This window comes from Pseudomonas sp. TYF_14, assembly GCF_043105275.1.
Classification (GTDB): Bacteria; Pseudomonadota; Gammaproteobacteria; order Pseudomonadales; family Pseudomonadaceae; genus Aquipseudomonas; species Aquipseudomonas alloputida.
On sequence record NZ_JBICLK010000030.1, the window covers coordinates 1 to 96,130 of the forward strand.

At 53.9% G+C, this 96,130-nt stretch carries 96 protein-coding genes and 4 pseudogenes; 38 read left to right on the forward strand and 62 right to left on the reverse strand.

Annotated elements, in window-relative coordinates:
• Nucleotides 1-33 precede the first annotated feature (33 nt).
• The 4 genes from galU to ACF8O8_RS08455 form a co-directional block, all read right to left on the reverse strand.
• Nucleotides 34-873: a UTP--glucose-1-phosphate uridylyltransferase GalU gene (gene galU / locus ACF8O8_RS08440; protein ID WP_014590484.1), complete on the reverse strand. Its 840-nt coding sequence runs from the start codon at nt 871-873 to the stop codon at nt 34-36.
• Nucleotides 874-1,109: 236 nt separating this feature from the next.
• Complete coding sequence (locus ACF8O8_RS08445; RefSeq protein WP_064490963.1) at nt 1,110-2,024, reverse strand: c-type cytochrome; 915 nt, start codon at nt 2,022-2,024, stop codon at nt 1,110-1,112.
• Nucleotides 2,021-2,671, reverse strand: a complete 651-nt coding sequence (locus ACF8O8_RS08450) for a cytochrome c (protein ID WP_049587967.1) — start codon at nt 2,669-2,671, stop codon at nt 2,021-2,023. The genes ACF8O8_RS08445 and ACF8O8_RS08450 overlap by 4 nt, the downstream gene beginning before the upstream one ends.
• Before the next feature lie 77 nt (nt 2,672-2,748).
• A complete protein-coding gene (locus ACF8O8_RS08455) occupies nt 2,749-3,108 on the reverse strand; it encodes a hypothetical protein (protein ID WP_003250915.1) in 360 nt (119 codons plus the stop codon).
• 159 nt (nt 3,109-3,267) lie between these two features.
• Here ACF8O8_RS08455 and ACF8O8_RS08460 point away from each other — a divergent pair, with 159 nt between their 5' ends.
• The 8 genes from ACF8O8_RS08460 to csrA all read left to right on the forward strand — a co-directional run bounded on the left by ACF8O8_RS08460 (nt 3,268) and on the right by csrA (nt 9,030).
• Nucleotides 3,268-3,570 (forward strand): DUF1883 domain-containing protein, encoded by a 303-nt coding sequence (locus ACF8O8_RS08460; RefSeq protein WP_003250918.1) that lies wholly within the window; start codon nt 3,268-3,270, stop codon nt 3,568-3,570.
• Nucleotides 3,571-3,577: 7 nt separating this feature from the next.
• The gene (locus ACF8O8_RS08465; protein ID WP_392509511.1) at nt 3,578-3,748 is read left to right on the forward strand and encodes a hypothetical protein; all 171 of its coding nucleotides are present in this window, start codon (nt 3,578-3,580) and stop codon (nt 3,746-3,748) included.
• A 51-nt stretch (nt 3,749-3,799) separates the two neighbouring features.
• Nucleotides 3,800-4,885 (forward strand): nitronate monooxygenase family protein, encoded by a 1,086-nt coding sequence (locus ACF8O8_RS08470; RefSeq protein WP_010954654.1) that lies wholly within the window; start codon nt 3,800-3,802, stop codon nt 4,883-4,885.
• An 82-nt stretch (nt 4,886-4,967) separates the two neighbouring features.
• Complete coding sequence (gene modA, locus ACF8O8_RS08475; protein WP_392509512.1) at nt 4,968-5,726, forward strand: molybdate ABC transporter substrate-binding protein; 759 nt, start codon at nt 4,968-4,970, stop codon at nt 5,724-5,726.
• Nucleotides 5,726-6,406 (forward strand): molybdate ABC transporter permease subunit, encoded by a 681-nt coding sequence (gene modB, locus ACF8O8_RS08480; protein WP_010954656.1) that lies wholly within the window; start codon nt 5,726-5,728, stop codon nt 6,404-6,406. The genes modA and modB overlap by 1 nt, the downstream gene beginning before the upstream one ends.
• Before the next feature lies 1 nt (nt 6,407).
• Nucleotides 6,408-7,499, forward strand: coding sequence for a molybdenum ABC transporter ATP-binding protein (gene modC / locus ACF8O8_RS08485; protein ID WP_064492599.1), 1,092 nt, complete (start codon nt 6,408-6,410; stop codon nt 7,497-7,499).
• A 57-nt stretch (nt 7,500-7,556) separates the two neighbouring features.
• Entirely contained in the window at nt 7,557-8,579 is a 1,023-nt protein-coding gene (locus ACF8O8_RS08490) for a DNA topoisomerase IB (RefSeq protein WP_010954658.1), read from the forward strand.
• Nucleotides 8,580-8,832: 253 nt separating this feature from the next.
• Entirely contained in the window at nt 8,833-9,030 is a 198-nt protein-coding gene (gene csrA / locus ACF8O8_RS08495; RefSeq protein WP_010954659.1) for a carbon storage regulator CsrA, read from the forward strand.
• A gap of 39 nt (nt 9,031-9,069) precedes the next feature.
• Here csrA and ACF8O8_RS08500 read toward each other — a convergent pair whose 3' ends face one another.
• From ACF8O8_RS08500 to ACF8O8_RS08520, 5 genes are all read right to left on the reverse strand, one after another.
• Nucleotides 9,070-9,423, reverse strand: coding sequence for a response regulator (locus ACF8O8_RS08500; protein ID WP_010954660.1), 354 nt, complete (start codon nt 9,421-9,423; stop codon nt 9,070-9,072).
• A gap of 11 nt (nt 9,424-9,434) precedes the next feature.
• Nucleotides 9,435-10,880 carry an ATPase domain-containing protein gene (locus tag ACF8O8_RS08505; protein ID WP_020191342.1) on the reverse strand — a complete coding sequence of 482 codons (1,446 nt, stop codon included), beginning with the start codon at nt 10,878-10,880 and terminating at the stop codon, nt 9,435-9,437.
• 5 nt (nt 10,881-10,885) lie between these two features.
• A complete protein-coding gene (locus tag ACF8O8_RS08510; protein ID WP_392509513.1) occupies nt 10,886-12,046 on the reverse strand; it encodes a nitrogen regulation protein NR(II) in 1,161 nt (386 codons plus the stop codon).
• A gap of 84 nt (nt 12,047-12,130) precedes the next feature.
• Nucleotides 12,131-12,406 (reverse strand): hypothetical protein, encoded by a 276-nt coding sequence (locus ACF8O8_RS08515; protein WP_020191344.1) that lies wholly within the window; start codon nt 12,404-12,406, stop codon nt 12,131-12,133.
• A 616-nt stretch (nt 12,407-13,022) separates the two neighbouring features.
• Entirely contained in the window at nt 13,023-13,238 is a 216-nt protein-coding gene (locus tag ACF8O8_RS08520; RefSeq protein ID WP_080671134.1) for a helix-turn-helix domain-containing protein, read from the reverse strand.
• 1,646 nt (nt 13,239-14,884) lie between these two features.
• Here ACF8O8_RS08520 and ACF8O8_RS08525 point away from each other — a divergent pair.
• The gene (locus ACF8O8_RS08525) at nt 14,885-15,136 is read left to right on the forward strand and encodes a hypothetical protein (protein ID WP_021784261.1); all 252 of its coding nucleotides are present in this window, start codon (nt 14,885-14,887) and stop codon (nt 15,134-15,136) included.
• A 2,042-nt stretch (nt 15,137-17,178) separates the two neighbouring features.
• Entirely contained in the window at nt 17,179-17,592 is a 414-nt protein-coding gene (locus tag ACF8O8_RS08530) for a helix-turn-helix domain-containing protein (protein WP_281869311.1), read from the forward strand.
• Nucleotides 17,593-17,608: 16 nt separating this feature from the next.
• On the opposite strand, the gene ACF8O8_RS08535 is transcribed toward ACF8O8_RS08530, so the two are convergent.
• A complete protein-coding gene (locus ACF8O8_RS08535) occupies nt 17,609-18,262 on the reverse strand; it encodes a hypothetical protein (protein WP_392509514.1) in 654 nt (217 codons plus the stop codon).
• A 370-nt stretch (nt 18,263-18,632) separates the two neighbouring features.
• Here ACF8O8_RS08535 and ACF8O8_RS08540 point away from each other — a divergent pair, with 370 nt between their 5' ends.
• Nucleotides 18,633-19,643 (forward strand): metallophosphoesterase, encoded by a 1,011-nt coding sequence (locus tag ACF8O8_RS08540; protein WP_392509515.1) that lies wholly within the window; start codon nt 18,633-18,635, stop codon nt 19,641-19,643.
• 83 nt (nt 19,644-19,726) lie between these two features.
• Here the strand turns inward: ACF8O8_RS08540 and ACF8O8_RS08545 are convergent, their stop codons facing one another.
• Nucleotides 19,727-20,416 carry an aspartate/glutamate racemase family protein gene (locus tag ACF8O8_RS08545; RefSeq protein WP_046614962.1) on the reverse strand — a complete coding sequence of 230 codons (690 nt, stop codon included), beginning with the start codon at nt 20,414-20,416 and terminating at the stop codon, nt 19,727-19,729.
• On the reverse strand, nt 20,416-20,892 hold the full coding sequence (gene rraA, locus ACF8O8_RS08550) for a ribonuclease E activity regulator RraA (protein WP_196173117.1): 477 nt from the start codon (nt 20,890-20,892) through the stop codon (nt 20,416-20,418). The genes ACF8O8_RS08545 and rraA overlap by 1 nt, the downstream gene beginning before the upstream one ends.
• Before the next feature lie 193 nt (nt 20,893-21,085).
• Between rraA and ACF8O8_RS08555 the strand changes: the two genes are divergently transcribed.
• The 4 genes from ACF8O8_RS08555 to ACF8O8_RS08570 all read left to right on the forward strand — a co-directional run bounded on the left by ACF8O8_RS08555 (nt 21,086) and on the right by ACF8O8_RS08570 (nt 25,215).
• Complete coding sequence (locus tag ACF8O8_RS08555) at nt 21,086-22,156, forward strand: isocitrate/isopropylmalate dehydrogenase family protein (protein WP_281869307.1); 1,071 nt, start codon at nt 21,086-21,088, stop codon at nt 22,154-22,156.
• A 110-nt stretch (nt 22,157-22,266) separates the two neighbouring features.
• Nucleotides 22,267-23,538 carry a 3-oxo-tetronate kinase gene (gene otnK, locus ACF8O8_RS08560; RefSeq protein WP_281869306.1) on the forward strand — a complete coding sequence of 424 codons (1,272 nt, stop codon included), beginning with the start codon at nt 22,267-22,269 and terminating at the stop codon, nt 23,536-23,538.
• A complete protein-coding gene (gene otnC, locus ACF8O8_RS08565) occupies nt 23,535-24,170 on the forward strand; it encodes a 3-oxo-tetronate 4-phosphate decarboxylase (RefSeq protein WP_196173110.1) in 636 nt (211 codons plus the stop codon). Before otnK ends, otnC begins: the two co-directional genes overlap by 4 nt.
• 7 nt (nt 24,171-24,177) lie before the next feature.
• Nucleotides 24,178-25,215, forward strand: coding sequence for an AbrB family transcriptional regulator (locus tag ACF8O8_RS08570; protein ID WP_281869305.1), 1,038 nt, complete (start codon nt 24,178-24,180; stop codon nt 25,213-25,215).
• Nucleotides 25,216-25,248: 33 nt separating this feature from the next.
• On the opposite strand, the gene ACF8O8_RS08575 is transcribed toward ACF8O8_RS08570, so the two are convergent.
• The 11 genes from ACF8O8_RS08575 to ACF8O8_RS08625 all read right to left on the reverse strand — a co-directional run bounded on the left by ACF8O8_RS08575 (nt 25,249) and on the right by ACF8O8_RS08625 (nt 39,869).
• Nucleotides 25,249-26,184 (reverse strand): GntR family transcriptional regulator, encoded by a 936-nt coding sequence (locus ACF8O8_RS08575; RefSeq protein ID WP_281869304.1) that lies wholly within the window; start codon nt 26,182-26,184, stop codon nt 25,249-25,251.
• 224 nt (nt 26,185-26,408) lie between these two features.
• The gene (locus ACF8O8_RS08580; protein ID WP_046614955.1) at nt 26,409-27,749 is read right to left on the reverse strand and encodes a CitMHS family transporter; all 1,341 of its coding nucleotides are present in this window, start codon (nt 27,747-27,749) and stop codon (nt 26,409-26,411) included.
• Between the two features lie 58 nt (nt 27,750-27,807).
• Nucleotides 27,808-28,551 (reverse strand): acetoacetyl-CoA reductase, encoded by a 744-nt coding sequence (phbB, locus tag ACF8O8_RS08585; protein ID WP_281869303.1) that lies wholly within the window; start codon nt 28,549-28,551, stop codon nt 27,808-27,810.
• Nucleotides 28,552-28,768: 217 nt separating this feature from the next.
• On the reverse strand, nt 28,769-30,412 hold the full coding sequence (locus tag ACF8O8_RS08590; RefSeq protein ID WP_046614954.1) for an acetolactate synthase large subunit: 1,644 nt from the start codon (nt 30,410-30,412) through the stop codon (nt 28,769-28,771).
• Nucleotides 30,413-30,498: 86 nt separating this feature from the next.
• Nucleotides 30,499-31,224 (reverse strand): ABC transporter substrate-binding protein, encoded by a 726-nt coding sequence (locus tag ACF8O8_RS08595; protein ID WP_392509516.1) that lies wholly within the window; start codon nt 31,222-31,224, stop codon nt 30,499-30,501.
• Nucleotides 31,225-31,244: 20 nt separating this feature from the next.
• Nucleotides 31,245-32,498: an OprD family porin gene (locus tag ACF8O8_RS08600; RefSeq protein WP_046614952.1), complete on the reverse strand. Its 1,254-nt coding sequence runs from the start codon at nt 32,496-32,498 to the stop codon at nt 31,245-31,247.
• 170 nt (nt 32,499-32,668) lie between these two features.
• Entirely contained in the window at nt 32,669-33,985 is a 1,317-nt protein-coding gene (locus ACF8O8_RS08605) for an MFS transporter (RefSeq protein WP_046614951.1), read from the reverse strand.
• Nucleotides 33,986-34,045: 60 nt separating this feature from the next.
• The gene (locus ACF8O8_RS08610) at nt 34,046-35,098 is read right to left on the reverse strand and encodes a lactonase family protein (RefSeq protein ID WP_392509564.1); all 1,053 of its coding nucleotides are present in this window, start codon (nt 35,096-35,098) and stop codon (nt 34,046-34,048) included.
• 253 nt (nt 35,099-35,351) lie between these two features.
• Nucleotides 35,352-38,030 (reverse strand): aconitate hydratase AcnA, encoded by a 2,679-nt coding sequence (gene acnA, locus ACF8O8_RS08615; protein WP_392509517.1) that lies wholly within the window; start codon nt 38,028-38,030, stop codon nt 35,352-35,354.
• A gap of 151 nt (nt 38,031-38,181) precedes the next feature.
• Nucleotides 38,182-39,069 (reverse strand): LysR substrate-binding domain-containing protein, encoded by an 888-nt coding sequence (locus ACF8O8_RS08620; RefSeq protein ID WP_046614948.1) that lies wholly within the window; start codon nt 39,067-39,069, stop codon nt 38,182-38,184.
• A 44-nt stretch (nt 39,070-39,113) separates the two neighbouring features.
• Nucleotides 39,114-39,869, reverse strand: coding sequence for a hydroxypyruvate isomerase family protein (locus ACF8O8_RS08625; RefSeq protein WP_392509518.1), 756 nt, complete (start codon nt 39,867-39,869; stop codon nt 39,114-39,116).
• 535 nt (nt 39,870-40,404) lie between these two features.
• Between ACF8O8_RS08625 and ACF8O8_RS08630 the strand changes: the two genes are divergently transcribed.
• On the forward strand, nt 40,405-40,911 hold the full coding sequence (locus ACF8O8_RS08630; protein WP_392509519.1) for a DUF6650 family protein: 507 nt from the start codon (nt 40,405-40,407) through the stop codon (nt 40,909-40,911).
• 35 nt (nt 40,912-40,946) lie between these two features.
• Nucleotides 40,947-41,564, forward strand: a complete 618-nt coding sequence (locus tag ACF8O8_RS08635) for a histidine phosphatase family protein (RefSeq protein WP_392509520.1) — start codon at nt 40,947-40,949, stop codon at nt 41,562-41,564.
• 70 nt (nt 41,565-41,634) lie between these two features.
• On the opposite strand, the gene ACF8O8_RS08640 is transcribed toward ACF8O8_RS08635, so the two are convergent.
• The 5 genes from ACF8O8_RS08640 to ACF8O8_RS08660 form a co-directional block, all read right to left on the reverse strand.
• On the reverse strand, nt 41,635-43,932 hold the full coding sequence (locus ACF8O8_RS08640; protein WP_392509521.1) for a hypothetical protein: 2,298 nt from the start codon (nt 43,930-43,932) through the stop codon (nt 41,635-41,637).
• 13 nt (nt 43,933-43,945) lie between these two features.
• Entirely contained in the window at nt 43,946-44,113 is a 168-nt protein-coding gene (locus tag ACF8O8_RS08645; protein ID WP_392509522.1) for a hypothetical protein, read from the reverse strand.
• A 575-nt stretch (nt 44,114-44,688) separates the two neighbouring features.
• Nucleotides 44,689-45,129, reverse strand: coding sequence for a DUF6527 family protein (locus tag ACF8O8_RS08650; protein WP_392509523.1), 441 nt, complete (start codon nt 45,127-45,129; stop codon nt 44,689-44,691).
• Nucleotides 45,126-46,313, reverse strand: coding sequence for a ThiF family adenylyltransferase (locus tag ACF8O8_RS08655; protein WP_392509524.1), 1,188 nt, complete (start codon nt 46,311-46,313; stop codon nt 45,126-45,128). Before ACF8O8_RS08655 ends, ACF8O8_RS08650 begins: the two co-directional genes overlap by 4 nt.
• Nucleotides 46,288-47,037, reverse strand: a complete 750-nt coding sequence (locus ACF8O8_RS08660) for a multiubiquitin domain-containing protein (RefSeq protein WP_046614942.1) — start codon at nt 47,035-47,037, stop codon at nt 46,288-46,290. Before ACF8O8_RS08660 ends, ACF8O8_RS08655 begins: the two co-directional genes overlap by 26 nt.
• A gap of 212 nt (nt 47,038-47,249) precedes the next feature.
• Between ACF8O8_RS08660 and ACF8O8_RS08665 the strand changes: the two genes are divergently transcribed.
• Both ACF8O8_RS08665 and ACF8O8_RS08670 read left to right on the forward strand, forming a co-directional pair.
• Nucleotides 47,250-47,621, forward strand: a complete 372-nt coding sequence (locus ACF8O8_RS08665; RefSeq protein ID WP_253152464.1) for a helix-turn-helix transcriptional regulator — start codon at nt 47,250-47,252, stop codon at nt 47,619-47,621.
• Nucleotides 47,622-47,635: 14 nt separating this feature from the next.
• Nucleotides 47,636-48,505 carry an ImmA/IrrE family metallo-endopeptidase gene (locus ACF8O8_RS08670; RefSeq protein WP_392509525.1) on the forward strand — a complete coding sequence of 290 codons (870 nt, stop codon included), beginning with the start codon at nt 47,636-47,638 and terminating at the stop codon, nt 48,503-48,505.
• 147 nt (nt 48,506-48,652) lie between these two features.
• Here the strand turns inward: ACF8O8_RS08670 and ACF8O8_RS08675 are convergent, their stop codons facing one another.
• From ACF8O8_RS08675 to ACF8O8_RS08695, 5 genes are all read right to left on the reverse strand, one after another.
• Complete coding sequence (locus ACF8O8_RS08675) at nt 48,653-49,705, reverse strand: hypothetical protein (protein WP_392509526.1); 1,053 nt, start codon at nt 49,703-49,705, stop codon at nt 48,653-48,655.
• A 73-nt stretch (nt 49,706-49,778) separates the two neighbouring features.
• On the reverse strand, nt 49,779-50,372 hold the full coding sequence (locus ACF8O8_RS08680; RefSeq protein ID WP_392509527.1) for a DUF4326 domain-containing protein: 594 nt from the start codon (nt 50,370-50,372) through the stop codon (nt 49,779-49,781).
• A complete protein-coding gene (locus tag ACF8O8_RS08685) occupies nt 50,369-50,812 on the reverse strand; it encodes a DUF488 family protein (protein WP_392509528.1) in 444 nt (147 codons plus the stop codon). The genes ACF8O8_RS08680 and ACF8O8_RS08685 overlap by 4 nt, the downstream gene beginning before the upstream one ends.
• A gap of 9 nt (nt 50,813-50,821) precedes the next feature.
• Nucleotides 50,822-51,523, reverse strand: a complete 702-nt coding sequence (locus tag ACF8O8_RS08690; protein ID WP_392509529.1) for a hypothetical protein — start codon at nt 51,521-51,523, stop codon at nt 50,822-50,824.
• Between the two features lie 81 nt (nt 51,524-51,604).
• The gene (locus ACF8O8_RS08695) at nt 51,605-51,970 is read right to left on the reverse strand and encodes a hypothetical protein (RefSeq protein ID WP_392509530.1); all 366 of its coding nucleotides are present in this window, start codon (nt 51,968-51,970) and stop codon (nt 51,605-51,607) included.
• An 18-nt stretch (nt 51,971-51,988) separates the two neighbouring features.
• On the opposite strand from ACF8O8_RS08695, the gene ACF8O8_RS08700 reads away from it, so the two are divergent.
• Complete coding sequence (locus tag ACF8O8_RS08700) at nt 51,989-52,438, forward strand: hypothetical protein (RefSeq protein WP_392509531.1); 450 nt, start codon at nt 51,989-51,991, stop codon at nt 52,436-52,438.
• A gap of 31 nt (nt 52,439-52,469) precedes the next feature.
• On the opposite strand, the gene ACF8O8_RS08705 is transcribed toward ACF8O8_RS08700, so the two are convergent.
• Nucleotides 52,470-52,772 carry a nucleotidyltransferase family protein gene (locus ACF8O8_RS08705; protein ID WP_392509532.1) on the reverse strand — a complete coding sequence of 101 codons (303 nt, stop codon included), beginning with the start codon at nt 52,770-52,772 and terminating at the stop codon, nt 52,470-52,472.
• A 592-nt stretch (nt 52,773-53,364) separates the two neighbouring features.
• On the opposite strand from ACF8O8_RS08705, the gene ACF8O8_RS08710 reads away from it, so the two are divergent.
• Nucleotides 53,365-54,150: a phage Gp37/Gp68 family protein gene (locus ACF8O8_RS08710; protein WP_392509533.1), complete on the forward strand. Its 786-nt coding sequence runs from the start codon at nt 53,365-53,367 to the stop codon at nt 54,148-54,150.
• 28 nt (nt 54,151-54,178) lie between these two features.
• The gene (locus ACF8O8_RS08715) at nt 54,179-55,402 is read left to right on the forward strand and encodes a three-Cys-motif partner protein TcmP (RefSeq protein ID WP_392509534.1); all 1,224 of its coding nucleotides are present in this window, start codon (nt 54,179-54,181) and stop codon (nt 55,400-55,402) included.
• Between the two features lie 51 nt (nt 55,403-55,453).
• Here ACF8O8_RS08715 and ACF8O8_RS08720 read toward each other — a convergent pair whose 3' ends face one another.
• Nucleotides 55,454-56,269 carry a hypothetical protein gene (locus ACF8O8_RS08720; protein WP_392509535.1) on the reverse strand — a complete coding sequence of 272 codons (816 nt, stop codon included), beginning with the start codon at nt 56,267-56,269 and terminating at the stop codon, nt 55,454-55,456.
• A 147-nt stretch (nt 56,270-56,416) separates the two neighbouring features.
• On the reverse strand, nt 56,417-56,785 hold the full coding sequence (locus ACF8O8_RS08725; RefSeq protein WP_392509536.1) for a histone-like nucleoid-structuring protein, MvaT/MvaU family: 369 nt from the start codon (nt 56,783-56,785) through the stop codon (nt 56,417-56,419).
• Between the two features lie 223 nt (nt 56,786-57,008).
• On the opposite strand from ACF8O8_RS08725, the gene ACF8O8_RS08730 reads away from it, so the two are divergent.
• Nucleotides 57,009-57,485, forward strand: coding sequence for a GNAT family N-acetyltransferase (locus tag ACF8O8_RS08730; protein ID WP_392509537.1), 477 nt, complete (start codon nt 57,009-57,011; stop codon nt 57,483-57,485).
• Nucleotides 57,486-57,687: 202 nt separating this feature from the next.
• Here the strand turns inward: ACF8O8_RS08730 and ACF8O8_RS08735 are convergent.
• The 5 genes and pseudogenes from ACF8O8_RS08735 to ACF8O8_RS08755 all read right to left on the reverse strand — a co-directional run.
• Nucleotides 57,688-57,816, reverse strand: a pseudogene (locus ACF8O8_RS08735) (alpha/beta hydrolase); the annotation flags it as partial.
• Between the two features lie 593 nt (nt 57,817-58,409).
• A complete protein-coding gene (locus tag ACF8O8_RS08740) occupies nt 58,410-58,712 on the reverse strand; it encodes a nucleotidyltransferase family protein (protein WP_392509538.1) in 303 nt (100 codons plus the stop codon).
• Between the two features lie 159 nt (nt 58,713-58,871).
• On the reverse strand, nt 58,872-59,168 hold the full coding sequence (locus tag ACF8O8_RS08745) for a hypothetical protein (protein ID WP_392509539.1): 297 nt from the start codon (nt 59,166-59,168) through the stop codon (nt 58,872-58,874).
• A 297-nt stretch (nt 59,169-59,465) separates the two neighbouring features.
• Nucleotides 59,466-59,720 (reverse strand): hypothetical protein, encoded by a 255-nt coding sequence (locus tag ACF8O8_RS08750; RefSeq protein WP_392509540.1) that lies wholly within the window; start codon nt 59,718-59,720, stop codon nt 59,466-59,468.
• 785 nt (nt 59,721-60,505) lie between these two features.
• Nucleotides 60,506-60,715: a hypothetical protein gene (locus ACF8O8_RS08755; protein ID WP_392509541.1), complete on the reverse strand. Its 210-nt coding sequence runs from the start codon at nt 60,713-60,715 to the stop codon at nt 60,506-60,508.
• A gap of 86 nt (nt 60,716-60,801) precedes the next feature.
• Between ACF8O8_RS08755 and ACF8O8_RS08760 the strand changes: the two genes are divergently transcribed.
• A complete protein-coding gene (locus ACF8O8_RS08760; RefSeq protein ID WP_392509542.1) occupies nt 60,802-61,092 on the forward strand; it encodes a hypothetical protein in 291 nt (96 codons plus the stop codon).
• 57 nt (nt 61,093-61,149) lie between these two features.
• Here ACF8O8_RS08760 and ACF8O8_RS08765 read toward each other — a convergent pair whose 3' ends face one another.
• From ACF8O8_RS08765 to ACF8O8_RS08775, 3 genes are all read right to left on the reverse strand, one after another.
• Entirely contained in the window at nt 61,150-61,899 is a 750-nt protein-coding gene (locus tag ACF8O8_RS08765; protein ID WP_392509543.1) for a YkgJ family cysteine cluster protein, read from the reverse strand.
• A 71-nt stretch (nt 61,900-61,970) separates the two neighbouring features.
• Nucleotides 61,971-62,654, reverse strand: a complete 684-nt coding sequence (locus ACF8O8_RS08770; protein WP_392509544.1) for a glutathione S-transferase family protein — start codon at nt 62,652-62,654, stop codon at nt 61,971-61,973.
• Between the two features lie 102 nt (nt 62,655-62,756).
• Complete coding sequence (locus ACF8O8_RS08775; protein WP_392509545.1) at nt 62,757-63,503, reverse strand: SDR family oxidoreductase; 747 nt, start codon at nt 63,501-63,503, stop codon at nt 62,757-62,759.
• 130 nt (nt 63,504-63,633) lie between these two features.
• Between ACF8O8_RS08775 and ACF8O8_RS08780 the strand changes: the two genes are divergently transcribed.
• The 4 genes from ACF8O8_RS08780 to ACF8O8_RS08795 all read left to right on the forward strand — a co-directional run bounded on the left by ACF8O8_RS08780 (nt 63,634) and on the right by ACF8O8_RS08795 (nt 66,052).
• Nucleotides 63,634-64,524, forward strand: a complete 891-nt coding sequence (locus ACF8O8_RS08780; RefSeq protein WP_392509546.1) for a LysR family transcriptional regulator — start codon at nt 63,634-63,636, stop codon at nt 64,522-64,524.
• A 233-nt stretch (nt 64,525-64,757) separates the two neighbouring features.
• On the forward strand, nt 64,758-65,177 hold the full coding sequence (locus tag ACF8O8_RS08785) for a MarR family winged helix-turn-helix transcriptional regulator (protein ID WP_392509547.1): 420 nt from the start codon (nt 64,758-64,760) through the stop codon (nt 65,175-65,177).
• Nucleotides 65,174-65,560: a PaaI family thioesterase gene (locus ACF8O8_RS08790; protein ID WP_392509548.1), complete on the forward strand. Its 387-nt coding sequence runs from the start codon at nt 65,174-65,176 to the stop codon at nt 65,558-65,560. Before ACF8O8_RS08785 ends, ACF8O8_RS08790 begins: the two co-directional genes overlap by 4 nt.
• 48 nt (nt 65,561-65,608) lie before the next feature.
• Nucleotides 65,609-66,052 carry a tautomerase family protein gene (locus ACF8O8_RS08795; RefSeq protein ID WP_281869261.1) on the forward strand — a complete coding sequence of 148 codons (444 nt, stop codon included), beginning with the start codon at nt 65,609-65,611 and terminating at the stop codon, nt 66,050-66,052.
• Between the two features lie 67 nt (nt 66,053-66,119).
• Here the strand turns inward: ACF8O8_RS08795 and gpmI are convergent, their stop codons facing one another.
• From gpmI to ACF8O8_RS08830, 7 genes are all read right to left on the reverse strand, one after another.
• A complete protein-coding gene (gpmI, locus tag ACF8O8_RS08800; protein WP_392509549.1) occupies nt 66,120-67,649 on the reverse strand; it encodes a 2,3-bisphosphoglycerate-independent phosphoglycerate mutase in 1,530 nt (509 codons plus the stop codon).
• Between the two features lie 108 nt (nt 67,650-67,757).
• Nucleotides 67,758-69,026, reverse strand: a complete 1,269-nt coding sequence (gene eno, locus ACF8O8_RS08805) for a phosphopyruvate hydratase (protein ID WP_392509550.1) — start codon at nt 69,024-69,026, stop codon at nt 67,758-67,760.
• The gene (locus ACF8O8_RS08810) at nt 69,019-69,192 is read right to left on the reverse strand and encodes a hypothetical protein (protein ID WP_392509551.1); all 174 of its coding nucleotides are present in this window, start codon (nt 69,190-69,192) and stop codon (nt 69,019-69,021) included. Before ACF8O8_RS08810 ends, eno begins: the two co-directional genes overlap by 8 nt.
• 154 nt (nt 69,193-69,346) lie before the next feature.
• Nucleotides 69,347-70,783 carry a pyruvate kinase gene (gene pyk, locus ACF8O8_RS08815; RefSeq protein ID WP_392509552.1) on the reverse strand — a complete coding sequence of 479 codons (1,437 nt, stop codon included), beginning with the start codon at nt 70,781-70,783 and terminating at the stop codon, nt 69,347-69,349.
• A 140-nt stretch (nt 70,784-70,923) separates the two neighbouring features.
• A complete protein-coding gene (locus ACF8O8_RS08820; protein ID WP_392509553.1) occupies nt 70,924-72,222 on the reverse strand; it encodes an MFS transporter in 1,299 nt (432 codons plus the stop codon).
• Between the two features lie 105 nt (nt 72,223-72,327).
• Nucleotides 72,328-73,719, reverse strand: coding sequence for a four-carbon acid sugar kinase family protein (locus ACF8O8_RS08825; protein WP_392509554.1), 1,392 nt, complete (start codon nt 73,717-73,719; stop codon nt 72,328-72,330).
• A 3-nt stretch (nt 73,720-73,722) separates the two neighbouring features.
• Nucleotides 73,723-75,000 carry a ribulose-bisphosphate carboxylase large subunit family protein gene (locus ACF8O8_RS08830; protein ID WP_392509555.1) on the reverse strand — a complete coding sequence of 426 codons (1,278 nt, stop codon included), beginning with the start codon at nt 74,998-75,000 and terminating at the stop codon, nt 73,723-73,725.
• Nucleotides 75,001-75,178: 178 nt separating this feature from the next.
• Between ACF8O8_RS08830 and ACF8O8_RS08835 the strand changes: the two genes are divergently transcribed.
• The gene (locus ACF8O8_RS08835; protein WP_392509556.1) at nt 75,179-76,057 is read left to right on the forward strand and encodes a LysR substrate-binding domain-containing protein; all 879 of its coding nucleotides are present in this window, start codon (nt 75,179-75,181) and stop codon (nt 76,055-76,057) included.
• Nucleotides 76,058-76,092: 35 nt separating this feature from the next.
• On the opposite strand, the gene ACF8O8_RS08840 is transcribed toward ACF8O8_RS08835, so the two are convergent.
• Both ACF8O8_RS08840 and ACF8O8_RS08845 read right to left on the reverse strand, forming a co-directional pair.
• The gene (locus tag ACF8O8_RS08840) at nt 76,093-76,860 is read right to left on the reverse strand and encodes an SDR family NAD(P)-dependent oxidoreductase (RefSeq protein ID WP_012051834.1); all 768 of its coding nucleotides are present in this window, start codon (nt 76,858-76,860) and stop codon (nt 76,093-76,095) included.
• Between the two features lie 309 nt (nt 76,861-77,169).
• Nucleotides 77,170-77,781: pseudogene (locus ACF8O8_RS08845) on the reverse strand (TolC family protein); the annotation flags it as partial.
• A 4-nt stretch (nt 77,782-77,785) separates the two neighbouring features.
• On the opposite strand from ACF8O8_RS08845, the pseudogene ACF8O8_RS08850 reads away from it, so the two are divergent.
• From ACF8O8_RS08850 to ACF8O8_RS08865, 4 genes and pseudogenes are all read left to right on the forward strand, one after another.
• Nucleotides 77,786-80,101, forward strand: a pseudogene (locus ACF8O8_RS08850) (efflux RND transporter permease subunit); the annotation flags it as partial.
• A gap of 64 nt (nt 80,102-80,165) precedes the next feature.
• Nucleotides 80,166-81,458, forward strand: coding sequence for a beta-ketoacyl-ACP synthase II (gene fabF / locus ACF8O8_RS08855; protein ID WP_392509557.1), 1,293 nt, complete (start codon nt 80,166-80,168; stop codon nt 81,456-81,458).
• Nucleotides 81,455-82,684 carry a multidrug effflux MFS transporter gene (locus ACF8O8_RS08860; protein WP_281869222.1) on the forward strand — a complete coding sequence of 410 codons (1,230 nt, stop codon included), beginning with the start codon at nt 81,455-81,457 and terminating at the stop codon, nt 82,682-82,684. Before fabF ends, ACF8O8_RS08860 begins: the two co-directional genes overlap by 4 nt.
• Before the next feature lie 1,202 nt (nt 82,685-83,886).
• The gene (locus ACF8O8_RS08865) at nt 83,887-85,125 is read left to right on the forward strand and encodes an SH3 domain-containing protein (RefSeq protein WP_281869221.1); all 1,239 of its coding nucleotides are present in this window, start codon (nt 83,887-83,889) and stop codon (nt 85,123-85,125) included.
• 81 nt (nt 85,126-85,206) lie between these two features.
• Here the strand turns inward: ACF8O8_RS08865 and ACF8O8_RS08870 are convergent, their stop codons facing one another.
• Nucleotides 85,207-86,949 carry an ATP-dependent endonuclease gene (locus tag ACF8O8_RS08870; RefSeq protein WP_281869219.1) on the reverse strand — a complete coding sequence of 581 codons (1,743 nt, stop codon included), beginning with the start codon at nt 86,947-86,949 and terminating at the stop codon, nt 85,207-85,209.
• Nucleotides 86,950-87,554: 605 nt separating this feature from the next.
• Here ACF8O8_RS08870 and ACF8O8_RS08875 point away from each other — a divergent pair.
• The 3 genes from ACF8O8_RS08875 to ACF8O8_RS08885 all read left to right on the forward strand — a co-directional run bounded on the left by ACF8O8_RS08875 (nt 87,555) and on the right by ACF8O8_RS08885 (nt 88,788).
• Nucleotides 87,555-88,103: a mobilome CxxCx(11)CxxC protein gene (locus ACF8O8_RS08875; protein ID WP_281869218.1), complete on the forward strand. Its 549-nt coding sequence runs from the start codon at nt 87,555-87,557 to the stop codon at nt 88,101-88,103.
• Nucleotides 88,104-88,117: 14 nt separating this feature from the next.
• The gene (locus ACF8O8_RS08880) at nt 88,118-88,333 is read left to right on the forward strand and encodes a hypothetical protein (RefSeq protein WP_281869217.1); all 216 of its coding nucleotides are present in this window, start codon (nt 88,118-88,120) and stop codon (nt 88,331-88,333) included.
• 170 nt (nt 88,334-88,503) lie between these two features.
• Entirely contained in the window at nt 88,504-88,788 is a 285-nt protein-coding gene (locus ACF8O8_RS08885) for a hypothetical protein (protein ID WP_281869216.1), read from the forward strand.
• A 286-nt stretch (nt 88,789-89,074) separates the two neighbouring features.
• On the opposite strand, the gene ACF8O8_RS08890 is transcribed toward ACF8O8_RS08885, so the two are convergent.
• From ACF8O8_RS08890 to ACF8O8_RS08905, 4 genes are all read right to left on the reverse strand, one after another.
• Nucleotides 89,075-89,641: a hypothetical protein gene (locus ACF8O8_RS08890; protein WP_392509558.1), complete on the reverse strand. Its 567-nt coding sequence runs from the start codon at nt 89,639-89,641 to the stop codon at nt 89,075-89,077.
• 86 nt (nt 89,642-89,727) lie between these two features.
• Nucleotides 89,728-90,102, reverse strand: coding sequence for a hypothetical protein (locus ACF8O8_RS08895; protein ID WP_281869214.1), 375 nt, complete (start codon nt 90,100-90,102; stop codon nt 89,728-89,730).
• Nucleotides 90,095-90,574: a hypothetical protein gene (locus ACF8O8_RS08900; RefSeq protein WP_281869213.1), complete on the reverse strand. Its 480-nt coding sequence runs from the start codon at nt 90,572-90,574 to the stop codon at nt 90,095-90,097. The genes ACF8O8_RS08895 and ACF8O8_RS08900 overlap by 8 nt, the downstream gene beginning before the upstream one ends.
• A gap of 48 nt (nt 90,575-90,622) precedes the next feature.
• Entirely contained in the window at nt 90,623-91,018 is a 396-nt protein-coding gene (locus tag ACF8O8_RS08905; protein WP_281869211.1) for a DUF6957 family protein, read from the reverse strand.
• A gap of 129 nt (nt 91,019-91,147) precedes the next feature.
• Between ACF8O8_RS08905 and ACF8O8_RS08910 the strand changes: the two genes are divergently transcribed.
• Together ACF8O8_RS08910 and ACF8O8_RS08915 are read left to right on the forward strand one after the other, a co-directional pair.
• Nucleotides 91,148-91,609, forward strand: coding sequence for a transcriptional regulator (locus tag ACF8O8_RS08910; protein ID WP_392509559.1), 462 nt, complete (start codon nt 91,148-91,150; stop codon nt 91,607-91,609).
• 46 nt (nt 91,610-91,655) lie between these two features.
• Nucleotides 91,656-91,858, forward strand: a pseudogene (locus ACF8O8_RS08915) (DUF1264 domain-containing protein); the annotation flags it as partial.
• A 403-nt stretch (nt 91,859-92,261) separates the two neighbouring features.
• Here ACF8O8_RS08915 and ACF8O8_RS08920 read toward each other — a convergent pair.
• The 4 genes from ACF8O8_RS08920 to ACF8O8_RS08935 form a co-directional block, all read right to left on the reverse strand.
• Nucleotides 92,262-93,245 carry a hypothetical protein gene (locus ACF8O8_RS08920; protein WP_392509560.1) on the reverse strand — a complete coding sequence of 328 codons (984 nt, stop codon included), beginning with the start codon at nt 93,243-93,245 and terminating at the stop codon, nt 92,262-92,264.
• 49 nt (nt 93,246-93,294) lie between these two features.
• Complete coding sequence (locus tag ACF8O8_RS08925) at nt 93,295-94,455, reverse strand: relaxase/mobilization nuclease domain-containing protein (RefSeq protein WP_392509561.1); 1,161 nt, start codon at nt 94,453-94,455, stop codon at nt 93,295-93,297.
• Entirely contained in the window at nt 94,452-94,745 is a 294-nt protein-coding gene (locus ACF8O8_RS08930; RefSeq protein WP_392509562.1) for a ribbon-helix-helix domain-containing protein, read from the reverse strand. Before ACF8O8_RS08930 ends, ACF8O8_RS08925 begins: the two co-directional genes overlap by 4 nt.
• 334 nt (nt 94,746-95,079) lie before the next feature.
• Nucleotides 95,080-96,130, reverse strand: a 1,051-nt coding sequence (locus ACF8O8_RS08935) for a recombinase (RefSeq protein ID WP_392509563.1), incomplete at its 5' end; no start/stop codon positions are given.

Here is a 96,130-nt window from a genome sequence, read left to right on the forward strand (position 1 = left end):
CCCGAAGGATGGCTTTGAGGCCAGCAGGGCTTATCAGTAAGCCTTGCCAGTCTTGTAGTAGTTCTCGAAGCAGAAGTTGGTCGCGTCGATGTAGCCTTCGGCGCCACCGCAGTCGAAACGCTTGCCCTTGAACTTATAGGCAATCACGCAGCCATCCTTCGCCTGCTGCAGCAGGGCATCGGTGATCTGGATTTCACCGCCTTTGCCTGGCTTGGTGTTGGCGATGATGTCGAAGATATCCGGGGTCAGGATGTAACGGCCGATGATCGCCAGGTTCGAAGGCGCGTCTTCCGGGGCCGGTTTTTCGACCATGTTGGTCACACGGAAGATGTCGTCGCGGATCATCTCACCGGCGATCACACCATACTTGTTGGTTTCCTGCGGGTCGACTTCCTGGATGGCGACGATCGAGCAGCGGTACTGTTTGTACAGCTTGACCATCTGAGTCAGTACGCCGTCACCTTCCGGGTTGACGCACAGGTCGTCCGCCAGCACCACCGCGAACGGCTCGTCGCCGATCAGTGGGCGGCCAGTGAGAATGGCGTGGCCGAGGCCCTTCATTTCGGTCTGGCGCGTGTACGAGAACGAGCACTCGTCGAGCAGACGACGAATACCGACCAGGTATTTTTCCTTGTCGGTGCCTTTGATCTGGTTTTCCAGCTCGTAGCTGATGTCGAAGTGGTCTTCCAGGGCGCGCTTGCCGCGCCCGGTAACGATGGAGATCTCGTTCAGACCCGCATCCAATGCTTCTTCAACGCCATACTGGATCAGTGGCTTGTTGACCACCGGCAGCATTTCCTTGGGCATGGCTTTGGTAGCAGGCAAGAAGCGCGTGCCGTAGCCGGCTGCCGGGAACAAGCATTTTTTGATCATATACGTCCTTACAAAAGGCTAGGCCTGTGGAATTCGGCGCAGTCTAATCAGGCGGCAGTCACCTTACAATGCCCCCGATAACGACCGTTGCCATCATAGAGATATCCCAGTGTAGATAGTTCCGGGGGATCGTAAATATTGCTGTCATACATGACCGTTGGATGACAGGGAAATCAGCGTGACGGTGGCGGCCTCTTCGACGGGCTCACGCGCCAAGAGGCCGCCACCGGTTTACCTCAGCTACCCGTCCCTTGTCCGATCAGCACCCCATCAACCTGCTGACCATACAGGTTAACCCCATCATTGGCATGAAACTTCACCCGCGTCTTCTCGATGGATCCCTCTACCAACCGCGGGTCCTGTGGCCGCTCGTGGCGGTTGATCCACGCCGCCACATCCCAGGCCTGCTGATCGCTGAGGCTGCCCGGCTTGCCAAGCGGCATGTTGTACTTGATGAACGACGCCGCGGTATTGATGCGGTGCATGCCGGCCCCCCAGTTGTAGGAGTCCTTGCCCCAAAGCGGCGGCATTACGTACTCGCCTGCGACCTTTTGCCCTTCACCGTTATCGCCATGGCAAATCGCGCATTGTTCACGGTAAACCTGCTGGCCGCGCTTGAAGTCATAACCGCCCTTGGGTTGTGCCACCTCCGGATAACCACGTCCGGCAATCTCCACACCGGTCGGCGCCTTGGTCGACAGCCAGTATGAATACACCGCCAATGCCGTCATCTGCGGGCTGTCAGCGGCCGGCGGCTTGCCGTTCATGCTGAACTGAAAACACCCTTGGATACGCTCGGCGAAGGTGTTGACCTTGTCATTCTTCTTGCGATAGGCCGGGTACATCGGGTAGGCACCCCACAACGGCGCCGAATGCGCCAACCGCCCCTGATCGAGGTGGCAGTTACTGCAGTTCATGCCGTTGCCCACCGCCTCGGGCATCAATCGGCGGGTGTCGACGAACAAGGCATGGCCTTCACGCACCATCTTGCCAAAGGCATTATCGGGCAACTCACGCTCAGCGGGCGGCACGAACTGCGGTGCAGCCTGCACACCGGGAACCTTCAACTGCGACTGGTCTTCCATGGCGATCGGCGTGGCCTGGGCGCTGCCCACGGCCAGCAGCAACAAGGCGGGAATCAGGGTTTTCATGGCGTGACCTCCTGGCTGGCGGGGCGGGCGAAGAACTCGGCAACGGCCTTGATCTCCTCATCGGTCATGGCCTTGGCCACGCCGACCATCAGCTGGTTGGGGTCATTGCTGCGGCTGCCGTCGCGCCAGGCATTGAGCTGTGCCACCAGGTAACTGGCGGGTTGGCCGGCCAAGGGCGGGAAGTGTTCGCCCACCCCGCCGCCACCCGGCCCGTGGCATTGCACGCAACCAGGAATCTGCCGGCTCCAGTCGCCGTACAGGGCCATGCGGGTAGTCGGGTCATCGGCAATCTGCTGGCGGTGCAGGTCGCCAGCGGGCACTGCCGGCAGGCTGGCCAGGTAGGTACTGACGGCCTTGATTTCGTCGTCGCTCAGGGCCTTGGCCAAAGGTTCCATCACTGGCTGCTTGCGGCTGCCGTTGCGCCAGTCCTGCAACTGCTTGGCAAGATAACCGGCCGGTAGCCCGGCCAAACGTGGAAAGCCGGCAGCCGCAATGCCATTGCCGTCCGGGCCGTGGCAACCCAGGCAGGCCATGGCGGCGGGGTTGGCCCCCCCCTGGGTGAAGACCTTCTGACCGTCGGCGGCATGTGCCGCGGGCCAGGCCAGGATCAGCAAGCTGCCGATCATCACGCGTCTCAACGGTGTCATCACGAATCTCCTTTTCTTTTGTTATATGTTTAGGCTTAAAACATATAAGCAGAGAAAGGAGGACCCGTTGCTTCAGATCAACTTCCGGAGATGCACTGCGTTGCGGCAGTGCGCACATCGCCAAGGCGCAGCGGGAAGTTATTCAGCCGCTCGTGCAGTTTGATGCTGCTGCCGCTGCCGCGCTTGTCGATATCCACCAGCGCCGCCGGGCCGGCACCTGAGGTGATTTTCTGCGGTACGATCAGCCGCAGGCCGTCGCCACGCTGCTCTTCGGTCAGCGGGTCACGCGTATCGGCAAGCTTCTCCTTTACGCAGTCGGCATAGGCGCGTGGGCTCTTGCCAGAGATCACATCCATCGTTTCACGCGATTGCTCCAGCTCCGCGACGCTCACGCAGCCACCGAGCGCAACCGACAACGCCGCCACCATCCACTTCATTTGCTGCACCTCTGCCTTCAAGAATTCGCTTCGACCACATCCAGGCGGTTTTGCTCCCTGCTTTGGCAGAATTATCTACGCCCGGCGATCAACGCGGCAGTGTAACGGCACATCGTGGTATCTTTTGCTTTTGCAGATCCAAACCTTGCGGAGCATCACATGAAATTCGTACACCAGCGCGAGCACCTCAACGAGGACGATATTGTCGTCATCGAGTGCTCCCAGCGCTGCAATATCCGCCTGATGAACGACGCCAACTTCCGCAGCTTCAAGAACGGCGGCCGTCATACCTACCACGGCGGCCATTTCGAGAAGTTTCCGGCGAAGATCACCGTACCCAGCACCGGCTTCTGGAACATCACCATCGATACCGTCACCACTCGCCCGATCTCGGTCACCCGCAAGCCAACGCTGACCCACAAGATCAAGATCATCCGTCGTTCGTCGTCGAAACTCAGATAAGGCCACCATGACCCGGACCATCAAGTACGTCATCAAATACAAGCTCGACGGCCAGCGTCGCTGGGATTTCGCGCTGATGCCCGATGCCTCGCAAGAGCAAGCCCTCGAGGCCCTGCGCAAGATCCACGGCGAAGACGCCGAGAAAATCAGCGACATCCAGGTCAGCAAGGCCCTGTAAGACTCGCCGCAAGCCCCCGCCGCAGCGCTCGCCCCACGCAAGGAGAATCGCATGAGCCATTGGCCCGACCGCCGTATCCTCAACCTGCTGGGCATCGAGCTGCCCATTCTGCAGGCACCCATGGCGGGGGCGACCGGCTCGGCCATGGCCATCGCTGTGGGCCAGGCAGGTGGGCTGGGCGCCCTGCCCTGCGCCATGCTCAGCGGCGAACAGGTGCGCGCCGAGATCGCTGCATTCCGCGCCGGCTGCCCGGGGCGCCCGCTGAACCTGAACTTCTTTTGCCACCAGCCGCCAGCGCCCGATGCCGAGCGCGATGCGCGCTGGAAGCAGGCACTTGAGCCTTATTACAGCGAAGTGGGCGCCGATTTCACGGCGCCCACGCCGGTGTCCAACCGTGCGCCTTTCGACGAGCAGAGCTGCCTGCTGGTCGAAGCGTTGCGCCCGGAGGTGGTGAGCTTCCATTTCGGCCTGCCGCAGGCCGAACTGCTGCAGCGGGTAAAGGCCAGCGGTGCCAAGGTACTGTCCAGCGCCACGACCGTGGAAGAAGCGGCCTGGCTGGAGCGCAATGGCTGCGATGCGATCATCGCCATGGGGTATGAAGCCGGTGGCCATCGCGGCATGTTCCTCAGCGATGACATCACCAGCCAGATAGGCACCTTCGCGCTCGTACCGCAGGTGGCCGATGCCGTCGGCGTGCCGGTGATTGCCGCCGGTGGTATCGGCGACCACCGCGGGCTGTTGGCGGCACTGGCCCTGGGTGCCTCGGCAGTGCAGATCGGCACGGCTTACCTGTTCTGCCCCGAGGCCAAGGTGTCGCCAGCGCATCGCCAGGCGCTGGACAGCGCGCCTGCCAGCGACACCGCCCTGACCAACCTGTTCACCGGCCGCCCGGCGCGCGGCATCAACAATCGCCTCATGCGCGAGCTGGGGCCGATGAGCGAGCTTGCACCGCGCTTCCCGCTGGCGGGCGGGGCATTGATGCCTTTACGGGCGATCACCGATCCGCAGGGTAAGAGTGATTTCAGCAATCTGTGGTCGGGGCAGGCGTTACGGCTAGGCCGGCACATGCCGGCGGGTGAGCTGACCCGGGAGATTGCCGGTAAGGCATTGGCAGTGATCGGTCACCAGGCATTCTGACAGGCAGGCATGGCCTCTTCACGGCCAATGGTTTATCGCTATATAGTTAAGGCTATAACGATAATCTCAAGGAGCTGTCTTCATGCGTATCCGCTCGCCCCAGTTGGCCGTCACTGCCCTGGCCAGCCTGTTCGCCTTCAACACTGCCTGGGCCGACGAAGTCCAGGTCGCGGTCGCAGCCAACTTCACAGCCCCTGTCCAGGCCATCGCCAAGGACTTCGAGAAAGACACCGGCCACAAACTGATCGCGGCCTACGGCGCCACCGGGCAGTTCTACGCGCAGATCAAGAACGGTGCACCGTTCGAAGTGTTCCTCGCCGCTGACGACTCCACCCCCAAGAAGCTGGAAGCAGAAAGGGAAACCGTACCTGGCTCACGCTTTACCTACGCCATCGGCACCCTGGCCTTGTGGTCTGCGAAGGAAGGCTACGTAGATGCCAAGGGTGAAGTGCTGAAAAAGAACGAATACAAACACCTGTCCATCGCCAACCCGAAAGCGGCACCTTACGGCCTGGCCGCCACCCAGGTACTGGACGGGCTGAAGCTCACCGAGGCCACCAAAGGCAAGATCGTCGAAGGCCTGAACATCACCCAGGCCTTCCAGTTCGTCTCCACCGGCAACGCCGAGCTGGGCTTCGTCGCCCTTTCGCAGATCTACAAGGACGGCAAGGTAACCCATGGCTCGGCATGGATCGTGCCGTCCAACCTGCACGACCCGATCCGCCAGGACGCCGTCATCCTCAACAAAGGCAAGGACAATGCGGCCGCCAAGGCACTGGTCGAATACCTCAAAGGCCCGAAAGCCGCAGCGGTGATCAAATCCTATGGTTATGAACGCTGATGCCACTCGATGCCAGTGACCTGGGCGCCATCTGGCTGACCGTAAAACTGGCCAGCCTGACCACCCTGATCCTGCTGATCATCGGCACACCCGTCGCCTGGTGGCTCGCGCGCACGCGCTCTTGGCTGCGCGGGCCGGTGGGTGCGGTGGTGGCACTGCCGCTGGTACTGCCACCGACGGTGATCGGTTTTTACCTGTTGATCGCCCTTGGCCCGCACGGCTGGCTTGGTCAGGCCACCCAGGCGCTAGGCCTGGGCAGTGTGGTGTTCAGCTTCACAGGCCTGGTGATTGGCTCGACGGTGTACTCCATGCCGTTCGTGGTGCAACCCCTGCAGAATGCCTTTGGCGCGATCGGCCAGCGCCCCCTGGAAGTCGCCGCTACTCTGCGAGCCAGCCCATGGGATACCTTCGTTCATGTGGTGCTGCCGCTGGCCCGCCCTGGCTTCGTCACTGCCAGCATCCTCGGCTTTGCCCACACGGTGGGCGAGTTTGGCGTCGTACTGATGATCGGCGGCAACATCCCCGACAAGACTCGCGTGGTTTCGGTGCAGATTTTCGATCACGTCGAAGCCATGGAGTATTCGCAGGCCCACTGGCTGGCCGGTGCCATGCTGGTGTTCTCTTTCCTGGTGCTGCTCCTGCTGTACGCTGGACGCCGCGGCAAAGCTGGCTGGAGCTGAAATGACCGCATCGATTGTGGCGCACCTGAAACTGGCACGCGACGACTTTACCCTGGACGTCAACCTGCACCTGCCCGGGCGCGGCATCAGCGCGCTGTTCGGCCACTCTGGCTCCGGCAAGACCAGCTGCCTGCGCTGCCTGGCCGGGCTGGAACGGGCCGCCAGCGCCTATATCGAAGTCAACGGCGAAGTCTGGGAAGACAGCACCCGAGGCTACTTCCAGGCGCCGCACCTGCGCCCGGTGGGCTACGTGTTCCAGGAAGCCAGCCTGTTCCCGCACCTGTCGGTGCGCGGCAACCTGACGTTTGGCTGGCGCCGGGTAGCGCCCGCTGAACGCAAGGTCAGCCTCGACCAGGCGTGCCAACTGCTGGGTATCGGCCACTTGCTGGACCGCCGCCCGGCAACCCTGTCGGGTGGCGAGGCGCAGCGGGTGGGTATTGCCCGCGCCCTGCTCAGCAGCCCGCGGCTGTTGTTGATGGACGAGCCGCTGGCAGCCCTCGACGGCCCGCGCAAGCGCGAGATACTGCCCTTCCTGGAGCGCCTGCACGACGAACTGGATATCCCTCTGATATATGTCAGCCACGCCCAGGATGAAGTCGCGCGGCTGGCCGACCACCTGGTGTTGCTGGAACAAGGCCGGGCGATCGCCAGCGGCCCGATCGGCGAAACCCTGGCTCGCCTTGACCTGTCGCTGGCCCAGGGCGACGACGCCGGCGTCGTGTTCGAAGGTAGGGTGGTTGGGCACGACCCGCATTACGGCCTGCTGGACCTGCGCCTGCCCGGCAGCAGCGGGCCGCTGCTGCGCATCACCCACGCGGCGCAGGTGATGGGCAGCACCCTGCGCGTCAAGGTGCAGGCCCGGGATGTCAGCCTGGCACTGGCGGCGGATAGCGCATCGAGCATCCTCAACCGCCTGCCGGTGCGTGTGCGCGAGAGCTGCCCGGCGGCCAACCCGGCGCATGTGCTGGTCAGCCTGGATGCTGGCGGCAATGCCCTGCTTGCACGCATCACCCGCTTCTCGGCAGACCAGCTCGGCTTGCACACAGGGCAGATACTGTTCGCCCAGATCAAGTCGGTGGCCCTTTTGGGTTGAGCATCCTCAGCGCGCGTATTGTCCATTGATCAGTGACCTGATCGAGGCCCGCCGCCCATGCTTGACTGCCCCCTGCCGCGCACCCTGCACTACGTTGACGACAGTCAGCCGGGCCTGACCCGTCGGCGCTGGCGCGACCGTTTCATCTACCTGGATGCCGATGGCCAACGGGTACGCGACAGCGAAACCCTTGCGCGCATCGCCGCATTGGTGATCCCCCCGGCCTACACGGATGTGTGGATCTGCGCCGATCCGCAAGGCCACCTGCAAGCCACCGGCCGCGATGCCCGTGGCCGCAAGCAGTACCGCTACCACGCACAGTGGCGCGAACTGCGCGACCAGCACAAATACGGGCGCATGCTTGCGTTCGCCCAAGCCCTGCCAAAGCTGCGCACACAGCTGGAAGCCCACTTGGCGCGGCCAGGGCTGGACCGGGAAAAAGTCATGGCGCTGGTGGTGAGCCTGCTGGACCACACCCTGATCCGCATCGGCAACCAGCGCTACCTGCGCGATAACCGGTCGTACGGATTGACCACCCTGCGCAATCGCCATGTGCAGGTCAAAGGCAGCACTATCCGCTTCCAGTTCCGCGGCAAGCGCGGCGTCGAACACAACGTCACCCTCAACGACCGGCGCTTGGCCAACCTACTCAAACGCTGCATGGAACTGCCTGGGCAGGCACTGTTTCAGTACCTGGATGAAGATGGCCAGCGCCATAGTGTCGGCTCCAGCGAGGTCAATCAGTTTCTGCAGCAGTTGACCGGTGCCGACTTTACTGCCAAGGACTATCGCACCTGGGCCGGCAGCAGCCTGGCATTGAACCTGCTAAAGCCCTTGGCCTGGGAGCCGGAGAGTGAAGCCAAACGCCAGGTCGCCGCAATAGTCCGCCAGGTAGCCACGCGCCTGGGCAATACGCCGGCAGTGTGCCGGCGCTGCTACATCCACCCGGCAGTTCTGGAGCACTATGCCTTGGGGCGCCTGGCCAATTTGCCGAAAAACCGTGTGCGCAAAGGCCTGGACCCGGAGGAAGTGGCCTTGCTGTTGTTTCTTCAGGCACTTGAGGAACAGGAGGACCATTGAGCTTGTCTATTCAGCCCATGATGCGAAGAAATTTCCCATTAGCCGCCAACCCCCCTATTCTTGCCAGCGAGCACCTTGGCCGACAAACCGTTGACGGTTTGCTTTGGCACCTGCAACTGAAGACACGCAACAGAATTTGTCTGTCGGGGAATTACTATCCGCCGAAAGCGTCTTTAATGAGAAGGAAGAGGGACAAGCTCCCGCCGCCGCGGCAACTAGCCCAGCGGACTTATACATCACCAAGGAGAACTACATGCTGATACTCACCCGTAAGGTTGGCGAAAGCATCGTCATCAACGATGACATCAAAGTCACCATTCTGGGCGTCAAAGGGATGCAGGTGAGGATCGGTATCGATGCACCGAAAGATGTTCAGGTCCATCGAGAAGAGATTTTCAAACGCATCCAGGCCGGCAGCCCGGCTCCGGAGAAACACGAAGACACACACTGAGCGTCACCCGAGGGGCATGGATGCGCTCGACCGCCAGCCTCAGGTGCCTATTAACTGATGCACCGTGGCGATCATCTCATCCATGTCGAACGGTTTGTCGAATATTGCGGCAAACAGAGCCGGGCATCCTTGGCTGGCCTGTGCGCCGCTCATGAGGATGACCGGCAACTCGCTTAACGCCGGGTCCTCGCGGATGGCACGCGCCAACTCCTCACCGTTGAGTAGCGGCATCATGTAGTCGGTAATCACCAGCTGCACGCGTTTTTCCTTCAACGCCTCCAGTGCTTTGCAGCCATTGCTCGCCTTTTCCACCAGGAAACCTTCGTCCTCCAGGGCAAACCCGAGGATATCGGCGATCAGGTATTCGTCATCGACAATCAGGATGGTGTTCATCGGCTCGTCCGTCACCCGCTCTCCTGCGGCGTCGGCGTTCCCGAAAGCACACCGCAGGCACCTTCGAACGCCTTGCGCAAGGTAATGCCTTGCGGCCCGATCAGCAGCTCGTGCAAGGCCGGGTCATGGTGACTGTCACGCACCTTGAGGACCGACAGCATGCGCCGTAGTTGCGAGTCCAGTTCGACAAAGCGCATCAGCATAAGGTTGTCGACGATACTCGACAGGTCCGGCGCGGGGGCGCTGATTTCCGCGCCGAAAATGTCGCGCATCTCCCAGGTCAGCATCACGCTGACATCGCGCGCGCGCAACTCACCCGCCAGCGCGCGGAAAAACGCATTTAGCCGCGTCGGGTCAATAGCCAGGCGGCTGAATGCGCCAAGGCTGTCGATCACCACGCGCTTGCTGCCCTGCGCCGCTACACGCTCCAGTAATCGCGCGCCAACCTGGTCCAGCAAGCCCTCGGTGGTCGGCTGCCAGCACAGCTGCAAGCTACCGCCCTTCTCCATCGCGGCAAAATCGTAACCGAGCGAAGCGGCCTTGCTGCGCAGGCGTTCGGGTGTTTCGTAAAAACCGAAATGCAACCCCGGTGCCTGCGGGGTGCTGGCACCCAGAAAGGCCAGGCCCAATGATGTCTTGCCAATCCCCGAAGGCCCCATCAACAGGCTGACTGACCCGGTGGCCAAGCCACCGCCAAGCATTTCATCGAAGGTTGGTACGCCGCTGCTGATACGCGCCAAGGTGCCACTGCCCAATTGGCTGGGGTGGCTGAACAACGCTTCCAGGCGAGGATAGACCTGCATGCCGGACTCATCGATAAGGCATTCGTGACGCCCCGACAACGCACCACTGCCGCGGGTCTTGCGCAATTGGACATGGCGCACGGCGCGGCTGCCGACCAGTTGCTCACCCAGTTCGATCACGCCATCGACCATGGTGTGTTCCGGGCTGCCCTCGTCGAGCCGGGCACTGGTCAGCAACAGTACGGTGCAACCGGCGAAGGCAGCATGCCCCTGCAGCTCAGAGACGAACTTCTTGGTGTCCAGCGCGGTTTCCGCACGTACCCGGGCATTGAGCACACCGTCGACGATCAGCAGGCTGGCCTGTTGCCGGGCAATTTCCTGGCGCAGCAACCGCACCACCGCATCCAGCCCGTCCTGCTCTAGGGTATCAAAGGCGCTGACGAACTGGATTTTGTCACCGACCAGCGCCGGGTCGAAGAAGTCCAGCGTGGACAGGTACTGGAACAAGCGTTCGTGCGACTCGCTCAGCAAAGTGGCCACCAGCACGCGACCACCGCCACGCACGTGGCCGCAGGCCAGCTGATTGGCGAGGATGGTCTTACCGGCCCCCGGCGGCCCCTGAATAATGTAGGAGGCGCCAGCTATCAGGCCACCCTTGAGCAACGCGTCGAGCCCGTCGATCCCCGTTACCAGCCGCTTCAGTGCCTGTGCCATGTTGTCTACCTGTCGAGTGGGCTATCCGTCTGGTCCTGATACATTGGCAAGTACAGTCGCATGCAAGTTCCCCGGCCAGGCTCGCTGTCGACACAAATGGCACCGCCACTTTGCCGGGCGAACCCATAGACCTGGCTGAGCCCCAGGCCGGTACCCTTGCCGAAAGGCTTGGTGGTGAAAAACGGCTCGAAGATGCGCGGCAGTATCTCTGTGGGTATGCCTTCGCCGCTGTCTTCCACCTCGAAGCGCACGAAGCTGCCCTTCAGCCCTTCAACTTCGCCGAACAACTCGACCACATCGACAGTCAGGCTGATGCGGCCATGCCCGTCGATGGCATCACGGGCATTGAACAACAGGTTGAGCAACACCATCTGCAGTTGCCCGGCATCCACCTCGATCAACGGCAGGTCCGGTTGCAGCAACACCTTCAAGTCAATCGAGCTTGGCAATGCATGTTCAAGCAGGCCACGCGTAGCGTTAACCAGCTCTGCCGGGGCAACGCTGGCCACATCGAACTTGCGGTGACGGGCAAAACTGAGCAATTGCTGGGTCAGTTCGGTGCCACGCTGGCTGGCATCGAGGATGTGCTGCAACATGCGCTGGGTGCGTGCCGGGTCCTGGGTGGCCAGCGCCAGGCGCGCCGAGCTGATGATAATGGTCAACATGTTGTTGAAGTCGTGCGCCAGACCACCGGTCAACTGGCCGAGGGCTTCAAGCTTCTGCGCCTGGAACAGCTGGGCGCGCACTGCGTCGAGCTGCTGCGCCGTCTCGCGACGGTCAGTGATATCACGTGTCACCTTGGCCAGGCCAATGATCTGGCCACTTTCATCACGGATCACATCCAGTGCCGCCAAGGCCCAGAACTGCGTGCCGTCCTTGCGCACCCGCCAGCCTTCGTCCTGCGCCACACCCTGCTCCAGCGCCTGACACAGCAGGCGCTCAGGGCGGCCATCCGCACAGTCCTGCGGCGTGAAAAACAACGAAAAGTGCTTACCGATCACTTCATCTCTACGGTAACCCTTGATCCGTTGCGCGCCTGCGTTCCACGACACCACATGGCCAGAAGGGTCGAGCATGTAGATGGCATAATCCACCACCGACTGAACCAGCTGTTCGTAACGATGGGCGGGCATGACGGAAGCGTCGAGGCAGTCAGCTGAAACCATGCAAACTCCACTGGCACAGCAGGAGGGAGGAAATGAGCGTAGCCCGGAGTGTCTGCCAGTAGACAGCTGAACGACTACAGGCAGTCAGCGTTCCGGCTCGGCCAGTGTCGGGCTGATGCATCGCGGCATGGCCACTTTCAGCAACCACAGGCTGAGCAACATGATCATACCACCGCCGGCCAGGGCCAACATACGCTGCTGCTGTGAGTGCTCCGCATCGAAGCCCAGCAACAACAGATAACCGCCCAGGCTGATCAGGCTGATGTAAAGAAATGCAGCCAGCACGAGCACCTGCGCGAACAACAGCCGCCAGAATAACCGCGGACGCACCACACCTTCGCCAACTCGACCCTGAGTCATTACGCTACACTCTTGGATCCAATGATGGGCAACAGTGGCGTAACGACAGCACGGTGTCAATTGCCGGTTCGATCACCCTTCTACCTGTTGATCATAGGCGCTGCAGTTGACTCAACTATAACAATGGGTTATAAAGCGCGCTTGATTGCGAAGCCCTTCTGCTTAGAAGCGAGCTGGTCGTTGCGACCCCTTCAAGCGTGCGAGTGTGGTGGAATTGGTATACACAGCAGACTTAAAATCTGCTGACTGTCAACACCTTTTATGTCATGCCATTGCACCTACATAAAGGGCTGTAGACCACGTACAACCAAGCTTCTAGCGTTTGCCCTCATCCTCTATATCCTTCATTATTTTTGGTCTTTTTGAGAGCTTGGTAGCCATTTGGTAGCCGGCACTAAAAATTAAGCTCAGCTCTCGTAAGCTTTCCTCAGCTCTCGTAAGCCCAAAGCGCCTCCTCCTCGAAAAATCTTATATTTTCTAAAATTTTTTCCATCATTAAATCGGCTACCAAACCCGCCCTCCAGGCACAAAAAAACCCAGATCGATCTGGGCTTCTTGCTAGCCAGAGCATCGTGCCATGGCCTGTATGAGCATCATGCTCGCGGTTCGGTAGCGGTCAGCAACCAGATGGGCAATACATAATTTTGGAAAATGCCACAACATCTTGGGTGCGGTAATAAATACGACGAGAAACATGCTTTAACGCAGGAATTTCTTTCGCGTGCTTATTAGTATACCGCCAAAACCTCAAGGTTTCTTTTGACACACCAAGGACGTCTGCAGTCTCATGCACGTCGAGAAACTCTTTAGCCAATTTATCAGCCGCGATCATTAAAACCCTCTCAAATATTCACTTTCACTAAAGCACCCCTCCCTAGGCGTCAATTAAAGCTAAATGTTTGCACAGCCAACCGTCAAGGCACGAGAGACACATTTTCAAAGGGTGTGTCAGCAGCATACTCACTGACTGGCCTGAAACCCTAGCAAACACAGATGGGTATGCCAGACGCATACCTTTATAGAAGTAATTGAAAACCCACTGAACGGTGAATGAGAGCTGCGGGGGGGGCTGGGTACTCGAGGATTGATCATACCCGCAATGGTTCACCCCGCGCCGACTCTACGATAAAAACTTTCCACCGCACACCATCTGTATGAAGCAAATACAGCGAAGCTGCCTTTACCATCATTAGCTACCCCCCGAATGCTTGCAACCTCTACGGGTATGCGCCAAGCACTATAAAGCCAACAATTTAACGGTATGTTTTCCGCATACTTTCTTTAAAAAAATGGCACTTTTTTTGTTTGAGGTCAAAATCAAGCCAGCGCCTACGGCGCTGAAAAAAAGCCATGCGCCTGCGGCGCTCAAAAGCAAGCCACGCTCACGCGCATGCGCGTGAGGTGAAGTAGCGAGCAATGGGGCGAGGCAAGGGTGGCATGCAGACCTGAGCTATCAACATCCACCTAAAACAGCAGAATTTATGATCTCAAAATGGCATCAAAAATCTGCAAAATAAGAGATCTCTGCTTTTTTTTGCTAACAAAATAATAGAGCTCCGTTTTTGAAAAAACATTTCAAGGGGGGGGGGTATGAAAAAAAATTTCATGAGAGCTTCAGAACGAGCAGATCACAGCACATCCATACACCGTCGAAAAATATACTAGCGGTTTATGCCAAACTATACTGATGGTTTATTTATGACGCGAAATCGGGCTCACTTTCCAAGAAACCAATATTGACACCTTTTTTTCCTGATTTTCTGTGCTAAAGTCACGCCTTCTTGAAACCCTATCAACGCATCGTTAACTCAACGACAAGTGACTTCTGTGCAATTTAAAAACTCTTCTCATCCTCGAGATCCAGAAATCAGATCAGCCTTTCAGATAGCCATGCCGATCAATGTGATGCATACCACTGTGCACCTGCATGACATAGACCATTTATATAGAAGTCACCAAAGCTATTCAGCATCTGAATTGATCTATCAGGCGGATTACCCGTGGGCCAGTAGCTTTGCGATGGGTCACCCTATCGTTGCATGGCATTGCAGGCCTGATTGGAGCAATGAGCAAAAAAAACGCTTTATTAATGATGCGTGGAGAGGGGGTTACCTGGGAACTTATATAGTAAATTCTTGGCACCAGGTTGTTGATGGGAGCTATGAGCCTTACAGCAACCTACTTATAGACGGCCAAAAGCGCTTGACAGCACTCGAGCATTACTTCCAAGATCGCTTTGCTGTTAAAGATTCTTCTGGAAATCTACGATACTGGTCTGAACTACCGAACTCGGAACGCCGACGGTTTCTCGCTATACCTTTCATCAGAGTCACAATGCATGCACCTGACGAAGAAACGCTCTGGGCGCTGCGGAGAGAATAAGCCCAACCGCTTCGATACTACCCGGTTCCCTGACTCAAACTGGCTTTAGCCACCCTAGGTCTTATGCCATAAGCCCTCTTCTGGTAAGTGATTGGTATGAGTATGCTGAAAATTCTTGATCGACTCTGGAACTGGGCTTTCCCGGACAACAGATCTGAAACTGAGAAAGCCAAGGAGCGGGAGTTCATTCAAGCTGTCAATCAGCTCAAGACGCTCCGCACTACGGCCCGAGGTGGGATGGCTATCGATCCGGAGGAAATTCGCGATCAGGTACTGCAGAGTCGCGAAGCCTATCAAGATTTCGTCTCACCGCTGCATCGCAAAAATTTGCCAAAATCCGACGCCTAGACCAGCCTAATCTGACCTGTCCCCGTAAGGGTATACGGATAATATGGGCCGCCTCCCCTTATTGAATCGGGGTAAGGCGCCCTATCGATCACAGGCTGCGCTGTGGCGTTCAAGGTGAGTCATTTCCTGGTGCCATTCTGAAAGAAATTTCAACCAATCACTCAGATAAGCGCCTTCAGCTACTCGGGTCGAACCTCGGCTCGCGCACTCGAATCGCTCCCGCCACGGCTGGGGGATGTTTTCATCTCGGACTATGGCTATGCCAATAGGATGCGGCTCCGAGGGTACAAGATTTAAAACCTCATCAGCGTCCAGGGCCTGCCGGTAGATGGGCGAGGATTGCTCTTGGTGCTCAATGTCGTCCAGGACTTGGATTACAGCTTCAGCCCGTGGATCGCCAGGTATCAAGTGAGCGAGTGCCCAGAGTGCCTTCCGCCTTGCAACCTCAAGAAGATGGAGGTCGCCATCAGCAGCACTGCTGTGAAGCGTTTCTTGGACATCTCGGCTCATAAATCCTCGGACTCGTTTCCACTCTGCACTCTGAGCGCGCCCCTCTCGGGTACAGCTGTCGTGAACCAAGCCGCTCACCTACGGTGGCGTCATGGCCCGCTGGGCTTCCATCTTCGCGCCTGCGCGCTCCGCTTGCCGAAGGTGTGCAGTTCGAACTGCTGAAGCCTACCTTTACACCTCACAATAGCTCGGTGGCCAGAACATCCGGGCGAGGTACTCGTGGTTGTATGCTCCCACATGCGCCAGATTGCCTAGAAATGGTCGTTGTAACGTACTTTTGGGAATGTAACAGTGACGACGTTACATTCCAAAAAACGAGTTACATACGCTAGGTTCACGAGAGGGATGATCATGACCTTACGTTGTTTCCGGAGGCTCACCTACCAAGCTGTGAGCTGATGCTTTCTCAAAGAACCGGCAGATCATCGCTATTCATAATGATCCCATTTGGGGACATTAACCCATCAAACCGCCATTAATGCTCCATTTTGGGAACATTACGCGAGACGTTGCGTCTTTGCTCAAACGCGGCAGAGCTTTGCAGAAAGCTTGCCGGCAAGCAGACTAGAAATTTGATAGTCGACTGTTCTTTGGGGGATTGAATGGAGCTGGTCATGAGCAAGAGCCAAGCTCGGCGCCGCTGGCGTAGGATCATGAAGCTCGTCCAGCAAGGCGAGACGTTCGTGATCACCAGGCTCGGCAAGCCAGTATGTAAGGTTTGTCCACCTGATTAAGCATCGGAGCACATTTGTACTCCTTCGGAGAACGGGCCGCCCAGGCCTTTCGGTAGCTACGACCTAGCCGAGGTTGATACGAAGTCGTTTTACCGATAGGGTTGCTGCGTATGTGTCTGGCACCAACGCCTACACCCTGAGGAAAAGAACTCTTCACTGGCACGCCGAAAGCCCGCCAGGAAGAGCCAGAGACCCCGAGCAGTACCCTGAACCGCCTAAATGGCGGTTTTTTTCTACCTGCCGCTAGATGCTTTCACTTGTACCGCAGCGGGAAGCGTCCATGTTAGTCGAGCGTGCCCCATGGGCTGACCGATTCCAGATGCATTTACAGAACACTGCTACCGAAGCAATGCCGGTGGGTACCCCACCCCGCAGTTTCCCCACCTGCTTTTACTTCATGGTCATTCCACTCACGTTGGGAGAGGCCGAGAGGTATCAATGACGATCACCCTGTGCTTTTGAGTACGAGGATCTTCGGGTTCCCCAGGAAACCAGCTCAGCGACTCGTAGCCCATAATCCGCCCTTCACGCACGACGTCCTGGTAACACGCAACAGCGTCTTCCAGTGCGGAGCAATCAGATCGCGGAATCAGAATGGGTAGGCCAGGATCGTACTTCCGCAGCTCTTCAATCAGCTCGCCTACGTTCACATTGTTGTCCTCGAATAGCGGCCTTGTGGAGACCGATGGCGACGTCATTCAAGGTATACGCATGGGAGTGAGCATTTTCCAGCCGTGATAGGCTTAAAGCTGAATACGTAGCCTCCTATCGAGATAGCAAATCCGCCGAGACTGAAGCATGACGCTCAAAGCCTCTTTCGCCAGCGTGCTTCGCGCACTGCGTAGCAAGCGAAATATCACCCAGAGAGACTTCGCTGACACCACCAGCCGTACCTATCTTTCTAAGCTTGAGCTCGGTAAGTCGAGCATCACCTTGGACAAGCTCAAGCAAGTGAGTGAGCGCTTGGGGCTCAGTCCTCTGACGCTACTCACGCTCACATTGAGTGAAGATACCGCACAGCCGGCGACCGACTTGATTTCAATACTGAGGTCGGAGCTTGCCGAGCTACATCGAAATGGAGGTCTGAGCGGCCTGAAAATTTCGGTGAGTAACGCTCTAGAATCCTTTCCCCCCGAAGCCCAACGAAGGCCTCAAGGGAAGAGCACCGGGGTTTCGAATGCACTGCAGACCGAGTTGGCCTTCATGGACTGAACATCCTGGCTTACCTCTACAAGATGCTGCTAAGCATTTCCTCCAGGCTCTCGCCCTTGCTGCTCTCAAACACACCGGCCTCACCGAACACCACCTGGATGTTGGCCTGGGCGAAGAACTCGGCTGCCGCGAAGTCGGATGCAGTGCTCGCCGGCAGCACCAGGATTAGCTTGGTGTCAGCACTACCGAAGCAATGCCTGTAATACGCAAGCTGACCAAAGGCGGTGTAAAGCTGTGTCGACATCGAGGCGCTGGTCTTGACCTCAAAGATCACCCTGGCCTTGTCTGTAGCCCTGTCTACCAGCGCTAAGTCGACACGATGCTTACCGACTCGTAGCTCGGGATGTCCATCAACAAGCTCATCCAGCTTGCGATGGAGAGCGTTGCAGAGCGGGCCATGGAGATATTGGTACTCGCAGGTATCGCTGCTTGGGGTATAGGTCTTGCTACCCTCGAACTCTTCCTGCTCCCGCCATTTGGCACCCGATTCATCTTCGTCGTCGAGGGCATCATCTGAACCCTCGGCATCACTCTCCAGTTCCGCCTTTCTCAGTTCTTTGAGGCGTTTTACCTTGAATAGGAACTCGGCGATGTCATTCGCAATGCTGGGTGAGTTTGTTGATGACACGGCGATCACATCTGTCGCCCTACCGTCGTCATCAATCTCCATCAGCCAGTCATGAAAGTGCTCAAAAGCATAGTGGCGAGCCGGGCAACACCTGCATGTTGGCCTCGGCCTGCTGCATCTCTTTTACGAAATCCTGCCTCGTCACAAGAAGCTCTGGAAGCTTCCTGAAATCCGAAAAGAAATCCGAAAACTTCGGGCTTGAACTGACCCGCAGCCCACGAATTCCAAGGCATCTAGGGCTTCGCCAAATCCGCGATAATGCGAACCTACGGTACCTCCATCCTGGGAGGCCAGCGCGTGGATGTCAGCATCCCTCATATCTGAGAAGACCTTCGCATTCGAACCCCAGGCCATCCTTGTCCAGGTAAAATAGCAGGGTCTTTCCGGCTGATTTGTGGAGTATCTGTAGCTCATGCCACACCTGCTGAAACTGCCCAAAAACCTGGTTGGCCGTGACTTTGTCGTGGGTGATATTCACTTCAAAACCCGAGAGCTCCATAGAGGCCTCCAAGCACTCGGTTTCGACCGGTCTGTCGACAGGTTGATTGCGGTTGGCGACCTAATTGATCGCGGCCCTGGCATGCTTGACGGACTCAAGCTCTTGGGGGAGCCATGGTTCTACACAGTCAAGGGCAATCACGAACAGATGCTCATTGATGCCTACCGTGCCAACCCGCATCTACCGTACTCCGCTCACGGTGCTCGCTGGTGGATGTCGATCGATGAAGAGTCGAAGCCCATGATCATAGCTAAGCTTGAGAGCTTGCCGCTGATCATTGAAGTGGAGACAGCTCATGGCCTGATCGGAGTCGTGCACGCCGATGTGCCGGCGGGGCTGAGCTGGGCTGACTTTACTAGAGGCATCGATAACCCCCAGTTCCAGGACATAGCCCTATGGGGCCGTGAAAGGATCAAAAAACACCATCGTGGAGGTGTCCTAGGTGCATGGCGCGTGTGCATTGGGCATACTTGGATTCCGCAGGCACTTAGGTTCGGCAACGTCCTTGCTCTTGACGTCACTGGCGGAGGTGACGGTTCATTGGCGATCTACTCTGTGCACGACGACACCATCTACGTCGATGGTAAGGCAGCGGGCCTGGATCAAACTGCCCGACTCGGTGAGCAATTGGCCCAGCTTGAGCAATCACTTACTGCGCTGAAGACCTTGGTAAGCGGGAACAAGTTAATTGGGTCTCAGATCGCCAGCCGTGAGGCTGAAGCTCAAGCAAAACAGATCAGCTCCGCCTGGCTAAACATCGCGGATGAGGTCGCCGGTACCCAGCAACTGGTGAACGCATTGCATGGGTTAAGTCTTCTATCCGGCGAGCGCCGATCGGCAAAGTTGGAAGAACTGCAAGCACGGTACGCGGGCACCCCCACTGGAGATCTGCTCATTCGACTATTCAGCGCCGGGGATGCTTGAAGGCGGCCACCTGCCCTACCCTGGCCACCGTTCATGAGGCATGGGGTGAACTCCATGCCCTTATGCCTCGAGAAACAGGGGCACTACTTAACGTGGCCACCCTCTCCTAGGATATGGCGGAGCTTCCTGACGGCGCTGTCCGGAGTCGTCAACACAGGCTTATCAGTACGTGCCATGCACAGTGACGCTGCGGTCGTCATGGAAAACTGAGCAAAGCAGATCACATCAGCGTCGGCTATCGAGCCAACCATTTCACTCACCAGTTGATCATGTCTCGCCGTATCGAGCGCTTGCAGCGCCGCCATCGCTCCCGGGACGAATGCAGGCTGGACAGTAACTTTCGTTTGCCGGAGCTCCACTGCCGCTTTGATTTCTTCTGAAATCGAGTCGATAGATGGCGCAAAAGTGGCCAGTAGCGCAATTCGCCCACCATGATCAAGCGCCTCCTCCAGCATGGCCTCATTGGGCTTTAGCACCGGGATAGAAAGCGCCCCTTTGCACAGATCTATTGCTTCACCGAACGCTGAGCAGGTGAACAGGATTGCATCTGCGCCGGCACCCTGCGCATAGCCTGCAAGGCTCATGAAGCGCTCTTTAAGCGCGGTCGTGAGGTGGCCTGCGTTACTGAGATCTCTAGGGAGAGAATCCTCAAGGAGATTGCACAGCTCAGCTTCTGGCCACAGACGAGCGAACGCCTCGTTGATCGGAGACATCGCTAAAGGCGTTGCGTGTATGAGGAAGATTCGTTTCCGACCCCTGGTGTTTTCGCTCATCACAGCTCCTCTGTCAGGATTACAACGCCATCTTCGTCGGCAATAACCATGTCACCCGGCTCTATGATCTGGCCAGCAAATCTAAGGCTTAGGCCTACCTGACCCTCACCACGCTTAACCGACTTCGTCGGGATGACCCCTAATGCTTTGACGCCAAGCGGCAGCGCTTTCAAAACCGCTTTATCGCGAACATATCCGTTGACCAGCACACCCGCCCAGCCGTTATCTGCGAGATCTTTGGCGATGTGGTCACCAAACAGCGCGCACCGATCGCTACCCCCGCCATCAATGACAAGCACGCGGCCCTCCCCAGCCTGAGTGCTCAGCTCCTTGATTCGAGAGTTATCTTCGAAACACTTCAAGGTCACCGCCTTGCCGCTGAAGGCTTCCTTCGCTCCTAGATCTACAAAAATCGGAGCTAAGACCTTAGCCCTGGAACCAAGCTGATCGCACAAATCCGTCGTTTTTTCGCTCATCAGGCAGCCCTGTTACTCACCATTGGGGAATCCAATGTTGCATGAATTGGATTTGCGTGCAATAAAATGCAATCAGTAGAGGCGATGCAGACCTCGCTCTCTGAGCTGATCTCGTGAGTCCGACTACTCATCGACGAAATGCTCGAAGCCCTTATCTTGCTTGCCCCCAACCCACTGATTGATGGAGATCGTGATGCGTATCTTGGTACTTCCTTGTGATGGTATTGGCCCTGAAATCATCGAGTCTGCGATGCAGGTACTGCACGCTACCAATCGTAAATTCAATCTAGGGCTTCACTTTGACTACGATGATGTCGGCTTCACGAGCCTGGAAAAACACGGCACCACGTTGAGAGAAGAAGTGCTCGAAAAGGCGAAAACCTATGACGGGATCATCCTGGGCACCCAGTCCCACGCTGATTACCCAGCGCCAGAAAAAGGCGGTCGGAACGTTTCTGCAGGCTTCCGCATTGGCCTGGATCTCTACGCCAACGTGCGCCCGGCACGCACCCGCCCGTACATTGAAACCAACATGAAACCAGGCAAGAGCATGGATCTGGTGATCATGCGCGAGGCCACCGAAGGCTTCTATCCTGACCGGAACATGTCTCGTGGTTGGGGAGAGGTGATGCCTTCCCCTGACATGGCACTCTCCACCCGAAAAATCACCCGGCACTGCAGCGAACGCATAGCCCGTCGCGCCTTCGAGCTGGCGATGAAACGTAACCGCAAAGTGACTGCGATTCACAAGGCCAACAGCTTCCACATGACGGATGGCTTGTTCCTGGAATGCGTTCGACACGTCGCCAAAGAGTTTCCCGAGGTCAAGCTCGACGATCTGCTGGTCGATGCATCAACCGCCCACCTGGTGCGCAACCCAGAGCGCTTTGATGTAGTGGTGGCAACCAATTTCTACGGCGACATCATCAGCGATTTGGCTAGCGAACTGTCCGGCAGCCTTGGCCTGGCTGGTTCGATAATGGCCAGTGACAGTCACTGCTGCGCTCAAGCTCAGCACGGATCTGCCCCCGACATTGCAGGTCAGGATGTCGCTAACCCTGTTTCGATGATCCTTTCGGTCGCAATGTTGCTCCAGTGGATGGGGGAGCACCACGATGTCCCCCTACTCCACGAGGCAGGTAGTGCAATGGAGCAGGCCGTAGACACCGTATTAGAAGACCCCACAAAGCGCACTGCCGACTTGGGCGGGCACCTTGGTTGCCGTGCTTTCGGTGAAGCCGTGGCACAAGCCATTACCGGTTGAACGCGTATGGCGCATGCAGGTGCGCCAGAACGACGGAGCCTCGCTTCATTCACTAACCAAAGTCATGAGTCAAAGCGTAAGCGCCTGAGCATGGCAAAGAGGATTTGGCTGTGAGCCGATTATTACTGGGCTGCATTGCTGACGACTTCACAGGAGCAACAGACCTCGCAAGCATGTTGGTCAGGGGCGGGTTGCGTACTGTGCAAGTGATAGGTGTTCCTCAAGCGCAGCTCGACGAAGACGTCGACGCCGTGGTCATCGCACTTAAGACGAGAACCTTGCCCGCAACTGAAGCTGTCGACGAATCACTAGCCGCACTTGCATGGCTCCAAGGGTCGGGGTGCCGCCAGTATTTCTACAAATACTGCTCCACCTTCGACTCTACTAGCCAGGGCAATATCGGGCCCATCGCCGATGCATTACTTGACGCCTTAGGCCTCTCGTTCGTAATTGCATGCCCGGCTTTTCCTGAAAACCAACGCACGCTCTACAACGGCCACCTGTTCGTTGGCCAAACGCTGCTCAGCGAATCCAGCATGCGCGACCACCCGTTGACGCCAATGACTGACAGCAATGTGGTACGCGTCCTACAGCAACAGACCGCCCGGAAGGTCGGCCTGATCACACACTCCGTCATCCAGGAAGGTGCCGACGCTGTACGCCGGGCATTTGCCCAAGCACAAGAAGATGGCTGCTCTTACGCAGTCATCGATGCAATCAACAACCACGATTTGCAAGTGATAGGCGAGGCAGCCAGCGAGCACATCCTGGTGACCGGAGGCTCCGGTGTTGCTATGGGTATGCCGAGAAACTTCCAGCGCCAGGGGCTGCTTGCTGACACCTCTACCGCTTCGATCTCATCACACCGTGATGGTTATGCAGCGGTTCTGTCCGGGAGCTGCTCTCAGGCAACGAATGGCCAGATTGATCACTGGAAAGCCACTGATCGTCCATCCTTCGCACTTGACCCACTGCGTTTGTCAGAGAGCCACGACCAAATCAGTGAGGCTCTGAAATGGGCCAAACCGCTGCTTGCACACGGCCCTGTCCTGATCTACGGAAGCGCATTGCCTGAGGATGTGAAGGCGGTACAGAAGCACCTTGGTGCAACAGCGGCGGGCGAGATAGTTGAGCATGCCTTGTCCCAAATTGCCGTGGGGTTGCGGGAGATGGGCGTTAAATCCTTCGTGGTGGCGGGCGGAGAGACCTCAGGGGCCGTTGTGAAGGCGTTAGGCATAACTGGCTTGCGTATCGGTGCGGCCATAGATCCAGGCGTGCCATGGACGATAGGCCTGGGCGACCAACCTGTGGCACTGGCACTGAAGTCGGGGAATTTCGGCTCCCGCGATTTTTTCAGTAAAGCGTTGGAGTTAGCGCCATGAATGAAAGCAAGCAACGCGAGGAGATCGTCCTACTGGGCAAGTCCATGTACGACAGAGGGCTGACCCATGGGGGAACAGGCAATATCAGTGTGCGTCTCGAGGATGGCTGGCTACTGACGCCTACCGGAGCCTCTCTCGGTCGCCTAGATCCTGCAAGACTCACCAAACTGGACTGGGAAGGTCGCCATGTCAGCGGAGACAAACCGTCCAAGGAGCTGATGCTGCATCTCGCCATGTATCAAGAGCGCCCCGACAGCGGCGCAGTGGTACACCTTCACTCGACTCACTCAGTGGCTGTATCCGTTCTCGAAGGGCTTGATCCTGATGACCTTCTGCCAGCGATCACTGCCTATTACGCGATGCGGGTCGGTAAGCTACCGCTAGTGCCTTACTACGCACCTGGCGACCCCGCATTGGCGGCAGCAGTGCGCTCGTTCTCCAATAAGCATCACGCCATGCTGTTGGCTCATCACGGGCCTGTTGTAGCAGGTACCAGCCTGAGCGCTGCAGTTGATGCCACAGAAGAACTGGAGGCTACCGCAAAGCTATTTTTGCTCATTTTCCAGCACAAGTTTCGGACACTGACTCCGGAAAACATCGCCGAAATCCGCCGCCTCTACCCACTCAAGTGACAGACGAATGCTAGCAAGCTTGAAGCAATGGTGGGCTACACCACTGATTGGTATCGGTGGAGCGCTCCTCGCCGAAATCGCAAATTGGCCTCTGCCCTGGATCGTCGGCTCGATGCTAGCGGTGATCATCGTCCGATGCTCTGGATGGTTGATCGCAGAAATCCCGAATGGACGTAAATCAGGCCAGTGGCTGATTGCCACGTCCATCGGCCTGCATTTTACCCAACCGGTAGCTCAGGAGATTTTCAGTCATTTCTTGCTCATGCTCGCCGCTGCCTTCCTCACCTTGATATTGGCTCTGGCGGGTATCGCGTTCATGAGACGCCAAGGCATGGATCTCACCACGGCCTATTTCGCGTTCATGCCAGCGAATTTTGCCGAGATGATTCAGTTGGGCATGCGGTACAAGGCCGACGTCAGTCAAATCGCTGCAGCCCACAGCATTCGATTGGTGCTGATAGTGCTGAGCGTGCCACCGGCCATGTTTCTGCTTGCCCACCTCTCACCCGCCGATACGGTTCAATCCCGTCTGCCCCCAGACTGGATATGGCTCGGCCCCATGCTAGCGGGCGGTGTTCTGGTAGCGTTTTTGTGGAAACGAGCGGGACTGCCCAACCCCTGGATGTTCGGCCCCATGGCACTGTGCGCCATGCTGACCACTACATTCGATCTTCGTACCGCCCTGCCGGTGGAACTGAGCCAATACGGTCAGCTGATGATCGGTTGCGCTCTAGGTAGCTTTTTCGACAGGTCGTTCTTCCGCAAATCACCGGCCTATCTGCTGAAAGTGGTCATATTCACCCTGTGCATGATCGCCGGGACTTTCCTGTTCGCCTGGGGCTTCGGAGCACTCTCTGGCCTTCCAGAACTGACCATGGCACTCGGCATGATGCCTGGTAGCAGCACCGAGATGTACCTGACGGCAGAGGCGCTACACCTTGGCGCCGGGGTGGTAACTGCCATGCAGATCATGCGCCTGGTTGTAGTCATGCTGTGCGCGGAACCAGTCTTGAAACTGTGGTTGGCCCGCCAAAACCAGGAGTAGAACGATCAACGCTCCCGCTGAGGAATTTGAGGATCACTCCTCCGGTAGCCTCACATTTTCTTCAGCATTCTTCTCGACCTTCGGGCGAAGGCCAAGGATCGGCGATTTGCGTGCAAAAGAGCCACTGAGATGCCGCTTCATGAGGTGGGCTGCCTCCAGATTGTTGCCTTCAACGACCAACTCAACCATCCGCAGGTGCTCGGCACACTGCCCATACATACGCTTGCGATCGATCATGGCGCGGTACTCGATCAATCGCCGCATGTTGTTCAGCTGCTTGAGAATCAAGAGATAGTGAGGGTTACCGGACAGGCTGATGAGGTCTTCATGGAAACGAATACCGGACTTCAATAGGGCGTCAGCCGGCAGCGTTTCGATTGCTCCCGATAGCAAGTCCTGCTGCTCTCTCTTCAGGCGCGCCAGCACTTCGAGGTCGTGATTAAAATCACTCTCCAGCAGCGCTGCGGGCTCAATCAAGGAGCGAACCTTGTAGATTTGCTCGAGAGCTTCCGGTGTTTTGGCCACATCTAGAAAACGCCAGCCGTAGCCAGGCTTAGGCTCTGCCCACCCGACCTTTGCCGCCCTATTGAGGATGTCGGTCACTTGGTATTTGGTCAGGCAATAGCGCTCTCGCAGGTACTTCTCAGTAACCTGGGCAGGAATGGCATCGTTCAGCCAGTCTTCTGAAAGCTGGTAATACTCCGCAGGCTCCTCCAGCGTGGTGATCTCATCGAGCGGTTTTTGCAGAGCATCGGCTACGCCGATCACAAAAAAACCTCGATTCGGGATCTGCTCAAGTACGCCCTGTTCAGCCAGGAAAGTCAGCGCTTCCCGAGCGGGCGAGCGAGAAACCTGGAACTCATCGCCGACTTTCTGGGCGCTGAGATGCGAGCCGGGAGCAAGGTCGCCAAATTGAATTTGGTGCCTAATCTGAGAAACGATTCGCTGGACGAGGGGGCTGGATGCCATGCATGTAAACCGAAAGGTGGAAAGGCCGAATTATCAGTTACTCGGCACCGGCACCCAACAGTATACGTGACCACATGCATCAGCCGTTACGGCTGATTTCCGCCCGTGGCTCAGTCAGTGAAGTGCTGACTTTCATGGCATTAACCATTCCTTCTGCTTGCCTTAAAACCCGGGCTCACGTCGCTAGACGACAAGAGCCCGGTCACCTCATCAGTGGGTTTTCATCAGGCAGCAGTGGAGTACCAGGGGTACAAACCGAACGCCATGGACGCCGCCATGATGACGAGGCAGAGCAGCAATGACCACTTGAAGGTGTATTTCTGGTGGTCACTGAACTCCACGCCCGCAAGTCCCGCCAGCAGGTAGGTCGATGCAACCAATGGGCTCAGCAAGTGAACTGGTTGCCCAACCATCGAGGCCCGTCCAATCTCCGCCGCGCTAATGCCATAGGCTTCTGCAGCATGTGCTAGAACCGGCAGCACGCCATAGTAGAAGGCATCGTTGGACATGAAGAACGTACCAGGGATGCTGATGATTGCCGTGATCGGTGCGAGATAAGCACCCCAGCTGTCCGGCAGAGCCCAGAGCAACGTTTCCGACATCGCCTTGACCATCCCGGTACCCGAAAGGATCCCAGCGAAGATGCCAGCAGCGAGGAAGATCGCAATCTGATTAAGCGCTGTAGGCGCGTGTGCTGCGATACGACGGCGTTGATCATCGATACCTGGGTAGTTGATTACCAGCGCTACCGAGAACGCCAGCATGAACAGCACTGGCAACGGCAGCAACTCAACCACAAGGCATCCCATCAACGTGATGGTCAATGCCGCATTTAGCCAGAACATCTTTGGCCGGCGCAGCTCGGCATTCTCATCACTCAGGGTGAGCAAGTCGCTGATGTCGTCGTCGGAAACGCTTGCATGCCGACGCGTGTCACCAGGTAGCGTGAGAGTCCCCAGTCGCTTGCGCTCTTGCAGCCCCAGGTAGAAAGCCAATGCAAGGACGCTGAGGAAACCGATGATCATTGCTGGAATGAGTGGCAGGAACAGCTCTGTGGTTTCCACTTGCAGCGATGCAGCAGCACGCGCCAAAGGCCCGCCCCACGGCAGCAAGTTGGTCACACTCGCGGCAAGGATGACCACACAGGGCAATATGAGCGGGTTTATTTTTAACCGCTTAAACAACGGAAGCATTGCCGTGATGGTGATCATATAGGTTGTAGACCCATCACCGTCGAGCGAAACCATTCCCGCTAGCAGCGTAGCAAAGAGAACAGCTTTGGCAGGATCACCCTTGATCAGCTTCAAGAAAGTTCGGATAACGGGGTCAAACAACCCGGTATCGAACATCATGCCAAAATAAAGAATTGCAAACATGACCATGACTGCAGTCGGGGCGACTTTACGCAACCCTTCAATCATCATGAGACCCATGTCGCCAGTAAAACCACCCAACATAGCGAAGATGATCGGTATGGTCGTCATCGCTACCAATGGCGCAAGTCTCTTCGTCATGATCAACGACATAAACGTGATGATCATGCCGTAGCCGAGAATGGACAGCATTGTTATCTCCGAAACAGCATTGTATTTGTTATGAGCTATTAGAAGCCGAGCTGATTGCTCAGCTCATATGCAGGCCGCCGTTAATAGCGAAGTCAGCACCCGTTGCGAATGCTGATTCCTCAGATGCCAGCCACGAGCACATGGAGGCAACCTCTTCAGGTGTTCCCAGTCGCTTAACAGGGATGTCCTGAATCACCTTGTCCATTCGGTCGTTTTCTGTGATGGCCTTGAGACGGGCAGTTGCAATATACCCAGGGGAAACCGTATTGACGGTAACTCCTCGTGCGGCTACCTCACGAGCGAGGGCACGAGTGAAGCCACGGATCGAAGATTTGGCAGTAGCGTAGTTAACCTGCCCAACATGGCCCAGCTGGGCGTTTACGGAGGAGATGTTGATGACCCTACCCCATCCTCTTGCCGTCATGTCGTCAATAACCTGCTTAGTGACGTTGAACAGAGAGTTCAGGTTGGTATCGATAACTGTCTGCCAATCACCTGGATCCATATCGCGAAACAATACGTTACAGGCTGTGCCAGCGTTATTAACTAGGACATCAATCGGGCCAACATCCTTCTTCACTTTCTCGAATGCTTTCACAGTGGAGTCCCACTCTGCAACATTCCCTTCGCAAGCAATGAAGTTAAAACCCGCTTTCTTTTGTTTCTTCAACCACTCGCTACGAATGGCAGAATCGGGCCCGCAGCCGGCCACAACAATGAATCCATCCTTGAACAAACGTTGACAAATGGCAGTTCCTATACCGCCCATACCACCTGTGACGAACGCAACTTTCTTGGACATGACGTAACCCTTATAGTTTTTGTAGGGACGCTTATGGCTGACGCGCAGGCGCACCTCAGCTCTGGGTACATCCTAGAAAGGGCTTTGAAAAATTGAAATTGGTCTTTAGGAAAGACAGCGTTCTCACTCCGAGAACGCTGCACACTCACAAAAAATGTCGAGATCTAGTTTGTTACAAGATATTTAGAATCTGTAATTAAGTTGTTACGGGATATTTTCAGATCGAGAGGCTTCGCTCTCTTAATTCGCTATTCAGGATGCGATCATTTTCAGAGTAATCCACAGGACAGTCGATTACGTGCACACCTGGGTTGGAGATGCAGTGATCCAGCAACGGTAGCAGGGCATCCGCACTCTCCACACGATAGCCGTTAGCACCGTAGGACTCAGCATATTTGACGAAGTCTGGGTTACCGTAGTCCAGGCCGAAATCGGTGAAGCCCATGTTGGCCTGCTTCCAGCGAATCATGCCGTAGCCGTCGTCACGCAGGATCACCACGGTGATGTGCATGCCCAAACGCACTGCGGTTTCCAGCTCCTGGCTGTTCATCATAAAGCCACCGTCGCCGCACACGGAAATGACCGGGCGATCAGGGTGCACCAGGTGTGCGGCCATGGCCGATGGCAGGCCGGCGCCCATGGTCGCCAGGGCGTTGTCGAGCAGCACGGTGTTCGGCTTGTGGGCCTTGTAGTTGCGAGCGAACCAGATCTTGTAGATGCCATTGTCCAGGGCCACGATGCCTTCGGATGGCAACACTCGACGAATATCTGCTACCAGACGCTGCGGGTACACCGGGAAGCGCTCGTCGTCGGCACCTTCGATGATCTGCGCTTCGTTGGCCTCACGAATAGCCAACAGGCGTGTGAAGTCCCAGTGGCTGGTGTCATTCAGCGCTTCACCGATCTGCCAAACGGCATTGGCGATGTCGCCGATCACTTCGACCTGAGGGAAGTAGACGGCATCGACTTCGGCGGAGCGGAAGTTGATGTGGATGACTTCGGTACCACCACGCACCATGAAGAATGGTGGCTTCTCGATCACATCGTGGCCGATGTTGATGATGAGGTCAGCCGCTTCGATGGCGCGGTGTACGAAGTCACCGGACGACAGAGCGGCGTTGCCGAGGAAGCGCGGGTGGCGCTCGTCGACCACACCTTTACCCATCTGGGTGGTGATGAACGGGATGCCGGTCTTGTCGATCAGTTGCTTCAGCACCTTGGCAGTCATCTTGCGGTTGGCACCAGCGCCGATCACCAGGATTGGGCTGCGAGCATTCTGCAATTTCTCAACTGCCGCTTCGACGGCCTTGTGTTCTGCCAGCGGACGTCGATGCAGGCTGCGCGGAATCGGCAGAGCGTCGGTCTGCTCGGCAGCGATGTCTTCAGGCAGTTCCAGGTGCACGGCGCCCGGCTTCTCTTCTTCGGCCAGACGGAACGCTTCACGCATACGCGAAGGGATGTTGTCAGCCGAGGCGAATTGGTGGGTGTACTTGGTGATGGGATCCATCATTCCGCAGACGTCGATGATTTGGAAACGACCCTGCTTAGACTTTTTGATCGGCTTTTGGCCGGTGATCATCATCATCGGCATGCCGCCCAGATAGGCGTATGCACTGGCGGTGACCAGGTTGGTCGCACCAGGGCCGAGGGTCGACAGGCTGACGCCGGTCTTGCCGGTCAAGCGACCATAGGTGGCGGCCATGAAGCCCGCCGACTGCTCGTGACGGGTCAGTACCAGCTTGATCTTCGACTTACGAAGGGACTCCAGCAGGTCGAGGTTTTCCTCACCAGGAATGCCGAACACATACTCGACACCTTCGTTTTCCAGGCATTGCACAACGACATCGGCGGCCTTGGCCATTTCATTACCCCAAGCACGGTGGGCTATTACGCCCTTCACTTCCAATACGAGAGGCTGTTACCAGCCTCCCTTCTAAACATTACGATCTACGGTGCAACGGTCACATCGGACTGACCACTCTCGGCCAGCGCTTGATGAACAAAGCCTTCAGCTTTTTTCCGCTCAATGAATGCCCTCACATATGCGGCACCAGCGTCCCGACCTTTCGGCACGGCCATCGCCTGGCGGATCGAGGTAAAGGCGTCGTCCAGAACGCGATAGCTCGGGTCACGATCAGCCACCTTTTGCAGGGGCTGGCGGACTCCCGCAGCAGCGTCGAGATTCTGGTCTAGGAACAAATCAACTGCCCCTGCAGAGGTCTCCGCTCGCTCAAGCTGGGCATGCTTCAAGGTACGAGTCAGGAACAGGTCATAGGCAGCGCCTTTACCCACTGCCAGCTTCAAGCCGGCTTGGTCTAGATCGGCGACCGAGCGGAAAGGAGAGTCGCGATCAACGAGGTATGTCCCCTCAATGATCACGTAAGGCTCGCTGAATGAGATCTGGGCCTCACGCACCGGCTCAATAGCCAAAAATGCCAGGTTCCAGACGCCCTCCTCCAGCGCGGCAAAGACCTTTCCAGCAGCGTCAAAAGTACGCATTTCGAGCTTTACAGACAGCTCTTCTGCGAGCGCTTTGGCCAGCGCAACAGACACGCCTTGAGGCTCGCCACTCGGGCCGCGCTGGGCGAGCACGGGGTTACCGAAATTGATGGCAGCGTGCAGAACGCCACCAGGAGCCAGGTCATCAAGTACCGCTTGGGTAATGGTTGTCATAGGGTTCTCCTGAAGGTGGATTACCAGATTGGCAAGGTGTAGGAAACGATCAAGCGATTCTCGTCAGCACCACGTGCGAGGTTCGAGCGGTACGCCGCATTGCGCCAACGCACACCGACATTTTTCAAAGCACCGGACTGGAACACGTATGCGATGTCAGTGTTGCGTTCCCACTCACGACCTTCTCCCACGTGAGTAGCGGCATCGGCGTTATCGCCTTTGACGTAACGCGTCATGAAGGTCAGCCCTGGGATGCCAATTGCAGCAAAGTTGTAGTCGTAACGGAGCTGCCACGAACGCTCGCCCGGCTCTGCGAAGTCGTTGATCTGGATGTAGTTCGTGAGGTACGGGTCAGTGCCGTTGAGAAACGGCATCGACGTATCACCATTCATTTTCTGGAGCCCAAGGCCGAAGGCATGGCCACCCAAGCTGTAGGTGAACAGACCACTCAGTGCCCCACTGTCGATCGCCCCACCCTTAGCACTGCCGGCGTCGTCGCTCAGCATGTACCGCAGGTCGCTTTTGAGCTTACCTGGGCCAATGCTCCAACTGTGGTTTATGCCAAAGAAGCTCTGCCGGTAGACATCCTGCAGTTCGGCGTACTGGTAGCTAATCGTTAACCCTTTGTTGATGGCGTAATCAAAACCGCCCACCCAGTAATCGTCACCCTCCACAGCCCCGGCAAACCGACGGTTCTTGTTGTTCAGGGTGATTTTCTGCGCGTCGGTAGAGTCACGATCAGTGACACGATTGAAGCGCGCCCCCGTCAGGGTGAGGCCTTCAAATTCATTGCTGGTGAGCAGGCCACCTTCAAAGGTCTGCGGCAGAATCCGTCCGGTGTTGGCCTGTACGGTTGGCAGCTTAGGAATCAGCGTTCCGTACTTGAGCTCGCTTTCGGAAACTTTCACTTTGGCTGTCAAACCGAGACGGCTGAACTCATCTGCCGCACGGCCATCATCATGCACCGGCAGCAAACCGGAACCCGAGCGATCCGGGCTTGAGTCGAGCTTGATACCCAGCATGCCCAGGGCGTCGAGACCAAAACCTACGGTGCCGGGGGTGTAGCCAGAGCGGAAGTCAAAGAGAAAGCCTTGAGCCCACTCTTCCCGCTTGGATTGAGCGGAACCATCGCGAAAGTCGCGATTGAAGTAGTAGTTCTGCAGCTGCAGGCTTGCCTTACTGTCCTCCATAAAACCCTCTGCATCGGCGGTGCCGATGATCAGGCAAGGGGACAAGGTGATCAGGGTACGCATGATGTTTTTGTTGTTGTGCATCTGGCGATTCCAGTTTGTTGGCATGAGACTGCCCGACCCGTGGTTGGGCAAGGATGGGTTTGATCGTTACGATGGATTGCTTCTCGGCTTGAGACCGCTCCTACAGCGGCTGAACAAAACCTGTAGGAGCAGCACTCAGCCGCAAGCAGGCCGCTGCGCGGCCAGGGGTATCAGTGGGCTGATGCGGCCACTGGTTGATCAGGCTCGCTGTTGGTCACACGCATCAGGGCAGTCATCAGGAAGGCGATAACCAAAAGAGCGCTGAGGAACAGCAGGCCGGTAGCTGCACTTTGGCTGTTGCCTTTAACCACACCAATCAACGAAGGGCCAACGAAACCACCGAGGTTACCGATGGAGTTGATCACCGCGATGGAGACCGCTGCGGTAGCACGATCGAGGAACAAGGTTGGCAATGCCCAGAATGGTGACTTGAAGCTATAAAGGCCCGAGAGTGCCACGCATATCATCGCCATCGACGCCACTGCGCTGGGCAGCATGCCGGCACCGATCAGGCCAAGTGCTGCAACTGCCAACGGAATAGCCGAGTGCATCTTGCGTTCGTTGCGGCGATCAGAGCTGCGCGACCAGATGATCATCGCTGCAGTGGCAACGATGTAGGGCAGCATGGCGATGAGGCCAATTTGGGTATGGGTCAGGTCGCTGGAGAAGCCTTTGATGATCTGCGGCATCCAGTAACCGACGCCCAGGCTGCCACATTGGTAGACGAAGTAGATGAAGGCCAGGTACAGCACCTTCTTGTTCACCATGGTCTTGAGTACACCCAGGCGCTTCACGTTCTTGCGACTCTGGCGGTCGCGCTCAAGCTCGGCCAGCAGCCAGTCTTTCTCCTGCTGAGTCAGCCACTTGGCTTGCTCGGGCTTATCAGTCAGGAAGAAGAAGCAAGCAATGCCGAGGAACACTGCCGGGACGCCTTCAAGGAAGAGCATCCAACGCCAGCCGCTCCAGTCGAACCACTTGATGTTGTCCATGATCCAGGTCGAAAGCGGCGCGCCAATGATGTAGCTGACCGGGATTGCTGCAGTGAACAGAGCGACCGTAGTGGCCAATTCCTTCGACCGGAACCAGTAGGTCAGGTAGACGATCACGCCTGGGAAGAAGCCTGCTTCGGCGACACCCAGGAAGAAACGCAGCACATAGAGCTGGTTGGCGGTCTGGGCGAATGCCGTAGCAGCAGCGATGGCACCCCAGGTCACCAGAATTCGGGCGATCCAGACACGGGCGCCGAACTTGTTGAGCATAACGTTGCTTGGCACTTCAAACAGGAAGTAGCCAATGAAGAAGATTCCAGAAATGAAGCCGAAAGCCTCGCTGGTCAAGGCCAGCTCCTTGTTCATCTCCAGCGCGGCATATCCGATGTTGGCGCGATCCAGATAGGAGACGATGTACAGCAAGAACATGAACGGAATGATCCGTAAGGTGACCTTACGGACGATCGCCTGCTCATCGACAGTTTTATTGTTGTTCATAGAGACCTCATCTAGGGCGAACCGTAGCTCGCCCTTTAATTGTTATCGTAACAGCAGGTATCAGGCGGAAAAGATCATGCAGACCGGACTACCGGTAGAAACCGAGAAGCCTGTCTTTTTCAAACCACCGGTATGCGGATCGACAGCAAACGACACGATGCTGTCGCTATCCTCATTGAGGGCGAACAGGAAACGCTGGTTTGGCGTCAGGCTGAAGAAGCGCGGAGTTTTTCCTTCACTCGGAATAAAGTCGACCGGGCTGAGCAGGCCACTACCTTGGTCAATCGAGAAAACAGCGATGCTGTCGTAGCCGCGATTGGACGCGTAGAGGAAGCGTCCACTGCGATCTACCTCAATTTCAGATGCCCGGCTGTTGCCGGTGTAGCTAGCAGGCAGCGATGGCAGCACCTGGAAAGGCTGCAATGCCCCATTGTTCGAATCGAAGCGATAGCTGGTAACGGTCGAGTCGAGCTCGTTGATCACATATGCAAAGCCAGCTTTTGGATGCATCGCAATATGGCGCGGGCCAGAGCCCTCGCGAGCAACCGCGAATGGCTGGTCGGCGGGATACAGCTTGCCGTTGTCGAAACGGAAGCTGAAGACTCGATCCAGCCCCTTGTCCGGCACCAAAACATAACTGCCAGAAGCATCAAAAGGGTTGAAATGAGGCTTAGCGAAAGGCTGCTCAACACGATGAGGGCCAACTGGGCCGTCAAGCTTGAGCAACTGGTTAATGCTACCCAGGGCCCCATTCTCTTCAACATTGAGGACGGCCAAGGTACCGGTGATATGGTTAGATACCACCATGAAGCGCTCAGTGGGATCCAGTGCCAGGTGTACCGGATTCTTGCCTTCGCAGCTTTGGCGGTTCAGGAAGCTCAGCTTCCCACTGGCCTTATCGACGCTGAATGCACTGACTTCGCTCCGGTCACCGTGGACGGTGTAGAGACGATCCCCAGCACGATTGAGGGCAAGGAATGACGGATTCACCAAGTCATCTACCAACTGCACCTGTTCCAGAGTGCCGGCTTGTTGATCCAGTCGATAAACCGTGATGCCATCACCACGGGCATTGCGCTCCCGGGTTGTGCGCGATCCGACATACGCGAACATAGGGGTATTACTCCCGCTTACAGAATTGTTTGAAGACATGGCACTTGCGGCGCTGACCAACCCTGTTGGCAGCATCGAGCCCAGGAGGCCTAGTCCTGTCGCTGTACCTAGATGTTTGAGCAGCGTGCGGCGACATAACCCTGCTTGCGTGACGCTCACAGGGCCGTGCGCAACATTGAAATGTTCGCGATCCATAGACTTGTCCTTCTTATTGTTTTGGACAGGTTTGGGCCTCGTATGAGGCCCTTGGAAATCAACCCCGTGTGCGTGCAACAACCTTGCGGATTACGAAAGGAAGAACACCGCCATTCACGAGGTAGCGCACCTCTTGCTGCGAATCCACACGAGCAATGACCTCGGCTTCATCACGACGGCCATCGGCGCGACGAATGATCAATTTGATTACGTTCTCACCTACGGCCAGCTCATCAAGGCCTAGGAAGTCAAACTGCTCGCTACCATCCAGGCGGAGGTCGTCAACGCTTTGGTCGGGCTTGAAGACCAGAGGCAGTACGCCCATGCCGATCAGGTTGCTGCGGTGAATACGTTCAATGCTCTGCGCGACAACAGCCTTCACACCCAGCAATGCCTGAGCTTTCGCTGCCCAGTCACGGCTAGAGCCAGCTCCGTAGTTGATGCCCGCGAAAACAACCATCGGTGTCTGCTCTAGGGCATAGCTTTTGGCAGCCTCGTACAGTGGCAAGCACTCACTGTGATCCGCATTCCACACCCAGGCGCCAAGACCTGGTTGCTTGTCGCCCAGAAGACGGTTCTTGACCGACTTGTTGGTGAACGCGCCACGCAGCATCACTTCATGATTGCTTCGACGAGTCGAATACTGGTTGAGGTCTTGTGGGTTTTCGCCACGCTCCAGCAACCACTGACCAGCCAGGCTATTGGCAGGAATCGCACCGGCTGGCGAGATGTGGTCGGTAGTGACGTTGTCACCGAGCACCATCAGCGCCTTGGCGCCATTGATTGCCAGAGAGGCTTTGGGCTGTGCCTGGATGTCTGCGAGGTATTGAGGGCGACGCAGGTACGTCGACTCTGGGCTCCAAGGGAACTGCACACTGCCTTCGGCAGAAAGCGCCTGCCAATGGTGCGTACCATCCCAGACAGTCGCCAGGCGATGCTGGAAGAACTCCGGCTTCACGACTTTAGCAACCTCATCGGCAATGTCAGCATCGCTTGGCATGAGATCCTGCAGGAACACCGGCTGGCCATCAGCACCGGTCGCAAGCGGCTGCGATGTCAGGTCAATATCGATGGTGCCGGCGATGGCATAGGCAACGCACAACGCCGGGGACGCCAGATAGCCTGCTGGTACTTTAGGGTTCACCCGGCCTTCGAAATTTCGGTTGCCGGACAACACCACCACGCCTTTGAGGCCCTCATCAGCGAAATGCTCAACGTGTTCTTCGAGCTTTCCGGAGTTGCCGATGCAGGTCATGCAACCGAAACCGGCCAGATCGAAGCCCAGGGCAGAAAAGTCTTCCAGCAGGTTGGCTTCAGCCAAATAGTCTGCGACCACCTGCGAACCAGGCGAGAGCGATGTTTTTACCCACGGCTTATGCTGAAGACCCAGGCTCCGGGCCTTGCGAGCCAGCAGACCAGCTTGAATCATCTGTGCCGGGTTGGCGGTGTTGGTGCAGCTGGTAATGGCAGACATCACCACAGCACCGTGAGTGATCGACTGACCGAACGAAGGCTCGAAGAAGCTCTGCTCTTGCGGAGCCGTGATCAGCTTGCCGCCGCCCAGAACTTCCTCTTGGAACGATGCAGCAGCCTTGGAAAGCGGCTGACGCTGGTGCGGTTGATGTGGCCCGGCAACACTCGGTTCGATGTTGGCCAGATCCAATTCGATCAGCTCATCAAATTCCGGCTCAGCCAGCTCATCGCGGCGCCAAAGCGGTTGGGCGCTCATGTAGGCGATGACTTGCTCGCGCAACTTGGCCGAACGACCGCTGAGCTCGAGGTAAGCCAAAGTCTCGTTGTCGAACGGGAAGAACACAACGGTCGCCCCGTACTCGGGCGCCATGTTGGAAACCGTGCCACGGGCTGCCCAGCTGAGCGTTGAAAGCCCTGGGCCGGTGAACTCCACGAACTTGCCTACGACCGAGCGCTTACGCAGAATTTCTGCCACATGCAGGGACAAATCGGTGGCGGTTACACCTGGGCGCATGGCATTAGTCACGCGAATGCCGATGACTTTCGGGAAGCTGATCGGTACCGGCTCACCTACCATGGCGGCCTGCCCTTCCAGCCCGCCAACACCCCAGCCCAGCACACCAATGGCATTGATCATCGGAGTGTGGCTGTCGGTGGCGACCATGTCGTCAGGGTGAAGCAAGCGCTCGCCGTTAGCTCCGCGACTTTCCCAGACGACCTGGGCCAACGCCTCCATGTTCATCTGGTGAATGATCCCGGTACCTGGTGGGATCACTCCGAAGTTGTCCAGGCTCTTCTGTGCCCATTTGATGAAACGGTAGCGCTCGCTGTTGCGGCGGAAATCGATGTCCAGGTTCTGCTCGACCGCGTCTGCTTCCGCATAGCGCTCTACGATCACCGAGTGGTCGATGGTGAGCACTGCCGGGATCAGAGGATTCATCGCCTGAGGATCACCACCCAGTTCGGCAACAACATCTCGCATGCCGGCAAAGTCGGCCAGGGCTGGCAGGCAGGTAGTGTCGTGGAACATTAAGCGGTTAGGCTGAAAAGGCACTTCACAGTCAGGGCCTTGACCAATTGCTCTTGCCAGCACTGAGGGCAAAGCCTCTGGAGAGCAGCGTGCGACGTTCTCCAGCAGAATACGGATGGAATACGGCAGCTTCGCAAGCTGGCTGTGATCAAGCATCTTGCTCAGATCGACAATCGTGAACGAATCATCGTTGATCGTCAGGGGACTAAGGAGGTCGCAGGCAGTCTCGGTCATGCTTTCTTCGCTCGGCTTCTTATAGTGCTCGCAAGCGTGGACAGAACCCACGCCGTTGGCGGTTGAGCCGATACTAAAAGCAGTCTGCGGGTATGAAAATTGGTCAATCACCACAACAGCGTTCTCCAAACGAGAACGCTGCTCAGCCGCTCTACTCTGGCAGTTTCAGGTGATCAATGAAGGTCTTGAGCGTAGGCGATGCTGCCTCGTACTTTCTGAACACCAGCAAAAGCGTGCGGTGCGCCCACGGCTCATCCAGTGTCACAGCCTTGAGCTTATGGCTACGCAGGTACTGGTTGATGACACTGCGAGGCAGTACAGCGATACCCAATCCGGCAGACACCATCCTGCACATGCAGTCAAAGCTGCTGATCCTGATGCGCAGTTTGAGGCTCATACCAAGCTTTACGGCCTCCCCTGTCAGCAAGGTATGCATTGAGCTTTCAAGGTGAGGGCCCACGAACTCATGCTCGAGCACTTCCTTGAACTTGATTACCTTACGCGTGGCCAGTTCATGCCCGCTTGGAACCACTAGGGTTAGCTCGTCATGCCTATACGTCAGAGTTTCGAGCCCCTCGGAAGCTGTCTGTGCAGCAATGATCCCAAGGTCAGCTCGGCCATCAGCTACAGCTCGAATCACTGCTGAACCTACCCGCTCTTCAATGTCAAACTTGATCTGGGGGTAGAGCTGGGCAAATCCATCAACGTCCTGGGGCAAAAACTGGGACAAGGCTGACGTGATGGCGTGGATTCGAATATGCCCCTTTACCCCACTTGCATACCCACTCAATTCGCTGTCGAGCTGTGCCATGGTTTGCTTGAGCTGCCTGGCGTAATACAGCAAGGATTGCCCTGCAGGAGTGAGCTCCACCCCCCGAGCATTTCGCACCAAAAGTGGCGAGCCTATCTCCGCCTCAAGCTCGGTAATCCTTTTGCTGATCGCCGAGACTGCCACGTGCTTGATGCGACCCGCACGAGTCAGGTTCCGCTCCTGGGCAACAGTTATGAAAAGGTCGAGGCTGGTAAGGTCGTAGCGCAATGTTCAAGTCCTGATAGGGAGCGATCGGTGCTCCACGAATGCGGTTACAGATCGCTTTTGAATTGGCTCATCCATCCAAGCGTATCCGTAGTCACAGTAGAAGGATGGTACTCGCAGCCCACCCAACCGCTATAGCCAAGCTGTTGCAACATGTTGAACAGACTCAAAAAATCCATGCTGCCTGAACCTGGCTCGTTCCGCCCCGGCCAGTCGGCAATCTGCACATGTTCTATTCGATGATGATAGGCACGAAGTATCCCTATCGCATCCTGGGTCAGGATCTGGGCATGGTAGAGATCTAAGATGAGACGAAGGCCTGGCAAGCGGTCAAGCACATCCTGCGCCTTGTGGAAGTCGGAGAAAAAGTAACCAGGCGCCGCTTGCACGCTGATAACCTCCACCAAGGGAACGAGGCCACGATCGAGCAGGTAGTTAACCCCATAATCCAAGTTTTCCCTGAAGACAGCGCTTGCCTGACCATCCCCAGTGACGCCTGACATCAGGTGCACGTTGGTGCATCCGAGTGCTGTTGCGTACTGCACGGCCTTTTCAAGGCCATGTCGGAATTCCTTCGCTTTTCCTGGAACGGCTGCAAGCCCTTTTGAATCACCAGAGGGGGAAGCGATCTGAATGAGCTCTAACCCAGAGGCCTGCAAGAGGTCGGCTAGAACAGAGGCGTCATATTCATAGGGGCTAGGAAACTCTACCGCTGCGAAGCCAGCTTCAGCAGCTGCGGAAAAGCGATCCAGGAAAGGAAGCTCGGTGAATTGAAATCCCAGGTGCGCGTTAAACTTGAGCATTAGGCCGTTCCATCGCTTGAAGAGTTTTTCTGCTTGCCGCACCAACCGTGCGTAAGGGCATCGTAGAGTGCCGCTACCTCTCTGAGAATTATCAAGTGACGAACAGGTCATTCTCCAAGTGCGAATCCTGCGAATCGCCGTAGCCGCGCAGCATGGCCAAGCGCAGCCCGCACGGTGCACGCTGATGATAAGCAGAGAGGTATCCTGGTCGAATTGCTCTAGGACTGTTTAGGTCAGCATGCCTCGGGGGGTGATTTCGAGGGGTCGGTTGAAGACCACGAACTCCGTCGCCATGTAAGAGCAAACCTGAGCTGTTGCGACCTTCACCGGCATGATCCATTGGATTGCTGGCACTAACGCCCCAGAGGGGACAAAAGCCTGTGCGATCTATCCCCTAGCTGGGATGCATGCGAATCGAGACGCTATGTTTTCAGTCAAAAATCAGCATATCGTGGCGCATTGACAGCACGCGAACAAAACTGATTGACTGAGGCATCTCAAGCATGGACGTAGGTCTTCAAAAAGGAGCTGCATAGTGAAAAAACGGGTGAATGCTGTGGTCTCTAAACTCACAGGAATTTCTACATCTTTTTTTGGCATCTCATGGCAGCCCTCCACCCCTGAGACCGAGGTAGTCAAAAAGCTTCTCATGTATTTCGAGAGCAAAAGATCACTGGGTGTTGACGAGCTAGGGCGCGATGGTCATTGTGCTCCCGTTCGACCGGACTGGCTCTCCATGTCTGTGATTCAAGTTCGAGATCAGACAGTGTTAACCATGCAAACGATGGCCTTGTCTAAAGGCGCTGACAACGTCATGAATATCATTGTAAGCAGGTGCAACCACTTTCTCTGCGAACTTGAGTCAGATGAAAAATCCCACTCCTACGAAACACTACTTCACCACTGGCATAGGGAGATGGCCTCCTGCATTTACTCGCTGTGCCGCAATGTGAAAGTTTATCCTGGCACCCGGTTGTGCCTACTACTTGAATGGCGGCTGCCGAGCAATGTTAAACTGTCCGACCTAGAGCAATTTATATAACTCCACTTTCAACAGTGGTATCCGGACATAATTCGATGAAACGAGTCAGGCTAATTCGGCATGGCGAGAGCGCCGCCAATGCCGGACTTGCAAGCCGCGATCATGCGACCATCCCCCTCACCTCGCTTGGCGTGGATCAAGCGTGGATGGTCGCCGGATCATTTTCTGTGGCCCCCGACCTGATTGTTACATCACCATTTGCGAGAGCGCAGGCCACCGCCCAGGCAACTGCAACAATCTTTCCCAGTACCACAACAGAGATATGGCCGATCCAGGAGTTTACCTACCTAGAGCCTGCTCGCTGTGCTGACACTACCGTCGCTCAACGCAAGAGGTGGGTTGACGCTTACTGGCTCAGGTCAGACCCCGCCTACCGCGACGGCGTCGGTTCAGAATCATTCATCGACTTTATATCCCGAGTTCAAGCCTTCCTTGTGCGGCTTGCCCAGCACCAGGCCAGTGGAACCGTAGTGTTCTCACACGGGCAATTTTTGAACACCGTCGCTTGGTTGCTGGAGAAAAAGCCACAGGCACTGGACAGCCCCGCGATGGCAGATTGGCGTAACTACGAGATCGAGAATCACCTGCCGAACGGTGGCGGGTTCTGGATCTCAAAGGAGAACAAGGATGATTTCTGGATCTTAGATCGATAGGCAATCGCTGAGCTAGCTGCCCTGAAGAAAGAACCCGACCGTGAGCTATCTCCGGTCGGGTATATGGGGGCTATACCGCGTTCACAGGTGCGGCTTCCGTAGTATCGCTACCACTGACTGGCGCTTCTGGCCCATCAGGCTGTTGGCCCGTGGAGGGAGGTGCGTCAGGGTAGAAAGCCTCAAATGTGTCACGCGGGAAGAGAGAACGAATCTTGTACAGAGCGTTGGTAAGGAATTGTGTCCTCTCTACATCGGCGTAGTCACCACTGTATCTTCCCGAGAAGAAATTGACCTCCCAGTAGCCAATCTTAGGCTTTATTTCCCCCGCAATCCGAGCGGCCTGCATACCAGTCATACTCGGGTGACCAAGCTCGTCCGGCGCCGGAATGTCTTCGGCGATGAACAACACACCATCCTTGCCAATGGCCCAGATCAGCTTGCTCTTTGAATCCGGGTCGCTAACCACCGCATCAGCCACTTTTTGATAGGCCTGGTGAACCTCTACCAAACGGATCTGCTGTGGATCCCAGAATTTCTTCGCTGTTGGATTGGTGCCCTTCCCGTTCCGCGCAACCTCATTTTCCTTAATGTGGTTGGGCGCACGCAGCGTGCCGTACATGCTGTTGAGGTGGCTTTCGTAGTCGTCTCGGCGCTGCTTGACGGCCCTGGTGAATGCGGGGAAAAAATGTTGGTCGTCTAGACCGGCGACCTGGCTCTCCTGGCCGATGAATCCGGCCAACATTGCATCTGCATAAATCGGGTCAAGAATGTAAATGCCTGAAACCGCGTTGCCCAGTGGGATATCGGTGGCATCCAAAAACACCCGGAAGGCAGGCTCTGAATCCCAGTAGACATCAATTTGCCACTGGAGGCGTGCTAGGTTGCCAGTCAAGAAGCCGAGTTTCTCCTTCCTCCAGCGGATCATCCGCTCTTCATCGAGGGTGTAGGTACCCAGCTTGTTGCCGATTTCTCGATGAGTGCAATGCTGGCGAACATCGTCCCGGGCCTGAGCAATCGATGCCAGTTTTATCTCGTAACCGACCGAAGGCACGTCGATGCCGAGCATAGGGCAAATTTCATCCACCAAGTATCCAACAACCTGGTCGCGGATCCGCTCCGCTGTGCCGTGAGCGAACTTGAAATCGATGCGAGTTTTCCTATCTGCCGGAATAATCGAGATATCCGGAACGATGATCTCATGCGGCTTTACCCACGTGGTTGCATCAGCCTCACGGATGGACATCGCCAGGCCCCAGCGACCTTTTGCAGCGTCAGGTGTAGCGGTTCCGAGATAGTCTTCAACCATCACGATTTCTGCCCGTGCGTAAGGGCCTAGGCGGTCGTCATGTACGTATACCCACTGCTTACCGTCTCGGAAGTCGTAGCCCAGTGCAGTGATTGCATGCCCTGCCTTGACATACTCTCCAGACTCATTGGGCTCAACGCCGTATACGGTACCCGTCAAAATGACAGGCAGATCGCTATCGATATGAGCAATGAGGTAGTCCCGGAAGGACTCTCGGGTTGATTGTTCGAGGCTCGTGTTGTGATAGCGCAGTCCCTCGACATCCAACGTTCGCTGAATTTGCTTGTTGGTCAGCTCTTTGTTCGGGAAACCGTTACTGGAGCCATCCACAAAATTCAACGCAGCGGTGGTGATCTCACTGCAGGACTTGATGTCCTTCACCCCACGCCCTGGAAGGCTATGCAGCGCTGTCCAAATGGCGGTGGTTGCGCAGGCAGCTACAACCTTGTCCTGCTCCTGGAAAGCAATCGAATCGATCGTAAGCTTGATGCCAAACAGATTCACATCATAGCGCTTGTCGATTTTCTTCTTGCCCTCACCTCGATCACCACTCACACGCAGGCAGGTCTTTCCCACGAATGTCCGAGTGAGCGGCTTGATCACCATGAAGCCGAGGTAGTGGGACTGCAGTTGCTCCACAGTCTTAACAGCGCTCTCATCCTCGTCATCAGCCAACACCTCCCCCGCATCTCCCGCCAGGAGAGCATCAAGCCGCTTGTGGGTTAGATCGCAGCTGAAGAAGTGAAGGCGAGCACACTTGTAGCCATCGTTACCGAAGCGCCCCAGATAAAAGCGGGAGTAATCCTCAAGGAAGTCTCGGTCGATGTACTCGTGCTCAAGCAGAATACTTCCTACCGTCTTCTTACCCGCAGGAATCGGAGGCATGAAGGACTTCAGATAGTTATAAATGTACGTGATCTGAGGTTTGTCGAAGATGTCAGCATGATCGTAGCCATAGGGCTCATGAATCAGAGCTGCCAGCGTCGCTTCCTCGAAGCTGGTGATGAGATATGGAGTCATTATGATCGCGCAAAAAAAAGCAGCCCATAAGGCTGCTTTCATGTAGAGAGATTTATTAGAGGCTGCAGGTCTTGGCCAGCAGTGTCGCGGTGACTTCTTGATTAGCGAATTCACGTGCCAGACGATTGTTGGTCTCGGCCATGCGATCACGAGCCGCCTTCAGGCTGGCTTCATGAGAACCCTTCCGGTTACGGGCCTCTTCGATCATACGCTCCAGAGTCATAGCTCCATCCTCTAAGAATATTGGTTCCACGGTGCATCAACGAATCCAAATGCGCGACCACTGACTCCACTGGTTAGCAACGTGGTACCGACGCGCTTGCGGCGGCGGCGCGGATTATCGAATCCGCTCGCCAAGCTTCACAAGCAGTACCTGTCGTCAGCCGACAAGCGGCATCACGACTGTAGTTCAGACCGAGCCAAAGCTCCAAGGTTCACGAACCACCAGCCCCAGGATCCGCCAAACGGTAGCGCCGTCACAGTTTTGCTTCCCAACAAAATCGTGACAATTCTCCCCTACTAGCCGGCGCTGCAAACGCCAAAACCTCCATCACAGAGGTGCCCTAGCAGGGCGAGAATCATTGGATAAGCCGAGTATGGCATATGGCGATCATACACTTAAAGTGTAATTTATGATTTTTTGCGCACCATTTTGGTGCATGAAGAAGGCCATTTCACTGGACTGTACCAGTGATGAACTGATGATTTAGGCGGGGCATGCGAGGTAGCTGTGAGGTGGTTGAGGGCCATTTCTCCTCCTAGGCCCTCTTCCTTTATATGACGCCCGTCGTTCGGGAATCACAAGCCGAGCCAGCTCTTAAGCCTGCTGATCAGCGACGTAGGCTCAGTCGGCTGCTGGGTTGGTGCCGAAAGACGATCTACATCGCCTACTGGACTGGAAGGTTGCCGCCGTGCTTTCGCTTCGGCATCGCGCTTGCGACCTGCGTTGATCGCTTCCTGGGACATGTTGCCGGCCCACTCGATGCGGCCCGATCGTACCCAGTAATGCGAGCGACACTTGAACGTCCAGTTGCCAATGGAAGGCTTGAGCGACACCGTTTCACCATCGAAAGACATCTGCCAGTCGGTTGGCGAGAATGGAGTGATCACCTTGTTGCCGCAACCGCAGGCACACAGGTGTGCTGCAGTTGCGAACTCCATTGCCAGGTACAGCTCACCGGGTTCCAGCTTCTGTGGGAAGCTCTCAACGAACTGAGGTGTGAGACTCTTGATGGTCATGGGCGCTCCTCGCTGTTGCCCATCTCGTTGATGTTGGTCGAGTAGGTAAAGTGGTCGGCCTGGACTTGATCGACGTAAAATCCACAGAGGCGCTTCCAGGTGCCAACCGCCAGTACCGCGTTGAGTGCATTCAGGTCAGCGATCTGAATGTTCGAGCGATAGGCATCCTCTGCAGAGTTCTCTGTGAGCGGCATGGTGCGATCGGCGTGATCATAATGCTCTGCTGTGAGGGTCGTCACACGGCACATGCCCCAGACCTGCTGCGTGTCGCCGACAAGGTGAACACCCATACCGACATCAAGCAGCGAGGTTTTCGTGCCACGCAGCGCTTTCACCACCAAATCACGCACCGTCGCGTTATCGACACTCAGGAACACGTAGTCGAAGGCGCCCAGCTCAGCGACATTGCCGGCAGCGATCATGCATGGGTGGGCAGTGATGTTGCGGTGCATCTCCCCATACTTCTCCTTGAGGTAGTCGACCTTCTTCATCCCCCGCTGCAGATCGATGAAGGAGACAGCCCCAGGGTAGCGAAACGCGTTGTGCTGCTGGAGTACGTCGCCATCGAACAGATGGATCTCCGCAACGGGCGTTTTAGCGACCTGATCCAGGATGTAGGCACCGGTACCGCCGAGCCCAACCACTGCCACTTTCAATCCCTTGAACCTCTCAGTGGGCGCTCCGATACCAGCGCGTGCTGATGCCGTATCGGTGTAGGCGAAGACCGTTTCCTCTACATCCGAGCGGAACGGGGCAAAGGTCTTGGCAGTGACATCCTTATCAATGGCCTGAGCCTGGCCACTCAGAATCGAAACGTAGATCGAGACCTTTTCGTAGTAATCGGCATAGTTGCCAGCCTTGGGTTTGGCCGAAAAGTAGTGGTTCACGAGCAAATCAGACAGCAGTTGATTCGGATTGCTGTTGTTGATGATTTGCTCGAGGGGACGCCCTTGCGAATCGCAAGGGAGGTCACCGATGAAGTGTGCCGTATGGTCGCTCGGACTGACCGCCACATCAGCGGTCAGATTGAGCGCCATGACCAGCACGCCTTTGCACACCTGGCGCTGAGCGTTTACGTAGGGCACGTCCCGAACCAAGAGGTAACCGTCCTTGGTGTCCAGGTTGTACCCTTCATTGCGCAAGCGCAGGAGGTGAGGACTACGACTTATCAGTTGGTGTGACATTGAAGTGCATCCCCTTCTTGATACGGACGTGTTGCCCATCGACCAGGTTGGTCGCCGAGTTGCCTTCGTGGCCCTTCGCAAAGGTAACGGTGAAGTGGGCGTTCGGGTCTGGCACAGCTTCTGGGTAGGCCAGCCGCACTACTTCCCAGTAAGTGAGGTTGCGCGAGTGGACGAACACCGGCTGCGTGTTTACGAAGACCTTGATGTTGATCTCCACCGAAGCGAATTTCTCGACACCAGGGCGGGCCAAGTCGAACAGATCGCGATCTTCGATCAGCTCATCGTCATCCCCCGGGATGACCAGGAAGATGTCGTACTTCTGAGCATCTACGCCGGCCAGCTTCTTCAAGGTGCGACCAGAGATGCGTTGAGCCCCCCAGTCCTGCGCCTGACCATCGATGAAGAAACGGAAGGTGCGGTCACTTTTGAATGCCAGGAACTTCTCGACACCTGCCTGGCGCAGGTCAGTGGTTTCACTAGGGCTGAGCAGCTCCAAATGGCCATTGGTGAGAAGCTGGAACAGCAGGTACTCGTCAACCGGGCGGAGTTCAGCAGCCTCCAATACCTGCTGCCCGGTCGGAACAGGATCAGCGATCACCAATGGCCGGTACTCCAGCGCATCGTTGCCGAGCTGGATTTTGTATGGGCCATGATCACGCACCTCGCGGCCTGCCAAGACGGCGGCAGCCACGTCCTCAACCTCAAAATCGTTCAATTGACTCATGGGTGAATCCTCGTATCTGAACCAAATGAGCTGTTGTCTACGCAGACAACACCACCGTCCTTAAAAAACGACCTAATGGTCGTTGTCCAGCCAGACAACAGTGGACTTCAAAAAAAAGCCGCTTATCATGGATCATGAACAGCGAGCTGTTGTCTAGCTAGGCAACAGACTACTCCCGCCCGTTTGGGCAATGCAATAGGTTGGAGAAAAAAATGGATTTGGCCGGGTTCATCGCAACCATGCGTGAACGAAAAGAGCTGAGTTTCCGTGACTTGGAGAAACGTGCTGGCGACCTGGATCACGCGTACATCTGGAGATTGGAGAAAGGAGATCGAGCAGCCCCGTCAGAGGACGTTGTCATACGCTTGAGCCATGCGCTCGAGCTGGATGACCGTGAAGGTGAGGTTTTCAAGCTGCTGGCCAAGTCGGTAGCAGTTGAGGATTCCCTGTACCACCTGATGGTCTCTCGGATGGACATCCCATGGGAAGATTTTGAAGACGTAGCGACGATGAGCTTCAGAGGTGAACGTCCGAACACCGAAGAGGCCTGGCTCAAGCGGATCCAACTCATTCAGCAAATGTGACAGCGAGGAGCTTCATGGACGAAAACGTTGTGATCTCAAGAGCTCGGAAACTGTTGAAGGATGCAGGCATCAATTCAGCGCCAGTTGATGTTGAGGCGATTGCCCTTCACCTAGGCTTCAAGGTTTCGCGTGTAGAACTCCCCGAGGGTGAAGCAGGTAGCACCTTTGAAAGGCGTGGGCAGAAGCACATCTGGGTCAACGAAAAGGACAGCCCGGTTCGGCAGCGCTTTACCATCCTCCATGAGATCGCACACCACGTTCTAGAATTGCCCTCCTTGCACGGTGAGAAGGTGCCCTCCGATGAGCTTGAACGCTTCACAGGGCGCCCTCACGAGGAGATTGCATGCGATACCTTTGCAGCTGAGTGCCTGGTTCCCTGGGCGATGATCCAGCCGCTCGCAGAGGATAAGGACTTCACTCTGGAGCACCTCTCCGAACTAGCAGAGCACTTTCAGGCATCCCGCTCGTGTGTAGCATCCAAGTTCGCACAAGCCTCTGAGGGCCACTTGGCATTTGTGGTAGCTGAAGACGGTGTAGTGAAGTATTCAATTTGTTCGAAGGCCCTGCGCGATGCCAGGGTGTGGATCACTAAAGGCATCCCGCTTCCTCAAAATTCCGCTGCTGCCAAAGCGCATAAGGCCGGCATCAGTGGCCTACATGAGGTAGACATTGAGGGAACGGACTGGAGCACCAGTGACGATGCTCGGCGGTTCGCCTGCTACGAACAAGCCACGTACCACGCCCCCACCAGGCAGACCCAGTCAATCCTGAACTTCGAAGAAATGGATCCTCGCCCTGTGTCTAGCAGCCATCGAGCGAGACATGATGACGATGATCTTCTGGAAGAGCTCGATGGCCGGCCTGGGTGGTCGAAGTATCGGTAGCCCGAATAAGCTGTTAGACCTTTCGATTACTTAGCCATTCCTCAACACCAATCTTACAAAGAGTCTGGCACATGCCGAGAGCACTTCCCACCAATCCACCTCTTTTTAAAATTGAGCTCCACCCACGACACTCTTCCTACCGATAAACTAAGGAGCCTTAGCAAACGTAATTTTCCGACGGACAGCGATTGAAATTTTGTTCTTCATATCTGACTGCGACTGGAGATCCCTGTCATCACATTCAAGCAAATCGCAGACATTAAAAAGTTTGACAATTTTTTCATCTTTTTTACCTATAAACGCCAGAATCGTAGGGCGTCCATTGGCCATCGCCCTTATCTCATCCGCACTTTCCTTGAACAGACTGTGGTCTCGAATCAACACAACACAGAAGGGCAGCACCTCCAAAAGATCTGATTGATCAAATTCATTTGCAGGCGAATACAAATTAGCCTTCACCAAGCCGGAGTGAAGCAGGCTTAAAAGCGTGTCAAGATACTCAATTGTTGAGTGATGCCTAGTTTCCGCCGTTATGACATCTAAAGCACCTCCAGCCCATGAAGTTTCTTTTATCGCTTCAGGCAGGAGCTGAGACCGTTTGAAACACCCTTGCACCAATTCATTGCCGAGCTTAGACAGAGCCCCATTTTTTACTAGCTTCTTCACGGAGAGCGACTCATGATCCATCTCATCCATGATTTCTGCTTCATCACCCAGCAAGATATTTTTGGGGGCAATACTTCCTCTGTAATCAGGGGTAACCAAGGTGTAATTGGTGGCAATCCAACCACGCCGAAGCTTATCTAATTGCTGATTAGTAAGCTGACTAAGAGTAACGATAAGGTATTTTTTATATTTTTTATTTACCTTTCCAGCCGCTATAGACCTGGCAAATTGCCCGTAGACTTTTGATTTGCCACCCTCAATATCACTCAAGCATATTTTAAGCAGCGCATGATAATCATCGACATCTAGAAAATCCCCTATCAGAGTCGGCTCACCATTCAGCAAACCCTCATGAAATTTCTTAACTCTTTTTTCGTTACGTTCCTCTTGGTATTTCCCAATATTGTCAGATGCAGCCTTTATTAGCTCATACAAAGCCTTAGACGCACTCGCACCCGGAATCAAATCTAAAGCAAACTTTGTGATTGAGTCCCCAGCCGTAAAAACCAAATCGGAACTGCCACGCCTTGTCATTAATTAACATCCTTGAGACGCAATTGAAACTATTTATATTTAAGCCATTCTTTACAGATTGCGTTGGCAACTATCAGAGGCCGTCATCTTGGGAATTGAGATGGGCTGCCAGCACATCCCCGTGGCACGCAGCAGGCTTGCAATGGCAAGCGATGACCTTACCCCTGATGATGCCTAGGTTGTGCTCGAGGTTTTCAGATGCCTTGAGGAAGCCACGACCGAAGTCGTAGGCGAACTTGCGAATGACCTCGTCACGATCACCGTCCTGGCCCATCTGGTAGGGATTACCCCAGATAGTGCCTCGACCGATGTAGACGTCGTAGATGTCTCCTCGATCTTTGTTCACCACCAGGGTGAGCTGAAGCGGGACTACACGGGTCGGAATCGTGGCCTGGCCCAAAGCACACCTCAACTCAGCAAAGCACTCGCGATCCTCGAAGAGAATCGCGTGCGTAGCTTTTTCGACGGCGCCGGCATGGTCATCCACCAACTCGAAAGGGAGGCCCTGCTCTTCCGCATAGGCGCTCACATATCCGTTGGGATCAGCCATGGCGATAAGCTGAATCTCAGGGGATTGGCTGGTGTAGAACTGCACCTTCCTCTGCAGCTTCGAGTAGCAGAGGAATTCCTTCGGGTAGGCGATGAGGATGGTCTTGGTATCACTCATACGAGATGCTTGACGTCGATGGACTCGTCGCTCCAATGCTCTTTCAGGTACTCGGTAACAAGCCGACGATGGCACTGATGAGGTTGATGCTCACTGCAGAGCAGGCAGCCACCTTCCATGAGATCCCGGCGCACATGCTTCTCGATGTTGCGCTTCGCCATCAGGTTCATGAACTTCTCCTCGTACTGCTGCCAGGAGATGTCCTTCTTCTGGTAGGGCGAGAGGATCTCCTTGGTAGGCGCCAGGTCAGGCAGATGGACGTAGTCGACGTCACAGATTTCCGTCAGGAAATACTTGAGATCGTCCCGCTTGGCAAAGCCGGAAAGCTGGGAGATGTTGTTCAGCCGGACGTCCACGACCCGCTTGGTACCTGAGAGCTTGATGAGAGAAAAGAATCGTTCGGCCTTTTTCTCGGTAAAGCCTATCGTCAAAATTTTCATGAGCATCCGTCAGAATATGGCAGCGACAAGCTTGTAGGCGTAGCCGGTTCTCGGATCGAGATCTCCCAAGCTGACCGTGAAGTAGGTGTTTTCCGGGAGTGGATAGGTTCCGGCGCCGCGACGCAGATAATCTTGCTCCGCCTGGATATCGGTAATCTTCAGGGCGTACTGCCGCTGGTTATACCTGAACGTGGCCCGAACCTTAAGCCTAGGATCGTCGAAATCAGCTCCCTCCGCCAATACCCTGACAGAGGCGCTCTCTGGACGAATCAGGTAGAGCGTCGGTCGCTGAGCATTCAGAAGGTCAGGAGGCACTCGGTCGTTAACTCCACCAGTGCTATGGAAATTCGGCTCCCAGAGCTGCTGGGGAGTATCGACGAGCTGTGCGAGACCATCTAGACCCAAGCGACTAGCTGACGCCCACAGTGGCGGATGGCAAATGACGTGGTTCTCAATCTGATACTGGTGATTCTGAAGGCTGGAAAAAGTGACGGCAGTAATATCCAGATTCCGTAATAGCTGGCCATCAGCGTAGGTGCGCTCGGGATCCGAGATTGAGTCATTCTGACGATTGCTGACTGGGCGTATCCAAGCGCCGTGGTTAGGCCCACCCCAAATTTTTCCGGCCACACACCGGCCACCTGGCTTTTTAGAACTGGCCAAACACACGAACTGATGTTGATACGGTGGCATAACGAAAATCCCTTTCATGATGGCAGTGCGCCATCCTGATCGTATCTCCGTCGCCTAGCAATGACCGTTCATCGCCGCTTCGCTTGTCCGAACCACGCCTCAGACGCCCATATCATTGGACACGCGAGCCACCCGCATTTGCCTCGTAAGCATGGTGGCAGGCATCCTCTCCAGCAGGCCATCAACCAGGTGCTGAGCGTGCCTGCTGTAGAGCGTCACCCGGTTTGATGAGTCCTCTCTGAAAGGTACGACACCGCCCACTTCCACCAGGGCAATTTTCAGTAAATTAATCACCACTGGGCCTACCTCAGACTCGTCCAGGAATTCGACTGTTAGCCTTGCGGGAGGCCCGGCTCCTTGCCACAGTTCGATGACGATCTGGTACAGCCCTGCATGGCCGAAATGATCCAGAGCCGCTCTCCATAGGGGCGCTTCCTGTGAAATGTCGATGCGGTTGCCACTCATACGAAAGGGGTCATTGTCTTGAAGCTCTACCTGGATTGCGAATTCACTCAGCTGTCGTCGGAAGCAAAATTGATTTCGCTCGCCTTGGTCGCTGAAAACGGTCGCGAATTCTACGTGGAATTGAAGGACACGTGGGACAAGCAAGACTGTAGCGATTTCGTGATCGGGATTGTGCTCCCACAGCTCTGGCATGGGAGTTATGCGATGCCCATTCTGGCGGCGCGTGACGCCCTTTTGGCCTTTCTCAAAGGTTTCTCTGAAACGCTGGAGATAGTGACCGACGCCCCGCAATTTGATTGGGAGCTTTTCTGCGAGCTTGCTTATGTTGACGGACGCTGGCCGAGCAACGTGCTGAACAGGCCCACTGACGCTACGACTCTGGACGCTTGCAACGATGGAGCACCTCTACCCCATCATGCCCTCTTGGACGCTCGAATCATTGCCGGCATGTTTGTCGCTCCTGAGTGATCGATCTGCCCCCGCCCTTGTCGGTTAGGCGCTACAGATCAATTGCCTCAGCACTGACCAACGCTCTCAGATGGTCAGGCATGTTGTTAGCAATGTTAAAATCGACCGCAACGCCGAGCAGCACCAACAGCTCGGCCTCAAGGTCTGCGATATCGAACAATGAAATCTTCCCTGCCAACGCGTCAGGTATGGTCGCAAGAAGATTCAGATCACTTCCCTCACGATCCTCATTTCGGGCTGTCGATCCGAAGATCTTTGGTGAGACAAAGCCGTAGTTTTCGACGACTAGCCTGACCTGATCCCGCTTGCCCTTAAGCGCGTCTGACGGCCTCACTGAAGAGCCCCAGTACGTTTATGCGTGTCCATCAATTGACAATCCCCAATCAAATACCCACAAAAAAAACAGGTTTATTTACATGCCTGTTTGACACCAAAAGCTAGCCGGGGCCTTACGGCCCCAAATGACGATGATGCAAGCAAGGGCTCCAGCCGTGCCCTACCTCTACGTCAACTGCTCAAATTTTAATCAAATCAGCAGTTTAAATCGGTTGGGCCACGACGAAAGCTGTTGCCGCTAGGGCCATTTTCTATCAGAAGAACCGAGGAGGCAGGGACACCACAGCTTTTCTTTTGATTTCAAATAAATAGAGCTCCGTTTTTTGAAAAAGCTTTCAATGGTGGCTTTTTGATGACGTCTCAAATCTGTACATAATGTCGCTTTAGCGACGTTTTTGGAGCACCTAAGGCCTCTTCTGCGGGCTTACCACGCTATACTGTTTATTCGTACAGTGCTGACTGATACGAGCCACCAGGCCGCTCCGATGGCTGCCCATAGGTGTCGGAATTCATTATGATGGCCTCCGAATTCGGCTCGCTCGGTCAGAAATGCGCCAGTTAGGAACGCAAACGAGGAGCTAGGAAGGGATATGGCAGAAACACAAATCGAGTGGACGGACTCTACTTGGAACCCAGTGGCCGGCTGCTCCATCATCAGCGCTGGGTGCAAAAACTGCTATGCCATGGAGATGGCGCGTCGCCTCGAGGCCATGGGTACCCCCAAGTACGTTGGGCTCACCCGCAAGAAGAACAAACGCATCGTCTGGAACGGTTCAATCGTCGAAGACCACGATTCCCTGGCCATCCCGTATCGCTGGAAGAAGCCCAGGAAGGTGTTCGTCAACTCCATGAGCGACCTGTTCCACGAGAAGGTAAGCGAAGAGTTCATCATCGCGGTCTGGAAGGTGATGCGTGAGACCCCTCACCATAACTATCAGATCCTGACGAAACGCCCTGAGCGGATGCGGCAAATCCTCAACGAGGTTATTACTGAGGTGCTGCCAAACGTCTGGCTGGGCACCTCGGTCGAAGATGCCGACGCCGCTGAGCGAGTCCAGTTTTTGAAGGAAACACCTGCCCAGATTCGGTTCATTTCCTTTGAGCCGCTGATTGGCCCCGTTGGCCCTATCGATCTCTCGCAAATCGACTGGGCTATCGTCGGTGGGGAGAGTGGAAACAAGGCGCGCCCGATTAAAGAGGGGTGGATCGACGAGATCTACACTCAGTGCTTGGAAAGCGGTACCGCGTTTTTCTTCAAGCAGTGGGGAACATGGGGTAAAGACAATGTTCGCCGCTCGAAAAAAGCCAACGGTAGAGAATATCGTGGCAAGACCTGGGACGAAATGCCTGTCAAGTTGGTAGGCATGGCCCAGTAGATCTACCGTAGCCTAATAAGGACGTTTCATGGTCGGAAAGAGCTATGCTTGGGAACAAGGAGCCACCCTGCTCGAGCATTCAAGGAAAAAGCATCAGATTCTTCGCGAATATTTCTACCAATACGTCCTGACACGCTGCAAACCCATGGTAAGGAGGTTTCGCCTCGCTATCGTCGACGGGTTTAGCGGTGCTGGCCGCTATGAATGTGGATCCGCCGGATCACCTATAATTTTCGTAGAGGAACTGAGTCGAGCCATCCTCGACATTAACCTTTACAGGATGAGTGAGAACCTGCCGCTTCTTGAAATAGAGTGCTGCCTCATCCTAAACGATGCCGACAAGAACGTAATAGAGATCTTAAAAGGTCACCTCAGTCCTATTCTTCTTGAGCACACTATTTCCAATCGATTCCTGACGATAAAACCGTATTATTTCAGCAATTTCTTTGAGAGCATTTACCCCTCAATTAAGGCCCAGATAAAGGCTGAAAAACTCACAAACATCATATTCAACTTAGACCAATGCGGGCACAGCCACGTACAAGTAGACACCCTGACAGACATGATGGCCATCAATGACTCTGTTGAGGTATTTTATACATTCATGATTTCGTCCTTAACGGCCTTTTTGAAGCAGCATGACCCTCAAACCCTGGCCTCACAGCTCGCTTATTTGAAGTTAAGCGTTCAGGACTTTGAAGCTCTTGAAAAGCTGCAATCCAAGAACTCATGGCTGGGCGTAGCCGAACGACTGGTCTTCGAAAATTTCAAAAAATGCGCTAGGTTTGTCAGCCCATTTTCAATAAACAACCCAAATGGTTGGCGCTATTGGTTGCTCCACCTGGCAAATAAACACAGAGCTCGCCAGGTATACAACGACGTACTTCACCAGAGCAGTGAAACTCAAGCTCACTTCGGTAGAGCTGGCTTGAACATGCTGGCCTACGACCCTAGTGAGGAGCAAAATCAAAACCTGTATCTCTTCAATGAATCAGCAAGAGACCAGGCAAAAGGTGAACTTTCAGAGGACATTCCAAAGTTTCTCTGCGACACAGGCCGCCCAGTGCTGGTGCAAGAGTTTTTCGAAAGAATCTACAACCATACTCCTGCTCACAGCGATGACATCAACAAGGCCATCCTAGGAAGCAGCGAGCTTGATGTGATTACCTTGAACGGCGGAAAAAGGCGAAACCAGATTACTGCCAAAGACTTCATTGAGTTCAAAAGACAGCGAAGCTTCTTCTTTTCATAACACCATAGAGAGCGAGCCAGCCTATATGACTGGTTCATGGACAGCCCACACTCAGGCATCGTTAAAAATCAAATCACGTGAGTAGGGACTAAACCTAAACATCATATACTCTTTTGGGTCACTGCTGGGGAAGTACACCTTCTTCACTGGATCATAACTGTAATCAGGATAAAATCCAAAAACCGTAACTTCCTTTGAGAGTGCCCACCCCCAAAGATATTTCACGAAGCCTTCGCGCTCGCGAAACTCTCTAGCTAACCTCTGGCCATAATCGAACCTTACCCAATCTCGCAGCTGATTAGTATTTTCTGCCGAAACAGCCCGATACCTCAACTCCCAGTCCTCACTAGCGCTAGTCACACTCGAAAGAGTAGCCTTTATGTCCATACCGGATGGAAATGACAGATAGCTTTGGCCTGCTCTAGCCACAGGCACAGAAAACGCCCCATCAATAAAGTTTATGTAATCCCTGGGAGGCATGTACGAGGCCCTGTGATTCGCGTAAACAAATTCACTATCGGAATTAACCTCTAGGGTAACTTCCTTAGGGCTAATTGGGCCGTTATATCTCTGAATGTCATTCGGAATTAGGTTTCGATCAGACTCCTTAGGGAATCTGATAGACAAGACAACTTTTTCAGAAACCTTATCGGAGTCATTGCCAACATTCAGCTCAACAGGAACTATTAGACGCTCACCACTGGCCAGGCTCGGACTCGCATAGAACAAATAAATCGGCTCACCGCGCTGAAGTGGTGCACTGTGTAGGTAAAGCTTAACTCCGCCTGCCGACCAACGTCCGTCTACAATGTCTCCAGCAATCTGATAGACGAGAGAAGTTGCACCCGCTCCTAGGAACAGGATCAAACCCGATGTAACCTTGTGATTTTTGATGTCGCCAATCAAGGATTTGATTTTTACCCACATATCAACCCCGAAAAAAGAGGCTACCACTTTCGACAGAGGCAGCCTCTTTGATCTATTTAAATTTTATATATGTGACACCAGCACTAATTAGTGGCTGAGCCATCCCTCAACCACGTCACCACCGTACTGAGCTTTCCATTCCTTCAGGAGCTTGTGATTGCCACCCTTGGTTTCAATGATCTCACCGTTGTGCGGGTTCTTGTACAGCTTCACCTGGCGCTCACGGCGCGGAGCCTTTTCGACAGCAGCGGGAGCCGCAAGGCGGCGGCTGGCCTGCGGATCGAGGATGTTGATGATGTCGCGAAGGCTATAGCCATACTGGGCCAGTAGGTCGCGCAGTTTGGTCTCAAACTCAATTTCTTTTTGGAGCTCAGAGCTACCCTTGAGGGCTTCGAGCTCAGCCAGCTGGGCTGCTAGTTGCTGTTCAAGTTGGCGGAATTCGGCAAGGCGAGACATAGGTAATCCTTAATACGATTGGTTGAAAACAGGATGACATCGTAAACCATCCAGACCTACTTTGTTGCCAAACGATAGCCTTGGCTCGACAAAAACATGTCAGTTTGGAGAGTGCTCCCTCAGCTTTCGCCCCCTCCCCTACCCCCATCCTGACACGAGTTCGAGTGAGTCAAGTGTTTGCCAACTACACTTCGCTCTTCTTCCCTAGAACAGGAGCGAAACGATGCTGATTTTCCCGACTGCAAATGCCAGTGATGATGAATGGTTCGAATTTGCTCAAGCAAGAGCAGAGGATCTCCTGCCCCACTTGAGAGAGTTCATCCTCGAGCGGTTCACTTACAAGCCTAGGTACGTTCAGCAGAAGGTCTGGAGATCATTCGCCACAGGCTCTGCACGGAGTAAACAGTTTGATCTCTATTTTCGGCTCTTCGCAAGGCCTGACGCTCACTGCCCTAGGGAAACATTGGTGATCGCTCGGCTGATGTTCGAACATCAGCGTGCTGGGCATGGCCGAGCCCTAGTTGAACGCCTGGTAGAACTGGCACCCACCCTTGGCTATCGGCACCTATTCATTGAGTGTGCAAATGCCAAGGCATCGGCATTTGCAGAGCGCTTAGGCTTCACAACCTACGACAACCGCCGAAACTGGGTAGCATCGGTCGATACTCTCCGTGAGTCCCTTGTATCTCAGACGGCTTGACCGCCCAGAGGCCATAACCTACTTATGACCAGGCCACCCTTCACGGGTGGCACAGAGTTGTCGCGGTACCGCCCAACTTCTCATTGACTCAACCAATCTGCGCCTGCTTTAGGCCCTGGATGTGTCGCCGCGCTCGAACATCGAGACTTTTCCAAAGATTGGTGATCGCTCAACTCCAACCAGCAATTTTGATTAGATTGGACTACTGCAGATGCAGCTTGATCGCCAGAGCGGCTTGAGTCATCGCATCACGGACAGTGGGAACTTCGGCGAGTACGTTGAGTAGGCCGTAGTCGTGGATCATGCCGTTGAAGCGGACGGCAGTAGGCGGCCTCACACGGCTCTACCTAGGCTTAGCTGCATTATCACTAAAACTGCCGAGAGCCAGGCGACGGCTTCAGGTAGCGCCGCGTTCAACCTCCCAACGGGGGTACGGCCATTGTGGCAGGTGGTGCCTGTATAAGCGTTTGCTAGGCATAGAGGATATTCGACCGCATGAAACTCTTTCTGGAGTGCAAATTCACTGAGCTAAGCCAGCAGGCCAAGCTCATCTCCATGGCGTTGGTCGCCGTGGATGGCCAGAAATTCTACGTTGAACTCCTCAATACATGGCGAGCATGCAGTGAGTTCGTGATGGAGATCGTGCTGCCAAAGCGCTGTGAGGTGAGTACGCCCTGCCGTTTGATGCCAGAGCGGCGCTCCTCCGGTTCCTGGCAACCGACGACGGAGAGCTCGAGGTTGTCACAGACTCCCCTGCCTACGACTGGGAGCTGTTTTGCGAGCTTGCCTATAACGACGGGAAACGGCCCCGGAACGTGAGGATTTTCCCCATTGATGCCACGACCCTGGCCACGACGAACGATGAGGAAGAACTGCCTCACAATACCCTGCTGGAAGCCAGGATCATCGCAAGCATGTTCACAGCTACAGCGTAACCATCTCACGCTCAATGGATTGCCTGAGGTGCTCGGGCATGTTGTTGTGAACGTGGAAGTCCACCGGCACACCTAGCAGAGCTTGAAGCTCATCTTCGAGCTCGGCGATGTCGAACAAGGAGATCTTGCCAGCCATTGCTGCAGGGATAGTGGCGAGAAGATCGAGATCACTCCCTTCGTGATCATCGCCTCGAGCGACAGAGCCGAAGAGTTTGGGCTCAACGAAGCCATAGGTCTCGATCAGGCGCCGGATGTCTGCTTCCTTTCCTCGTATCGCGTCAGTGGGCCTCATGCCTTTCTCCTTGAGCCACAGGCGCTCATCGATACCCCCAGCGAATCAGCATTTTGGTGCCCGCCTTTCCGGAGCTCAAGCGCTTCATTAGACTCGGTATAGCGATGCGAGGTGTCCAAGCCTGCTTTGGTAGGGCCCCATCCGTAGGGCCATAAACCGTTAAGTAGTGGCCCCACCCCAGGCCCAGTTACCGCCCACGACAATAAAAATCTCGGAGGTGAGCCCCCGATTGGCAAAGGCCTTCTTTACGGAGTTGCGCACAGAATCGCGGACTGCGCCCGCTCCCGATCCGTCAAAAAAGCCCATCGTCGAAGTGGTTGGAATCACCACGTTATGGCCTGCATCCGCCTTGACCACCTTGGCGAGCCCTATCCCCTTCAACTCTTCGTAAGCTTTTTCGTAGTCGTTCGATGACGCATTCTTCAGATCGAACGTGCAATACACGAGATAGCTCATGGATTTTTCTCCCCGGTGAGCTCGACTGCCGTAAGGTGGGCCCGCCATGAAGCGGGCAGCACCTGGTTTGGTCTTCAGCTAGGCCAGGGCTACTGCGTATGGCACAAGGTAGAGCAGTATTTGCAGCCGTTGGATTGGGGATAGACATTCCGAGCCTGGCGCACAGCGGTGGCACACGTAATGTGGTAGCCCAGGTCAAGACGGTTGTGAGGCGCTGGCAGATAGGTGCAGACACTGGTGTGCACTTCATGGTCACCATTGGCCTGCTTGTTCCGGTTCACGAAATACTGGGCCATGTCAGTTGCCTCGGTCTTTGTTCGACTGAGAAAGCACCGACCCCGCAAGGGCTTTGGTGGTGGCGTTGTACTTGTCGCTTTCCAGAACCCGACTGGCTTTGGTCTCCATTTCGGCACTGGTTTGCTTACCAGTGGATGCCTGCGACATAGCCGAGCCGGCCAGCTCCTTCTGGATCGCAGACGAACTGCCGCTGCGAAGGACTTCGGAAGCCAGGGTGGCTACAGTGGAGGAGGTTTGCTTCGTATTTTTCGGCACGATGATGTGCTCCTGATCGATATTGGATCAAATAGGCAGGAGCAACCCTTGAGCGGAAAACCGGGCTGGATGGTTGACAGCCAGACTCGGTTTTTCTCTAATGCGCGTCCCACCAATGTCCGCATTGGCTCAGGGAAGGCGGTTATGCGTGCTCGGCGACCAAACTTTGCACGCATACCCGCTGCCTTTCTGAATCCGCAGCGTGCCCGCCAAAAACACAAGATGTGGGGTTTCTGGAGAAACGAGATACAAGATAATGGGGTCATTTTGGCAATGCAAGGTATCCCCCTTGTGGATAACTTGTGCGCAAATTGTTAGTTGGATCCCAAAATCGTGCTGTATGGATGCACAGCCCTTCAAACATGCGGGTTCCAGCCTCGTCGGGCTGTAACATTTGGCAATACTTTCCCGTTTTGTCCCCTACCAGAGCCCCGCGATATGGCGAACTTTCGCGACCGTGTCGGCCCTGAGCCTGCAGTCCGACATCTACATCCGCATGTTTGTGAAGCCAAATGACTACTGGCCAACAGAGTGCCTCGTCCTGGCTCGAATTGGCTTCACAAAGGAAAGTGCAGGCCATGGGCGAGCGCTGGTGCAGCCTAGTTGAGCTGGCTCCCAATTCGGCTATCGATACCTCGCCATCGAGTCTGCCAATGCCAACGCATCAGCGTTCGCCGAAAGGCTGGGATTCAGCCCACGCGACAATCGCCGTCACTGGATCGGTGCGGTCGACGACGTGCAGAAAGTCTTGAATTGCTGATAGGTAGGACGTGGTCGGCCAGAGCTCAATGGCCTTTCTCTGCCGGCCTGCCAAGGGCTCGAAGCTGATAATCAGTGACGGCTTGAAACCGATGCTCAGCCATCAACCGCCTACGCTCCAACTCCATCCCCACGACCCCATCAGCTTTGGCCTGATGGTAGGCCTTCAGCGCTTCCACGGCCTCGGTGTACAACGGGTGATCGGGCATGAGCACCTTGCTCAGATCTCTTTTCACAATATCTCCCTTTCGCCACGGCTATCCCACTCGCTGCCATGCCAGCCTGGCGCAATCCAGCATCGTGAGCCAGGGAAGGATAGTCCATGAACACCGTCAGGCTGATTCGCCATGGTGAAAGCGCCGTCAACGCCGGCGAGCCCACCAGAGATCACGTAATCATCCATTTGACAGCAAAAGGCTTGGGGCAGGCCCATATGGTCGCTAAGTCGATCCGCCGGCCTCATTCTGGCCTCACAGTTCCTCCGTCCAAGCCTTACATCCCGCACCTGTCTTCAAAACGTGTCGAGTGTGAGCCGCAGGAGATCGATGGCCAAGTGATGCGAGGCTGGCGAGAGCCCAAATGGCCATCGGATCCGGAATCATTAGTCTCCTGATTCAAGAACATAAAATTATTCTGAGATTGCAACGGCGTTGACGTGTTCCCCAAAGCGTTAAAGGGGATGGAAGATATAGCCAGCTCCCTCTTGGTCATCCAATGCCACACCAAACTGTTGAAGTTTCTGACGCAGAGCTGGAGTGTCGACCCGGACTTTCCAATCCGTTCGAATTTGACTAGCTCTCAAGAGAGCGTCATAAAAAGCAAAGGCATCGAGCAGCTGTTCTCGATCAAGCAGGTACACAGTAAATGCGTTGCCTTTCCACGCAGCAACATTTAGCCCCAAGATTTCACATAGAGCGATTTTAGCCCGAGCATCGTCCCTGTCTGCCTTTCGAGAGCGCTCAATCTGATTCGCCAGAACGGGGTCAATGATACGGTCAGTAAATAATACTTCACCTTCATCCAAGACCTCAGGCGGACACACTTTACTCGCAGAGTTCAGAGGGATGAACGGATTTATTTCCGCAGGATAGATTCGACATACCAACGGACGCTCGTCATAGATGCCGCAAAGATTGTTATCACCCAGATTCTGACAGGCATTTAGGGCATTGCCCGCAAATACTGCAATGACATGGATTGAGGCATCACCACTGGTGACTTCCACCGCTCTGCCTTTGGCATGAGCAAACTCCTCCGGACTTGAACTCCAATGAAGCTCATCGAATGCCTCAAGCAGAATTGCTACCTCGTGCCCTCTGTTTAGCCACTGCCTCGTTTCATACAGCGTAAGTGGAATCAGCCGACCTTTACAGCAGACCCCACATCCGTTGCAGGCAAATCGGATAGAGTTGTTTTCCATAGAAGAACTCGAAAGTACTCTTGGCGCACCATTTTCAAAATTAACCTAGCAACGCCTTTTAAGAAAATGACCTAAACGGGACAATCACTGACCACGAAAGCACTTTTACCTATCAGGAATTTTCTTAAATTTTCGGAATAGTCCGCAGACACAGCCTGACGCACGCTTGGACGAGTCATTAGCGATTGCCTCCAGGATTCAACTCGAGGGAGCCCCTCCAGCACGATATTCTGCTCTGAAGAGTTAAGCACTTCAAAAAACCTGAAGATAGGTGCCATAACAACATCGACCATACTGAATTCAGCCCCTTCAAAGTACGGCCCAGCGACCAAGGCAGAATCAAGCTTCATTAGCTTTCCACGAAGTTCGGATGCCTTATGAACGAAACCCTCCTTATCGGCAGAGTTGATCATTCCCCAAGCATCCCCCATTGCGGCTGTAGCAAACTCCATCCATGCTCGATGCTTAGCTCGCTTCAAAGGCACAGTCGGATGTAATGGTACTTGGCGATACTCGTCTTCAATAAATTCACATATCGGAAAGCTTTCAAATAAAACAGTTTGATTTTCCTCCTCCCCACCTACGATCAACAGCGGTACCTTGCCGGACGGAGAGATTGCAAGGAACCATTCTGGCTTGTTAGCCAAGTCGATGGTTTCACGCTCGAAGGCAATATTTTTCTCGAGCAACGCAATTGCGACACGCTGGACGAACGGACACAATCCATGGCTCACGAGTTTGAGGTTATTGGACATTTCTTAGGCCTATGTTCAAAGGAGGCGAGACAGCGAGTACATCTAGGCCTACTAAGCCCTACACTGCCCCGCCCAAACGCTAAAGTGATAAGTTAGGAACTTTTACAGTCGGCGTCCGCCGTCCACAATGATCTCAGACCCAATCGTCCATTTGGATTCATCAGATGCTAGGTACACTACCGCTTTGGCGATCTCTTCTGGCGTGCCGAAACGACCTGCGGGGATGGCGGAAACAATTTCAGCGTTTACCTGCTCCCTGTACTCAACGGGAATACCGAGCTTATCATAAAGTGGGGTATCCACGGGGCCAGGACTCACAGCATTCAGACGAACACCGCGCCCAAGCAGCTCTGTTGAAAGTGTTTTCGACATATTCAGCAGCGCTGCTTTGGTAGCCGCGTAAACCGAAGAATTAGCATCTCCTACGTGAGCACTCACGGAAGTATTCAATACTACCGAGGCCGGATTTGCGAACACCGGCAGGAGTGCTTGAATCAGGAAATAAGGGCCTTTGACATTGATGTCAAAAGACCGATCAAACATCTCTTCAGTCCACGCCTCCATAGGCATCCATACTGAAACACCAGCATTGAGGAAAGCGATATCAAGCTGTCCAAAATGATCACGGATATCGAGAGCGAGTTTTTTCTGGGCTTCAACGTGGGCGGAGTCCGCCTGGAGTACCAGTACCTCACTCCCTAGCTGATCCTTGGCTTTAGCGATTGAATCTGGGTTCACACCTGTAACGACAACTCTGGCCCCCTCATTCAGGAAATTTTTAGCGGTCTCAAGACCAATACCGCTGGTGCCGCCGGTGATCAGTGCGCGTTTGCCTTGCAATCTTGCCATTGGAAATTCTCCTGGTGTGCGAGGCCTTCATGCCTCGGTTAGGGGTACTATGTACCTATGCCAGATGATTGATAAGATGGCGAAATTGAATAGCATTCATGCCGCACAAGCATAGATCGGAGGATGGAACGTGGATCGTCTGCTACTGATGACATGCTTTGTACGTACTGTGGAAACGGGTAGCTTCTCGTCGGCAGGTCGAGATTTAGGCCTTGGCCAACCGAACGTAAGCCGCTATGTAGCCGCCTTGGAAGATCATCTGAAGACCCGGTTACTTCACAGATCCACCAGGAAACTGTCCCTTACGCCGGAAGGAGAGCGGTACTATGCGGATGCACGTCGAATCCTCGATGCCATTGCTGAATCGGAATCGGCACTGAAGAACGACGTTTTACCATCTGGGCTGTTGAGGGTAGCCTGCCCAACAGCTCTGGCACACACCTTCATCATTCCCGAAATACCTAGATTCCTAAGCCTTTACCCGGAACTGACGCTCGACCTGCAGATTAATGATCGTTTCGTAAACCTCGTGGACGAGGGCGCTGACCTAGCACTACGGATCGGCCACTTCGATGACAAGACACTACGAACTAAAGCATTAGGTTCATTCAAACGGGTATGCGTCGCAAGTTCAGATTATTTAGCGAAGCGTGGTACTCCTTCCACGCCACAAGATCTCGAACATCATGACTGTATAATTTATACATTATTAAGCACAGGGGCCACATGGCGTTTTCGTAATGTGGACATACCTGTCACCGGAAAGCTCAGAGTAAACTCTCCAGAGGCTACCCGAGAGTTAGTCAATGCGGGCGTGGGGATAGCACAAGGGCCCCAATGGCTTTACGAGGCGGGCTTGAGCAATGGAAATCTTAAACTGATACTTCAGGAGTTTTATCCGCCTCCCGTACCTATCCAGTTTGTTTACATTGCGGATCGGCTCATGCCTAAAAGGGCGCTGGTATTCATGGATTTCATAGCGGAAGCATTCGCCAACAGCCCCGTGATTGACGAATGTTAAGCCTCACCCTAGCTAATGTGTCTCCGAGACTGCTGCCGCTGGCCGGTCTCGCTACCGGCTGCAGGCTATTTGACGCTCTCGATCATGAATCCTCACCTACGCCCCCATCGGCGAAGCAATTAGCCGACAGCAGCAAGGCCTAGGCAGCATGTCGTGGTGCTGGAGATCGTTGAAGCCTACCAAACACTAAAAATCTGTTGACCATTACGTGCATATGCACGTACTTTGGATAGATGAACCTCGATTGCACATGCTTCCGCGTCAGGCGGCTTTCTAGACATATTTCGCAGCTCTACGATGATGCCTTGCGTCCCGTAGGCCTGCGAGTCACGCAGTTCAGTCTGCTCTCAGCGCTTAAGAAAAACGGAACGATGACTGTGACGAGCCTGGCTGACTACCTGGGCTCAGACCACACCTCCATTTCTCGGGCACTAGCAACCCTGAAGAGTCACGATTGGGTCATGTTGACTCAGGGCGACGACAAGCGCTCAACCTTGGTAGAAATCTCAAATCTGGGTCTTGAGGTAGTCCGCGAGGCAACTCCCTATTGGAGTAATGCACAGCAGCGGATTTCCGACTTATTAGGAAGTGGAACCAAGCTTGAGCTAGATAAAGGCTTGGATGAGCTTTTCATGAGGCTATCTGAATTATGAATGACTTCAACAAGCACTATAAAGGAACAATAGAGTTTGATGTTTCGCTCGTATCGGACAGCGAAGCCCAAGGTCAAACTCCAATCACTGAAGGCATTCGCAACCCGTTTGGTACTGTACACGCTGGGGCGATGATTTGGTTCGCTGATGTCGTAGCGACCACCCTTGCACTGCAGGGCGCTTCGCCTGAAGAAGGCATGGCAGGATTTCCTCTAGCCATTAACCTTTCAGCAAATATGCTAAGTAACTCAAGCGAGGGCAGATTGATTGCTACAGCCCGCTTCGTTAAGAGAGGCCGCAAGGTTTCGACTATCCGTACAACTGTAGAGAGCGATCAAGGTCGGCTCCTCTTAGACATGACGACAACGCACATACCCTCCTAAACTGCCGCATTAGAGCCTAAGTAATATCTATCCAAATCAAGAGATAGAGTGACCATCAGCCACTTCGCCACGTTAGAGGAACTTCAAATGCCAGTCTTCACTGCATACCTGCCAAAAGGTCGTTTTTCTTCAGAAGAGAAACGCTCAATCGCACATGCATTCAACCAAACCCTTGTTCAGGGCCTGGGCATACCTGAAGGGGATCACTTCGTTGTGCTGAGCGAGCACGGGAATGATGAACTCTTCATGCATCCCACATTCATGGGTATGAATCGTGACCCTAAAAATGCCATGATCGTAACCGTGCTATTGGGAGCTCACAGGCCTCTTGAGGACAAGAGAGCTCTGGTTAGCACCTTGAATCGGTTGGTTTGCGAGGCAGTAGATATATCCCCTGACGACATTTTTGTAGCACTAATTCCCGCACCGAATGAGAATTTTTCGTTTGGCAGAGGCGAATTACAGCTAGCGGAAGGTAGCCCCAAGTGGTGACTTAAGCGCTAGGGCTTGGGAGCCTTACACCCAAGCCTTAGCAACTAGAATACAGACAATCCAAATATTATTGAGCTTTAGACTTCAACAACGAAATACCGGTCATCTCTTTGGGCTGCGAAAGACTCAGAATATCCAAAATGGTTGGAGCGATATCACACAGCCGTCCATTACTAAGGCCGAATTTCTTACCACCGGAAATGTAGATGAGAGGAACGGCATTAAGAGTATGGGCAGTGTGAACTTGTCCGGCCTCCGGATCCCACATCTGCTCAACGTTGCCGTGATCTGCAGTTATCAGGCAATTGCCACCCGACACAAGCACTGCATCCACAACACGTCGAAGGCATTGATCGACGGCCTCCACAGCTTTTACCGCAGCTTCAAAAACACCGCTATGACCAACCATGTCTCCATTTGCATAATTACATACAATCAAATCATGATTGGCACTTAATATTTCTGCGACTAAATTATCTGTCAACTCAAAGGCACTCATCTCGGGCTGAAGATCGTAGGACTCTACCAGCGGAGATTTAACAAGAATCCTTTTTTCCAGTGAGAATGGCTCCTCCTGCCCCCCGTTAAAGAAAAACGTAACGTGGGCATACTTCTCTGTTTCGGCAATTCTAAGTTGAGACTTTCCCAGCCAGGCCATGTACTCACCCAGGCTGTTCCTTATAGGTTCGGGCGGAAAAGCACATAATACATCAAACTCTTCTGCGTAGCGCGTCATAGTGAGCATCTGCTCCTTGCCTATGACAAGAGGCCTCTTAAACTCAGAAAAATTAGAATCAGTGAGCGATTTGCATATTTGACGAGATCGGTCAGGCCTGAAATTTAACAGTATGACAGCATCGTTTTCACTAACGGCAACAGGGCTTCCGACCGATGTTGCCTGGACAAACTCATCGCTTTCGTCACGTGCATAGGCTTCCTGAAGAGCCTCCTGCGCAGTTGCATAGTGAAACTTGCTTTGCCCTTGAACAATTAACCTGTAGGCCGCCTCTACCCGACTCCATCGATTATCGCGATCCATCGCATAGTAACGCCCTACTAATGACGCGATCCTACCACTGCCACTGCTGGCCAACTCAAGTTCAAGGGCAGAAATAGATTCTGAGGCGCTTTTGGGTGGGGTATCTCTTCCATCAAGAAACGCATGAACATAGCACTGTTCAATACCATTCGCCGCAACCAAACTTGATGCTGCAACAAAATGATCCAAGTGGCTATGTACACCGCCAGGTGACAATAAGCCAAGCAGATGAACTGAACCACCTCGCTGTCTTGTACGTTTCAAAACCTCTAGAAAAGCCTCGTTCTCATAGAACGAGCCATCCTCAATACTTTTATTGATCCGCGAAAAATTTTGATAAACGATCCGGCCCGCTCCGAGGTTCATATGACCGACCTCGGAATTCCCCATTTGACCATCAGGAAGCCCTACAGCCATACCGGACGTCGCAATCTCACTGTGTGGGTAATTTTCGAAAAGGTAGTCCAGGGTCGGAGTGTTGGCCGCAGCTACTGCATTGGCCTCCTGCTGAGACCTCAGTCCAATCCCGTCCAAAATAATTAGAGTGCAGGTTGTCATATGAGAACCTCTGAATAATAATCCTGGCGCACACGATTCATACATCCACTTAGATATGAACCGTGCGAGCAGTGGTCAGTTGGCATCTGCGAGGATTGTCCCAGTTCCTTAGGACGCCTGGCCTTCAAGAGCCTCCTCAATACGAAGCAGACGGTTGTACTTTCCAACACGATCTGAACGACACAGCGAGCCAGTTTTGATCTGCCCAGCGTTAGTCGCTACGGCCAAATCGGCAATCGTTGTATCTTCCGTTTCCCCTGACCGATGGGAAATCACTGCAGCATAACCAGCCTCTTGCGCCATACGTATAGCATCAAGCGTTTCACTTAGAGTTCCGATCTGATTAAGTTTAATCAAAATGGAATTAGCAACGCCTTGCTCAATACCCTTACTCAAAATTTTTGGATTAGTGACGAAAAGATCATCCCCCACCAGTTGAATTTTCTGACCCAGTTTAGCAGTCAAATAAGCCCAGCCATCCCAGTCACTCTCATCCAAACCATCTTCGATAGACGCAATCGGATATTTGCTACAGAGATCAGCAAGATAGTCAACAAACTGCTCTGAAGTCAGAGACTTCCCCTCGCCTGCCAACGTATATTTACCTTCCTTGTAAAATTCAGAGGCCGCGCAATCTAATGCTAACGTTACGTCTCGCCCCAACTCGTAGCCAGCGCGACTAACAGCTTCAGCAATAACCACGAGCGCTTCTTCATTCGAGGCCAAGGAGGGTGCGAAGCCACCCTCATCACCAACAGAGGTACTCAGGCCACGCTCTGAAAGCACGGCCTTCAAGGTATGAAATATTTCAGCGCCAATACGCAAACCCTCCCTAAAATTTGGAGCTGAAATTGGTTGAATCATGAACTCTTGGATATCGATATTATTATCCGCATGCTCACCACCGTTGAGGATATTCATCATCGGCACAGGCATAGAGTAAGTGGGGTTCCCGCCAAAGAGCTTCGCAAGGTGTTCGTACAATGGGATACCTTGAGCGGCTGCAGCTGCTTTAGCCGTGGCCAAAGAAACAGCAAGAATAGCGTTAGCACCGAGAATAGATTTCGAGTCCGTACCATCAAGAGAGATCATTGCTTGATCAATCACTCTCTGATCGAGGGCGTCCAGGCCTAGAATACGCTCGTGGATCGCGACATTAACGTTTTCTACGGCACGCATCACTCCTTTTCCCTTATAACGCCATGAGCCATCACGCAGTTCAAGGGCTTCTCGTGAGCCGGTGGAAGCCCCTGAGGGTACGCTGGCCTCACCTGTTACTCCACAACCTAAAGTAACGACAGCCTCTACGGTAGGGTTGCCTCGAGAGTCCAAGATCTCACGAGCGAAGACCTTCTTGATGCGAGTGAACTCACTCATTACTACTTTCCTCCAACTGCGATGCATATCCAGCATATTGATAATTAGCGTCCAGCAACTCTTGTTGTTCGGCAAACTCAGCTCGAATATCAAAATCGCGCGGCCAGTCATCAGACTTAAAATTTTGATCCAAAGCAGACCCAACAACTTTCTGTTGAACAATCATTTGGAAACCCCCTGACAATGGCGGCTACACCCGCACCTAGGTGAGTACCGATTGAGTGGCGCCACCGTATATATCCGACAAGGATTAGAGGCAAAACCTTAGAAACATCAAAGCTGATGCGTCCACCTCTAGAATTAGTTCAATTTACTGAAGGTTAGACTTGGAGGATTTTCATGCCGTTCGTACCACCCACCACATTGTAACTGTCACCCTTAGTGAGAATGATCCAGTCTCCAGGCTGTACCAAATCACGCCTCAGCAACTCGCCGATGGCGGCCTCACTTACTGTCTCAGAAGGCAGTGAGGCAGGATCAAATGCTATTGGATAAACACCACGGAACAGCGAGGAGCGAGCTTGGGTAGCGCGATGAGGCGAAAGCGCATAGATCGGCACATGAGAACGAAGCCGAGACATAATCAAGGGTGTGAAGCCACTTTCGGTAAGCGAGATGATTGCCTTAACACCAGGAAAGTGGTTCGCCGTGTAGAGCGCGGCCAGCGCGATGCTTTCGTCACAACGCCCAAAGGTCGTGTGCAATCGATGGCTAGACTTCACATTGGTTGGATGCTTTTCAGCCCCACTGCAAATACGAGACATGGCACGTACTGCCTCGACAGGGTATGCCCCAGCAGCGCTTTCAGCGGACAGCATTACAGCGTCAGTATTGTCGAGCACCGCATTGGCCACGTCTGATACTTCAGCGCGGGTAGGCATCGGACTGGAAATCATCGACTCCATCATCTGGGTCGCAACGATCACCGCTTTGTTGTTGCGCCGAGCATGCAGAATGATCTTCTTTTGAATAGCGATTAGCTCCGCATCGCCAATCTCTACCCCAAGATCTCCCCGAGCAACCATGACCGCATCGCTAGCTGCGATCAACTCATCAAGCGTCTGATCATCGGCAACAGCCTCGGCTCGCTCGATTTTTGACACGAGCCAAGCTGTCCCTCCTGACTCATCACGCAGCTTGCGGGCGTACTCCATGTCCTTGGCATCCCGTGGGAATGATACAGCCAAGTAGTCGAGATCCATTTCCGCAGCGAGTTTGATATCAGCTTTGTCTTTTTCGGTAAGGGCAGGAGCAGTGAGCCCGCCCCCCTTACGATTGATCCCCTTATGATCTGACAGAGGCCCGCCCACAGTGACGATGCAATGTAAGGCTTCGGGCGTAGTTGATTCAACACGCATAACCACGCGCCCATCATCAAGCAGGAGCTCGTCACCGACACCACAGTCCTTCACCAGGTCAGGATAATCAATCCCTACAACCTGCTCATTGCCCGACGTGAGGGGATGGCTCGTTGAGAACGAGAAGGTATCGCCAACCTTCAACTCGATCCGTTTGTTAGTAAATTTCGCAATACGAATTTTAGGGCCCTGCAAATCACCCAATAGGGCCACATGCCTACCGTGTTTGGCAGCGATCTCACGAATCAAGCGAGCGCGAGCAATGTGCTCACTTGGAGTTCCATGAGAAAAATTCAAACGAGCCACATCTAGCCCGGCCAAGATCAGCTCTTCAATGACTTGCGGTGAATTACTAGCAGGGCCTAGAGTTGCAACAATTTTTGTTCTACGGATAGTCATACCGATACCTTCCAGGGACGAGGATTCCCTCATCTCACTGAGTAAGTTCGAAAAGTTATTGCTGGCTGAGCACTCAGCAATACAAGGTGGGATTTACAGCCGAGACTGCGTGCCCCCGAGGAGGCACGCAAATATCTAGGTCACTCGTCGACGATGTCCACGTCTTTTGTCTCAGCAGACAGGTATACGCAGAGTCCAGAGAACGCCGCGAGAGCTATCGTGAGAATCGAGATCGCATATGGCGTACCGTAATGGCTGAGGAGGAATGCCCCTACAATTGGAGCAGTACCACCGCCCACGATTCCACCAACGTTGGTAGACATTGCGAAACCCGTGAAGCGAGCGCTAGGCCCGAAAGCTTCGCCAGTGAACGAGGGCACTGCACCGTATACCAAGCCATATCCGGTCATGAACATGCATGAACCAGCGACCATCGGCCAGAACTCGCCGGTTGAAAAGAGGTGCCAGAAAGGAAAAGCTGCCAGCGCAGTCACGACAAAACCAATCAGCATCATGGTACGGCGGCCAATACGATCTGCCAGCGCCCCTGCAAAAGGTACGACCACTAGGTGAGTACAAATCGCAACCATTGCCACGGACAGCACAAATGCATTGGACAAGCCTAACTCTCGCTGGCCATAGCTCAGAGCAAAGACAGTGAAGAGGTAGAAGGTCGAGAAATGGCAGATGTTAGCGCCTGCAACCAACATCAATTGCTTAGGATAGCGAGTGAACAAGCGAAGCGCCGGAGACTGCGAATCGCCAGGCGTTGCAGCCCTCTTCTCAGCAGTTTTTTCGAACACTGGGGACTCAGGGACTTTGGAGCGGACAAAGACCCCTACTATCAGCAACGCAAGGCTGGCGATGAAAGGAATACGCCATCCCCAAGCGGTAAAGTCCTCTTTAGGCAGCAAGGCACTGACGATCAAAAGCATGCCAGCGGATGCGATGAAACCAAAGACTGGGCCTATGTTATTGATCGCCGCATAGAAGCCCCTCCTTCTTCTTGGGGCATGTTCTAAGAGCATCAGCACAGCGCCACTGTATTCGCCCGCAAAAGCGAAGCCCTGGATGAAGCGGAGCACGCAGAGCATGATAGGTGCCCAGATGCCAATGCTGGCATAGGTAGGCAAAAGACCAATACCTACAGTGCTCAAGCCCATAATTATGAGAGTGAGATACAGCAGCTTTTTACGGCCAATCCTGTCCCCGAAATGACCAAGTACAAGCGACCCTAGTGGACGCGCCACGAAAGAAATTGCGAAAGACGCTAGAGAGGCCAGCCGGGATACTGTCTCGTCAGTCCCTGGGAAAAACAGAGGCCCAAAAATAAGGGCAGCAGCAGTGCCATAGAGGTAGAGATCGTAGGTTTCTAATGCTGTTCCGAACAGGCTTCCGGCCACAACATTCTTCATGGATTTTTTCTCGTCATGATCCATGTGATCGAGGTCACTTTCGACAGGGCTCGATATAGAGGTATGCATGGTTTCACCTTTTGTTATTGTAGATATGCAAGTATTTTCTTGCTGAAAAACTCTCAGGGATTATTCAAGGCCTCTGAGTGCTTTGACGAAATAATCACGATCTCCCATCTGCCCACCTTTGAGAGCAATCTCCACATCCTTCAGGTACGGCTCGCGAGAGTGCATTTGGCACAGAGGAGCGCCAGGAGAAATATCAGACTTGATAACAAGAGCGTCAGGGGCAAGCACTTTGGTCACTTGGCTCGATGTGTCGCCACCGGACACCACTAATCGTTTCAACGGGAATGCCTTGAGAATTTCAAGTGCAACCTGGCCTACTTCCATCGCTAGCTGCTTCCCTCCCTGAACCCTAGCCTCATCCCTAGGCAGGCCTTTTTGCAGCATTGCCTCGATCATCTGCCCGATCCGAGAGTCGCCTGGGCCTTTGGCAGTGTGAATCAGCACCGACCGCCCCTCTTCGAGGTGGGATACAGCGGCCATTACCACATCTCGTATTGCGGCGCTTTTTCTGGACTCAGTAATCAATGCGGCAGCATCGACTTCAAGCTCCACAAAGCCGTAATCAATTGCCGTTTCAATCTGGGACTGACTCAACGGCGAAGCACTGCCTGAGATCACCAGTACCTGCTCTGCAGGTTTCAGAGGTGCGGCCAGCGACGCTCGTGGCGGAAACACCCCAGCGGTACGCCAATATTGTGTGAGGCCATACTCCACGCCGGAAGAACCGACAACGAATACGGGATCTGCCCCTGATGAAAGCTCGGTCAATACCTGGCCAGCGGTGGTCATATGAGAGTCGTCGGTACCATCGAACAGCACTGCATCGTGCTGCTGGGACATCTCGTCGACTAATCGGCTGAGCTCTGCACTCCTTTCGAGCTGGCGGATATCGACTTTGCCAATCGACAAGTTCTTTTGCCTGCCGATATGGATACTCAAGTCCGCTTCATGCATCGGGGTAATCGGGTGGGCACTCATAATAGGGTGCCGGTCAATCCTGTGAACCTTGTGATCCGTCTTGGACAAGGCATATAGGTTGCCGAAAACACAGTAGCGACCCAGTGCAGGATTGCCTGCGATGATCGGAACGCCTTTGACACCATAGATGCGGGATGCCAACTCAATAACGTGGCCGATGCTGCCCACGGAGTCGGCGCTGTCAAAGGTCGAGCAAACCTTGTAGTGAATCAACGCTGGCGAAAGACGTTTGATACCCTCGAAAATCTCAGGTAGCGCCACATCCATTTCTGCATTGGACAAAGCACGGCTGTCACCGGCGATGCCAATAGCGTCAAATCCGCCGAGTTCTGCCAAGAGTTCCGGTGTCGGGGGATCAAGGAACAGGGCACACTTGAGTCCTGCAGCCGTCAGAACCTCTAAAGCATCTGTCGAGCCGGTGAAGTCATCGCCATAGAAGACCAAAGGGAGCTTGGTAACGTGCTGGGAGCTCATGACTTATTTGCCTCCGAACTTCTGGAGGGCAGCTGACAGGGCTGGCCTACCCTCTGCGTAACGCTCCAGAGGCACATGCTGTACAGCAGCCTCCCAACCTTCACGCATACTTTGAACGCCTGCTTCGATACCCATAGGATGACCGATGATGCCGCCGCCAGCGAGGTGCATCAGGTCAACAGATTGAAGCCTATTGAAAAGGTCAGGCGCCTGGCCTGCCCATTGACCGGAGGAGAACACAGGCATCAATGGGCGCATGCCGGCGAAGGTAGCGAGGCAGCTCTTGGCAGAGGAGATTACGGAATCGTCCGCCTCATAGAACTTGCCCTGAATACCATTAACGTGCAGATGGTCGATCCCGGCCAGCCGCCAGATCTTCTGATACACCTCGAATGAGAAACCTAACTGGGGATAACGAGTCAGAGCCCCCCAGCCATTACGATGACCGTGAATAGGCAACTGGGCATGCTTGCGAATGTGCTCAACCGCCGAATGCCCCACCCAATTCAGGCAAAGCATCACGCAGGTACCACCCGCCTCAAGCACCGCATCTTGTCGGCGCATCATCTCGTCGATGCTGCCGGAGATGTTGATAGCGTACATAGGCATGCGTCCGAGGCGATCTGCATGCTTGTGAAGCACAGGCATCACGGCACTGAGACGAGCATCAAACGACGCGTAGGTAGGATCGATGAGCAACTCATCATCCTTGATGAAATCGATACCTCCGGCGCAGAGCTCATCTACCACAGATGCCGTCTGCTCTGGAGTAAGGCCAATACTCGGCTTGACGATGGTTCCAATGATCGGTCGGTCATGAACACCAGCTAGCGCCCTAGTGCCTTCAATTCCGAATTGAGGCCCAGTGAATCCGGACGCGAACCGCTCGGGAAGCTCCAGGTCAAGCACCCTCAGCCCGCTGACCTCGCCAATCTCAAAAAGATTGCCAGCGATTGTGGTGAGCAACGCAGGGATATTCGTTCCAATATTGGCTGTAGGGAACGCGATAGTGACCTCACCTCGATGGTAGGTCTCAGAGGGATTGTGACGAGCCAGGTAGTCACTGTGCAGAGAAGGACTGGAAACGGATGGCAGCGGCTCGATAGCTACTACACGAGCACGGGAGCGTTCTTTGAGCTCCGCCGATTCGCCAGGAAGTGAGAGGAAGGTACCGCTGGATTGCTCCCCAGCGATTACCTCGCTAACCCGCTCAATCGGGTAGCTGCTCTCTACAAAAAATCGGGCAGTAAACTCCTCTCGCCCGGACTTGTGATCGACCATGATGGGTGCCTCAAATCTATTTGTTATTGTGAATCTGCCCGAAATGCCCAAGGCAGTTTCAAATCAATATACATTGACCCTGTATCAATCCAACCGATATGATTTCCGCCGAGCGTGAGAAAAACTCACACTAAGATCCTAGTAATGACCGAGGCTTCGGTCTCACGGAGGTGCGTATATGACGTCGCCAGTCAGGCCTTCGCTCAATGCTCTACGAGCGTTTGAAATGATCGCGCGCAAAGGATCGTTCAGCGATGCAGCAGATGCTCTATGCGTGACTCATGGAGCTATCAGCCGTCATGTCCGAAGCCTGGAAGACTCCCTAGGTGTAGTTTTACTGACCCGAAATGCGCATGGCACCAAACTCACCCCAGAGGGAGCACGCCTCGCCTCGGGCTTGGCCAGAGCTTTTGCCTTGATACAAGAAAGCATTGATGAGGTTCGCCCTCGCCCGCTTGAGCTCTCCTGTTCGGCCTCGATCATGATGCATTGGCTGCTACCTCGACTCGCCAAGCTCCACAGCAGCTTCCCCACCATGGAATTAGGCTTGAAGACGGGTCACGGCCCCATTGATTTCGCCCACGAAGGCGTCAGCGTGGCGATACGCTTGGACAGCATCGAACCACCTCCTGGCATCGAACCGATACCCCTAACCAGTGAATGGGTAGGTGCGATCTGTTCGCCTGCCTATCTGACTGCGTCCGGCGTCACGAAGGTGAGCGACTTGACCAAAGAACGCTTGCTGACCACGAAAACGCGGCCCCACGCATGGAAGGATTGGTACGCGTCTATTGAGCAGGAGCCTGGTGAGTTGCTTGAGATGGAGTATTTCGAGCACTTCTACTTACTCATTCAGGCAGCCAAGCTTGGCTTGGGATTCGCCTGTGTGCCGCGCATGTTAGTGGAAGCGGAGCTTGCGAGTGGTGCCTTGGTGGCTCCATTTGGCTTTGTGCAAGGGGCATCAAAATTGGTTCTGTGGGTTTCACCCAATGCAAGGCTACGCACCGACACAGCAGATCTGGAAAAGTGGATAAAAAAAGAGATGGCGCAAAGCTAAACAAGCGCCCACCTGGGCGCTTGCGATATTTCTGATTACAGGTCGCCTGCGCCCCAGGCCAGGAACCCGCCATCCACAGGCAGAACAACACCATTCACGTAAGCTGCCACGTCAGATGCGAGATAGCTTACTGCGCCGGCAATTTCTTGAGTCGTTCCGTAGCGCTTGGCCGGAATAGCATTGCTATAGGCCTGCCGGAAGGTGTCGCTGTGCAATTCCTTGGTCATTGGGGTATCGACTGGGCCCGGCGCAATGGCGTTAGCAGTGATACCGTACTCACTGAGTTCCACAGCCATTTGCCGAGTCAGCGCAATGACTGCACCTTTAGAGGTACCGTAAGCGGTTCGACCCTTGCCCACGGCACGCATACCAGCGACCGACGCGATGTTGATGATTCTGCCGAACCCATTTTTCCGCATGATTTGAGCGGCGAGCTGGCAGCACATGAACGTGCCAGTGACGTTGATGTGCATGGTCTTGTTGAAAACGTCGAGATCAAACTCTAGGAACGGCATGGTCTTGGCGATACCTGCGGAATTCACCAGGACATCGCATCTGCCGAATTCGCTATCGATCCAAGAAAATGCATCCCTTACAGACTCCACCGAGGCTACATCTACCTGGCACGCGTCAGCTGTGAAGCCCTCCGCACGCAGCTGTCGCGAAAATTGCTCAGCCGCGTCGACGTTGATGTCACAAATGACGACATGATGCCCGTCCTTTGCCAGTGAAACGGCAGCTTCAGCACCGATACCCATCGCACCGCCTGTAACCACGGCGATTTTCTTGTCTGCGTACTTCATCGAAACCCTCTCTTGTTATGATCGCCAAAGGCTTATTGGATCGCTGAAGGCTAGAGCTGCAAAGGTCTGAACGCAATGGATAAAAAATCGCGCTCAGGATAGAAAATCTCACACAAGCCGGCCTGGCAAATAAATTAACTAAAATTCAAATATAAATGACATGGCAAGTCACATATTCGCAGGAGCTAACACAAACCGTATCGGTTAATAATCCACTTAAAATCATGGACATTATTCAGCCATGATACCTCCCCCAAGAATGTTTAGATTACATCCACTTAAAGTGAACAGAAATATTAAAAAATCAAATTACCGCATGGTAGTGAGTGAGGCTGGAGACCACCCTCCTCCCAATGCTAGGTATGTTGCGATGGCCGCACGTGCTGCCTCAATTTCCGAGACCGCTCTTGAATCTGAAGCCCTCAGAAGTTGCTGATCAGCATTCAAGACATCGATGAGGCTTGCCGCCCCCTTTTGATAACTAGCGAAAGATGAACGACGCGCCTGGGCCAGAGATATTTCGCCCTGGCTCAATGACTGTGCCTGCGTCTGCCGGTTGATCAAGGCAGATAAAGCGGTTTCTACATCCTGAGAGGCGCTCAGCACCGACTGTCGATAAGCAGCCAAAGCTTCCGCCTCGCGGCCCTTGGCTAGGCTGATTTCAGAGTTGATACGACCGAAATCGAAAAGCCTCCATCTCAAACCGAAAAATGCTGACGATTGGTTAGCTCCACCTGAAAAAAGTTTTCCATCAGAGGTTGAAGCGCTACCGATAAGAGCTCCGAGAGAAAACTTTGGGTAATACTCACTGATTGCACTGCCAATCTGAGCATTAGCTGAACTGAGCCTACGTTCTGCAGCGATCAGATCTGGCCGACGGCGGAGAAGCTCTGCCGGCTCGCCCATGTTCAACAACTGAGGCGGCTTGTCCGACGTTGCTGAAGTAGAACGCGGTTATGAGGATCCAGCCACTTTCCTGGTACGCAATGGTGGTGAACCCGCCTTGCTCCTGGGCATCGTCATGCGCGAAGGCTGGAATGGGCTCGACTTAGGCAAGGCGCTGGAAAGCGAGACAGCGAAGATCAACGACAGCATGCCCTTGGGTATGTCGCTAACCAAAGTGACGGATCAGGCAGTGAACATCACGTTCTCCGTTGACGAGTTCATGATCAAGTTCTTCGTTGCGCTGCTGGTCGTCATGCTGGTTTGCTTCATCAGCATGGGGTGGCGGGTCGGCGTAGTCGTAGCGGCAGCAGTGCCGCTCACACTGGCAATCGTGTTTGTGGTAATGGCCGCCACAGGCAAGAGCTTTGACCGAATCACGCTGGGTTCCCTGATCCTGGCGCTGGGTCTGCTGGTTGATGACGCCATCATCGCTATCGAAATGATGGTGGTAAAGATGGAGGAAGGCTACGACCGCATCAAGGCATCCGCATACGCCTGGAGTCACACAGCAGCCCCAATGCTCTCAGGGACTCTGATCACAGCGATTGGCTTCATGCCAAACGGTTTCGCCCAGTCCACCGCTGGGGAATACACAAGCAACATGTTTTGGATTGTCGGCATTGCCTTGATTGCCTCTTGGATCGTGGCAGTTGCCTTCACGCCTTATCTGGGCGTCAAGCTGCTACCGGAGATCAAGACCGTCGCAGGGGGGCATGCAGCCATCTATGACACCCCGCATTACAACCGCTTCCGCTCGCTTTTAAGCCATGTAGTTGCTCATAAATGGCTGGTGGCGGGCGCGGTCTTGGCTGCCTTCACCGCCGCTGTCCTCGGCATGGGTTTGGTGAAAAAACAGTTCTTCCCTACGTCCGACCGTCCAGAGGTGCTGGTTGAGTTGCAGATGCCATACGGCACGTCTATCGCGCAAACCAGTGCCTCTGCGGCCAAGGTTGAATCGTGGCTCCGCGAGCAGAAGGAGGCGAAAATTGTCACCAGCTACATTGGCCAGGGCTCTCCTCGATTCTTTTTAGCAATGGCGCCTGAACTACCAGATCCGTCGTTCGCAAAAATTGTCGTCCTGACTGAAAACCAGGAAGCCCGCGAAGCTTTGAAGCACCGACTTAGGGAAGCTGCATCTGAAGGACTGGCTCCGGAAGCTCAAGTGAGAGTGACACAGCTGGTCTTCGGCCCCTATTCCCCCTATCCCGTCGCATACCGGGTGATGGGGCCAGACTCGTCGCAACTTCGTCAGATCGCCGACCGAGTGAAGGGCGTGCTGTATGCGAGCCCTATGATGAAGACAGTTAATACAGACTGGGGCTCGCTTGTACCGACACTCCACTTCTCGCTAGACCAAGATCGCTTGCAGGCGGTGGGCCTGACATCTGAAGCCGTATCGCAGCAGTTGCAGTTCTTGCTTAGCGGAGCGCCAATCACCTCGGTACGTGAGAACATTCGTACAGTCCAGGTTGTGGGCCGTGCAGCGGGAGAAGCCCGTCTTGATCCGGCAAAAATTGAAGCTTTCACTTTGGTTGGCTCTGGTGGCCAACGTATTCCGTTGTCACAAGTCGGTGATGTCAGCATTCGAGGAGAAGACCCAATACTGCGTCGGCGTGATCGCACGCCTACCATCACCGTGCGTGGTGACATAGCAGAAGGTTTGCAGCCGCCTGACGTTTCCATGGCGATGTGGAAAGAGCTCCAACCCATCATCGAGTCACTGCCAACGGGTTACAAGATCGAGATGGCCGGCGCTATCGAAGAATCTGGCAAAGCCAGCCAAGCAATTGTGCCGCTGCTACCGATCATGGTGGCTCTTACTCTATTGATCATCATCCTCCAAGTGCGCTCAATCTCGGCCATGGTCATGGTCTTCCTGACCTCTCCGCTGGGGTTGATCGGCGTAGTGCCGATGTTGCTGCTCTTCGGCCAGCCATTTGGCATAAATGCGCTAGTCGGCTTGATCGCGCTCTCGGGCATCCTGATGCGCAATACGCTGATTCTCATCGGACAGATTCATAACAACCAAGTCGATGGACTCACGCCATTCGACGCTGTGGTCGAGGCCACCGTACAGCGAGCACGCCCCGTCCTATTGACCGCATTGGCAGCAATCCTGGCATTCATCCCGCTAACCCACTCCGTGTTCTGGGGCACGCTGGCCTACACCCTCATCGGCGGCACCTTCGTAGGCACGATTATGACGCTTGTGTTCCTGCCAGCGATGTATTCCATCTGGTTCAAGATTGGCCCGCAAAGACGCAAGGATGCGAGCGGCGCGCCAGGCCAAGCCTGATCGAACAATCGGCGCCTGGTTCGAGCTTACTTGGGGCAGGCGCTTGACCTTACGAGAGATAGATATGAAGCAAGACATGACTCATAAGCGCATCGTGGTAACGGGCGCCGGTATAGTTAGTCCATTGGGCTGCGGTATTGAAGAGGTATGGCGTAGATTACTCTCTGGCCAATCCGGGATAGTCAAGCTGCCCGACGACATCGTCGAAGGTACTGGTGTCACCGTTGGTGGACGGGTGCCGTCGATTGAAAAGGATGCAGTAGCAGGGTTTCACCCAGACCTTCTGATAGCAGCCAAAGAGCGCAAGAAAATGGATCGGTTCATCGAGTTCGCTCTGGTAGCTGCCGATGAAGCTCTCCAGCAAGCTGACTGGAAACCGGTCACACAGGAGCAGCGCTCACGCACTGCTACAGTCATCGCCTCTGGGGTGGGCGGTTTCGGTGCTATTGCCGATGCGGTACGCACTACCGATACCCGTGGCCCACGCAGGTTGTCGCCATTCACCGCCCCATCCTTCCTGGCCAACATGGCAGCAGGTCATGTTTCGATACGCTTCGGCTTTCAGGGGCCACTCGGCGCTCCTGTCACAGCATGTGCCGCAGGCGTTCAGGCCATCGGCGACGCCGCTCGAATCATCAGAAGCGGTGAAGCGGATATCGCCATTTGCGGGGGCACCGAAGCGGCTATTGATCGCGTCACACTGGGCTGCTTCGCAGCGGCACGGGCGCTTTCTACAAGAGACCTGAATAATCCACACGAAGCATCACGCCCCTTCGACGATCTACGTGATGGATTTGTCATGGCTGAGGGCGCGGGTCTGCTGGTGATTGAATCTCTTGAACATGCGCTGGCTCGTGGTGCTCATCCTCTGGCCGAGCTAGTCGGTTACGGAACGAGCGCAGATGCCTATCATCTCACCGCTGGCCCGGAGGACGGCAGTGGTGCCAGTCGCGCTATGCAGCAGGCCCTTCAACAAGCTGGCGTAGCTCCCCAGGCAGTGGATCATATCAATGCACATGCCACCGCCACGCAAGTTGGTGACAAAGGTGAGTTAGCGGCGATTCGTGCGGTATTCGGCACCGACAGCGGTGTAGCGATAACGTCAACGAAATCGGCCACCGGCCACCTTCTGGGTGCTGCAGGAGGTGTTGAAGCTATCTTCACGATACTTGCATTACGCGATCAGATGATACCACCCACTCTGAACCTAACGCAGATCGATGAGGCGGCAGAAGGTCTTGATCTCGTCGCGCTGTGCGCCCGCAAAAAAACAATGACGTATGCGCTATCTAACGGTTTTGGTTTTGGCGGAGTGAATGCCAGCGCACTGTTTCGCCGTTGGGAGGCCAGTGTATGAAGATCCAGCTCGAAGCTCGAACGGAGGAGCGTGAAGTCCGACATCGATTCGCTGATACTCTCTCGACAAAGGTGATTGTCCTACTCGCAAGCCTTGCGGCTATAAGCAACTTGTCCACAAATATCATCCTTCCCGCATTCCCTGATATTGCAGGCCAACTCAACGTTAAACCCCAGGAGCTTGGGCTCACCCTTTCAAGTTTCTTCATCACATACGCGTTGGCACAGTTGGTGGTCGGGCCACTGGCAGACCGCTATGGGCGCATGAAGCTAGTGGTCGGGGGGCTGATAATTTTTGTAGCAGGGACTTTTTGGGCAAGTACCGCAAGCACGCTCGGCATGCTTATTATCGGGCGCATTATTCAAGCACTTGGAGTATGTGCAGCGGGCGTATTGTCACGGGCGATAGCGCGGGATCTATACAGTGGCGAAACGTTGGCGAAGGCGTTGTCGCTGACCATGATTGCTACAGCGACAGCGCCTGGGTTTTCGCCTTTGATAGGAAGCGTCCTCAACACAACTTTAGGATGGCGCGCCCTTTTTGTCGCAGTAGGTATTAGTGCTGTTTTGATCGCAATATTTTATGTAAGAGGTGTAGGAGAAACTCTGCCCGTCAGCCGTCGCGCTATTCAGTCCACGCGAGCTATTATCAAAGCTTATGGCAAGCTTCTTGGTGACAGGAAATTTATTCTACCTGCGCTGGCAACGAGTCTTTTGATGAGCGGACTTTTCGCCTCTTTCGGTGCGACACCTGCCATATTGATGACGGGTATTGGTCTCACGTCATTACAAATGGGTCTCTATTTTGCAGCAACGGTGTTCATAGTCTTTGCAGCAGGCATGGCAGCGCCCCGCTTGGCTCATCGATTTGGGGGGCAAGCCGTAGCACTAGCCGGTCTATCCACCGCTTTCATAGCCGGGGTATTATTGATGATAGGGCCGAAAGAACCAGGTTTGGGATGGTACTCTCTGTCAATGGTACTCTTCCTTTGGGGGATGGGGCTTGCAAACCCTCTCGGAACGGCTATTACAATGGGGCCATTCGGCAAGGAAGCGGGTTTAGCTTCAGCTTTACTCGGTTTCCTCACTATGGGTCTAGGCGCAGCTTCCACTTGGATCGTATCAACTCCAAATGTTCCTACTAGCATTGCCCTAGGAGCGACTCAAAGCGTTGTTTGCCTATTAGGATTACTTCTCTTCACCATATACATTTACATAAAACGGTAAATTTATGCGTAAGCTTTAGAGCAAATAAAATTTTCGAAGCATGGCCATACTGGAAGAGAGTGATGCCAGGTAATTGTCGGCCCAGGCTTACCTTATCCGAACCTCTCTCGATGGCTAATGCAGAGATAGCATAAGGATCAACGTCCTGGGGGCAACTGTAATGGAGTGGTCACCACTAGGTAATCGCTATCAAACTAATGCGCCCCGCAGTTGCTCCCCTCTCCGTAACGCATGGATAATCTAAATCAGCTCTTACCTTTAGCTAGCTTTGCTGCCAAAAACGCCGCAGTCCAGAGCTGGTCTGCCAACCATTTGATGGGCCTGGCAGGGCGTAGAGCTACTCGGAAATCATTTAGCCATGCATCAATGAGGCCAGTGTTGGTGAGGCTCACGGAAGCCTCGTAGCTCTCATCATTGTCTGGATCATTAGAGGACGAGGTAGCCTCGAATAAAACGGTGCGCTTGCATTGCTAGGATTCAAATGCACGCAGGAAAAAGACGCTTACCTACCAAAACGGCTTGTTTTGGAAAACCTTGAGCGCAGAATTTGAATTTCTCCGGAATTTTCAATAGCGAAAGCACATTGCATGGCTGACGCAAGAGATTACTCATCCCAAAATGCAGGCGAAAAAAAGCCCCTTTACGGGGCTTTTACACGTTCCTGGATATTCCGTATCGTCGGAACGCGCCTCTATGAAGGTCACAGGGCTTACAAGATGTTGCGTTAGCAGTGATCTGGAGTGCTTCAGTTCAAGATGGTGCGAGTATAATTAACTGAATACTGGCAAGTCAATATATTTCGCACAACCAAGCGCCAAAGATAATGCGGCAGGTAGTTAAGAGTATGCTCTAGATATCCTGTTATATCCGCCATGAAGTGTATTCTTATCTGGCTACAGCCAATTGATCATGACCTTTGAATGACTGACAAACCTTTCCAGGATGGACTTGTCCCCAAGCAAGCGGAGCGCGCAGGCCAAGATGACCGGAGGCGAAAAGGATGGACGCCCGCAAGGGCCGAGACTGGGCGGAACGTCAAGGCTCGGTTTACGACAGCCTGGCCGCGAGGCGGCGCGCCCGAACCCTTAACGTGGCTTGAAAAGTACATCCATATCTTCACTCATTCCCCCGGAAAACCCATCGCCCATGCGGAACCGGAACGGGTATCCTTTTGACCTGAGCCGAAGACTTGGGGTGGGACGGTGTCGAAGCAAGACGAACGACTTCAGCAGGTAGCTGATTACATAGAAGCCATCAAACAGGCTGAAGCGGAAAGAACGCACCAAGAATTGGCAGTCCTCCAGAGAATGGCGAGCGAGACCCTCTCTCCTCCACCTCCTATCGACAGCTCATCCATCAAAGCCATCAAGTCTTTCCAGGCAAGCTATACCGGCACCCAGGCTCTATTAGAAAAGGCCCGGGTGACTAGCTCTCTGCTTGATGACTCGTATGGAAAATCCCTTAAGCAAATTCGGGAGTTCGCGGACAAGGCCATGGCACCAGCGGCTGCAGCAATGCGTGCGATGGAAAACCTCTATCCGATCAAGCAGATTGAAGCCATCACGCGACTAACCTCCAGCCCTTTATTTCAGCCGTTTGGGAGTATTTCAGGATTGCAGTTCCCCACCTTCGAGAGCGCGGCTACACAAGCGATGGAAAGGATCTCGGCCCAGATTCAAGCACTAGATGGACTGAAATCTTTCCGCAGTATCTGGGCAGAAAATGAAGCAACCCAGGCTAGGCTGGCGAGCTTCGCACAGATGCACAGCGTCACTGAGGGGTTAGCAAAGCTGCACGTTACGCCGAAGTACAGCGAAATGATGAAGCAGGTAGCCATCCTTGCAGAGTCTCCGTTGTTCGAGGCACTCGAACGCACGTCTGCGAGCAAGCTAGCCAGACTGTTTGAAGAATATGAAATCGTCGACCAGACAGCCTTGGTTCGGGAGCCGGCAGCTCGCTATGACGTTCAGCCCGTCCAGGATGCGTCACTTCAAACAGAGATCATTGATGCACTCGACGGCAAGGAGAATCGCAAGCCGCTTTCGCCTGCCGCGTTCCTCCTGCTTTGCTGCATCCTGAGTTTCCTGTCAGGCACCTTGGCGCATGTGAGCCAGTGGAAAGACTTCAAGGACGGGCTGTGTGATCTCAACGATCTTACCCTTCAATCGGATTCTACTGCAGAGGCCCACAGGCTGGTTCGTTCCTCGATGTGCCATATGCCTAAAAGCGCCAAGGCGCGTGTGAGGCTCGTGGCCAGGGACAACGTAAACCTTCGCTACTCGCCAAGCATGAAGGCCGAGGTGATCATGCCTTTAAAGCAATATGCCGTGCTGGAAATTGTAGACTCGAGCGACAAAACCTGGCTGGAGGTCATTTACAAGCACGAAGGTATTGAGATCCAGGGCTGGGTATCCAGGAGCATGGTGAAGACCATTCAGTAGGGATGACATATTCCCTCCTCATCAGCCATGGCGTGACCGACCACCATCTGTTCATCGATGGTGGCCGCCACCAAAGTCGCTCTAACCAGCCTCCTCCAGATCTTCGATTGCCGTCCACTCAAGGCAATTACCAGGCTTCGGTTTCGAGGCATCGAGCAGGTAGTCCAACAATACCTTCACCTTCTCAGCAGACTCAGCGTCATTCTGGATTCGCACGAATGCTCGATAAGGTTTTTCATCCTTGGACTCTTTACCGAACAGGGCTGTTTCGAAACACGTCCGGCATGCTACGAGCCTGACACGACCTTCCGCATTGTCGAGTTTCAGCACGGAGGCGATGGTGCTGTTCATCCCCCATGCCGGGTTGCCTTTTCCGGCCACCGTGAGAGGGCTGTCCGTATCATGCAAAATGGTGAACTGCTTCGAGAATTGCAGAAGGACTTTTGCCAGGGACGGAATGATCCCCTTGCCACGAGCACGGATGATTTGAACATCCTTGTACTCGTCAAGATACATGTCCCTAATGATCGAGAATGCCGTGTACTCGGTGTCGCCCTCTACGATGATTTGACGTCCCCCGAAGAAGAACTCGTTCACGTAAGGATCACACACGTTGAGCATTTTGAGATTTTTCTTATCGTCATCGTCCAGTTTGGCACGGATAGGTCTGTACAAGGTCGTGCTTTCCACCTCGTTGCCTTCGCCACGGTACACACGAACGATGGTGGTGTTGTCCTTGGACAGATCGATAAAGATCGGTGAATGGGAGGTAATCATCACCTGCCAGTTGCCGGTCTGCGGCAGATCGTAGAGCACTGCTCTGGCCTCACGAATGGCAGAGGGATGAAGGCAAATCTCAGGCTCATCCAACAGCAGGACGTGCGGCCTAGTGCCTTCGCTATCCTTGGCCTCCGACAGGTATTTCAAGGCTGCCCAGAGCAAGGTTCGACGTGCACCACTACCCTGGTTGGCAATGCCTGACAGGTAACCATCCTTTGGCCCCATCAGCAGATCGGCAGTGGTTTTAAACGGGGTGTAGGCCTTTTCGATGTCCAGCTCAGGTTTGGCATCAAACTTCACGTGGTGGTTCGGGAACAGGCGGTCGAGATACTTGGTAATCTCAGACTCGATGGATGCAACTTCTGCCTCAGTCGCTTCCACAGCTTTCGTCTGGAGCAGTTTAATCTTCTCGATTACAAGCTCGTAGTCAGAAAGCGCTTGAGCAGGATCCGACTTAATCTGTTGGACACGCTCCTTCAGCAAAGAGCTGATCAGGTTGACGATTTCATTCGCTTGAGTATCGGGTGAAGCAAACGCGTCGATGCGATGAGGGCGCGGGCGTTTAGCGTTAGCAACGTTTGGCGCCCCCCAAGGCACCTGTACATCCCAGTCGCCCTTTTGCACATCGAAGCCCTGCCGCACCGGATCCTTGGTTGGACTGTCCCAAATCCACCGCTCGCGAATCAGAAACTCCCCGTTGGCCTTAGCATCAAGCCAGCGCGCTCCTGGCGCATCGCTGAATACGATGGTTTGAAGCTCAATGGTCGGAAGCGCTTCCCTCTCTACTACGCCGTTTGGGAAGTCGTTGATGCTCAGCTTTCCGGCAGCCGACCCGTGGGACATCACGATTTCATAGGCTCGTAAGATGCTACTTTTACCGGCATTGTTGGCACCCACCAACACAACGATGTCATCCAGTTCGATCTCAACCGGCGTGGAACCGATTGACCGAAAATTCTGAATGATGAGCTTATGCAGTCTTGGGCGTGGGGTACCCTCTTCAATCAGTGGAACAATTTCAGCTACCGCAGGCTTCTTGGCCATACAAAAATCCCTGTAAATGAAAATTGATTACCCAAGACTGCGGAACTTTGGGCCACAGGAATATGTTCACTATCACCCACAATGTCAATCTGACATTATTGCAATTTTTATCGAGCTTCACTTTGGGACGTCAATGCATAACTCCGCAAATCAAAGGCGACGCGCTCTGCTGCGTAGAGGCTAGTTAGGACTCAGGCGAGCAATACCCTTGCTAGATTCATGGACGTCATTCAGGCCGTATCTCAGACTTGAAGTTGGTAAGACCTTGCGCACTGGTGTGCTCGTCGCAGCGTAGTGAGCATCAGTTCGTAGCAATAGTTGAGAGGAACAGTTGGGAATTCATGGGATGGCTTCGCAGTATTCATGATTGATGGATGAGTAGGTATCTTGCCTGGGGTTTTAAACCACATCGGCACAAAAGGCCGCCAACAAGGCTCTTGGTTTCACGTAGCCGCTTGGCTACTCTCGCTACGGCATGCAACCTGCACCAGACTGACTTACGCCCATAGCCCAAATTATGTCGATTCAAAAACTATCTTGACCAGGCCATATCACAGTGCCATCATCAAGCGTTTTTTCAATATTTTGATACGGAAATTGGAGTAATGGATTATAAGACGGAATGTTGGGGCAAAGAATTCCACTGCTTCGGAACTGCACAGATTTTCGAAAAACGTGCTAAAAACCTTCAAAAACTCCGGACTTGGATCACTTTCCTAGGCATCATCTCGCCGGTACTAATAGGGGGAACCGTACTCGCCTTCGGTACCGGCGCTGTGATTCTCCCCTATGCATTGACCTGCGCCGGCCTGGTTGGCCTCGTACAGCTGACGCTTTCAGTGTGGTCGTTGGTGGCTCGCTGGGACGAACAGTATGAGTATGCCCTAGAGTCCACAAAAGCGAACACGGAACTCTACAACCGTTTCAAGAACATCCCTCAGGATGAGGCCCAAAAAATACCAGAGCTGTTCAGGTCGGCAGTGGCCGATTATCAAGCCAGAGAGCTAGTTGACCTGACGAAAAGCATCTCGGATAAAGAAAAGAGATATGCCAACCGTAAAAGCTTGCATTACTATCGCAAGCCATGTTCGGTCTGCAGTATTACCCCTATGTCTTTGAAGCCCTCTAAGTGTGATGGCTGCGGCGATTTTTAACCAAGGAGATCAACATGACTGATAATGTCTCGAAAATTGTAGGTGCCTTTTTGAAGCTCAGCCCATCTGAGCGCCGCAAGGTTGTAGAGGTCGTAGCCAAGCTTCAAACTGCTCCTGGCCCATTAAATGAGAGCCGAATCATCAAGAGCTTCGGACTTGAGTCCATGGAGAATTCGACCACCATTAACTTTGCGCCAATCCCTGGCGGATGCCCTGCCTGCGGAAGATAAGACTCACCCTGCATGCCTAAGCGAAATTAGTTTAGGCACTACCATTCAAGTAACAATTTTGAAAATTCATTAGCTTTACTTATGCCAAAACTGAGACTCACCAGCAAGAAAGAATAAGCCCCTAAAAACCTGGATCAGAAGCAGCCATAAAACAACTGAAGGAGTTGTATATGCCGATCTATATGGTTACTTGGAATCTCAACAATGAGCGACAAAATTACAACCAGGCGCGCAAAGCGTTCGTCGACCATCTAGAGCGCCACCCCAATATTAAAGACCAGGGCCTTGAATCAGTTCGCTTCATCGAAAGCCAAAAAAACGCCACTGATCTTTATAAGGATTTATCGACCAAGCTTGATAAAAATGATCGAGTGGTGGTCACCAAGCTTGAAAAACCGTACTTTGATGGCTGGATTGATCAGACAGTTATTAATTGGATCAACGCTAGAACCTAGCATGACCGGTAGTCACTGAATAAAACCCAGCGTTTACGCTGCTTTTGTATTTAGGGTCGACTAGATACCAGCCTACGAATAGTGGGCTGAGTCTTAGGTCTAAGGTTGGGAAGGTGGAATTGTCAGCTTTGATGTCATGGCACAAGAGCAACTCCTGTCATCCTTAGTGGGTTAACCCAGCAAGCGGAGCGCGCAGGCCACGATGGCCGTAGAGGTGGCCCGGAGGGCCAAGCCCAGTTCCAACTGGGCTTGGTTTACGACAGCCGTACCCGAAGGGTCACCCAAATCAGCGGTGAAGCTTACTGAACCGCTCTACCAATAAGGCGGGAGCTATCGACTTCCACGTATCGAGAACTGAGGTTTTGTGGAAGAGGTAGACACCACAACCCACAAAGAACCCTCCAGTCAAAATGCCTATCACCGAGGCTCCCCAGTTTATAAAATTCCACTGCTGCGACGTCGAGCGACCGTCGATCAAAAAATCTGCTCCAAAGACCAGGGCAATCCAACTCAAAACAAATGCCACAGTACCCCATATCGCAGCAATCACCCAGAAGTGCAGCTGCACTTTATATCTCATGCTGGGCACACGGAGGAGCCGTCCGCTCGCGGTCTTCGCTGCCAGGACGATTGCAGTATTTTTGACCTTATTTTTTGAGTTCTGCACGAGAGCATAGAACTCAACATGAGCCCCTTGCTCCAGGTCTTCATAGATCTGGATTGGGATCTTGCAGTTGGGGATTAACACCCCGTCGATTTTCATGATGACCTGCACGAAACCCGTGAGATGCTCGAAAACTCGTATGTCCTCTAGGCAGCCCGAAAATTTCAGGTATTCAAACTTTATAAACACTTACAGCTCCTTGCTTTACCTGAATTTCAGGCACGATAACGCCATGGGCACAACTCGGCGTGCCCAGGCTGGATTTCATAATGCAGTTATGTGTTAGGGTAGCGATTGCCCACGTGCAGGCAAAAATCTCTTAAGCTCCGACGCCCTCCATCACGGCGGAATGTAGCCACCACATACCTAGAATGGATGGTCGTGATCACCCAAAACTTCCCTTCCTTTTTTACACCTAGGATATCGGAAGTTTGGATCAGGTGCCCGTCAGCAAAACGCCCGTGGGGCCCTTGACGGACATGACCGAACACGATACCCACCGCCGTAGTTTTATGAATCTGGACGTTAACAAGAAACGCAGTAACGTCATCTTCATACTTCTGACCAACCGCTCTTGCTATGCGAATCAGGTCAAAATCAGAGTAGCGCTTAGTGTAAAAGTCGACCTCAACTCGATTGTCGTCAGACATTGTTACAGCCTCCGAGCCCTGCAGTTGAAGTGGATTTCTTGGTACGACTACGATACAGCTCTTTCAAGCCAGTCAAGGACTCATCTTTGCGGCTTGGTTCATGCGAGTCGATGTAAACCTCACCGCCCTCAACCTCAAGGATCGAGACCGGCACTTCATCCACGCTGAAGCCCATGGAGAGAGACACCAGCTTCTCCATCTTCCAGCCATCGCTTTTGTTCATCCAGCCGGGTGTTACCGCTTGGACTTCCTGAACAACCAAGGTTTCATCTTGCGCCACTAGCAACTCAACGAGCCGGGTCTCGTCATTGAGCATTTCTTCATAGTTCCTGAATTGACCTTCATGAAGACGCTGGACGCTCACGTGGTACCAGTGGGTAGCAAGCGCCCTGGAAACGCCATGCCAATGCATAAGACCATCGCCGAACATGCCAGGGATGCCAGCCATGTCAGCTTGGTGCGAACGGAACATATCTTGATCTCTGAAACAGTCGAGTCGTCACAAGCGGGGCCGCGACACCTAGAAGATTGAGAAGATGCCTTGCAGGCTCGAGGACTTACGGTACCCAGGGCCCTTCAGCACATAGACCGTATTCCTCGTCTCGAAGAGATATCCTTCCTTGAATGTTCGAGCGATTGTTGACCTAACCCAGTGGCCAGGCTCGAAGCGCCGCTGCTCGTCGTGAACAACCCTGTGGGCAAACAGGAACATAGGCTGGCATCCAGCAGCAGCTACCTTGGCTAATTCGTCCTCCGTGAGGATGGCATCCATGATCACCCACTCTTCTACAACGCAAAGAGGCATCCGCTTGTAGTGCCCCTTTGCGGCGAGAAGCACACCTTCAAGGGTCAGGTCAGAGCCGACCAGGTCAACGCCTCCCTCCCCCAATAGCACGTGGCTGAGTGGGCCTTCCATCAAGCATATCCCCGTATTTTATTAACCATAAATTGCCAGCTAGGCCAGCGTACCGCCAAAAGGACAACTATAGACGTTTGTTTGGCGGCAAGCAAACGGGGCATACATCTTGGTTTTTGGGGATTCGTAATGTCGCTCCGCTACTCCTTCGCTGCCGTGCTTCAGTTGTTGCGCCTGCGTAAAGGGATAACTCAGCCTGCCATGACCAAGCATGTGAACCAGCAGACAGTGAGTAAATTGGAGATGGCTAGGAGTTCCGTTTCCTTGGGGACCAGCTACAAACTCGCTGCTGGGCTCGAGATTGAGACCGTGACCCTCGTCGCCCTGACCATTGCCTCTCACGACCGTCGCACGGCCAGAGATATTCTTCTGGCTTCGCTAGCTGAGGTTGAGGGCCTGGATCTAGCTGATGTCGCTGTCCCCGCCGAGCCAGAGCGGCTGCCCCCAATGAACATCTCTGGAGCAAGGGAAAAGCTGGAGGCAGTCCAAAAGCTAAAAGCTAAAGGACTCACTCAGGTTGAGGCTGCAAGGCAGCTGGGGATGCCGGAGTCGACATTGCGTCGGTTTTGGCATCATGTATCGGACGACTGACTTTCAACGTCATGCAGGGCTAGCCACTGTCCTTGTCGTCTAACGCTGCTCCGCTCACGAAACGAAGTCTCCTGTAGAGATCCGGGCCGACCAGAGTCACCAAAAACCCAGTTGCTGGACGCTGGTGCTGCGACCCTGCAATCCAAGCCGCCCATTGAGGACATCAACGCAAATTAGGATGGCTTCCATTTCTACCACGACCATCCGGATGTGCAGATGGAAGCTCACCACTACTGCTCCATCCTCAATCTTTTTCCTTGACCAAGAAGGTGCAGGTTTGGCTGACGGGACGCGCTTTTAGTTCGAAACATTTGGCTTCTCCGTCGAAGCTCAATGTAACGAATACGTTCCACCGGTTAATTGACACCCAAGAAGAATTACTTGCCATGGCTGGGCAGGCCAAGGCGAAACGCGCTTTGATGTTCATCATGCTTGGTTGATTGAGAATCTAGATAATGGCCGAGTGCGAATTTTTACCCAAGAAACTCAGAACGGCCAACCACCTGAAGAGCTGGCTCGCACCAAGCCAAACCCGATGATCAATGGCCATCAAGATTGGCTAGAAGACCTAGTAGCACCAAACCAAAGTCGTTCAGCTTGAAATGCTCTAGATTGAGAGCAATAACACGAAGTATCGGTCGCCCACTTAACATTAGGTTGCGACATAACCTACTGTAGTTTTCCGCAGTCTACCCTCAGCAACTGCAGCCTTAAAAACAACCCCAGCTCTAACATTTCCGATCCTGTTATTTTTTGCGAACTCTTTCAACGGAACCGGCGTGCCAGCTTCCATCACGCTCAAATCCTTGAGCAGAGAAACCAAAAACTCATCATTAGACAACGGTACAGTTTCTACAGTTTTTTGGGTTTCTCGAGGGTCATCCGACTGCGGAAATGCTGGCTTTTCCAGAGAGTGATCTGGCTGTGAACTTTGCATAAATTGAGCTTGTGAGAAATCCCCGGAAATTCTGGATTTCGAGAGGTCACGAAGAGAAATCAAGATCAGAGCAGGCACGATTTCCAGTGCCAGAGAGAAACCCAAGCATAGCCACGTGGAAAACTCAGGGCTAATGGATGATGCTTTGCCATTAACAGATTGAATTCGCGAAATTTCTGATGAGTCCTGATTCATTCTCTCAATAGCACTATCTCGCTCTTTGGAGATTCGAGCATGGGAAGACTCTTCGTATGAAAGCGCTTTGGAAACAACTCCGGAAGATCTGAGTCCAGCTGCTTGCCTGCGGACACTTTCGGCTTCTGAATCTAAGCGAGTAATAAGTGCCGTATCACTTGCGACCCTACTCTTCAGAAAACTAGCTCGCTGTTCAGACAAAGCCTTAACTTGACTCTGACTATCCAGAATTGATGACATCAGACGGTCGTATGTAGCCCACCCACTAACCGCGCTCAAGATGACCGCTGAGATCGCGATTCCGCCAATCGTCAAGATGCTGCGGAGTTTTGGAATAACAGACCACGCAAGGCACTTAAACAAGTCAAGCAACACAGCAGCGAACGCAAACAATAATGCAAATCCTTTATTCTCAACTAGCGCATACACCCCAATACTTACCGACACAGCAGTGACACAAGCAAGCAATGAGGCAACACAATAAAGCAATACATTCAATTTCATGAAACTGGCCACATCAAAACTTAAGTTCATATTTATATACAGCTCGACATTATAAGTGAGGCGAAAAACTCGACATGAGCCCTTCATAGTATTGCTTGCCACGCCCAGGGGAATACTCAACGAAATAGCTTGCAGGCTGCATCAACCTCGCCTTAAAACCCTCACCAAAAAACAAATTAAGCAGCCGAAGCATATCCTCAATCAGCTTGAAGATTTCGACTTGCTTAGCGGTGTATCTAATGTAGAGCCTTTTACCCCTCCCTCTACTTGAGAACTCGTAGTAGTAGAATCGAGCTCTTTCTTGCTTCTCTCTATCTCTTTTAGCAATCTCAACCTGAAGTTCGTGAATGCTTTCGGGGTCATAGTGAATTCCCTCTTGGATCGTTAGCTTGTGCCACGTCAGCCTTGAACGCTTGAGCTTTCTGCCGCTTATATGTTTGCCGTCAAATTCGAAAGAAATACCTTTGGGTTGACCTTCTTCGTCTAGGGTCAGGTTGATGAATACCTTTTGCTTTCTGAGTGCCCTGACGAAGTCAAACATGTCGCCATTTGTTGCCTGGGTACGTTCGATTGCTCCGGCGATTTTCGCGATCATCTTGTGCTTCAGTGGTAGATCATCGTCGCGGATTGATGCCTGCAATTCGGCATGGGTAATCGAGACGCCCCATGTGTCTTTGGGTTTCGGCGCCTTATACAGGCCAAATCGGTCTTCGATCCGAGAAACGGAGTCAAGACTCACGCTTCGCTCGTTGCTATCTTTGACTATTCCGAAGTCGTCGTTGAGGCGGATGCGGTTTACGACGATGTGGACATGCTGGTGATCTTTGTCTTGATGCATTACAGCTACGTGCTGGGTTGTCTCGTCAAACCCCAGATCTGCTAGGTACGTCTGGACAGCTGTGCGCCACTGAGCAACTGTCAGCGACTCTCCAGGGCGTAGGGACAGCATTGCATGAAAGACAGGCTTTATGGGCTTGTCTGAGTCTATGGACAGGCGTCTGAGGGCCTCTACTTGGTCGAATTCTTTGATCATGTCGGACAGGTCTGACTCATCCCCCTGCAGTACAGCAGGCAGAGGGTCTTCGCTCTTTGTGTTAAAGCTTATCGTTCGGATGCCGGAGATTTCATGATCGTGCTTTGTGCAGCCGAAGATGTACCTGATACGGGCTTTGAACGAGCCGGCGCTTTTTGGGAAGATCTTGCCGATCATTGCACACCCTCAAGGTTTACCTGTGCTATGTACTTCACCTTTTCCAGAAGTTGGCTGCCTGGGCGGTCGGCGTTGATCATAGATGCAAGGTTCATCAGCTCGCGGGCGATCTGTACAACATCTTGGGAGACTTTGAGCTTAACCTGACCACTGGCAACAAAGTCTCTTATAAACGCGCTTGCGGACTTGTAGCCAGCCTCAGTCATCTTGGCTTCAAGGATCTGTAACTCTGACTTTGTGAGTCGAATAGTGATCCTTGAGTCTTTGTTTTGCTTAACTTGGCTTTTCATCTGACCCACCTTATTGTTTTTATATGAGCTTTACTCTAACGCAACACCCGTAGGGATGTGAGCAGCCTTAATTGTCTGCCACAGACACACCTGGCTAAAAAGAGGCTCTAAACTTATTGTGCACTTGGAGATTTTAGTGTCTCAACAATTAATTCCAGAAAGTTGAATATATAACCAAACCTTCGCAAGGTGTGAATGCGAAATCGCAGTACAAGATTGCAAAACCGCAAGAACACAAAGCGAAATCACAGTAATCGAGTGCAAAACCACAAGACAATACTGCGACGTCGCAAGCAACTATTGCGTTTTCGCTTACAGGTAGTGCGAATCGGCGCTAGAGCGATACTGACTTTGCGTCAAGTATTTTAGTGTCGAGAGGTCTCAAAGTGTGCAGAAAGCCACGACAAACATGTTCTTTATCAACCTGAGCGTTGGAATAAATCTCTTCTTCGACCCTAATTGCAGCTCGCCGAATCTCTGAGAGATATGCAGTTTTATAGCCGTCGGTAACGTCCACGGACTGCCCCTCCCCGTCATGATTGCAGAGAACTTTAATATAAAACGCTCCAACCTCAGCACGCTCAGCAATAGAAATGAAACTGGCTCGAAGAATTTTCCGTGGGAGATGCTTCCTATCGATAAGACTTCTAGAAACTTTAGTCAAAAAGTCCCTGACATTCGACTCACTAATCTTGGGTTGGTCGACGCCAGCAAATACGTAATCACCGCTAGTTTGCCTCATCGCATATAGCAATTGACAATACGCAGAGTCATTGAGTACCAAGTGGAATTCCTCTGAGTTTTTTAGCGCATCAGACTCATCAGCTTTGTCGCGAGGAGGGAATATAATAGACCTGGTTTTATGACAAACATAATCTTTCCTGATCTTCTCAATTTCGCCAGGACGAACACCCGAAAAAAGCATAAAGAGAACAGCTGCTGATGCGGTTTTAAATGAGGTTGGGACTTCGCGCCGTGGCTGAGCATCACCAATTTCGATTGCATTTGAGATAACAGCTCCAAGCTCGTTTGGATTTACCCGAATTTTGTCACGCTTATTGTCATGCCAATTGCCAAGCGCAGTCATGATATCCACTGGATTGTAAGTATAAATACGTGCCCCGGCTTCATCCTTATAAAAAACGATGGCATAAGAGAAAACCGAGCCCAATAACGAAACCGCTTTATTAGCCGAACGGTTGCGCGGCTGACTCATTTTCCCGCTAGCCCTCATCACTGGGGCAGTTGTTTTAGCATGCAGTTCAAGCACAATGTCATTCGTCACAGCGATCAACGCTAGATCACCATACATAGGCCTGATGTAGTTATCGAAGGTTTTCGTATAATCGCCAATAGTGCTTTTAGCAAGTTTAGTTTTATTAGCA

What these genes read in the sequence shown, in the direction of transcription:
- galU (WP_014590484.1), bottom strand. Translation starts at nt 873, where the DNA reads ATGATCAAAAAATGCTTGTTCCCGGCAGCCGGCTACGGCACGCGCTTC.
- ACF8O8_RS08445 (WP_064490963.1), bottom strand. Translation starts at nt 2,024, where the DNA reads ATGAAAACCCTGATTCCCGCCTTGTTGCTGCTGGCCGTGGGCAGCGCC.
- ACF8O8_RS08450 (WP_049587967.1), bottom strand. Translation starts at nt 2,671, where the DNA reads ATGACACCGTTGAGACGCGTGATGATCGGCAGCTTGCTGATCCTGGCC.
- ACF8O8_RS08455 (WP_003250915.1), bottom strand. Translation starts at nt 3,108, where the DNA reads ATGAAGTGGATGGTGGCGGCGTTGTCGGTTGCGCTCGGTGGCTGCGTG.
- ACF8O8_RS08460 (WP_003250918.1), top strand. Translation starts at nt 3,268, where the DNA reads ATGAAATTCGTACACCAGCGCGAGCACCTCAACGAGGACGATATTGTC.
- ACF8O8_RS08465 (WP_392509511.1), top strand. Translation starts at nt 3,578, where the DNA reads ATGACCCGGACCATCAAGTACGTCATCAAATACAAGCTCGACGGCCAG.
- ACF8O8_RS08470 (WP_010954654.1), top strand. Translation starts at nt 3,800, where the DNA reads ATGAGCCATTGGCCCGACCGCCGTATCCTCAACCTGCTGGGCATCGAG.
- modA (WP_392509512.1), top strand. Translation starts at nt 4,968, where the DNA reads ATGCGTATCCGCTCGCCCCAGTTGGCCGTCACTGCCCTGGCCAGCCTG.
- modB (WP_010954656.1), top strand. Translation starts at nt 5,726, where the DNA reads ATGCCACTCGATGCCAGTGACCTGGGCGCCATCTGGCTGACCGTAAAA.
- modC (WP_064492599.1), top strand. Translation starts at nt 6,408, where the DNA reads ATGACCGCATCGATTGTGGCGCACCTGAAACTGGCACGCGACGACTTT.
- ACF8O8_RS08490 (WP_010954658.1), top strand. Translation starts at nt 7,557, where the DNA reads ATGCTTGACTGCCCCCTGCCGCGCACCCTGCACTACGTTGACGACAGT.
- csrA (WP_010954659.1), top strand. Translation starts at nt 8,833, where the DNA reads ATGCTGATACTCACCCGTAAGGTTGGCGAAAGCATCGTCATCAACGAT.
- ACF8O8_RS08500 (WP_010954660.1), bottom strand. Translation starts at nt 9,423, where the DNA reads ATGAACACCATCCTGATTGTCGATGACGAATACCTGATCGCCGATATC.
- ACF8O8_RS08505 (WP_020191342.1), bottom strand. Translation starts at nt 10,880, where the DNA reads ATGGCACAGGCACTGAAGCGGCTGGTAACGGGGATCGACGGGCTCGAC.
- ACF8O8_RS08510 (WP_392509513.1), bottom strand. Translation starts at nt 12,046, where the DNA reads ATGGTTTCAGCTGACTGCCTCGACGCTTCCGTCATGCCCGCCCATCGT.
- ACF8O8_RS08515 (WP_020191344.1), bottom strand. Translation starts at nt 12,406, where the DNA reads ATGACTCAGGGTCGAGTTGGCGAAGGTGTGGTGCGTCCGCGGTTATTC.
- ACF8O8_RS08520 (WP_080671134.1), bottom strand. Translation starts at nt 13,238, where the DNA reads ATGATCGCGGCTGATAAATTGGCTAAAGAGTTTCTCGACGTGCATGAG.
- ACF8O8_RS08525 (WP_021784261.1), top strand. Translation starts at nt 14,885, where the DNA reads ATGAGTATGCTGAAAATTCTTGATCGACTCTGGAACTGGGCTTTCCCG.
- ACF8O8_RS08530 (WP_281869311.1), top strand. Translation starts at nt 17,179, where the DNA reads ATGACGCTCAAAGCCTCTTTCGCCAGCGTGCTTCGCGCACTGCGTAGC.
- ACF8O8_RS08535 (WP_392509514.1), bottom strand. Translation starts at nt 18,262, where the DNA reads ATGGAGATTGATGACGACGGTAGGGCGACAGATGTGATCGCCGTGTCA.
- ACF8O8_RS08540 (WP_392509515.1), top strand. Translation starts at nt 18,633, where the DNA reads ATGCCACACCTGCTGAAACTGCCCAAAAACCTGGTTGGCCGTGACTTT.
- ACF8O8_RS08545 (WP_046614962.1), bottom strand. Translation starts at nt 20,416, where the DNA reads ATGAGCGAAAACACCAGGGGTCGGAAACGAATCTTCCTCATACACGCA.
- rraA (WP_196173117.1), bottom strand. Translation starts at nt 20,892, where the DNA reads ATGAGCGAAAAAACGACGGATTTGTGCGATCAGCTTGGTTCCAGGGCT.
- ACF8O8_RS08555 (WP_281869307.1), top strand. Translation starts at nt 21,086, where the DNA reads ATGCGTATCTTGGTACTTCCTTGTGATGGTATTGGCCCTGAAATCATC.
- otnC (WP_196173110.1), top strand. Translation starts at nt 23,535, where the DNA reads ATGAATGAAAGCAAGCAACGCGAGGAGATCGTCCTACTGGGCAAGTCC.
- ACF8O8_RS08570 (WP_281869305.1), top strand. Translation starts at nt 24,178, where the DNA reads ATGCTAGCAAGCTTGAAGCAATGGTGGGCTACACCACTGATTGGTATC.
- ACF8O8_RS08575 (WP_281869304.1), bottom strand. Translation starts at nt 26,184, where the DNA reads ATGGCATCCAGCCCCCTCGTCCAGCGAATCGTTTCTCAGATTAGGCAC.
- ACF8O8_RS08580 (WP_046614955.1), bottom strand. Translation starts at nt 27,749, where the DNA reads ATGCTGTCCATTCTCGGCTACGGCATGATCATCACGTTTATGTCGTTG.
- phbB (WP_281869303.1), bottom strand. Translation starts at nt 28,551, where the DNA reads ATGTCCAAGAAAGTTGCGTTCGTCACAGGTGGTATGGGCGGTATAGGA.
- ACF8O8_RS08590 (WP_046614954.1), bottom strand. Translation starts at nt 30,412, where the DNA reads ATGGCCAAGGCCGCCGATGTCGTTGTGCAATGCCTGGAAAACGAAGGT.
- ACF8O8_RS08595 (WP_392509516.1), bottom strand. Translation starts at nt 31,224, where the DNA reads ATGACAACCATTACCCAAGCGGTACTTGATGACCTGGCTCCTGGTGGC.
- ACF8O8_RS08600 (WP_046614952.1), bottom strand. Translation starts at nt 32,498, where the DNA reads ATGCACAACAACAAAAACATCATGCGTACCCTGATCACCTTGTCCCCT.
- ACF8O8_RS08605 (WP_046614951.1), bottom strand. Translation starts at nt 33,985, where the DNA reads ATGAACAACAATAAAACTGTCGATGAGCAGGCGATCGTCCGTAAGGTC.
- ACF8O8_RS08610 (WP_392509564.1), bottom strand. Translation starts at nt 35,098, where the DNA reads ATGTTCGCGTATGTCGGATCGCGCACAACCCGGGAGCGCAATGCCCGT.
- acnA (WP_392509517.1), bottom strand. Translation starts at nt 38,030, where the DNA reads ATGACCGAGACTGCCTGCGACCTCCTTAGTCCCCTGACGATCAACGAT.
- ACF8O8_RS08625 (WP_392509518.1), bottom strand. Translation starts at nt 39,869, where the DNA reads ATGCTCAAGTTTAACGCGCACCTGGGATTTCAATTCACCGAGCTTCCT.
- ACF8O8_RS08635 (WP_392509520.1), top strand. Translation starts at nt 40,947, where the DNA reads ATGAAACGAGTCAGGCTAATTCGGCATGGCGAGAGCGCCGCCAATGCC.
- ACF8O8_RS08640 (WP_392509521.1), bottom strand. Translation starts at nt 43,932, where the DNA reads ATGAAAGCAGCCTTATGGGCTGCTTTTTTTTGCGCGATCATAATGACT.
- ACF8O8_RS08645 (WP_392509522.1), bottom strand. Translation starts at nt 44,113, where the DNA reads ATGACTCTGGAGCGTATGATCGAAGAGGCCCGTAACCGGAAGGGTTCT.
- ACF8O8_RS08650 (WP_392509523.1), bottom strand. Translation starts at nt 45,129, where the DNA reads ATGACCATCAAGAGTCTCACACCTCAGTTCGTTGAGAGCTTCCCACAG.
- ACF8O8_RS08655 (WP_392509524.1), bottom strand. Translation starts at nt 46,313, where the DNA reads ATGTCACACCAACTGATAAGTCGTAGTCCTCACCTCCTGCGCTTGCGC.
- ACF8O8_RS08660 (WP_046614942.1), bottom strand. Translation starts at nt 47,037, where the DNA reads ATGAGTCAATTGAACGATTTTGAGGTTGAGGACGTGGCTGCCGCCGTC.
- ACF8O8_RS08665 (WP_253152464.1), top strand. Translation starts at nt 47,250, where the DNA reads ATGGATTTGGCCGGGTTCATCGCAACCATGCGTGAACGAAAAGAGCTG.
- ACF8O8_RS08670 (WP_392509525.1), top strand. Translation starts at nt 47,636, where the DNA reads ATGGACGAAAACGTTGTGATCTCAAGAGCTCGGAAACTGTTGAAGGAT.
- ACF8O8_RS08675 (WP_392509526.1), bottom strand. Translation starts at nt 49,705, where the DNA reads ATGACAAGGCGTGGCAGTTCCGATTTGGTTTTTACGGCTGGGGACTCA.
- ACF8O8_RS08680 (WP_392509527.1), bottom strand. Translation starts at nt 50,372, where the DNA reads ATGAGTGATACCAAGACCATCCTCATCGCCTACCCGAAGGAATTCCTC.
- ACF8O8_RS08685 (WP_392509528.1), bottom strand. Translation starts at nt 50,812, where the DNA reads ATGAAAATTTTGACGATAGGCTTTACCGAGAAAAAGGCCGAACGATTC.
- ACF8O8_RS08690 (WP_392509529.1), bottom strand. Translation starts at nt 51,523, where the DNA reads ATGAAAGGGATTTTCGTTATGCCACCGTATCAACATCAGTTCGTGTGT.
- ACF8O8_RS08695 (WP_392509530.1), bottom strand. Translation starts at nt 51,970, where the DNA reads ATGAGTGGCAACCGCATCGACATTTCACAGGAAGCGCCCCTATGGAGA.
- ACF8O8_RS08710 (WP_392509533.1), top strand. Translation starts at nt 53,365, where the DNA reads ATGGCAGAAACACAAATCGAGTGGACGGACTCTACTTGGAACCCAGTG.
- ACF8O8_RS08715 (WP_392509534.1), top strand. Translation starts at nt 54,179, where the DNA reads ATGGTCGGAAAGAGCTATGCTTGGGAACAAGGAGCCACCCTGCTCGAG.
- ACF8O8_RS08725 (WP_392509536.1), bottom strand. Translation starts at nt 56,785, where the DNA reads ATGTCTCGCCTTGCCGAATTCCGCCAACTTGAACAGCAACTAGCAGCC.
- ACF8O8_RS08730 (WP_392509537.1), top strand. Translation starts at nt 57,009, where the DNA reads ATGCTGATTTTCCCGACTGCAAATGCCAGTGATGATGAATGGTTCGAA.
- ACF8O8_RS08740 (WP_392509538.1), bottom strand. Translation starts at nt 58,712, where the DNA reads ATGAGGCCCACTGACGCGATACGAGGAAAGGAAGCAGACATCCGGCGC.
- ACF8O8_RS08745 (WP_392509539.1), bottom strand. Translation starts at nt 59,168, where the DNA reads ATGAGCTATCTCGTGTATTGCACGTTCGATCTGAAGAATGCGTCATCG.
- ACF8O8_RS08760 (WP_392509542.1), top strand. Translation starts at nt 60,802, where the DNA reads ATGAACACCGTCAGGCTGATTCGCCATGGTGAAAGCGCCGTCAACGCC.
- ACF8O8_RS08765 (WP_392509543.1), bottom strand. Translation starts at nt 61,899, where the DNA reads ATGGAAAACAACTCTATCCGATTTGCCTGCAACGGATGTGGGGTCTGC.
- ACF8O8_RS08770 (WP_392509544.1), bottom strand. Translation starts at nt 62,654, where the DNA reads ATGTCCAATAACCTCAAACTCGTGAGCCATGGATTGTGTCCGTTCGTC.
- ACF8O8_RS08775 (WP_392509545.1), bottom strand. Translation starts at nt 63,503, where the DNA reads ATGGCAAGATTGCAAGGCAAACGCGCACTGATCACCGGCGGCACCAGC.
- ACF8O8_RS08785 (WP_392509547.1), top strand. Translation starts at nt 64,758, where the DNA reads ATGAACCTCGATTGCACATGCTTCCGCGTCAGGCGGCTTTCTAGACAT.
- ACF8O8_RS08790 (WP_392509548.1), top strand. Translation starts at nt 65,174, where the DNA reads ATGAATGACTTCAACAAGCACTATAAAGGAACAATAGAGTTTGATGTT.
- gpmI (WP_392509549.1), bottom strand. Translation starts at nt 67,649, where the DNA reads ATGACAACCTGCACTCTAATTATTTTGGACGGGATTGGACTGAGGTCT.
- eno (WP_392509550.1), bottom strand. Translation starts at nt 69,026, where the DNA reads ATGAGTGAGTTCACTCGCATCAAGAAGGTCTTCGCTCGTGAGATCTTG.
- ACF8O8_RS08810 (WP_392509551.1), bottom strand. Translation starts at nt 69,192, where the DNA reads ATGATTGTTCAACAGAAAGTTGTTGGGTCTGCTTTGGATCAAAATTTT.
- pyk (WP_392509552.1), bottom strand. Translation starts at nt 70,783, where the DNA reads ATGACTATCCGTAGAACAAAAATTGTTGCAACTCTAGGCCCTGCTAGT.
- ACF8O8_RS08820 (WP_392509553.1), bottom strand. Translation starts at nt 72,222, where the DNA reads ATGGATCATGACGAGAAAAAATCCATGAAGAATGTTGTGGCCGGAAGC.
- ACF8O8_RS08825 (WP_392509554.1), bottom strand. Translation starts at nt 73,719, where the DNA reads ATGAGCTCCCAGCACGTTACCAAGCTCCCTTTGGTCTTCTATGGCGAT.
- ACF8O8_RS08830 (WP_392509555.1), bottom strand. Translation starts at nt 75,000, where the DNA reads ATGGTCGATCACAAGTCCGGGCGAGAGGAGTTTACTGCCCGATTTTTT.
- ACF8O8_RS08835 (WP_392509556.1), top strand. Translation starts at nt 75,179, where the DNA reads ATGACGTCGCCAGTCAGGCCTTCGCTCAATGCTCTACGAGCGTTTGAA.
- ACF8O8_RS08840 (WP_012051834.1), bottom strand. Translation starts at nt 76,860, where the DNA reads ATGAAGTACGCAGACAAGAAAATCGCCGTGGTTACAGGCGGTGCGATG.
- fabF (WP_392509557.1), top strand. Translation starts at nt 80,166, where the DNA reads ATGAAGCAAGACATGACTCATAAGCGCATCGTGGTAACGGGCGCCGGT.
- ACF8O8_RS08860 (WP_281869222.1), top strand. Translation starts at nt 81,455, where the DNA reads ATGAAGATCCAGCTCGAAGCTCGAACGGAGGAGCGTGAAGTCCGACAT.
- ACF8O8_RS08870 (WP_281869219.1), bottom strand. Translation starts at nt 86,949, where the DNA reads ATGGCCAAGAAGCCTGCGGTAGCTGAAATTGTTCCACTGATTGAAGAG.
- ACF8O8_RS08875 (WP_281869218.1), top strand. Translation starts at nt 87,555, where the DNA reads ATGGATTATAAGACGGAATGTTGGGGCAAAGAATTCCACTGCTTCGGA.
- ACF8O8_RS08880 (WP_281869217.1), top strand. Translation starts at nt 88,118, where the DNA reads ATGACTGATAATGTCTCGAAAATTGTAGGTGCCTTTTTGAAGCTCAGC.
- ACF8O8_RS08885 (WP_281869216.1), top strand. Translation starts at nt 88,504, where the DNA reads ATGCCGATCTATATGGTTACTTGGAATCTCAACAATGAGCGACAAAAT.
- ACF8O8_RS08895 (WP_281869214.1), bottom strand. Translation starts at nt 90,102, where the DNA reads ATGTCTGACGACAATCGAGTTGAGGTCGACTTTTACACTAAGCGCTAC.
- ACF8O8_RS08900 (WP_281869213.1), bottom strand. Translation starts at nt 90,574, where the DNA reads ATGTTCCGTTCGCACCAAGCTGACATGGCTGGCATCCCTGGCATGTTC.
- ACF8O8_RS08905 (WP_281869211.1), bottom strand. Translation starts at nt 91,018, where the DNA reads ATGGAAGGCCCACTCAGCCACGTGCTATTGGGGGAGGGAGGCGTTGAC.
- ACF8O8_RS08910 (WP_392509559.1), top strand. Translation starts at nt 91,148, where the DNA reads ATGTCGCTCCGCTACTCCTTCGCTGCCGTGCTTCAGTTGTTGCGCCTG.
- ACF8O8_RS08920 (WP_392509560.1), bottom strand. Translation starts at nt 93,245, where the DNA reads ATGAAATTGAATGTATTGCTTTATTGTGTTGCCTCATTGCTTGCTTGT.
- ACF8O8_RS08925 (WP_392509561.1), bottom strand. Translation starts at nt 94,455, where the DNA reads ATGATCGGCAAGATCTTCCCAAAAAGCGCCGGCTCGTTCAAAGCCCGT.
- ACF8O8_RS08930 (WP_392509562.1), bottom strand. Translation starts at nt 94,745, where the DNA reads ATGAAAAGCCAAGTTAAGCAAAACAAAGACTCAAGGATCACTATTCGA.